Genomic DNA, 115,343 nt, shown 5'->3' with positions numbered 1-115,343 from the left:
CTGCTCTGGCTGCTCGACGACGACGCCGCGGCGTTCGTCACCGGCATTACCGTGCCGGTGGACGGCGGCTTCTCCGCCTACTCCGGGGTGTAGCGCGCCATCGCCAAGAAGCCCGTTTCGGCATCGGCCGAAACGGGCTTTTTTGTCGCGACGCCTTTAGGCGCGGCAGGGAATGCGGATGTGGAGGCTCCATCCGCTAGCTCCGGGCTGGAGCCTCCAGCTTGGCGCGGCCGCCCAAATAAGGGCGCAGCGCCGCCGGGATGGCGATCGAGCCGTCCTCCTGCTGATGGTTCTCCAGCAGCGGGACGAGAATGCGGGGCGACGCGACCGCGGTGTTGTTGAGCGTGTAGGCATGCTTCAGGCTGCCGTCCGCCTCGCGGTAGCGGATGCCGGCGCGACGCGCTTGGTAGTCGAGCAGCAGCGACGACGAATGGGTCTCGCCGTAGGCTTTGCGCCCAGGCATCCACGTCTCGAGGTCGTATTGCTTGTACGTCTTGGCCGACATGTCTCCGGCGCAGACGGCCATGACGCGATGCGGCAGCTCCAGCGCCTCGAGCAGCGAGGCGGCGTGTCCGGTTATTTCCTGCAGCAGCGCCTCCGCTTCGCCGAGATCCGCCCGGCAAAGCACGACCTGCTCGACCTTGGCGAACTGATGGACGCGGTACAGCCCGCGCGTATCGCGTCCGGCCGAGCCGGCCTCGCTGCGGAAGCAGGCCGAGGCGGCGGCGAGCCGGATCGGCCGGTCCAGCTCCAGCACTTCCCCGGCGTAATAAGCGACGAGCGGCACCTCCGCCGTGCCGGCCAGCCTCAAGTCCTCCCCGGCGAGCGCATACACCTGATCCTCGCCGGCCGGGAAAAAGCCCGTCTGCTCGAACGCGCCGCCGCGCAGCATGACCGGCACCTCCAGCAGCTCGAAGCCGGCCGCGAGCAGCCGGTCGACGGCCAGCTGCTGCACCGCCCGATGCAGCAGGGCTCCCATGCCCGTCAAGTAGTAGCTTCTCGAGCCGGCCGTCTTCGCCCCGCGGGCAAAATCGGCCAGCCCGTGCCGCTCGGCCAGCTCGACGTGGTCCAGCGGCTCGAAGCCGAATTCCGGCGGAGCGCCCCGGCGCGCCAGCTCGATATTTTCCGCCTCCGAGGCGCCATGCGGCGTGTCGGGCGAGACGAGGTTCGGCGTCTCGAGCAGCAGCTTCCTCAGCGCCGCCTCCGCTGCGGCCAGCCGCGGCTCCAGCGCGGCCAGCTCCGCTCCTTCCCGGCGCCCCGCCTCCTGCAGCGCCGCCGCCTCCTCTTTCCGGCCCTCCCGCATGCAGCGGGCCACGCCTTCCGACCGCATGTTCCGGGCGCGCCTGCGCTCCTCGACGTCGGCGACGAGCGCCCGCCGCCGCCGATCGGCGTCCAGCAGCTCCTCGACTTGGAACGCCATGCCTTTGCGGCGCGCCGCCTCGCGAACTTCCTCTTCATGCTCCCTGATCCAGGCCAGATCCAGCATCGTCCTTCGCTTCCTTTCCGCTTGCCGTAGTGGATGAAAACACAAAAAGCGCCCTGTCCGCTTGGGACGAGGAGCGCTTTACGACTCGCGGTGCCACCCAATTTGACGGAATGCGGCGCATTCCATCCCCTTTGGTTCCGCGGTAACGGGCGGTGCCGGCAAGCTTAGGAAAGCGGCCGCTTTCTTGACGAGTGCGCCTCCGGGTTGGATTCCCTTCATCGGCATGATGGCGAATGGAGTTTGAACCACTATAGCACAGGACGATACGGCCATCAACCCGATTCGCCCAGGCATGCTTCGCTTTACATTTTCACCGCGTTAAATCTATCCAGCTGCAATATTTTCGTAAGTTGCGTTTAATTTCAGCGATTGTCATTCAGAAATCATCGAATGCACCTTTGATCCATGTCGATCCAGAAATAGTAAAAGGCATTCTTTGTAAATTAATTCTAACCTTTTTGATAGTCAGCCCTTCCATCCCTTGTTATACTGGAGGCATTCTTGGCGCGGCTTCGGCCGGCCTATCTTTCATCGGAAGCGCAGGTGCCTGACGTACATGTTGGATCATGTTCTTTATCTTCTATTCGGCTTCATGGATGTATTCGCCCTTCTGGTTGTTGCGGCCGCTCTCTTCCGCATTCCTGTCCTCAAGGCGGGTCCGACCCTCGTCCTTGTTGCCGTGCTTGCTTCGCTGCTCTCCTACCTGAATCGGATGGTCATGAACTGGTCCGTCTTCGATTTGCTGGCGCAGACCGCTCTCTCCGCGCTTTTTTTTGTTCTTGTCTTAAAATTCAGACTATTTTGGTCGATGATCATCGTATCTTCCGGCCTCATGGTCTTCCTGCCGCTGCAGTTCACCATCTATGTCCTGCTCACCCGATTCGATTTCTTGCCTGATGCCATCGCCAGCCATAATACGGGATTCGTCTTCGCCCTGCAGCTTCTTACGGATGCTTCCTGCCTGCTGATCGCCTGCGCTCTCCGTCTGGGCAAGCGAGGCTATCGATTCATGCCGCAGGCTCCGCATGACTTCCAGGAGAGGATCCTTTATTTCTCTCCCCGCTACGAAAAGCTGACTCTCGCGCTCGCCGCCAACCTGATCAACATCATGTTCACGCTTTATTTGACCTTGAACGGATGGATCTATTTTTCCTATGCCATTTCGCTGATCGTCCTGTTCACGATGCTGATCCTGTTCGACCAGACGGACAAAAAGAGATGAGCAAGGGGTGAGGCCATGCTGGAGAAATGGTCAATCGCGTTCGCCGACCGATTGATCCGGCACTCTCCGGAAAGCAAGATGCGCGCCGAAGTGCTCGCCTATGCGCTTGGCGTATACTTGAACCTAGCGGCAACGGTCCTCCTGGCGCTGGCGTTCGGCCTCTTGACCGGGGAGCTGGCCCAGACGCTGACGGCCATGCTTCTGTTCAATCTGACGCGTCTGTTTACCGGAGGCTTCCATTTCAAGTCGCTCGGGGCTTGCGCCCTCGCCTCGGCCGCCCTTTACGCCGCCATCCCTTGGTTCGAGCTGGCCGCGCCGACGGCTTCTGCGCTTACGGTTTGGGCGCTCGCGATCTTCCTCCTCCTTGCTCCGGCATCCGCCCCCGAGACGACGCGCTTGCCCCGCCGCCTTCGCCCATGGCTCAAAGCCGTTGCCGTCCTGCTCGCAGCTGCGAATCTTGCGCTCTCCTCCGAGCTTTTCGCCCTTGTCCTCGCCGCCCAGGCCCTGACCTTGCTCCCCGTTCGGAAAGGAGGTGAGGACCGATGAAGAAGCGGACCGCGGCCGCCTGGATGATCGCTTTTCTAAGCACGAGCGCAATGATTTTTTCGATCATGGAGAAACTCAATGTAGGCGCCCGGCCCCTGCCGCCGGAGCTGAGAAAATAGCCTTGCCTTCAGGCCTCGCTTCGAGCGAGGCCGTTTTTCTTTTCATGGCCACTCCCGCCCGTCCTCCCAAGCGAGATAAAAACGTTCGAACCGCCATGCCTCCGGCGCTTCCGACAGATCGCCGAAGTAGGCCGAGATCGTGTCCCGCTGCGAGCGATGCGCCGCCAACGCGGCCGCCTTGGCCGGCCAGAAGGCCTTCGTATCGAGCGCCAGCGCTTCCTTGCGGCCCTCCTGCGCCAGCGTCTCGGAGCCGATATAGACGAGCCGGTCCAGTCCCGGCACGCGCCGCTCCCGGACGAGCCGCGTCCCGATCCGCGAGATCGCCCGATGATCCGGATGGCCGTTGCCGCCATCCGGCGGAAAGGTGACGAGCGTCGACGGCCGCCGGACCGCCAGCCACTGCGCCGCCCGCTCGACCGCTTCCCGCTCGTCCGCTTCGGCCAGCCTGCCGTCCGGATAGCCCAGATGTCCGACCTCGCGGATGCCGAGGATGGCCGCCGCATCCGCGAGCTCCTGCTCCCGAATCTCGCCGAGCCTCCGGCCGAGAGCCGCGGCCAGCTCGCTCCCCCTTTTGCCGGCATCGCCCCGAGTCGCCGTCAGCAGGACGGCCGGCTCTCCCCGCTCGGCCAGCCGGCGGCACAGCGCCGCCGCCAGGAACGCCTCGTCATCCGGATGCGCCAGCAGCAGCGCGACCGGCGTTTTCATTCCGTCCATCTCCAATCCCTCCGCTTTCTTTGTCCACTTTTTATGCGATTTTGCCGCAACCCGCTTCTGCGGATGAATGCAGCGCCGCGGGCATGATATAATGAACTCGTTTGAAACGATAGCGCTACCATCACCCGATCGGGAGGTTTTCCACTTATGAAGCTTGGCGTATTTTCGGTTCTGTTCGCTCAGAAATCGTTCGAGGAATCGCTCGACTACATCGCAGCCAAAGGGCTGGACGCATTGGAAATCGGCACCGGCAACTATCCCGGCAGTCCGCATCTGGATCTGGACGAGCTGCTCGCCGACGACGGCAAGCGCCGCGCCTTCAAGCAGGCGGTCGAATCGCGCGGTCTCATCATCTCCGCGCTGAGCTGCCACGGCAACCCGCTGCACCCGCAAAAAGCCATTTCGACGGAGCATGACACGATCATCCGCAAGACGATCGAGCTGGCGAACCGGCTCGAAGTGCCGGTCGTCAATACGTTCTCCGGCCTGCCCGGCGACCACGAGGACGCGAAGTATCCGAACTGGCCGGTCGCGCCTTGGCCGAACGACTTCCAGGACGTGCTCAAGTGGCAGTGGGAGCAGAAGGTCATCCCGTACTGGAGCGAGATCAACGGCATCTCCGAAGCGGCCGGCGTCAAGATCGGCCTCGAGCTGCACGGCGGCTTCTCCGTCCACACGCCGGCGACGATGCTGCGCCTGCGCGAAGCGACGGGCAAGGCGATCGGCGCCAACCTCGATCCGAGCCACATGTGGTGGCAAGGCATCGATCCGGTCCAGGCCATCCATATTCTTGGCCGCGAAGGCGCGATCCATCACTTCCACGCCAAGGACACGACGATCGACCCGATCAACGTCAACAAGCACGGCGTGACGGACATGCAGTCCTACACGCAGATGCTCGACCGCGCCTGGCAGTTCCGCTCCGTCGGCTTCGGCCACGACCTCAAGGTATGGGCGGACATCATCAGCGCGCTGCGTCTGGTCGGCTACGACTATGTCGTCAGCATCGAGCATGAGGACGGCCTGATGAGCGTCGAGGAAGGCTTCAGCAAAGCGGTCGCCAACCTGCAGCAAGTGCTCATCCGCGAGCCGCTCGGCGAGATGTGGTGGGTGTAAGGCCCAAGATGAAAAAAGCTTCCCCGGCTCCAGCGAGCGCGGGGAAGCTTTTTTTTGCGGGGTCGAGCTCGCGTCCGGACAGGACGCCCTGCCGCGGGAGCCGGTATGTACGGCTGTGAAGCCTAGATGCCCATCCAGATCTTGACCATGAAGAAGTCGACGATGAGGAATACGAGCAGGCAAGCGGCCGTCCAGCCGATGGCGAAGATGTTCTTCTTCTTCTGCGCGACGAGACGCACCAGGCCGAGGGCGATGAGGATGGTGAAGATGACCATGAAGATGTCGAAGGTGTTGAACGTGCTGCTTGTTGCTTCTAGTTCTTCTGCTGCAAGGAACATGGGGTGCTAACCTCCCGGATTAAAGTGCTGGTTGAGACCGCTTCCGACCGGACGCGGCGCGAGCCTTCCGAGGCTTGGCGATCCCTCCTCGAAGGGGGGTCCCCCTCTATGGCTACATATAAGACTATGGTATCTTTTAGGCGGACAGGATGCAAGATGTTTTCGCTCTGTAACCGCTTTGCCACAATTTTGTCACCATATAGGTTGCGACAGAGTCGATGTTCCTATTCCTGGCGTTTATAAAAAAAGCCGATCGCCTGCATCAGCAATCGTTATAGCATGCATCGCGCGCGTTGTTCCCATTTCTACGCCGGTATGGTACGATCGAATTAGCATAATCACACCTTTTTTATCGGAATTGATGCAGGCACCACTAGACCGGGAGGTTCAAGATCATGGCTTACGAAACGCCCTGGATGAACGATCCGTCCAAGCTGAATAAAATGGAGCTGTGGAAGATCGAGAAGGACGGCCTCGACGTCATCCGCACGATCATAGAGAAGTATGCGCTGGAAGGATACGACTCCATTCCCGAAGACGATATGAACCGCTTCAAATGGGCCGGCGTCTACGAGCAGAAGCCGCGCGACGGCTACTTCATGATGCGCATCCGCATCAACTCCGGCGTGCTGACGTCGGCGCAGGCGCGCGCGCTCGCCTCGATCGGCCGCGACTACGGCCGCGGGCTGATCGACGTGACGACGCGCCAGGCGATCCAGTACCACTGGCTGCGCATCGAGCACATGCCGGACATCTTCAAGCGGCTCGAGGAGGTCGGCCTGTACAGCTACGAGTCCTGCGGCGACTGCCCGCGCACGATTGTCGGCAACCCGCTGCAGGGCATCGACAAGGACGAGCTGATGGATACGACGGCGCTCGTGGAGGAAGTGAACGATTTCTTCCTCATGAACCGCGACTTTTCCAACCTGCCCCGCAAATACAAGATGTCCATCTCTGCCAACATCTACAACAACGCGCACGCGGAGATCAACGACCTGGCCTTCACCCCGGCGGTCAAGGAAATCGACGGCGAGGAAGTCATCGGCTTCCACGCCTGGGTCGGCGGCGGTCTGAGCGCCAAGCCCTACTTGGCCAAGGAGCTCGACATCTTCGTCCGTCCGGAGGAAGCGCTCAAGGTCGCCGTCGGCGTCACGACGCTGTTCCGCGACCATGGCTACCGCGAGAAGCGCCATCACGCGCGCCTCAAGTTCCTCGTGGCGGACTGGGGACCGGAGAAGTTCCAGGAAGAGCTGCTCAAGCTGATCGGCGACATGCCGTCCAAGGGCATCAGCAAGACGGTCGGCTGGCAGGCCGCTTACTTCGACGGCGTGCACAAGCAGAAGGACGGCCGCAACTACATCGGCCTCAACGTGCCGGTCGGCCGCACGAACTCGGATGAGCTGGAGCAGCTGTGCGACATCGCCGAGCAATACGGCGAGGGCAAGATCCGCACGACGATGTCCCAGAACATCATCATCACGGGCGTCAAGGACGAGGATCTGGAAGCCGCGCTGGCCGCTCCGGTGTTCCAGCGGCTGACGCCGGATCCGAAGCCGTTCATGAGCCGTACGGTCAGCTGCACCGGCAACGAGTTCTGCAACCTCGCCATCGTCGAGACCAAGGAGCGCGCCCGCCGCGTCGCCGAGTACCTGGACGAGCACGTGCAGCTCGACGAGAAGATCCGCATCCACTTCATCGGCTGCCCGAACGGCTGCGGCCAGAAGCATATCGCGGACATCGGCCTGCAAGGCTCGCTCGTCAAGACGCCGGAAGGCATGGTCGACGCGTTCGACATCGCCGTCGGCGGCATCCTCGGCCCGGGCGCCGTGCTGAACAAGCCGCTCAAGGGCCGCGTCAAGGGCGACGACGTGCCGGCCGTGCTCGCGGGGCTGATCGAGTTCTACAAGCAAGGCCGCGAAAGCGGCGAGACGTTCCATGCCTATGTTCTGCGCGTCGGCGTGCCGGCGTTCCAGGAGAAGCTGACCGAGCTGCTGGCGGCGAAGGCGGCCGGCTGAACGAATTCGTGTTGGAAATTGAGCTCGGCCCTTTCGAGGGCCGGGCTTTTTTTGTCGTGGCAGGGTTGCTGCACGGCGTTGGGCTGTGTGCAGGGCTGCTGCGCGGCGGAGTGCTGTGCGGCGGAGTGCTGCATGGCGGAGGGCTGCGTGGCGGAGGGCTGCGTGGCGGAGGGCTGCGTGGCGGAGGGCTGCGTGGCGGAGGGCTGCGTGGCGGAGGGCTGCGTGGCGGAGGGCTGCGTGGCGGTTGCCAAAGACGATCAGTTGCAGGGGGCGCGTCCGCGAAAGCCGCTCCGAGGATGGAGACTCCTTCCGATTCCGCTGAAGCCCAGATTCCTCTGATCTCCCTTCCCGAAACGGAAGGAATCTGGCCTTCAAGGGAACCGCTGCCGCTTCTCCAGGAGCCCTCCATCCCCTCCGCTCCCCGCCTCTCTCCGCTAGCCAATCGGTTTTTCGGACATTCCAGAGCATCCTGAGCCAGATGGCGTTGCAGTTGGTCAAAAGCTAACGACGCGTCAGACGCTTACAAGGCCATTTGGGCTCTATCCGCCCAGCTAACGATTTTTCAGATTGTTAGCCGCAGAAATCGACCCGTTTTCGGAGATATTCCGCCCCATTCTGCCGGCTAAGCGTCTGATTCGTCGTTAGCTTCCAGAAAGACAGGATATTGAGTTTCTAAGCCCACCAGCCGTCGTTAGAGCTTTGAATCTAAAATTGCCCGCTCAATCTGCAAAAGTCGGCGTGGAACAGCCGGCGTCGCCAGCGACCCGCAGGCGCCAGCTCGCTGCTCGCCAAAAATAAAAAGCCTGCGCATCCATCCGCAGGATGCGCAGGCTTGAAAAGCTAAGGCAGACCCAAATGCTTAGAGCTCCGGGCTGAGCGGAATCGCTGCTTGACGCCTCCCGGCCGCCGGGGCTTTGGCTGTCCGGTAGCTCGCGCCGCGCCCTGAAAACCAGGCTCAGCCTGACGCCTCCAGCCGTCGGGGCTTTGGCTGTCCGGGAGCCGGCAGCTCGCGCGCCGCGCCCTGGAAGCCAGGCTCAGCCTGACGCCTCCCGGCCCCCGGGACTGGGCCGGCCGGCGTCAGGCGCCGCCGGAGCCCTTGGGCTTGCGGCCGCGCTTCTTGGGCGCGGCGGCGTCCGCGGCGTAGGCGGCGCTGCTCTCCGCCGCCAAGGAAGCTCCGCCAGGCGCGGAAGCGGCGCCGGCGGACTTGCGCGGACGGCCGCGCTTGGCGCCGGCAGCCGCAGAGGCTGCGGCCGGCGCCGCCTCCGCCGCTGCCGCCTCCGCCGCTGCCGGCTCGGCCGCCGCGCCGACCTCGGCCGCGGCTTGGAGCGCCTCCGCGCGGGCGCGCGCTTCCTGCGTGCGGGCGCGGTCGCGCTCGAGCACCGGCCCGAGGTATTTGCCCGTGTACGAGCCCTCGACCTGCACGAGCTGCTCCGGCGTGCCGGTGCCGACGATCATGCCGCCGCCGCTGCCGCCCTCGGGACCGAGGTCGATCAGGTAGTCGGCCGTCTTGATGACGTCGAGGCTATGCTCGATGACGAGCACGGACTCGCCGGAGTCGACGAGCCGGTGCAGGACGAGCAGCAGCCGGTCGACGTCGTCCATATGCAGGCCGGTCGTCGGCTCGTCGAGGATGTAGAACGTGCGGCCGGTGCTGCGGCGGTACAGCTCGGAAGCCAGCTTGACGCGCTGCGCCTCGCCGCCGGACAGCGTCGTCGCCGGCTGGCCCATGTTCATGTAGCCGAGGCCGACGTCGAGCAGCGTCTGCAGCTTGCGGTGGATCTTCGGCAGGTTGCGGAAGAAGTCGGTCGCATCCTCGATCGTCATGTCGAGCACGTCCGAGATGCTCTTGCCCTTGTACTTGACCTCCAGCGTCTCGCGGTTGTACCGCTTGCCCTTGCAGATCTCGCACGGGACGTAGACGTCCGGCAGGAAGTGCATCTCGATCTTGATGATGCCGTCCCCGCGGCAGGCCTCGCAGCGGCCGCCCTTGATGTTGAAGCTGAAGCGGCCCTTCTTGTAGCCGCGCACCTTGGCCTCGGTGGTCGAGGCGAACACGTCGCGGATGTCGTCGAACACGCCGGTGTACGTCGCCGGGTTGGAGCGCGGCGTGCGGCCGATCGGCGACTGGTCGATGTCGATGACCTTGTCCACCTGCTCGAGGCCGCGGATCTCCTTGTGCTCGCCGGGACGAACCTTGGCCCGGTTGAGGTCGCGGGCCAGCGTCTTGTACAGGATCTCGTTGACGAGCGTCGACTTGCCGGAGCCCGAGACGCCGGTGACGGCGGTGAACACGCCGATCGGAATCTTGACGTTGACGCCCCTCAGGTTGTTCTCGCGCGCGCCGCGGATTTCCAGCCACTTGTCCCCGACCGGACGGCGCTGCTCCGGCACGGCGATGAACTTGCGCCCGCTCAGGTACTGGCCGGTGAGCGAGTTCTCGTCGGCCATGACCTCCTGCGGCGTCCCCTGCGCGATGATGTGTCCGCCGTGGATGCCGGCGCCCGGCCCGATGTCGATGATGTAGTCGGCGGCGAGCATCGTATCCTCGTCATGCTCGACGACGATGAGCGTGTTGCCGAGGTTGCGCATATGCTCCAGCGTGCCGATCAGCCGGTCGTTGTCGCGCTGGTGCAGGCCGATGCTCGGCTCGTCCAGGATGTAGAGGACGCCCATCAGGCTGGAGCCGATCTGCGTGGCGAGCCGGATGCGCTGCGCCTCTCCGCCGGACAGCGTGCCGGCCGCGCGGGCCATCGTCAGGTAGTTCAAGCCGACGTTGACGAGGAAGCCAAGCCGGCTGTTGATCTCCTTGAGGATCAGGTTGGAGATCATGCGGTCCTTCTCGCTCAGGTCGAGTCCCTCGAAAAAGTCCTTGGCATCGCCGATCGACAGCGAGGTCGCGTAGGCGATGTTCCGGCCGCCGACGGTGACGGCGAGGCTTTCCTTCTTGAGGCGATGGCCTTTGCAGGTGCCGCAAGGCTTGGCGCTCATGTACTCCTCGATGTACTCCCGCATCGAGTCGGACGCCGTATCGCGGTAGCGGCGGGCGAGGTTGTTGACGACGCCCTCGAACGGCACGTACGCCTCCTTGCGGAAGCCGAAGTCGTTCTCGTACTGGAAGCGGACCTTCTCCCCGCCGGTGCCGTACAGCAGCTTTTTCATCTGCTCGTCCGTCAGCTCGCGGACGGGAACGTCCAGCGGGATGCCGTAGTGCTTGCAGACGGACGCCATGAACTGAGGGTAGTAGTTGGACGTGCTGCCCGCCCACGCCTCGAAGGCGCCGCCGGCGATCGTCTTGGAGCTGTCGTGGATGAGCAGGTCCGGGTCGACGATCATTTTGGCGCCGAGCCCGTCGCAGTCGGGGCAGGCGCCGAACGGGCTGTTGAACGAGAACATGCGCGGCGACAGCTCGTCGATGCTGAAGCCGCATACCGGGCAGGCCAGATTGGAGCTGAACAGCAGCTCCTCCTGGTCGATGACGTCGACGATGACCTGTCCCTCGGACAGCTTGAGCGCCGTCTCGAGCGAGTCGGCCAGCCGGACGCGCACGTCGTCCTTGACGACGATCCGGTCGACGACGACCTCGATGCTGTGCTTCTTGTTCTTCTCGAGCTCGATGCTCTCGCTCAGTTCGCGCAGCTCGCCGTCCACGCGCACGCGCACGAAGCCCTGCTTCTGGATGTCCTGCAGCAGCTTGCTGTGCTCGCCCTTGCGTCCGCTGACGATCGGCGCGAGGATCTGCAGCCGCGTCCGCTCCGGATACTCCAGGATGCGGTCGACCATCTGCTCGACGGTCTGCGACGTGATCTCGATGCCGTGCTCCGGGCAGTGCGGCTTGCCGATGCGGGCGAACAGCAGGCGCAGATAGTCGTAGATCTCCGTCACCGTGCCGACGGTCGAGCGCGGGTTGCGGCTCGTCGTCTTCTGGTCGATGGAGATGGCGGGACTCAGCCCCTCGATGGAGTCGACGTCGGGCTTCTCCATCTGGCCGAGGAATTGTCGGGCATAGGCCGACAGCGACTCGACGTAGCGGCGCTGGCCTTCGGCGTAGATCGTGTCGAAGGCGAGCGACGACTTGCCGGAGCCGCTCAGGCCGGTCAGCACGACGAACTTGTCGCGCGGGATGGTGACGTCGATGTTTTTCAGGTTGTGGGCTCGGGCGCCCTTGATCTCGATCCGATCGCTTGCCACAGTGGGGTTCCTCCCTATCGAAAATGGAAGGCCCGGAACGCCCGGGCCTTACCTGTATCTATGCCGGGCCAAAACGCCTGCTCCGAATGTCGGGCGGGCCGCCTCAGCCTTCCTCCGCCCGCAGCTCGAGCAGCGCGTCGCGCAGCTCCGCCGCCCGCTCGAACTGCAGGCTCTTGGCCGCTTCCTTCATCTCCGCCTCCAGGCGGTTGATGACTTGCTGGCGCTCCTTCTTGGTCAGCTTGCCGCCGGAGATGCCGTCGAGCACGCCTGACTTGGACTCCGCCGACTTGGTCGCCTCGATCACCTCATGGATCCGCTTGCGGATCGTCTGCGGCGTGATGCCGTGCTTCTCGTTGTACGCCTCCTGGATGGCGCGGCGGCGCTGCGTCTCGGAAATCGCCCGCTCCATGGAGTCGGTGATCTTGTCGCCGTACATGATGACCCGCCCCTCGGAGTTGCGCGCCGCGCGGCCGATCGTCTGGATGAGCGAGCGCTCCGAGCGCAGGAAGCCTTCCTTGTCGGCGTCGAGGATCGCGACGAGCGACACCTCGGGCAGGTCGAGCCCTTCGCGCAGCAGGTTGATGCCGACGAGCACATGGAACGTGCCGACGCGCAGGTCGCGCAGGATCGCCATCCGCTCCAGCGTCTTGATGTCGGAGTGCAGGTAGCGCACCTTGATGCCGACTTCCTTGAAATAGTCGGTCAGGTCCTCGGACATCTTCTTGGTCAGGGTCGTGACGAGCACGCGCTCGTCCTTGGCGATGCGGTCGCGGATCTCGCCGAGCAGGTCGTCGATCTGGCCCTTGGTCGGGCGCACCTCGATGATCGGATCGAGCAGGCCGGTCGGTCGGATGATCTGCTGCACCGGCTCATGCGGCGACGTCTCCAGCTCGTACGGCCCCGGCGTCGCCGAGACGTAGATCGTCTGCTTGTCCTTGGCCTCGAACTCCTCGAACTTGAGCGGCCGGTTGTCCATCGCCGACGGCAGCCGGAAGCCGTGCTCCACGAGCACCTCCTTGCGCGCGCGGTCGCCGTTGTACATGGCGCGCACCTGCGGCAGCGTCACATGGGACTCGTCGATGACGATCAGCATGTCGTCGGGGAAATAGTCCATGAGCGTATACGGCGTGGCGCCGCGCTCGCGGAACGTGAGCGGCCCGGAGTAGTTCTCGATGCCGGAGCAGAAGCCCATCTCCTGCATCATCTCGATGTCGTAGCGCGTCCGCTGCTCCAGCCGCTGCGCCTCCAGCAGCTTGCCGTTCTCCCGCAGCTCGGCGAGCCGCTCCTCCAGCTCCCGCTCGATGTTGACGAGCGCGATCTTCATCTTGTCCTCGTGGGTGACGAAGTGGGACGCCGGGAAGATCGCGACATGGTCGCGCTCGCCGACGATCTCGCCGGTCAGCACGTCGATCTCCGTGATGCGCTCGATCTCGTCGCCGAACAGCTCGACGCGGATCGCCCGCTCGTTGTTCGCCACGGGAAAGATCTCGACGATGTCGCCGCGCACGCGGAACGTGCCGCGCACGAAGTTGATGTCGTTGCGCTGGTACTGGATGTCGACGAGCTTGTGCAGGATCTCGTCGCGGCCCTTCTCCATGCCCTTGCGCAGCGACAGCACGAGGCTGCCGTACTCCGACGGCGAGCCGAGGCCGTAGATGCACGACACGCTGGCGACGATGATGACGTCGCGGCGCTCGAACAGCGAGCTGGTCGCGGAGTGGCGCAGCTTGTCGATCTCGTCGTTGATGCTGGAATCCTTCTCGATGTAGGTGTCGGTCGACGGGAGGTAGGCTTCGGGCTGGTAGTAGTCGTAGTAGCTGACGAAGTAGGAGACGGCGTTGTCGGGGAAGAACTCCTGGAACTCGCTGCACAGCTGCGCCGCGAGCGTCTTGTTGTGGGCGATGACGAGCGTCGGCCGGTTCAGCTGCGCGATCGTGTTGGCGATCGTGTAGGTTTTGCCCGTGCCGGTCGCTCCGAGCAGGATCTGATGCTTGCGTCCCTCGCGGACGCCCTCGACGAGCCGGCTGATCGCGCCCGGCTGGTCGCCCTGCGGCGTGTAGTCGGACTTCAGCTGGAAAAGCTTGGGCTGCTGAGCCTTCTCGGCCATAGGCATGGCTCACCTCTTCCTCGATGAATGACGCGGAAGTCCTGGTCCCAAAGTCCCGGTTCCGCGAATGAAATCTATTATTATATGAGTAAATCCCTATTTATCTGTATGCCCAAAACGGCCGATAAATAAGAGGAATCGTCTCGAATCCGCAGGCGGGACCTCGATAAGAATGTCTGTTCCCGTCCCTCATTATACCGGGTAGAAAACCCGCTTGCAATAAGGCGAGACAGCTTTGCCAACAACTGGCGCCCGGCAGCTCTCCTGCACACGGGAGAGCGCATCCTTTTTTATACGACAATAGCGGGAGCGTGAACCATCGCATGGACTTGACGACTGTCATCGGCATCATCGCCGGCATCGCGGCCCTGCTCGGAGGGTATCTGTGGGAAGGAGGAGAAGCCCACGGCCTCGTGGAGAAGACGGCGATCCTGATCGTCTTCGGCGGCACGTTCGCGGCCGTCGCCGTCAGCTTTCCCGCCGCCCGGCTGCGCACGATTCCGGCGGCGCTGCGGCTCGCGTTCCGCAAGGACCGCAACACCGACCGGGAAATCATCGAGCGCCTCGTCGAAATGGCGACGATCGCGCGCCGCGGCGGCGTGCTGGCGCTGGAGACGCATGCCGGCAAGGAGGACGAGCGCTTCCTGCGCGACGGCGTGCTCATGGTCGTGGACGGCACCGATCCCGACCTGACGCGCGAGATTCTCGAGCTCGAGATCGCGGCGCAGGAGCGGAGCCACGAGCAGCAGGCCAAAATCTTCGAGAGCGCCGGCGGCTACGCGCCGACGATGGGCATCATCGGCACCGTCATGGGGCTGATCAACGTGCTCGGCGACCTGCATGATCCCGGCTCGCTCGGCTCCTCGATCGCGGTCGCCTTCTCGGCCACGCTGTACGGCGTCGCCTCGGCGAACGTGCTCTATCTGCCCCTCGCCTCCAAGATCAAGACGCGCAGCCAGGAGCGGATCCTGCGCATGGAGATGATGATGGAGGGCATTCTCGGCCTGCAGGCCGGCGACAACCCGCAGCTCATCCGCAAGAAGCTGCAGTCGTTCGTCGTCGTCGACGAGCCGCTGCGGCGGGCGGCGCGGCCGGCGCAGGGCAAGGCGGACGGAAAGGCGGAAGAAAATGCGGCGCAGGCGTAGCCGCAGGGGCGGCCAGGGCGCGGAGCCCGAAAACCACGAGCGCTGGCTCATCACCTATTCCGACCTGATCACGCTGCTGCTCATCTTTTTCGTCGTGCTGTACGCGATGAGCCAGCTGGACGTAAAGAAGTACGAGGTGCTGGCGCAGTCGCTGCAGCTCCAATTCGCCAAGTCCGACTCCGTCATTGAAGGCGGCAAGGGGCTGACGGGCGAGCTGCTGGCGAGCGGGGCGACTCCCGTGCCGTCCCATAGCGCCAAGCCGCGCGCCTCGGAGTCGCCCCAGCAGCAGCTGAAGCGGCTGCAGGAGGAAGAGCTGCAGAACCTGCTCAAGCTCATCCAGACGTACATCCGGGAGCATAAGCTGCAGGACAAGGTGACGGTCGCCGACACGCCCAAGGGCATCGCCATCCGGCTCAACGACCTGTTCCTGTTCGATCTCGGCAAGGCGAAGCTGAAGCCGGAGGCGACGCCGGTGCTGGACCGCCTGTCGACGCTGTTCCGCTCGCTCGGCAACACGGTCAGCGTCGAGGGCCACACGGACAACCTGCCGATCGCCGCCGGCGGGCAGTACGGCGACAACTGGGAGCTGTCGGCCGCCCGCTCGCTGTCGGTGCTGCACTATTTCATCGGGACGAGCAAGCTCGCCCCGGACAAGTTCGAGATCGCCGGCTACGCGGACACGCGGCCGGTCACCTCCAACGCCACCGAGGCGGGACGGTCCAAAAACCGCCGCGTCGAGATCACCGTGCTGCGCGCGAGCGCGGACGCGGGCGGCAGCTGAGTCCCTTTTCATCCAAACAAGCCCCGAGGGAGCGATCCGATCGCTCCCTCGGGGCTTGTTTTTTGTTCCGGCAGTCGGCGGATGGGGCGGATCGCGCTCAGGCGTCGCCGAAGCGCTCGATCGTGGAGACCGCCGCGAACGCGCTCAGCAGGCCGAGCAGGCACAGCGCGGCTGTCGTCAGGACGGGATCGAGCGAGAGGCCGAGGAGCGGGGAAAGATTTTGGAACTGCGCCAGGAAGATGGCGATCAGCACGGCGGGAATCGTCGCCCTTTTCCAGACGCCGAACACGAACAGCGGGATGTGGCTGATGACGGCGATCGCGGCGGAATGAAGGACAGCCTTCGCCACATAGCCGGCCACGGCGCCCGCCGTGAGCTTCCCTCCGATGAAGCCGAAGCTTTCGTTGAGCAGGAGCGTCGAGACGCCGACCAGCACGAACGACAGCAGCGTCCCGGCGAAGACGAGCAGCGAGATGAGCAGCGCCTTGGCCAGGAACAGCCGGCGGCGGGGGATCGGATAGCCGTAGGACAGCGAGATCGTCCGGTTGCGGAACTCGTCGATGACGACCTGGTTGATGAGCGACGCTCCGAACAGCACGTACGAAAGATGCATCGAGACGATCAGCCCCGTGATCGCGGCGTAGTCCTGGCCGAAGTCGGCGCTGACCGAACGGGCGAACAGCATCGGCAGGAACAGCATCACCGCCACATAGACGGCGTACTCGCCGACGATGTTCAGCCGCTTCAGCTTCCTCCATTCGAGCTTCATCAAGTTAGCCAATGCGATCGCCCCCCGTGATCTGGTGATAGAAATAATCCTCCAGCGTGCCGACATGCTTCTGGATGCCCTCGATCTCGACGTCATGCAGCACGAGCATCCGCGAGATCTCGCTCTGGGAGCGGCTCAGGTCGTAGACGCGCAGCCTGCCTCCGCCCAGCAGCTTCAGGCTCGCGATGCCGAGCTCATGCTCCAGCAGATAGGCGGCCCGCTCGGCCTGCGGAGTCGCGATCTCGATATAATCGGTGCGCTGCTTGGCGATGTCCTCGAGGCTCATCTCCGTCGTCAGCCGTCCCTCCGAGACGACGCCGATCCGGTCCGCGACCTGCTCGATCTCGCTCAGGATGTGGCTGGACACGAGGAAGGTGATGCCGTACTCCTGGTTGAGCATCCGTACCAGATCGCGCATGTCCTTGATGCCGACCGGGTCCAGGCCGTTCGTCGGCTCGTCGAGGATGATCAGCTCCGGCTTCGTTATGACCGCGCGGGCGATGCCGAGGCGCTGCTTCATGCCGAGCGAGAACTCCTTCACCGGCCTCGCTCCGGCGTCCTTCAGCCGCACGAGCTCCAGCGCCTGCGCGATCGCCTGCTCGTCGTAGAAGCCGAGATATTCGGCATGCAGCCGCAGGTTGTCGATCGCACCCATATGTTCGAAGAAGACCGGATACTCGATGATGCTGCCGACGCGGCTCAGCGCCGACTTGGAGCTTGCCGTCAGCCGCTGGCCGAACAGCGAGATCTCGCCCGCGGTCGGCGCGACATGCCCCGCCAGCATCTTCATGATCGTGGTCTTGCCGGCGCCGTTCTGCCCGAGCAGGCCGTACACCTCGCCTTGGCGGATGCGCAGCTCCACGTCCGCGACCAGCTTTCTTCCCTTGACCGTCCGGCTCAAGCCCGTCGTATGGACGATGTCCTTCATCTTGCCCCGCCTCCTCGTCTGCTTCCTAGCTTCTGATCTCATCTTAGTCAGGAGAGATGTCTTATTCCTGTCTGGATCCTGACAAGTTTCTTACGTTTGCGGATCAGAAGCTCAGCTTCGGAAACGAGACGACGAACGAGGTCCGCTCATAGGGCACGCTGCGCAGCGAGATCGAGCCGCCCATCGCCTCGGCCAGCCGCTTGGTGATGCTGAGCCCGAGCCCGCTCCCCTGAAAGCGCGGATTGCGGGAGTCGTCGAGCGTGTACAGCCGCTCGAACACTCGGTCGTGGTGGACTTCGGCGATGCCCCGCCCGCGGTCCCACACCTCGATCTCCACCGTTTCGCCGCGGTCGCGGAGCGTCAGGCCGAGCGCCTTTCCCTCGCCGCCGTAGCGGATCGCGTTGGAGATGAGGTTGCGGAGGATGCGCCCCAGCGCCTCCTCGTTGCCGAGCATATGGAGAGGCTCGTCCGGAATGTCGAGCTCCACCTCGAACCCGCCGGACTCGAGCAGCTCGTAGAACTCCAGCACGTTCCGCCGGCAGAGCTCGTTCAGCGCCAGCTTGGTCTTGGGCATCGCATAATCGTCCGAGTCCATCTTGGCGAGGTCGAAAAAGCGGTTCATCAGGTCGATCAGGGACAGCACCTTCGCCTGCAGCGCCTCCACCGTCCGCTCCCGCTCGGCGGCGTCCAGCTCCTCCCCGCGCCGCAGCTTCTCCGTGTAGCCGAGCAGCACCGCCAGCGGCGTCTTCAGGTCATGCGACATGTTGGAGATCATCCTGCGGGAGCTTTCCTTGGAACGGGAAAACTCCGCCGCCGTCCGCTGACCGCGGTCCAGCAGGCGGTTGAGCTGCAGCAGCAGCCGGCGCAGCTCGGCGCGCTCGGTCCGCAGCAGCACCTTTTCGGCGCTGCCGCTCCGCAGGATCTTCTCCAGCCTGCGGCCGATCTCGTCCGCATCGCGGCGTTCCCGTCGGCGCGCGGCGTACAGATAGGCGCAGGCTGCGGCCAAGGCCGCGCAAGCGAAGGCGAGCGCGACCGCCGCCGTCATGGCCGCTCTCCCAGCTTGTAGCCGATGCCCCAGACCGTGCGGATGAAGACGGGGCTGGAAGGATCCTCTTCGATCTTCTCGCGGAGGCGCCGGACATGCACGTTGATGACGTTCTCGTTGCCGTAGTAGTCCTCTTCCCAGATGGACTGGTAGATCTGCTCCTTGGTGAACACGCGGCTCGGGTACGTCAGGAACAGCTTGAGCAGCTGGAACTCCTTGGCCGTCAGCTGCGCCGACCGCTCCCCGATCCGGACCGAGTAGGTGTCCAGATCGAGCTCCAGCTCCCCGTGCCGAAGCGCCTTCGGCGCGGAGACGGGAGCGGCGGCCGGCGCGCCCGCGTAGCGGGTCGCCCGGCGGATGGCGGCCTGCACCCTCGCGGTCAGCTCGATCATGGAGAACGGCTTGCTCAAGTAATCGTCGGCGCCGAGGCCGAGGCCGAGCGCTTTGTCGAGATCGCTGTCCTTGGCGGAGAGGATGAGCACCGGCACGAGGCTCGTCTCCCGCAGCGCTCGCAGCACCTCCATGCCGCTCCGCTTCGGCAGCATCAGATCGAGCAGCACGAGGTCGAACTCGCGGCTCGCCAGCTGGGCGAGCGCCTCCTCCCCGTCCAGCGCGGCCTGCACCTCGCAGCCTTCCCGCTCCAGATGCTCCGCTACCAGCCCGCTGATCTCCTCATCGTCCTCGACGAGCAGAATGCGCGTCGTCATGGCTTCCTCTCCTTTCATTCGCGCTTGGCGTTGACGGTCCCATCCGGCCAGGGCGGATTTCACCCCTGCCTTCCGCGCGTGGTATACTCCTTAACAAGTGAAAGATTCGGCAAGCGAAAGGATGATACACCGAATGGACTCCCTGCACATCCGCTCCCGCAGCGGCACGCTTCAAGGCATCCGCGCGAACGGGACGCGCGCGTGGAAAGGCATCCCGTTCGCGCAGCCGCCCGTCGGCGATCGGCGCTTCCGCCGGCCGCTCCCGCCCCAGCCTTGGGCAGGCGTGCGCGACGCCTCGCAGCCGGGGCCGCTCGCCCCGCAGCCGATCGACCCGACCGGCGGCTCGTTCGGCATCCCGCGCACCGGCATTCCGCAGTCGGAGGACTGCCTCTATCTGAACGTCTGGGCGCCGGAGGAGCCGTCCGCGGAGCCGCTGCCTGTCATGGTGTGGATTCATGGCGGCTCGTTCGTCACCGGCGGCGGCGGGCTGCCGGTCTACGACGGCGCGAGCCTCGCCCGCCGCGGCGGACTGATCGTCGTCAGCATCAGCTACCGGCTCGGCGCGCTCGGCTTTCTCCACCTGGGGCCGCATGCGGACGAGTCCGATCCCGACGGCTACGTCAGCAACGCCGGCCTGCTCGACCAGATCGCCGCGCTGCAATGGGTACAGGCCGACATCGGCGCCTTCGGCGGCGATCCGTCCCGCGTCACCGTGTTCGGCGAGTCCGCCGGCGCGATGAGCATCGCCGCGCTGCTGGCGATGCCTGCCGCCAAAGGGCTGTTCGCCCGAGCCATCCTGCAAAGCGGCGCTTCCCAGGCGCTGCCCGACAAGCAGGGCCGCGTGCTGGCCCAGGCCTACTTGGACATGCTCGGCGCGCAATCGCCGGAGCAGCTCGCCGGCCTGACGGCGGAAGAGCTGCAGCAGGCGGCCGACCGGCTCAAGCGCGCGGCGGGCGAGAGCGCGATCATGCTGTTCCAGCCGGTCGTCGACGGCCGGACGCTGCCGGCTCCGCCGGTGGAGGCGGTCGCGGCCGGCTCGGCGGCCGGCGTCGACCTGATCGTCGGCATCAACCGGCATGAAGGCGCGCTGTTCGTGCGGCCGGGCATGAAGCTGCTCTCGGACGAGCAGAACGCTCGCGCCTACGTCGCCGTCACCGGCGCGCCGGAGGCGGCCGGCTGGGTGCTCGACTATCCGCGCACGACCGAAGGCCAGCAGCAGGCGATGACCGACCTGTTCTTCCTCCGCTCGGCGCTGCAGCTGGCGGAGGCTCAGCTACGCTACGGACGCGTCTGGTTTTACCGCTACGACTTCGTCTCGCCCGGCCATCCCGTGCTGCAGACGGCGTTCCATGCGGCGGAGGTCCCGTTCGTGCTCGGCAACCTGGAGCTGCTGCGCGAGCATGGCTGGACGATCGACGAGCGCATGGAGCGCGTGTCGGCGACCGCCATGGACGCCTGGCTCGCATTCGCCCGCAGCGGCAGCCCCGCGACGGCGGAGCTGGACTGGCCGGCGTACGAGGCGGAGCGCCGCGCGGTCATGCTGCTCGACGCCGACAGCCGCGTCGAGCTCGATCCGGAGCCGGACAAGCGGGCGCGGCTGACGGGACGGAGCTAGGCAGAGCCCGATCCATAACATTCCGAAGGGACGCGAAAGCGTCCTTTTTCAATTTCTAGCGATCCGCACCAGCTTTCCATTCTCCAGGCGGAACACGCCGTCTCCCTCCGTCCGCTCCAGCCGCCCCCCGCGGAAATAAAGCCCGCACTCCTCGTCGACGCCGTAATGCTCGACGCCATCCGGATACCGGGCCGCGACGGCGCGCAGATGCTCCTCCTCCCGCCACTGCGAGAAATGGACGGCGATCGTCATGCCGCGAATCAGGCCGAGCCCGGCCCGGTCCTGCAGGACGGCCGCCTCGTTGTCCTTGGGCGAGATCAGGCAGCGCTCGGGGCTGATGAGCGCCCCCGCGGAAAAGCCCGCCACCGGCACGCCGCTCTCCGCCCGCTCCCGTACGGCCTGCGCGATCGCCGTATCGACGATGCAATCGGCATAACGGCTCGTATCTCCCCCGCCGATGACGATGCCTGTGCTTGAGCGCACCGATTCGACCGCCACTGCGACGGACACGGTCGGCAGCGGCACATAACGGAACCTCTTCAAGCCCTTGGCCTCCAGCTCTCCGATATATCGGGGCATGTAATCGAGCCAGCCCGGCCGATCCAGGCAAAGGAGGCTGATTTTAGCCTCCGCGCCCCCCGCAAGCTCCGCGAACAGGCCGGCCAGGCCCGGCGTGAACGGAGGCCCGCCTCCGAATAAAAACAAATGCTTGTCCATGCCTGCTCCCCCTCCAAATCGTGATGGAAAACTCGCCCGCACCGTCAGTACACGTACCGCTCCAGCAGCTCATTGCGGAACTTGCGCTCCGGGTCCTGCCGCAGCAGCAGCCGCTGGAAATCGGGCAGCCGCTCGTACTGCTCCCGCACCTCCGCGGGCGGCATCGCGAACAGCTTGGCCCAGTGCGGCCGGGCGCCGAACGGGCGCAGCGCCGCCTCGAGCTCGGGCAGCAGCCGGGCGACCGGCTCGCCGAGCGGCTTCCAGGTGAAGTGGATGCCGACGGAATCGCGGCCGTGGCAAGGGCTCATCCACAGGCGGTCCGCCGCGATCGTGCGCACCTCCGAGATGAACAGCAGCGGTGCGATCCGCTCGCGCAGGCGGCCAAGCGCCTGCAGCGCCTCCAGCGCCCGCTCCCGGGGCACGAAATACTCCGTCTGCAGCTCCTCGCCCGCGCTCGGGGTGAAGTCCATGCGAAAATGCGGCAGCCGCTCATGCCAAGGACCGACGGCGCCGAGCTGGCCGCTGCACACCTCGCCCGAGTGGCCCGGCACCGGATGGCGCGGCCCGCCCGCCGGCGCCGCGCCGTGGAAAGGCTCGGCCGGATCGAGCGTCTCGGAATCGCCGACGCGATGCTTGATCCACACCTGGTTGATCGCGGAGGAGGTCCAGTCGGTGAACAGGCTGACGCTGTACGCCGCGGAGAGGATCTCGTCGAAGGCCGCCTCCAGCCGCTCGGCCGGCAGGTCCTCGTACACGCGCTGGCTCATCTCGAACGCGGGCACGACGTCGAGCGTCAGGCGGGCGACGACGCCGAGGCCGCCGAGACCGACGACGGCGCCCTCGAGCTCGGCGTCCTCCCGCGTCAGCCGCCGCAGCGAGCCGTCGGCCGCGATCAGCTCCAGCCCGCGCACCGCCGTCGCCAGATTGCCGTGCCGCACCCCCGAGCCATGCGTCGCCGTGGCGACCGCCCCAGCCACGGAGATATGCGGCAGCGAGGCCAGATTATGCAGCGCGAAGCCCGCGGCATCGAGCTGGCGCGCCAGATCGCCGTAGCGGATGCCGCCCTCGACCGTCACCGTCCGGCGCTCGGCGTCAAGCGACACGAGCCGGTTCAGCTTTTCCATGGAGATCAGGCTGCCGGCCGTATCGGCGATGCCGTTGAACGAATGCCGGGAGCCGAGCGCCTTCACCCTCGGACTGCGGGCGACCATGTCCCGCGCCTCCTCCACGCTCTCCGGCACGAGCAGCTCCGCCGCCCCGTATGTATAGTTTCCTGCCCAGTTCCGCTCTTCTGCCATTGCTTCCTCCACGTCCTCTCGGTTGAGTCCTGCTGATCGGTACTACTTCGGCTCTCTTCGACGGAATCCCTACCGGCCCCCGAAAAGAGCGCCGCGCCTGCGGGCTCTGCCGGAGCCGATTTCGCAGATTTGTATAGAAAACCCTCGTTTGTACACGAATGAAATGTCGCGATCGTGCACAGATCAACGATCCGATCACTGTTGAAGTCATATCGCACAAGCTATAATGAAGGTCATTCCGGCATCGAGTCGCGGGAAACAGCAAGGGGGGTCCGCTATGCGATTAAATCGAATCCGACGGAGCGATCAGCTTTACGTCAAGCTGCTGATCGGCATCACGCTGTGCATCGTGGTCGCGATCTTCGTCAGCTCTTCCATTTATTATTTCACGTTTGCCCGTATTCTGCAGAACGACGCGTTCGAGTCCAACCTCGCGAACTTGCGCGATACGAGCAGGACCGTCGCCAAGACGACGGACAACGCGCAGACGCTCGCCTTCCAGATCTATCGCAACAGCGCCATCTCCAAGCTGCTCTACTACAGCAATCCCAATCCTTTCGACACGCAGGCGGCGATGATCGATCTGAGCAACTATTTGACGACCATGCCGTTCATCCATTCGATCTACGTCTACAATCCGGCCTCCGGCCTCTACTACATCACGAGCCAGAACGGACAGAAAGGAATCGTGCCGGAGCATCTGCTCAAGGACAAGAGCATCGCTCCGATCCTGAAAAACTACGAGGACTACCAGCCGTTCGCTCCGGTGCCGCGGATCATCGCGACCAGCGACCGCAGCGAGGAGGAGACCAGCGTCTACTCCTATCTGTGCTATGACGCGATCGGAACGAGCCAGACGATCAACTCGGCCGTCATCGTCAACATATCCGCCTCCTGGATCAATCAGGAGCTCGGCCAGCATCTGTCCGGCAACGACCAGACGCTCTATATCGACGACCACGGCAAGGTGCTGTCGGCTCGCGACCTGAGGCCGGTCCCGCTCGGCGACTCGGATCGGACCTTGATCGGACAGCTGGTGGAAAAGGAAGAGCTCGGCTACCGCGTCGCCGACTTCGGAGGCGAAAAATCGCTCGTCACCTATACCGCGCCGGATGCGTTCAACTGGCAATACGTCCGGATCACACCCTACAGCGAGATCACGAAAAAGCTGAGCGGCATCCGCTGGAAGACGCTGCTCATCGCCTGCATCGTGCTTGCCGTCGGCATCTGCCTCGCCTGGCTCGTCTCCAAGTTCCTCTACGTCCCGATCGACAAGATCAGGAACCAGATGAAGGATCTGGAGTCGGAGAAGCGCAACAGCAGCTATACGCTCCGGCAAAATACGATGCGCAAGCTCATCCAGATCCAGGAGTTCAACGCCGACCTGCAGGCGGAGAAGCTGAAGAAAATGGGCATCTCCTTCGATTTCACCAAGCCTTACCGTCTCGCCTATTTGCGGATCGACCGCTTCGATCAGCTGAAGGAGATGAATCCGAACGATCTGCTGACGTACAAGTTCGCCATCATGAATATCGCCACCGAAATCTGCTCCAGGCAGTATATCGTGGACTCCATCGACTTGGACGAGGACAGCATGCTGATGCTGATCAATACGTTCGAGGACCAGCCCTTCGACTGGAGCGAGCATGTGCTCATGCTCAAGGACATCCAGAACGCCTGCATGGAGTATATCCGAATCGGGCTTACGATCGCCTTGACGCCGGTATCCAGCAACCCGCATGAGCTCCACGATCGGTTCAAGCTGGCCAAAGAGGCTTCCAACCAGCGCTTCTTCGTCGGAAGAGGAGCGATCATCGAGGCCGACCCGATTCAATCGGAGGCGAAATACTGTTTCCCGATCGGCAAAGAGAAGCGGATGATCGAAGCGCTGGCGGGAGGCAAGACCGAGGAAGCGAAAGCGCTGTTCGACGCCATCATGCAGGAGACGGTGCCCTACTCGTTCCCGGTCGCGCACTCCGCGGCGACGCATCTGTCCGTCACGCTCGACAACATGCTCATGGAGATCGAGCGGAACGGCTCGCTTCCGCTCGGTCTCGGCGAGCTCGTCATTCCGCGCATCGAACGCTACGAGACGCTGGAGGAGATGACGGAGGCGTTCCATCGGTTCTTCGACCAGCTGAAGACGAAGCTCGTGGAGAAGCGCAGCAGCAAGCAGGACGACCTCATCCGCAAAATCAACGACATCATCCAGAGCCGGTTCCATGAGCCGAACCTGAGCCTCAACTATGTGGCCGAGGAGCTGAAGATGTCGACCTACCATATCAGCCGCGTCTACCGCCAGCAGACGATGTCCACCATCGTCGACACGATCAATGCAGTCCGCATCGAAAAGGCAAAAGAGCTGCTGCTGGCGACGGAGCTGTCGATTGCCGACATCTCGGAAAGGACGGGCTATACGAACAGCTCGTACTTTCACCGCATTTTCAAGAAAGGAATCGGCGTCACTCCGACGGAGTTCCGAAAATCGGGCCGCGGATCGGCCGAGTAACGACAAAGCGTCGGCAACGGATGGCAGGACCATCCGTTGCCGACGCTCTTTTTTTAATCAGGCTGGGGGAGCCGGGCGCTTCGCTCTTACTGAATGCCCTTCTCCGTCAGGTAAGCCAGCCATTGCTTCTTGTAGGAATCCTGGATCTTTTGCAGTCCGGCCTGGTTCGCCTTGCTCATGAACGTCTTGAGGCCTTCTTCCACGTTCGCCACCTGGCCTGCGAGCAGCGGCAGCAGATACTGCTTCGTGACCTGCTCCAGCGCCGCGCGTTCCGATTGATACTCGGTGTAGTCTTCCGCGAATCCGGTAAAGATGTCCGGCTTCTGAATTTTGTCCAGCTCGTCGAAAATCTTCTTCACGCCGTCGTAGCTCGGCTCGAACAGCATGTATTCCGGATTGCGCCAAGCCCAGCCGTTCATGCCCTCGCGCGGGAAGCCGTTCGTGTTGGCGTCGCCGAGCATTTTGTAGTAGCCGTCCTGGACCGTATAGTTCACGCCTTCGACGCCGTATTGAGTCAGCAGGTTGTAGCGCTTGTCGGTGACCATCTTCTCGTAGAACGCCAGCGCGCGCTCCGGATTTTTGCTGCTCTCCGGAATGGCGAAGCCGTTGTGGATCGGATGGACCGGAGTCGCGTAGCCGTTCGTCACGCCGTATGGCGTATAGCCGAGCTCCCAGTCCGGATGAAGCGATTTCATCTTTTCCATCGTCGCATTGTAGCGGGTCGGGTTGTCGCCCAAGATGGCGGCTGTCGATCCGTTGGAGATCTTGTCTTGGATCGTCTCGGTCTCGTTCAGCTCGTTTTTGGAGAAGTAGCCTTTGTCGGCCCAGCTCTTGAACCGCTTCAGATCCTCGAGATGCTCCGCCGAGCCCCAGTACGGCATGATATCAGCCGGCTTGTCGTATGCAGCGAACAGGCCGTACGGCAGCGCTCCGACATTTTTCCTCTCGATGTCCAGATACATGAGAGCGAGGCTGTTCATGATGTCCGGGCCGAACGAGACCGGCTGGAGCTTCGGCTCGTTTTGCCTGATTCCGTCGAGATAAGCCTCGAACGTATCGATGTCGACCGGCGTCGGCAGATTGTATTTCTTGCGCAGGTCCTCGCGCCAGACGAAGCCGTTCGTGACGTACTCCCTGTACGTCGCCGGCACCGTGTAGATGCTGCCGTCGATCTTGACCGCATCCCACATCTCCTGCGGGACGAACTTCTGCAAGGCCGGCGCGGCGACAGGCAGCAGCTCATCCAGCGGCTTGAACGCTTTTTTCTTGGCGTATTGCTGATACTGCGTCCAGTCCGCCGTGAAGATCAGGTCGACGTTCTGTCCGGTCGAGAGCAGCAGCTTGTATTTCTGATCCCAGTCGGTCCAGGTCGTATAGTTGAACTTGACGGTAGCGTTCAGGTCTTCCAGCGCCATCTTGTTGATCTGCTCCTCGATTTTCGGGAGATCCTTCGGAGCGTTGCCAAGCATGTAGAACTGCAGCTGGACCTTCTTGGACGTATCGATGCCGGCGGGCTCGGCTCCTGCATTCGAAGCCCCTCCATTCGCGGCGCTGCCGCTGTTCGCCGCATTGGCGGCGCCGTTGTCCGCTGCATTGCTGCCGCCGTTGTTGTTGCCGCATGCCGTGAAGATCGACATCGACATGACGGTCGTGAGCAGAAGGCCGACCGCTTTTTTTCTTTTGCTTCCCATTTGAATCCTCCCTTTTCGTCTCACTCTTTTATGTCAGCTGGATCGCTCCAGGTCTAACCTTTGACGGCTCCGATCGTCAGCCCTTTGACGAAATAGCGCTGGATGAACGGATAGAGCAGCAGGATCGGACCGGTGACGATGATCGCCATCGCCATCTTCATCGATTCGGACGGCACGCCCTCGGACAGCGTCACGCCGGCCCCCGCTCCGATGCTGTTCAGGAAGTTGGAGGTGTTGATGATGTTGTACAGGTAGAACTGCAGCTGATATTTGGCGGCGTCCGAGATGAAGAGCGCCGAGGAGAACCAATCGTTCCAGTATTGCAGCGCGAGGAAAAGTCCGATCGTCGCCAGGCCCGGAACCGACAGCGGAAGCACGATCCGGTAGTAGATGACAAAATCGTTGGCGCCGTCGATCTTCGAGGACTCGATCACCTCGTCCGGCACCGCGGAGGTGATGAAGCTTCTCATGAGGATGATGAGGAACGGCGTCATCAGGCCGGGCCAGATCAAGGCGTACAGCGAGTTCGTGAACTGCAGGTAGTTCGTGATCAGCATGTAGTAAGGAACGAGCCCGCCGCCGAACAGCGTGGTGAAGTAGATGAAAAACGCGAACACGTTCCGGTACTTGAAATCCTTCCGCTGCAGGACGTAGCCCGCCATCGTCATGAGCAGCAGGCCGATCAGCGTGCCGACTGCGGTGACGAGCGTCGTGACGCCGTAAGCCCGCAGCACGTCGTCCGGAACCTCGAAGATGATTCGGTAGCCCTCCAGCGAGAATTCCTTCGGAATGAGGCTGTACCCTTCGTTCAAAATGGACGCGTTGCTCGACAACGAGGCGGACAAGATGAGCAGGAAGGGCAGCAGGCACAAGACGCATCCTGCAAGGACGACGACATATGCGATCAGCCGAAACCATCGGGTCGAGCTGTCTTCTTTGATTTTCAAGCGGATCCCCTCCTTCTAGAACAGCGCGTAGTCTTTGTTGACTTTCCGAATGATCGCGTTGACGATCATGATGAGCGTGAAGCCGAACAGCGATTGGTAGACGCCGGCCGCGGTCGCCATGCCCATGTCGAACGTCACGCGCAGCGAGCGGTAGACGTACGTGTCGATGATGTCCGTCGTGCTGAACAGCAGGCCGTTGTTGCCGATCATTTGGTAGAAGAGGTCGAACTGGCCCTTCATGATGCTGCCGAGGGCGAACAGCAGCAGGATGACGAACGTGTTTTTCAGCATCGGCACCGTAATATGCCAGGCGCGCTGGAAGGCGTTGGCGCCGTCGATCTTGGCCGCCTCGTAGTAGTCCTCGCTGATGCCCGTGATCGACGCGAGGTAGATGACCATGCTGTAGCCGAAGTTTTTCCACAGGTAGAACAGGATGATGAAGAAGATCCATAGCTTCGGCTTGCTGTACACGTCGACCGGGTCGCTGCCGAGCTGCTGCAGCACCGTGTTCAGCACGCCTTGCTCATAGTTGAACAGATTGAAGACGATGACGCTCAGGATGACGAAGGAGACGAAGTAAGGCAGGAACAGGATCGACTGCGAGATCTTCTTGAACCACTTTCCCCTGATGTCGTTCAGCAAGATCGCGACGAAGATCGAGAGCACGTTCCCGAGAAAGATGAAGACGATATTGTAGCCGATCGTGTTGAAGGTCAGCTCGACCAGCTTGCCTGATTTCCATAGGAACTCGAAGTTTTTGAGTCCGACGAAATCCATCTTGAACAGGCTCGTATTGAAATCGAACTGCACGAAGGCGTAGTAGATGCCGATCATCGGCAAGTAGTTGTTGATCAAGAAGTAAATTAGCGTCGGCAGCAGCATGAGGAACAAAATTTTGTTCGTGTAGAGCTCATGCAGGATTCCTCTTTTCTTGAGCATGGTTTTGGACTCCCTCCTCGTTTATTTTTTATTTGGCTGGCAGGTCTCTCTCCTGGTCCCACTATAGGAGAAGGCAGGGTGAACGAGTAGTGAAAAGATCGTGCAATTCTGGAAAAACGAGCGGTTTGGAACGTGAACGATAGCGGCATTTATGAAGAATGGCCGCATTTGCCCTCCCGTCCGGCCGGCGCTCCCGGCCAAACGACAGAAAAAAGCCTGCGATTCGCTCGAATCGCAGGCTTTGGGGATCGACGATCAGGCTTACTGCGGCTTCGCGCCTCGATCGGAGACGATGCCGTTCGCAAGATAATCCTTCCATTGCTTCACATAGGATTGCTGGATTTTGGGGAGCCCGGCTTCGTTCGCGTTTGCCATGAAGATCGCCAGCCCCTCCTGGACATCCTCGATCTGGCCCGCCAGCAGCGGGTACAGGTATTGCTTCACGACCTGCTCCAGCGCCGCGCGCTCGGCCTGATAGCCGGTGTAGTCCTCCACGAACCTCGTATAGAGGTCCGGCTTCTGGATCCCGTCCAGCTCGTTGAAGATCCGCTGCACGCGTTCATAGCTGGGCTCGAACAGCATGTAGTCCGGGTTCCGCCAAGCCCAGCCGATCATGCCCTCGCGTTCGAATCCGCTCTTGTCCAGCGCGTGGTAGAAGCCGTCCTTCACCTCATAATGGACGCCTTCGATTCCGTATTGCGTCAGCCGGTTGTACCGCTCGTCCGTCACGAGCTTCTCATAAAAGGCGAGCGCCTCTTCCGGATGCTCGCTGCCCGCCGCGATAGCGAATCCGTTGTGCATCGGATGGACGGGCGTCGCGTACCCGGTCGACCGGCCGAACGGCGTGTAGCCGAGATCCCAGTCCGGATGCTGCGCCTGCATCTGGCTCAGCATCGCGTTGTAGCGCGTCGGATTGTCGCTGAGCAGCGCCGCCGCCGCCCCGCTTGCGATCTGATCCTGCATGGGGACCGGGTCGTTCAGCACGTTTTTGGAGAGATAGCCTTTATCGGCCCAGCTCTTGTATTTTTTCAAGTCTTGCAGATGGCTGGGCGTTCCCCAGTACGCCCCGATTTCATCCGGCTTGTCATACGGGGCGTACAAGCCGTACGGCATCGGCCCGACCGCCTTCCGCTCGACCTCCAGGTAGGCATGCTGGATGGAGGCATCGACGAGCGAGCCGAACGCGGCCGGCTGAATGCCGGGCTCATGCTGCCTGATCCCCTCGAGATAGGCCTCGAAGCTCGGCACGTCGACCGGCGTCGGCAGCCCGTGCTTGCGCCGCAGATCCTCGCGCCAGATGAAGCCGCCCGTGACGTACTCCTTGTAGGTCGACGGCACCGTATAGATGCGGCCGTCGATCCGCACCGCGTCCCACATCTCTTTCGGCACGAAAGCCTGCAGCTTCGGAGCGGCCAGCGGCAGCAGCTCGTCGAGCGCCATGAAGGCTCCTTGATGAGCGTACTGCTGATAGAAGGCCCAGTCCGAGGTGAAGATCAGATCGACCGCCCTGCCGGTCGAGAGCAGCAGCTTGTACTTCTGGTCCCATTCGGTCCAGGTCGTATAATGGAATTTGACCGCGACGTTCAAGTCCTCCAGCGCCATCTCGTTGATTCGTTCCTCGATTATCGGCAGGTCCTTGGGAGCGTTGCCGAGCATATAGAACTGAAGCACGACCGGGCCGGACCGGCCTTCCGTGCGGCTGGTCAAGATCGAGCTGCTTTTGCCGTCGGCATCGCCGGGGCGGGCGGAATTATTGTTGCTGCAAGCGGCGACAAGGAAGACGGCCATCGCGACCGCGACCGCGGCCGCGCTCATTCGACTGCGCCTCATCGGAATTCCCTCCTCTGCGGGTTCGGCTCGGTTCCCTGAGCCTGGAACCCCCCTTCATTTTAGTCCTTCCTGGCGCTCCCGTCATCCGGCAGCCAAGCCAGGGTTCGTTGTCATTGTAGGTTCAGGAGCGGCGGCAGGCCAGTGAACGATTGCGGGATTCATGAACAAAAGAGGGATGTTTCCTTTCGGACCTCTTGTCTTGCCGATGTTCATCCGCTATACTTGGGAAAATTCACATCACGCATGCGATGAACGGGCAAGTACCCGGCCGCAGCCGCGAGCAGAGAGCCGGGAGGGTGGGAACCGGCAGCGGCAGGCCGGCGGAAACGGACCCGCGAGCTGGCGCCCGAAGTCCGCTCCGCGCGGATGCGTAGGCGCGCCCGGACTGGCCGATACCCTGACGAGCAGCCGCGCGCTGCAGCCGGCTTCCTTCCGCCCCGATGCGGATGCGGCCGCTGCGCGCCCGGCGACAAGAGTGGCACCGCGGACCGAGCCTCCGTCTCTTTTTGAGACGGGGGCTTTTTGCCGTTTCCGCCCCCGCTCGCCCGTTCCATCGCCAAAGGAGGAACCCTGCTATGACCATGCCAGCTGCAACCCTGCTCAAGCAAGCGGCGGCCGCCCTGCTCGCTCCGCTGACCGGGGTCGGCGAAGCCGAGCTCGCCGCCCGCCTGGAATGCCCGCCGGACGAGACGCTCGGCGACCTGTCTCTCCCCTGCTTCGCCTTGGCCAAGACGCTCCGCCGCGCGCCTGCGGCGATCGCCTCCGAGCTGGCCGCCCAGGTGAACGGCCAGGAGGAAGCGCCCGCAGCGGAGGCTGCCGGCGGCGAGGCCGATCCGGCTCCTCCGATCCGCTGGCGTGCCGAAGCGGCCGGAGGCTTCCTCAACCTGCGCGCCGCTGGCCGCGGCTGGATCGAGGCGCTGCTGCGCCAGGCCGAGTCGCCGGCGCTCGGCCGGCTGGAGGACGGCGCGGGCAAGCGCGTCGTCATCGACTATTCGTCGCCCAACATCGCCAAGCCGATGAGCGTCGGCCATCTGCGCTCGACCGTCATCGGCCGCGCGCTGGCCAACCTGCACCGCACGGCCGGCTGGGACGTGCAGACGGTCAACCATCTCGGCGACTGGGGCACGCAGTTCGGCAAGCTGATCGCCGCGACGAAGCGCTGGGGCTCGCGCGAGGCGATCGAGGCCGATCCGATCGGCGAGAGCCTGCGCCTGTATGTCCGCTTCCATGAGGAGGCCGAGCGCGATCCCGCGCTCGTGGACGAAGGCCGCGCCTGGTTCCTGCGGCTCGAGCAGGGCGACGCCGAGGCGCGGGAGCTGTGGGCGTTTTTCATCCGCGAGAGCCTCAAGGAATTCCAGCGCATCTACGGCCGCCTCGGCGTCGAGTTCGACCATCTGCTCGGAGAGAGCTTCTACAACGACAAGATGGAGGCGGCGGCGCAGCGGCTGCGGGAGGCCGGGCTGCTGGAGGAAAGCGACGGCGCGCTCGTCGTGCGCCTCGACGAGCAGGGGATGCCGCCCTGCCTCGTGTTCAAGTCGGACGGCTCGACGATCTACGGCACGCGCGATCTGGCGACGGCGCTGTACCGCCGCGAGGCGATGGGCGGCGACAAGCTGCTCTATGTCGTCGGCGCCGAGCAGACGCTGCATTTCCGCCAGGTGTTCGCCGTGCTGGAGAAGCTCGATCCGACCTGGGAGCAGGTGGAGAAGGTCCATGTGCCGTTCGGCCTGATGCGCATGGAAGGCCGCAAGATGTCCACTCGCCGCGGCAAGGTCGTCTTCCTGGACGAGGTGCTGGACGAGGCCGTCCGCCGGGCGCTCGCCGTCATCGAGGCCAAGACGCCGGACCTGCCGGACAAGGAGGCGGTCGCCGAGGCGGTCGGCATCGGCGCGATCGTGTTCGGGGATCTGCGCAGCCGCCGCATGCTGGAGATCGACTTCAGCCTCGAGGAGATGGTGAGCCTCGACGGCGAGACCGGCCCTTATGTGCAATACACCTACGCCCGCGCCTGCAGCCTGCTGCGCCGCGCGGCGGAGGCCGGCACGGGCGCAGTTCCGGCTGGCGCGGACGGAGTTCCGGCTGGCGCGGACGGAGTTCCGGCTGGCGCGGACGGAGTTCCGGCTGGCGCGGACGCAGCTGCGGCCGGCTCCGGCGCAGGGACGGCGGCGCCGGGCGCGGAGGCTGGCGCGGGCACGGGCAGCGGCGCCGAGCCCGGGGATGCTTCCGGGCTGGAGGCTCTCGGCTCGCCCGCCGCGCGCGCCTGCCTGCTCAAGCTCGACGCTTACGGCGAGGCGATCCGCGGCGCGCTGCGCGAGCATGAGCCGTCCGTCCTCGCCCGCTACCTGCTGGAGCTCGCCAAGGCGTTCAACCGCTTCTACAACAGCGGCCGCATCCTCGGCGCGGACGGCGGCGGGGAGACGGCCGCCAAGCTGCGGCTGACGGCCGCCTGCGCCGCCGTGCTGAGCCACGGACTCGGACTGCTCGGCTTATCGGCCCCGTCACGAATTTAACAAATAAGTCCAATTTAACCCTTGCTTCATCTGGATAGGGATGGTAAACTTGGATTCACGAACAAGTGTACCTATCTTCCGAAGAAAGGCTGATTCCGATGAGCGAGCCCAAGCATCCTCCGATCGCGAGCGTCACCCCTACCCCCGAGCACAAGGAGGATCCCGTCCTGCTGCTGGCCCGCCAGCTGCTGCTGCTGCACCGGCGCGCCTTCCGCCGCATCTCGGAGCGGTCATGACGGAGCAGCTCACCGTCCCGCAGCTGCTGGCGATCCACATGATGCACCAGGACCGCTTCGACGTCAGCCCGGGCTTCCGCAATCCGGGCTTCCTGCTCCAGCTCGTCGACCGTCCCCTGCTGGAAGGCTTCTCCGGAGGAGGCGACCGCTCCTCGCTCATCCGCCAGGCCGCGCTTTACTGGCATGGGCTGGCGCGCGCGAGGGCGTTCCGCGACGGCAACGCCGCGCTCGCCATCCATACGATGATGACGTTCCTGCTGCTCAACGGCCAGGAGCTGCGCCTTGACGAGGATGAGCTCGTCGAGGCGGCGCTGCTGTGCAGCGAGTGGCAGATGGAGCTCGAGGACTGCGAGGCGTGGATTTCCAGCCGACTGGTCCGCCCAGCCCTCGGGGAGCCCGAGGCCCCGATTCCTTCTATGGACAAAGTATTCCCTCCGTCTTATGATAGATAGGATTCGATTTTGACTACGGTTGTACGGGTGCCTCGGTCGGCCTTCATCCGGCCAGGCTTAATAGGGAAGTCCGGTTCCAATCCGGCGCGGTCCCGCCACTGTACGAGCGCCGCAGCCCCGCATGACGCCACTGTCCGTTCGGACGGGAAGGCGCGGGGACGCGATGGCGCTCCAGCCAGGAGACCTGCCCGTACGACCTCGCAGAAGTCCTTTCGGGGGGTGGAGGACTTCTGCAGCGCTCCTTCTCGGGCGCCGCTTTTGGCTTCGCCTGCGTTCCGGCTGGGGTCCGACTCGATCGGCCTAGGCGTCTGGACCGCATGGCTTTGGCCGCTGGCGGCGCTCCCGTCCGAGGGAGCGTCGGGATTTCGTCTTTTCGCCGCCCTTTTGAGGCGGCTTTTTTGTTTTCCGGGTCCGCTGTCGCTGCGCAGCCTCCCCGCCCCTGCCCTGCAGCCGATTTGATTTTAATAGGTAGAAAGAAGGTGTTGCTGGTGAAAGCCCTGTTCAACCGCGCCGTACTGGCCGCTCTGCTGGCCGTCGCCCTGATCGTGCCGGCCGTACCGGCCGGTACCGCCTCGGCGGCTGCGGACACGTCCGCCGTCCTCCGCCAAGCCGGAGACGCGCTGCTCTCGAGCGGCATCCGCTCCGACTGGGACGCCATCGCCGCCTCCCAGGCCGGCTACGAGCTGCCGGCGTCGTATCTGTCCAAGCTGTCCGACGCCGTGCGCAAGGACGCGCCTGCGTTCCGCAACGTCACCGACTTCGAGCGCACCGCGCTCGCCGTCACCGCCGCCGGCCAGGACGCGACCGCTTATGGCGGCATCGACCTGATCGAGCGCATCACAAGCAGCGACCGCATGCTCAGCCAAGGCATCAACGGCCCGATCTACGCGCTGCTCGCGCTCGATTACGGCGAGTACGAAGTGCCGGCAGGCGCCAAGTGGTCCCGCGACAAGCTCGTCGCCGAGCTGCTCAAGGCCCAAGCCGCCGACGGCAGCTACGCCTTCGCAGGCGAGAAGGCCGGCAGCCCCGACCTGACCGGCGCCGCGCTGACCGCGCTCGCTCCGTACGTCGGCCAGCCGGAGGTCAAGCAGGCCGGCGAGCGCGCCGTCGCCTGGATCAAGTCCCAGCAGGACAAGGACGGCGGCTTCACGAGCTACGGCGAGTCGAGCAGCGAGAGCGTCGCGCAGATCGTCATCGGCCTCGCCTCCATCGGCTACGATCCGGCCGGAGCCGACTTCACCCGCGACGGCGCGAGCCTGATCGACAAGCTGCTCACGTTCCGGGGCGCCGACGGCAGCTTCTCGCATGCGCTGCCGCTCGCTCCCAACGCCTACGGCGCCTACCAGTCCGTGCAGGCGCTCGTCGCCTATGAGAAGTTCAAGGCCGGCACCGGCCGCCTGTACAGCAAGCCGGCCGCTTCCGTCTCGGTCCGCGTGGAAGGCCCGAGCTCGACGATCGGCTCCGGCGTGACGCGCGCCGTCTACGCGCTCGACGCGCTGACTCAGGTCGGCGCGGCCAAGAAGCTGGACGTCGTCGTCAAGGAGATGTCGTTCGGTAAATACGTCGACGCCATCGGCGGCATCGCCGGCGGCACGTTCGGCGGCTACGACGGCTGGATGTACGCCGTCGAGCGCCGCGGCGCCTGGATCAATCCTTCCGTCGGCATGGGCGACTTCAAGCTCAGCGCCGGCGACCGCCTCGTCGTGTTCTATGGCGACGGCACCAAGCTGATCTCCCGCATCGCGGCCGAGCCGCGCCAGCCGCGCGACGACGAGCCGTTCGCCGTTCAGGTGAGCCAGCAGGAGTGGGACTACACGGCCAATGCGTTCACCGTCACTCCGGCGGTCGGCGTCGCCGTCTCGGCCGGCTCCGTCACCGTTACGACGGACGCTTACGGCAACGCCTCGTTCCCGGCGCTGCCGGCGGGCAGCTACGAGCTGACGGTCACCGGCTACAGCCCGTCCAAGGCGCCGAGCGTGCTCAAGCATGCCGTCCCGCTGACGGTCGGCTCCACCAAGATCAAGTTCGCCGACGAGAAGAAAATCGCCCCTTGGGCGCTGAAGTCGGTCAAAGACGGCTACGCCTCCGGCCTGCTCAGCGGCACCGGCACGGGCGAGGCTCCGACGTTCTCGCCGAAGGACAGGCTCACCCGCGCCCAGTTCGCGGCGCTGGCCGTACGTCTGCTCGGCCTCGATGCCGGCTTTGACGCCGCAGCTCCTTCCTTCTCCGACGTGAAGGCCGGCAGCTGGTACGAAGGCGCCGTCCGCGCCGCCGCCGCGCAAGGCATCGTCTCCGGCACGGGCGACGGCAAATTCCAGCCGGACGCGCCGGTGACCCGCCAAGACATGGCGGTCATCCTCGCCCGCGTCCTCAAGCTGGACGCGACCGCAGCCGGCGACGGCTCGATCCGCGACCTCGCTGCGGCATCCGCCTACGCGAGAGGCTCCATCGCCGCCGTCCACGCCAGCGGGCTGATGGTCGGCGACTCCGCCGGCAGCTTTCAGCCCAAGGCGCAGGTCAGCCGCGAGATGGCCGCCGTCGCAATCGTCAACGCGTACGAGTCGCTGAAATAAACGCAAGGCCGGAGCGCGAGCCGAGCTGGACGCTACGGCTTGCGTCCATGCCGTTGCCGCATCGGCTTGCGTCCGGGCGCGGCTCGCTTCGACCGCGGCCCGCGCTCTATCGGCTCGCGCCCGGACCGTTGCCGCCTCGGCTTGCGCTCCATCGGCCCGCGGCGCTGCTCCGCAGCTCCCTTCGTTTGTAAATGCCCTTGGCGGGCTTTACAATGAAGGGAGCTTTTTTTATTGATCGGCCCTGCAATCCGCTGTGCCCCGGCCGTTCCGGAAGGAGAGTACCCGTACCCGTGTTCGAAGAGCAACCGAGCCGCGCCAAGCGCTTCTGGCTCAGTCCGTTCGTGCTGTTCACCGTCGCCCTCGTCTTCAAAATGTACCTTGCCGCCTACGTCATCTACGGCCTCGAGCATCCGTGGCTGACGCTGATGACGGGGCTTCCGACCGTCTGGGCCGCCTTTTTCCTAATCGAGCTGCTCGCCCGCAGGCGCAAGCTCATGGCTTATCTGATCGTGAACCTGCTGTTCACCGCGATTTATTTCGCCGTCATCATGTACTACAAGTACTTCGGCATCATCGTCACCTACCACGCGCTCAGCCAGGCCGGACAGGTCACGGAGGTGAAAGGCAGCGTCTTCCAGCTGCTGCATCCGTACTTCATGCTCATCTTCGTCGACATCGTGCTGTCATGGCTGCTGCTCGGCTTCAGCAAGCGGCTGCGCCGCGGCTGGCAGCGGGCGGCGAACCGCCGCTTCATCGGCTGGTGGCTCGCGCTGCCCGGCTTCGTGCTGGCGGCCGCGGCCTGCCTCGCGCTCATCTGGCCGCATCGCGGCATCGCCAACGAGCTCGTGCAGACCGAGCGCATGGGCATCGTCAACTACGAGCTGTTCCTGATCGCGACCGGCGGCAACGAGAGCTTCGTACCCGTCTCGTCGGTGACGCAGGCGGAGATCGACCGGCTCAAGGGGCTGCCGCAGCCGGCGGCGGAGCCGGCTTCGTTCGGAGCGGCCAAGGGGCGCAACATCATCGTCGTGCAGCTCGAGGCGCTGCAGAATTTCGTCATCGGCAAAAGCGTGGACGGCAAGGAGATTACGCCGAACCTGAACTCCCTCATCCGCGAGAGCGTCTACTTCCCGCGCTTCTATCAGCAGGCAGGCTCCGGCAATACGTCCGACGCCGAGTTTCTGACGAATACGTCGCTGTACGTGCCGCTGCGCGTGCCGGCGACGCAAGCATACTCCGGCCGCTCGCTGCCCTCGCTGCCCAAGCTGCTGGAGCGCGAAGGGTACGAGACGATGACGTTCCATACGAACGACGTCTCGTTCTGGAACCGCAGCGAGCTGTACCGGGCGCTCGGCTTCGACCGGTATTACGATACGGAGTTTTTCGGCGACGAGGACGTCGTCGCGTTCGGCGCCTCGGACGAGGTGCTTTACCGCAAGAGCGTGCAGGAGCTGGCCAAGGTGCGCGAGGAGACGGGCAAGCCGTTCTATTCGATGCTCATCTCGATGTCGTCGCATCATCCGTACAACATCCCGGAGCGCAAGGTGAAGCTCGACCTGCCGGAGCGGTACGACGACAGCTTCGTCGGCGACTACCTGCGGGCGCAGAACTACACCGACTACGCGCTCGGGCAGCTGATCCAGGAGCTGAAGGACGAAGGGCTGTGGGAAAACAGCCTGCTCGTCCTCTACGGCGACCATATGGGCCTGCCCATCTACTCGCTGACGGAAGAGGATCTGCGGCTGCTCGAGGAGCTCGACGGCCGGAAGTACGACTCGTCGCAGATGCTGAACATCCCGCTCATCGTCACCGCGCCGGGCGCGCTCGCGCCGGCGGTCGAGACGGGCATCGGCGGGCAGAGCGACATCATGCCGACGATCGCCAACCTGGCGGGGCTGTCGCTGGACGGCCAGCTGCATTTCGGCCAGGATCTGCTGAACGAGCGGGCCAACCTGCTGCCGGAGCGGTACTACCTGCCGTCAGGCTCGTTCATCAATGACCGGGAGATCTTCATCCCGGGCACCGGCTTCGGCGACGGCAGCCGCATCGAGCTGCCGTCGGCGGAGGCGGCTGCCGGTTGGCTGGCCGCTGGCGCGGATGGCGGCGCTGGAGCGGCAGCAAGCGGGGCCGAGGGCGGAGATGCGGCAGGCACTGCCGGGGCCGGCGACGCAGCAACGGCGGTGAATGCCGGCTCCGGCGAGCCGGGCGCCGGCACGGGCGTTGCCGCAGGCAGCGGGCAGGCCGGGCCTGGCGCGAGCGCGGCGCCGGGATCGGCGGCAGCGCCGGCGGGCGGCTCCGGCGCGGGGCAAAAGGCAGCGGCCGAAGCGCCTTCGCCTGCTGCGAGCGCAGCGCCGGGCGGCCCCGGCGAGCCTTCCGGCGCGGCCGGAGGCGAAGGCAGCCTCGGCGGCAGCGCCGACGACCGCAGCGACGGCGGACCGGCGACCGCCACGCAGGAGCAGTTCGACCGCGCGCTCAAGCTGCTCCGCATGTCGGACAGCTACGTGCGCTCGCTGCCGACGACGGAGGGCGATCCCGCTCCCGTCAACGGAGCGGCGACGGATTCTTCCGCGAATGCGGACTGACCGATCCAACCTCGAATCATGCAGCCTGCTTTCCAATAGGAGAGCAGGCTTCTTTGCGTGCCCCGGCTCGGCTGCGCCATGAGCTCAACCCGATTTTTTCGGTTTGCAGCTCGTTGTCCGCCTCCCACAGCGCCTGCAACCCGATTTTTTCGGCTTACAGCTCGTTCCCGGCCTCGCGCAGCACCTGCACCCCGATTTTTTCGGCTTACAGCTCGTTCTCGGCCTCGCGCAGCACCTGTAACCCGACTTTTTCGGCTTACAGCTCTTTCTCGGCCTCTCGCAGCCTCTGCAACCCGATTTTTTCGGCTTGCAGCTCGTTCTCGGCCTCCCACAGCGCCTGCAACCCGACTTTTTCGGCTTGCAGCTCTTTCTCGGCCTCTCGCAGAGCCTGCAACCCGATTTTTTCGGCTTACAGTTCGTTCCCAGCCTCTCGCAGCACCTGCAACCCGATTTTTTCGGCTTGCAGCTCGTTCTCGGCCTCCCGCCTCGCCAAGCAGAGTTACTCGGGTTTTCCGCGCAACTCCGGCGTTAGGGCACTGGCTCGAGCAGAGTTACTCGGATTTTCCGCGCAACTCCGGCATTGGGGCATCGGTTCGAGTCGAGTTACTCGGATTTTCCGCGCAACTCCGGCGTTGGGGCATTGGTTCGAGCGGAGATGCTCGGTTTTTCCGCGTAACTCCGGCGTTGGGTTATCGGTTAGAGCAGAGTTACTCGATTTTTCCGCGCAACTCCGGCGTTGGGGCATCGGTTCGAGCGGAGATGCTCGGGTTTTCCGCGCAACTCCGGCGTTAGGGCACTGGCTCGAGCAGAGTTACTCGATTTTTCCGCGTAACTCCGGCGTTGGGGCACCGGCTTGAGCAGAGTTACTCGGGTTCTCCGCGCAACTCCGGCGTTGGGGCATCGGTTCGAGTCGAGTTACTCGGGTTCTCCGCGCAACTCCGGCGTTGGGGCACCGGCTTGAGCAGAGCTGCTCGGTTTTTCCGCGTAACTTCAACTCCATCGGACCATCCTCCGCCGACTCCCCCGCTAGCCATCCCGCCGCAACACAAAAGGGCTGTGCGCTCGCGCCGATCCATCGGCGAGAGCGCACAGCCCTTTGTTCATCTGTAGCTATAGCTAAGCAGCGGCACGCCGGTAAAGGCGTCGACGACGACGTTGGCCTCGCTCAGCGAGCCGCCTCCGCCCGTGCCGCCGGGAGGGCCCTGGATGCCGCTCGGCGCCCGCACGCCGCGGAACGTCACGATGTAGACGGGCGTGCGGCTGAGCTGCCCCGCCTCGCGCAGATGCGGGTTGGCGGCCAGCGCCTCCGGAGAGAAGCTGCGGAAGTCGCGGCTCGTCATGAGCCGCAGCGCGCAGCCGACGGAGTCGGCGCTGTCGGCGAGCCATGGATACGACCGCTCGGCATTCCGCCTCGCGGCGGCCTCGCCGACCTGGCTCAAGCCCCGGGGCCCGGGCGGCAGCGCATCGCTGTCCGGACGCTCCAGCCGGATGCCGAGCCGCTGCAGCAGCTCCTCGTCGCCGCTCGCGACGACAGGCAGCGCATTCGGCTGGCCGGCGGCCGCATCGGCCACGTTGCCGGGCTCGCTCTCATTGAAATACCAGCCCGCCGCGCCAAGCAGCAGCCCCGCCGCCATGATGCACAAGCCGATCCATCTCGCCGCTCCCGTCCGCATGCGCCGCCGCCTCCTTTCTCCGCGTCATCTGGATGCCGTCTACGAATCGCCTGCCCATGTTCCTTTCCCTCTTAAACGAAGCCCGGTCCAGGAGGGTTGCAGGCCCTTCGTTGGAATCGACTGGGAACAAGGAATCATTTCGGTCCGGACAAGCTCCTTTCCCCTCTAGTACCCTACAGATCCTTGCGCTGAAACCGAAGGATGCCGATCGCGAACGCGACGGCCGCATAGACGGCCGCATAGCCGAGGAAAGCCGGCGTCGGCGCCGAGCCGACGCCCAGCATGAGGAACAGGTCGTCGACCCTCAGTCCGATCAGCTCCTGGACGCCGGACAGATTGAACAGCCGGTCCAGCATCATCCGCTGCAGGCCGTCGGCCGGCATCGCCAGCGACAGCAGGCCGGAGATCGTGCTCAGCGAGTCGCCGATGCCGTCCCCCGCCCGCCCCGGCTGGAGGGACGCGAACTGCGAGGCGACCTTTTCGATCATGCCGCCCAGCCAGCCGCCGCCGTACAGCATCGTCATGAGCACGCCGTTGCCGATGCCGGACAGGAACGTCGAGCCGAGCATCGAGACCGTCACGAGCAGCGGCACGACGGAGGCGAACAGCAGGTAGGCGAAAAACAGCGAGCCGACGTCCCGAGGCACCCCTGCATGAATGGCCGCGATGCCGAGGATCGCCGCGAACAGCGCGAGCGCGTACAGCATGCCGAAGCTGACATAGCCGAGCCAGCGGCCGGCGTACCATTTCCAGCGCGGCAGCGGCCGCGGCATGAGCGCCTGCAGCACGCCGAGCTCGGCCTCGCCCGAGATGACGGACGAGCTGCTGAAGATCGCCAGGAACGCGACGACGAACGTGCCGAAGAAAAAGCCGAGGCTGAGGATCATCATGCCGCGGGTGAACCGCTCGATGACGTACATCGGGTCGTTCTCGCTCAGGCCGAACTGGCCGATCTCGCCGCCGATCGTCGACGCGATGAACCAGTAGGCGATCAGGAAGACCGCCGTCATCATGCCGGTCAGCAGGACGACGCGCTTGCGGATGAGCTCCTTCCAGGTCATGCTCCAGATGATGCTCATGCCTTCTCCCCCCTATGGCTCTTGCCGGACAGCTCGGTGACGAACCACTCCTCCAGCTTGGTGCGCACCCGCGCGCTCTCGTACAGCGTCGCGCCTTGGCCGATCAGCAGGCTGTGCAGCCAGCCCGCCTGCTCCTCGTCCGCCAGCTCCGCCTCCAGCACGGCCGAGCCGTCCGCGGCCGCCTCGGCCTCGCGCACCGCGATCCCCGTCTCCGCGCGCAGCCAGTCGAGCAGCGGCGGCGCGTAGCCGCCGATCCGCAGCCGCCAGAGCGGCCGCTGCAGCAGCACGTCCTCGACGCGTCCCTGCTGCAGGATGCGGCCGTTGTTCAGCAGCGCGACCCGGTCGCACAGCGCCTCGACGTCCTCCATCAGATGCGAGTTGAGGAAAATCGTCTTGCCCTGGCCCTTGAGCTCATGCAGCAGCTGCCGCACCTCGCTGCGCCCGATCGGGTCCATCGCCGAGGACGGCTCGTCCAGGAACAGGATGCGCGGATCGGCGACAAGCGCGCAGGCGAGGCCGAGCCGCTGCTGCATGCCTTTGGAGTAGCCTTTGACCCGGTCGCGCGAGCGCAGGCCGATGCCGACCCGCTCCAGCAGCTCCGGCACGCGCCGATTCGCCTCCTCGCGGCCGAGTCCGGCCAGCTTGGCGTGCAGCCGCACGACCTCGTCTCCGGTGAGCCACTCCTGGTAGCGGTACAGCTCCGGCAAGTAGCCGATGAGCCGCCTCGCCTCGACCGTGCCCGCCTCCTGTCCAAACAGCGAAGCCCGACCTTCCGTAGGGAAGATCAGGCCGACGAGCATCTTGACGCAGGTGCTCTTGCCCGCGCCGTTCGGGCCGAGGAAGCCAAAGGCTTCCCCTTCCCGCACCGTAATCGTGACGTCGCTGCAGCCGCGCCCGTTCGGGTACCGCTTGGTCAGCGACTCGGTCTGGATCGCGAAGGCATTCACGCTCCGACCAGCTCCTCAAGCTGCTTGGCGAACCAGGCTTGCGCTTGCTCGCGCGTCATCGGTCCTTCCTCGACGTTCTGATACATCGAGGCGATCGTCATGACGCCGTTCTTGACGAAGGTCGCTTCCTTATTCAAGTTGTTGTCGCCGTAATTGCGCTCCGTAACGAGCACCGGCACGCCGCCGATCTGCAGCCGCTCCGCCTTGCTGTTCCCGTCGGTGAACACCGGCAGCGGAAGCTCGCCGTTCGTAAGCAGCCTCGAGCTGGACAGGCTCTGCTTGAGCTGCTCCGGCATGAGCGGGAATTGCAGCACCGCTTCGACCGCATCCTCGAGGTCTACCCCCGCCTCGACGTCGACGACCGGCGCCTTCATCTGCTGTACGTTCAGGTTCATGCCGTCCGCTTCGAACGAGTAGTTGACCGATGGTCCGATCGCGAGCGTCAGCTTCTTGCCGTCCACGCTGGCCGGGAACAGCTTCGTCGCGCCGAGCTGCTTCATGGTCGCGTTGATCTCCTCCACGTCCAGCTTGATGCTCAGGTTCTGGCTGGCGCTCAAATAAATCTTGTCCTGCTTGCCGGCCAGCGACTCCGGCAGCAGCGCGAAGCCCGCCGCCTGCTCCGCCTCCGCGCGGCTCATCTCGCCTCTGCTGCTTCCCGTCTCGACCTTGAACTCGCCGTAGCGATTGACCGCTTCTTCCGACACGCCTTCGCTGAAGACGCTGTTGAACAGCTGCTGCAGGTCCGCCTCGTTCACCTCGGTCACCTGCTCCATGCGGAACTGTCCGAGCAGCGCGGCCAGCGCCTTGTTGCCCATCGGCGTCGCCACCGCGGTCACGACGACGGCCGCCGCCGCCGCTCCGGCCATCCAGCGGCGCGCGCGGCCGCTCATGCGGCGCGCTCGCGGCGCCGTTTTTTCCGTTCCTGCGTCCATTCTCGTTTCCTCCATCCGTTCGTTCATCTTTCGTTCCTCCTCGAGTCGAGCCAGGCCTGCCGCCTGCTCCTTCTGCTCGGCGCGCAGCGCCTCTTCCCGCGCTTCCGCCTGCCGCTCCAGCTCCGTCCAGGCCGGCGATATCGGCTCCTGCTCCATCGCCTGCATGAGCCGTTCCCAGGCCCGGTCCGTGCGGGCGGACGCTTCCGGCCGGTCCGCTTCGCCGCGGATGCTTTCAGCCCCGGCTGGATTCGGCCGGAACGTCCGGCGATCCTGCTCCTTCATGCGCTCGTCCTCCCTTGTCGTCTGTGTGGTTAGTGAAGCTCCAGCCGGCTTCGATAGCCGGCTTCCGGCGAAGCCTCCAGCCGCCTCCCGTCTGTCTCCGCCTGCTCCGCGCAGCGCCGCAGCTTGTCGGTCGCCCTCGCCAGCATCGTGCCGACAAGCGGCGGGCGCAGGCTCAGCTCGGCTGCGATCTCCGCGTAGCTGTACCCCGAGTAGCGGAGCAGCAGCGCCTTGCGGTCGCGCTCCGGCAGGCCGTCCAGCCACTGCCGGACCTCCTCCTGATCGAGCCGGCGCATCAGCTCGGCCTCTCCCGAGGGCGAGGCGCCGACGCTCGCGGCCAGCTCCCGCTCCTGCTTTTCCGTGAGCCGGCGGTCGCGCGCCGCTTTGTCCATATGGTCATAGGCGAGTCGGGTGGCGACCCGATGCAGCCAGGCGCCGGGGGCGTCCAGGTTGTCGGGCGGCTGACGGTACAGCTTCAGGAACGTCTCCTGAGCCAGGTCCTCCGCCAGCGCCTCGTCGCGCAGCAGCGCGGCCAGCTTGCGAAGCACGCCCGGGTAATAGTCGTAGAAAATCTGCTTGTATCGCTTGGATTCCGGAATCCCCATCTCGATTGTCCGCTCCTCCCTTCCTTGCTGCAGCTATGAGTAAGACGGACGAAAACCGCTCCTTGTATCCGCCTGGCGCAAAAAAAGCCCGAATCCGTGGAATTTCCTGATATTACCTGACCGTCACGGCCTCTGGCATGCTTTCCTGCTTTTTGACAAGGCGTCGGAGCCGCCTCATAATGTACACTAGCCTGTAGAGCTTTCGCCCGGATCAGCCCGATCCGCCGGCGCCAACGCCATTTCACGTCGTTCAGTCCTACCCGAAAGGAAGTTGTCCTCGTGCGGCAAAATGTAGCGACCCGGCTGCTGACAAGCCGGCCTTTTCTGTTTTTCTCCGTCATCCTGCTGCTGAAGAGCATGCTGACGTGGTTCGTCATCTTCGACGACGGCCCGTCCTGGGCGATCCTCATCACCGAGCTGCCGTTCGCCTGGCTCATCTTCGGCCTGATCGAGATGCTCGCGAGCAAGCGCAAGCTGCTCTACTACGTCATCGCGGACGCCGCGCTGACCGGCATTCTGTTCTCCGTCTTCATGTACCATAAATACTACGGCGTCATCGCCACCTGGCACGCGCTGCAGCAGGTCAACCAGGTGACCGCCGTCAGCAACAGCGTGTTCTCGCTCATGGATCCGTACTACACGCTGATCTTCCTCGACATCGTCGTCCTCGCCTGGATGCTGATCCGCGGCCGCAAGGAGCTGTTCCAGCCGGAACGCGCGCCCGGCGCCGCGCGCAGCCGCCGCCGGATGGCGTTCGGCGCCGTCGTCGTCGCCTCCGTCGGGCTTTGCCTGTTCAATATTCTGCCCAATCGGGCAAGCATGAACGAGCATACGAAGGCCGAGGACATGGGCATCCTCAATTACGAGGCGTACGCCCTGCTCGACACCGGCAGCGAGGAAGAGCTGCTGGAGCCCGAGGAAGTGACGCAAGCCCGCATCGACGAGCTCAAGGGCTTGCAGCCCTCGTCTTCTCCGGCCTACTTCGGCGCCGCCAAGGGCAAAAACGTCGTCGTCGTGCAGCTGGAGTCGTTCCAGAACTTCCTGATCGGCCTGAAGCTCGACGGCCAGGAGGCGACGCCGAACCTGAACCGGCTGGCGCAGGAGAGCTTCTACTTCGACCGCTTCTACCAGATGGTCGGCCAAGGCAACACCTCCGACGCCGAGTTCGTCGTCAACACCTCGTTCTATATTCCGGAGAGCGGCGCCGCGACGATGGACTACGCCTACAAGGACGTGCCGAGCCTGCCCAAGCTGCTCAAGGCGCAGGGCTACGACAGCGCGACGTTCCATACGAACGTCGTCGACTTCTGGAACCGCCGCGAGCTGTACAAGGCGGTCGGCTTCGACCAGTTCTACGACAAGCCGTTTTTCGGCGAGCAAGACTCGGTCTACTTCGGCGCGGACGACGAGGTGCTCTACGCCAAGACGCTCGACAAGCTCAAGGAGATGGACGCCAGCGGCAAGCCGTTCTACGCCCAGCTCATCTCCATGACGGCCCATCACCCCTTCACGCTGACGCCGGAAATGCCGGCCGGCCAGGAGCTCGTCCTGCCGGAGCGCTACGAGGATACGCTCGTCGGCGACTACATCCGCTCGCAGCATTATGCCGACTACGCCTTCGGCCGGTTCATCGAGGGCCTCAAGCAGTCGGGGCTGTGGGAGGACACGCTGCTGGTCGTCTACGGCGACCACCAGGGCCTGCCGATCTTCTCGCTCGACCGCAAGGACAAGGAGCTGATGGCGGAAATTTTCGGGCATGAGTACGGCTACCCGGACATGATCAACATCCCGCTGATGATCTCCTCCCCGGGCGTGACCGAGCCGCGCCGCATCGAGACGCTGGGCGGGCAGGTCGACCTGCTGCCGACGATCGCGAATCTGGCCGGCGCTTCGCTGGACGGCCAGATCCACTTCGGGCAGGATCTGCTGAACGAGACCGGCAACCTGATCCCGCAGCGGTACTACCTGCCGTCAGGCTCCTTCCTCGGCTCCGGCTCGCTGTACATCCCCGGCGTCGGCTACGAGGACGGCACGCGCTACGCGCTCAAGGACGGCCAGCCCGCCGACGGCGCCAGCGAGGACGACTACGGCCGCGCGCTCGAGCTGCTGCGGCTGTCCGACAGCTACATGACCGCGCTGCCCGAGCATGGCGGAGCGGAATATCCCTCCGACTCCGACTCTGGAGGCGAATGAGAAAAAGGAACGGGCCCCGCGCGATCAAGCGCCGGGCTCGTTCCTCTTTTGCGTGCTCTTTAAGATGGGAAGATTTCCTCTATCCTCTGGTGGAAAACCGCCGCGCCCGGGTAATAGCGGGTACAAGACAGACTAGATGGAGGGAGAGAGGCGGCGGATGATGAACCGGTTGAAGGAATGGCTCGGCGGCGCGGGAGGCGCGCCGGACGAGGCGGATCAGCGGTATCGCCCGCTCGCGGCATCCGGACTGGAGCTGCGGGAAGGGCTGCCGGCCTACATGGCCGAGCTGGAGGCGAGGCTCGACGAGGCGATGCCCGAGGAATGGCTGAGACAGGTGCGCGAGCGCATCCTCAGCAGCGATCCCGAGCTGAGCGAGATCAAGCATACATGGATGGAGCGGGAGCTGAAACGGCATTTTTTTCTCCTCGCGCTGCTTCGGAAGCCTCCGCTGTACAACGCTGACCTCGAACGAATGTGGAGGGAGATGGAGGCGTTCTCCCGCGACTACGAGCAGTTCTGCGAACGGTATGCCGGGTACTACATCCAGCCGCAGCAAGCGGCTCCGCCGTCGCCTCCCGGAGCGGCCGCCCGCCAGGCGCGCGGCGCGTACGAGCTGCTGTACGGCTGTCTGTTCCAGGTGCAGCCGGAATCCCAGCTGCTGATCGGGCCGTTCCATCGCCTCAAGCTGGACGCCGAGTCGCTGGAGGAGCTGCAGGCATCCGCGTCGCCCTGCGCGGCGCTCGGTCTGCTGGAAACCTCGCAGGACGAAAAAAAGGCCGCCATCGAGGCGCTGCGGCAGCGACTGCGGGAGCGCTGCGCGCTCGCAAGGCGGTATCACGAGGCGGAATCCGCCGAGGACCGCGACCGCTGCCGCGACGAAAGCGACCCTTCCTGGGTGCTGCTGGCGTACAGCCTGGAGACGGAGCAGTCGCCGTACGATCCGCTGTCGCGGGCCGTCCGGCCCGAGCCGGCAGCGGAATTCGAGCCGGGCCGGACCGGCTCGTCCGTCCGGAGCGCGATCCAGCCGGGCTGAAAGGCTTGCGGGCAAAAGCACCGCTTCGCCGCCAAGTCTGGCCCGCGACGAAGGCGAAGCGCTAGCTTCCGAAGTCGCCTCCGAGCAGGCGCAGCAGCTGCGCAGGCCCGTCCGTCTGCTTCTGCCGCGGCTCCTCGAGCAGCGCGGGCAGGAAGTCCTCGGCCTCTTCCTCTTCCGCCTGCAGCGATTCCACCTCGCGGTGGAGGCGCTCCATCTTGAGGTCGAGCGCGGCGGCCGAGTCGGCCGCTTCCTTCAGCTCGCGCAGCAGATGGTCCGGGACGGCCTTGTTGTACTTGTAGTACAGCTTGTGCTCCAGGCTCGCCCAGAAGTCCATCGCGATCGTGCGGATCTGCACCTCGACGAGCACCTTCTCCTGGCGGTCCGACATGTACACCGGCACCTCGACGATCACATGCAGGCTCTGGTAGCCGTTCGGCTTGGGCTCGGCGATATAGTCCTTGACCTGCACGATCTTGAGGTCCTGCTGCATGCGGAGCATGTCGCGGATGCGGTAGATGTCGGAAACGAACGAGCAGGTGATGCGCAGGCCGGCGATGTCCTGGATCGACTGCTTGATGGAGGACAGCGACAGCTCGCTGCCCTTGCGGTGCACCTTGTTGATGATGCTCTCGGGCGATTTCACGCGCGACTTCGTATGCTCGATCGGGTTATAATCGTGAAGAAGCTGGAATTCCTCCTTGAGGATCTCGATCCTCGTCTCCATCTCGTCCAGGGCGAATTTATACATCATCATGAAACGGGTGATCTCGTTCTTGAGCTTCTTGAGCTGCGCAAGCTGCGGAGAATTCATCGCATGGCTCCTTGTCCGGCCCGTCAGGCCGCTTTAATCTATACCTATCATCTCACAACCGGCGGCTCGATTTCAAAAAACGGGCATTCTACACCATGACGAGGCCATCCATCATCCCATCCCGGCAATCGAAGGAGGACCATTCGCGATGAACCTGAACCGCTACCGCATCGGCGCGGACGCCAAGCTGAAGCTGAAGGCGTTCGATCCCGCAGACACGAACGGCATCGAGGACAAGAAGCAGATCGAGGACGAGCAGCGCGAGCTGCTCGGACGGCTCGAGGAGCAGCAGGAGCGGCTTTTCGCCTCCCGCACCCACGGCGTGCTCATCGTTTTTCAGGGCATGGACTGCAGCGGCAAGGACGGCGTCATCAAAAAAGTATTCCGCGGCATCGACCCGGGAGGCTTCCGCGCCTACAGCTTCAAAAAGCCGACCGACGAGGAGGCGCAGCACGACTTCCTCTGGCGCACCCACCGCTGCGTGCCGGCGCGCGGCTGCATGACGGCCTTCAACCGCTCCTATTACGAGGAGGCGCTCATCACGCGCGTGCACGGCTCGATCGACGACAAGGAGGCCCGCCGCCGCCTGAAGGCGATCCGCCACTTCGAGGAGATGCTGGAGTCGCAGCGGATCCGCGTCCTCAAGTTCTTCCTCCACATCTCGCCCGAATTCCAGCTCGAAAAGATCCGCGACCGCATGGAGAATCCGGAGAAATGGTGGAAGTTCGATCCGAACGACCTCGAGGAGCGCAAGCATTGGAAAGAGTATCAAAGCGCCTACGAAGACGCGATCCGCCGCACCGCGACGGACGCCTCTCCCTGGCATGTCGTGCCGTCCGACAACCGCTGGTTCCGCAACTACGTCGTCCTCCGCACGCTCGTGGAGGAGCTGGAAAAGCTCGAGCTGTCCTACCCGCAGCCGCACGAGGAGGTCGCGAGCCGCATGGACGAGCTGAGAGACGGAATCGATCCCGGGCCGGCATGAGCGCCCGGCCGATCCGCCCCGCTGCCGATTTTTGATCCAGCCGCCCTCCGGCGGCGTTATCCAGATTAGAGCCTGTCCGCCTGTCCAGGAGGCCCGCTCTTCCCCTATCCTCATCCTCATGTTCAAGGGAGAATCCGACATCCATGCTATCGTACCGCAACCGCTTCATGCTCCGTTCCGCCGCCGTACTGGCCTTGCTCGGCGCCGCCATCCACTTCGCGCACCGCTCGCTCGGCTGGTTCCCGTCCGGCATGGGCCACGCCATGCCCGGCCACGCCGCCGAGGGTGATCCGTTCTCGCTCAACGTCCTGCTCGTCCTTCCGTTCCTGCTGCTGCTCGCCGCCTTCTGGCTCGGACGCGAGCGGGGCGGCGCCCTCGAGCGGCTCGTTCCGCTGCTCGCGACGCTTTCGCTCACCTTTTCCAGCATCTCCATCATCGCCGGGTCGGGCGGCAGCGTCGAGTTCCACTTCTCGATCTTCATGGTGCTCGCCCTTGCCGCCTATTACGAAAGCATCCGCCTGATCGCCGTCATGACCGGCTTGTTCGCCGTCCAGCATCTGGGGGGCTATCTGCTTGCGCCGGAGCTCGTGTTCGGCATGAGCCGCTATCCGTTCTCGATGGTGCTCATCCATGCGCTGTTCCTGCTGCTGACGGCGTTGTTCACCTGCCTGCAGATCCGCAGCAAGGCCCGCGAGGTCGCCCGGCTGGAGACGGAGCGGCAGCAGAAGCAGGAGCAGCTCGAAGGGCTGCTGGGCCGCGTCCGCGCGCTGAGCGCGGATCTGGACGCCGCAGCCGGCTCCGTCGCCGAGCTGTCGCGCGAGAGCGCGGCCCAGAGCGCCGAGGTCGGCAGCGGGCTCGCGGAAGCCGTCCGCCTGCAGCAGCTGCAGCAGAGCTCTGTCGCGCAGGCGCAGTCCAGCTTGAACGACATCGCCGCCAAGGCTCGGCAGGCGGCCGAGGTTACCGGCGGCACCCAGGACAAGGCGCTTGCCGCCGATGCCGGCCTGGAGGAGCATCGCCTCGGCATGGAAAGCTTGCTGCGGCAGGTCGCCTCCGCAAGCGCGATCCTGCGCGAGACGGCCGCCTCCGCCTCCGCCATGGTGACCGCGTCCGAGACGGCCGAAGAAATGGTCGATGCGGTTCGCGAAATGGCCGAGCAGACGAGCCTGCTCGCGCTCAACGCCTCCATCGAGGCGGCACGCGCCGGAGATTCCGGGCGCGGCTTCGCCGTCGTCGCCGGCGAGGTGCGCAAGCTCGCCGCCCGCAGCAGCCGCACCGCAGAGCAGATGCGCGAGATCGTCAGCTCCATGCGGCAGGAGAACGAGCGCACCGCCGCTCGCGTCGAGGAAGGGCTGCACGCCTCCGAGGCCGCGTCCGGCCGGGCGGAGCAGTCGCTCGGACAGTTCCGCTCCTTGCAGCAGGAGCTGCTCGTCATGTCGGAGGGCATCCATGGACTGACCGCGACGATCCGCGAGATGGATGCCGGCTGCGAGGCCGCTTCCCGGCGCATGGCGGACATCGCCGCCGGAGCGGATCAGACCAGCCAGTCCGCGCAGCGGCTCTCGCAGCTGTCGGAGGCGCAGCGGACGGCCTCCGAGCAGACGGACGGCGAGGCCAGGCGCATCGCCGGCCTCGCCTCCGATCTGCTGGCCGGCTTCCAGGGCGGCGATGCGGCGGCCATCGCGGCGGAGGCTCCCCTGGCCCGCCCGGGCAGAGACGACGCCCCCGGCTCGGATCTGCCTCGACCGGCCTGATCGGCGGATCGAGCCGGCCCCCTTCGTTCCTGGCGGTTCGATCGCTCTACTCCCTGTGATGAAAGGAGCGGCTCCTCTATGGCGACCTCTCTCCCCATGCCCACTCCCGACTACAGCCTGACTCCGGACCAGCTCGCCGAGCTGTCCGACCGCAGCCTGCTCATCCGCTTCCTCGAGCCGGTGCTCGCCCCTCTGCGCGGCGCGTCCGATATTCGCAAGAAAGAAGCGTTCGATGCGCTGCCGCAGAAGCTTCGACCGCTGTTCCTGCTGCGCGTGCTCGACGGGCACGCTGCCGGATCCGCCTGGGAATACTATGTCTGGACAGGCATGCTGCTCCAAACGCCTGATACATGGGCGGGGCTGCTTGCAGCTTTTCGGGAGCTCGGCTCGCTGGAGCTGCTCGAGACGCTCGCCGATACGGCCGCCGTCCATCGCAAGCGGCTTGAAGGTAAATCGCCGGCTCCGCCTCCGGCCGCATCCGATTTCGAGCGCGAGCCGGGGCTTCGCGCGGAGATGGAGGCGCTCCATGCGGCTTACGAGCCGGCAGTGGCCGAGGCTTACCGCGCCGCCGCCGAGCGGGTGCGGTCCGCTCTTCGTCAAGCAGCCTATCCTCCGGGTGCCGGGACAGGCTCCGAATAGGATCGGGCCCGCATGGGCGGATCAAGTCTCTGGAAGAGTACGCGGACGAGATCGGAGCCTTGCCGGCATCCGATGCCGTACGCCCATCTGTACGGATTCCTGCTCTGACCTGCCACACGAACCAAGAGGTGATCGCATTGTCACGACCGACCTTTCTGCTCGCCCCCGATTCGTTCAAAGAAAGCATGACGGCCAAGGAAGCCTGCATCGCGATGGAGGCCGGCCTGCGCAAGGCGTTCCCCGACGCCCGCTTCATCCACGTCCCGATGGCCGACGGCGGAGAAGGCACCGTCCAGTCGCTCGTCGACGCGAGCGGCGGCCAGCTCGTCGCCGAGGAAGTGGCCGGCCCGCTCGGCGAGCGCGTCCTTGCCCGCTACGGCATCCTCGGAGACAGCGCCACCGCCGTCATCGAGACGGCGTCCGCCAGCGGCATCCAGCTCGTGTCCAAGGAGCAGCGCAACCCGCTCCTCGCCACCACCTACGGAACCGGCGAGCTCATCCGCGCCTGCCTGGACCGGGGCATTCGCAAAATCATCGTCGGCATCGGCGGCAGCGCGACGAACGACGGCGGGGCCGGCATGGCGGAGGCGCTCGGAGCCCGGTTCCTCGATGCGGACGGCGCCGAGCTGCCCCGAGGCGGCGGCAGCCTCGGGCGGCTGGCCCGGGTCGACGTGTCCGGGTTGGATCCGAGGCTGGCCGAGGCCGAGATGATCGTCGCCTGCGACGTCACGAATCCGCTTTGCGGCCCGACCGGAGCGTCGCATGTGTTCGGTCCGCAAAAAGGCGCGACGCCGGAAATGGCGCTGGCGCTGGACGCCGCCCTGTCCCGCTACGCGTCCGTCCTCGCGGAGCAGCTCGGCAAGCCGGTCCGCGATCTCCCCGGAGCCGGAGCGGCCGGCGGACTCGGAGCGGGATTGCTCGCGTTCACGCCGGCGACCTTGCAGCGGGGAATCGACATCGTCATCGACTGCTCCGGGCTGCGCGAGAAGCTGGCAGAGGCGGACTATTGCTTCACGGGCGAGGGCGGCATGGACTTCCAGACCCGGTTCGGCAAGACGCCGTTCGGCGTCGCGAAGGCGGCCAAGGAGGCGGGCAAGCCCGTCATCGCGCTGGCCGGATATGTCGGCGACGGCGCGGAGACGCTGTACGAAGAGGGTATCGACGCGATCTTCGGCATCGTGCCGGGAGCGTCCGAGCTGGAGCGGCTGCTCGCGGACGGGCCGAAAAACGTGGAGCGGACCTGCGAGAGCATCGGCAGGCTGCTCAAGCTCCAGCAGCCGCCGCGAGAAGCGCTGTAAGCCCGCCGCCCTGCGCCCCCGCTAGCCGCCCTCCCGCCGGCCATGCTACGATAGGGAGAACACGACCATCCCGCCGAGAGGAAGCTGACCCCGTGAATGAACCCCTGCTGACCTACACCCTCGCCGATGCGCGTCCGGAGGACCTGCCGGCGATCGTGGACATCTACAATACGACGATCGCGGGCCGCATGGTGACCGCCGATCTGGAGCCGGTGACGCCCGTCCAGCGGCAAGCCTGGTACGACGAGCACTCGCCGGACTTTCGCCCGCTCTGGGTGCTGAAGGACGGCCAGGGAGCCGTCGTCGCCTGGCTGAGCTACCAGTCGTTCCACCCGCGCGCCGCCTACAACGGCACGGCCGAGATCAGCATCTACCTCTCCCCCGCCCTGCGCGGCCAAGGCCTCGGAGGCCGGCTGCTGCAGCGCGCGATCGACGCCTGCCCGGGCCTCGGCATCCACTCGCTCGTCGGCCTCGTGTTCGGCCACAACGAGCCGAGCCTGCGCCTGTTCGAGAAGCATGGCTTCGACGTCTGGGGCCGCCTGCCCCGCGTCGCGGTCCTCGACGGCGTCGAGCGCGATCTCGTGTATGTCGGGCGAAAGATCTCTACCGCTTGACTGCGCGACGCGCTTGAACAAAAGAGCTGCCCCTGCGGTCCATCTCATGGACCCGCAGAGGCAGCTCTTTTTTCAACGATCGGACAGCCGGGCATCCGCCCCTACGACAACGACCTTGCGTCCGGTCGAGGCGCCGCGCAGCAGCTCCTTGGCGGCGGCCGGCACCTCGGTCAGCTCGACCTCGGCGATCAGCTCCTCCAGACGGCGAGGCTTCAGATCGCCGGCCATCCGCTTCCACAGCCGCTTGCGCAGCTCCCGCGGCGCCCATACGGAGTCGATGCCGTGCAGGCTCACGCCGCGCAGGATGAACGGGTATACGCTCGTCGGCAGCTCGCCGCCGCCGGTCAAGCCGCAGGCCGTGACGGCTCCGCCGTACTTCATGCGGCTGAGCAGGCTGGCCAGCATCGTGCCGCCGACGCAGTCGACCGCTCCCGCCCAGCGCTGCTTGTCGAGCGGCCGCGCCTCCTGCGGCTGCAGCTCCTCGCGAGGCAGGATCCGCGCCGCGCCGAGCTCCCGCAGCCGCTCATGCGCCTCCTCCTTGCCGGAGACCGCCTCCACCTCGTAGCCGAGCCGGGCCAGCATCGAGACGGCGAGCGTGCCGACGCCGCCGCTCGCGCCGGTGACGACGACCGGTCCCGACGACGGAGAGACGCCGCTGTCCTGCAGCCGCTGCACCGACATCGCCGCGGTCAGGCCGGCCGTGCCGAGCGCCATCGCCTCGCGCTCGGTCAGGCCTTTCGGCAGCGGAACCGCCCAATCGCCGGGAACCCGCGCGAACTCGGAGTAGCCTCCGTGCTGGCTGACGCCGAAGCCGTAGCCCGTCACGATCGCTTTGGTCCCCGGCTTGAGCCGCTTGTCCGAGCTCTTGACGATCTCGCCCGCCGCGTCGATGCCCGGGATATGCGGGTAGCGGCTGACGATGCGCCCGTCGGGCTCCATCGCCAACGCATCCTTGTAGTTGATGCTGGAATAAGCGACCTTCAGCAGCAGTTCGCCCTCCGGCAGGCGCGCCTCCTCCACGGTCTGGACGGACGCCTCCGCTTGATCCTCCCGACGGTCCGCCACGAGCGCTCTGAAATGCATGGGGATTCCTCCTATCGGTTATTTCGCTTTTAATAGAATGAGCTTGCTACAAAACGGCTCATCAGTGAAAATGAATCTAACAACCCTTTGGGCAGAGAAAGGAATCCTGCCGTGCTTAATGAACATTTTATCCAATCCGCCTTGCGAAATCTAATGGCTGCGAAACAGCTGAGAGTCGATCCGCTTCTGCTAGACGTCGGCGTTTATTTAGCGGGATATGCGGCAGAATGTAGTTATAAAGCCATTCTCGAATACTATATGAACGTCTCGACTGCCAAAGCCTTTCAGCATAATTTGAGCGAAATGAGCCTCAAAGGCTTGAAACGCTTGAAAATGCTCATGCCTCACACCGAATCAATGTCTTTGCCCTCCCTCGATTCAAATGCGGTTCTTTATCGGCATCATCCTGAACGTCGATATGCTGCGAATTATTTATGGGAGCAGGAAGAAGCGCGTGAAGCGATCGAATCGGCCTCGCTCTTGGTGGAATCGACTCTTTTTGAAATGATTCTCGATGGAAAAATAGAGCGAAAGGAGCTCGGTCTGTCATGATTACTTTTTCCGATGCCCTTCGAGAGTGCCAAAAGGCGGTCCTGGACACGAACTTGGATGAATACGCATCCGAAATCACGATCATCCGGGATGTCAAAGGCAAAGTCAGGCTGATGGCGGACGGCGTTGCTCCGTCCGATCTGGAAGCGTGTCAGGCAGCGGAGATCGAGCTGGCTCGCAGGCTTGGCGTGTACTGGGGAGATGATCTGTGGGTACGCTCTCCCCATGAGCGCGATCCGCATCGATCCCTTGCCGACATCGTCAAATCGGAAAGAAAGCCAGTTGAATGGGAGTCCGATCTGATCCTTTCCAATCCGTCCTCCTGCAGCCTCTTTATTTTAGAACGACATGCGGCAAAAAAAAGCTGGGTGGAGAAAAATGCGAATGAGCCATTATGGCCCTTCCAGCTCGTGCAGGAAGGCCGTCGCCCTGCTATCGTTTCGTTCTATTCCTTTAAGGGCGGTGTCGGGAGAACGACCGCGCTAGCGGCCGTAGCCGTCAATCTCGCCCGTCAAGGGCTGAGGGTCGGCATTGTCGATTTCGATCTGGAGGCGCCCGGGGCGGGGAGCGTTTTTTATCCTAGGGAAACGGTATCTTTCGGAGTCGTCGATTATCTAATTGAAAAACCGATTCAAGGAAAGCAATGGTCCATTCGCAATCACCTTCAGGTCGTCTCTGATCAGCAGATCCTGGGAGATCAGGGAGAAACGATTCAACTGGTGCCTGCCGGGGTGATCGACGATCTTTACATGGAAAAGCTTTCCCGCATTGATTTCCATTCTCTTACCACAAATGATGCAGGAAAAAGCATTCGGGACTTGATTCGCGAGCTTTCGACAAGCGAGTATCGATTGGATCTTATTCTTGTCGACGCCCGCGCCGGTTTCCATGACATCGGCGGAATGGCTTTGACACAGCTCTCCCACGCTGCCGTCCTGTTCGGAGTGCAATCGGAACAAACCTGGTCCGGCCTGCGCCATGTCATTCGCCGCGCCGCCAACCTTTACGGCGATGCCCCGCTGCCTGTCATCATGGTGCATGCCATGGGACCAGAAGTCGGACTCGCGACTCAAGCTCAAGAAACGGCGATGTTCCGCGAAAGAAGCTACGACGTGTTTTTGGAAAATTACTATGGAGAAGGCGAAGTGGAGCGGATCAACACGAACAATGAGGATGAAGCCTTCTACCCTATCGTCGTTCCATACGATTCCAAGCTTCGAGGAGAAGTATCTCTTTATGGCGAATCAACGAGAGATATTGTTGAACTGTTTACAAGAGACAGCGGCCCTTACGTCAAGCTAAGCCGCAAGCTGTTAAGAATATTGGGAAAGGAGTCAGGTCATGCTGAGTGAGCTTAAACAAGAGCTTTTGCACGATATGAGCAAGATAACCAACGGCGGCATCACCGAAGACGAGGCCGGGGACAGCGATGCCGCATTGAAAAACTTTCTATACAACCCGGCCCATAAACGCGTCCTTGAGCCTGGAATCATCCTCATTCTTGGCGGCCGCGGGGCGGGGAAATCCGCTTTGTTCGAGATGCTGTCCGGCAAAAGCGGCCGAGAAGCGTTCACCTCGACTGCCCTGAACTCGCATCAGCCGAGCCAGGAGACATGGATTTCGGGATACGGCAGGAGCAAGGAATCCCGAATCAGCCTTCCCGCACCGGAGACAATCGAACGGGTCATTTCCAGCGCCAACAACTATCGAATCCGCTCTTTTTGGGTGGGGCTGTGGGTCGGCCAGCTTCTTCAGCATGATTCAGCGGAGCATCTTCGGCCTTTCTTCAACTCTTTGCCGCCGAGCTTGATCGAAGCGCTCACAAAGTCGTTAGGGGTGATCCAACGCTGGCTGCCTGACGTCGAAGAGCATTTGGATTACATTAATCAAGCTTTCGACGAAATGGACCAGCACTTGGCGGAACATGGACAGTGGCTTTATATGACGTATGACGAACTCGATCGGCTGACGACTTCGCACGACAAGCTGGCTGGCCCCATTCGGGAGCTGCTTGCCTTCTGGCTCGATCGCTACCGCAGATGGGAGCGAATCCGCCCCAAAATCTTCTTGCGGTCGGACTTGTTCCAACAAGATTATTTAGGCTTTCCCGATGCTTCAAAGCTGAGGCCGCATCAGCTGCAGCTGGAATGGACCACCTCGTGGCTGTATCAGCTTTTGATCAAGCGGATGGCCAATGGAAGCGACCGAATGAAACAGTATCTTGACCAGATTCCGGGATTGATCGTTCGCAAAGACGATCAGTTCGGCTATATTCCAACGCCAGATGAAGCGCTGCATGAAAAATTCATGACCCATCTTGTCGGGGAATTCATGGGCGCGGACGCGAGAAAAGGAAACTCATACCGCTGGGTTCCGAACCATCTTCAAGATGCGGAGAAAAGAATCGCCCCTCGCTCCTTCCTGAAGCTATTCGCCGGGGCTGCCCTGCAAGAGCTGAAGCGATTTGATTCCAAGCTGCTGCTTCAGAACAGGCTTGTGCAGCCATCCGCGCTGCAAGGAGCGCTGATGGAAACTTCCGAAGACCGCATCGCCGAACTGGCGCAAGAAGAATACCGGTGGCTCAACCATCTCAAGCCGAATCTGTACGGCATTACCGTACCGGCTCAAAAAGCCATATTCATCGATGCGATCAAACGTACGGAATGGACCAAAGACCAGCCTTTGGTGACTCAGCCTTCCGAGCTGATCGAATACATGAAGTCGCTCGGAATATTGGAACAGCGGTCGGATGGACGCATCAACATGCCTGAAATCTACTTGTACGGATTCAGAATGAAACGCATGGGCGGAGTGAAGCGTCCGAAATGACCAAAAGCGCCTGGCCCTCTTGGGGCCAGGCGCTTTTGGCGTCCCGCTCAAGGCGAATCCTCCGCCCAGCGGACCTGGTTGCGGCCGCTCCGCTTCGCGCGGTACAGCGCCCGGTCCGCCGCGGCGAGCAGCCGCTGGAAGTCCGCCCGATCGGCGGAGCTCGCGGTCGAGCCGCCGATGCTGACGGTCACCCGCGCCGGCCGGCTCTCCTCCTCGGCCTCCAGGCCGGCTCCTTCCATAACCGCCCGGCGGATCCGCTCGGCCAGCTCCTGCGCCTGATCCGCCCGGACTCCCGGCAGCGCGACCGCGAACTCCTCGCCGCCGATCCGGCCGAACAGCGCGCGCCGCTCGACGACCTGCTGCACGGAACGGACGAAGCCCTTGAGCGCCATGTCGCCGACTTGATGCCCATGCTCGTCGTTGATCCGCTTGAAGTGGTCCAGATCGAGCACGATCAGGCTGAACCCCTCCCCGTCCTCGAGGCTGAGCGACAAATGGCGCTGCGCCCGCTCCATGAAGCCGACTTGATTGTAGATGCCGGTCAGCCCGTCGGTCGATGCGCGGCGGCGTAAGTCCTGCTCCAGCCGCTTCGTCTCGGTAATGTCCGCGATGACGGACAGGCTGCCGAAGTAGACGCCCCGTTCCGACTCCAGCGGCGTCACCGTGATGCTGAGCCATACCTGCTGCTCGCTGCTCCCATCCGGGAAGGAGAGCTCGATCTCCAGCTCGCTGCGGCGCTCATGCGCCTGCAGCCACGACTCCGCTCCCGGCAGCAGCAGCGACAGCGGCAGCGCCGTCCAGTTGCTCCCCTCCTGCGCTCCGGCCTTGACCAGCAGCCGATAGGCGGAAGGATTGTAGTCCATCAGCCGATGGTCGGCATCGAGCACGACGACGCCCTCTTTCATGCTCTCGATCAGCTTGTCGCGGGCGAACGGCACGATATGCAGCAGCTGATAGCGGTAAAGGCCGTAGAAGATCATGATGCAGGCGGGAAGAAGCGAGGACAGGATCGAGCCGGCCGGAGTGGCGGACAGCTCGGGGTAGATCAGATTCGCGCTGATGCCGAGCACCGGCAGCAGCGCGCCTACGGCCATCAGCCCAAGCTGCCTGCGGCGCCGGCCGGCAGCGTCCCAAGCCGCTCGGAGCAGCAGCGACGCCCCGACCAGCTGGACGAGCTGCGTGTAGCCGATGAACAGCGTGCCCAGCGTCGTGCGGTGCGCGACGGTCAGGCCCGATGCGCTCACATGGACCTCCTGCCGCATCAGATGATGGGCGGTGTCCGTGAAGAACAGGATGAGCGCCGTGAGCGAGACGACCGACAGGGCGATGATGAGGCCCGGACGGATCCAGCGCTCGAGCTCGGCATGGACCATCGAGAGGAACAGGCTGGCAATCGGGAACAGGAAGATCGAGATTTGCGTCGCATTCCGCCAGAACAGCTTGGCTTCGAATTCCGGCATGGAATACTGCATGAGCACGGTGAAGCTGAAAAAGGCCGACAGCACCGCCATCCATATATAAAAGATCGTCCCCGGCACCTGCCGGAAACGGAATAGAATCAGCGACAAGGCAATCGGCACGCAAGCCGCCACAAGGCAGGAAGCGGTCATCAGCATAAGCAGTCCTCCACCAGTACGATTGATCCCCGGCCTTTCTCGGCCGCCGGGAAGCGGACGGATTCCGGGATATCTATTTCTTCGGTAAATTAGGCAACGAGAGTTAATTCCGGCCGCGGATCGGCATGCGTCGATCAAGTGAACAAAGCGGCATCATGTTAGAATGACTCCTGCAAGCGGATTCATAGGCAACGCAATGCGGCATTTCGGCCGACCTTCAAGGAGGAGGAACAGAACCATGAATCAAGATCCGATCCGCATCGGGGTCATCGGACTCGGCAATATGGGCTCCGCGCATGCCGGCTATTTGGCGCGGGGCGAAGTAGAGGGAGCGGTGCTGACGGCAGTCGCCGATCCCGTCGCGGCGCGGCGCGACTGGGCCCAGGAGCAGCTCGGGAACGAGGTGCGGACATACGGCAGCACGCAGGAGCTGATCGCCTCGGGCGAAGTCGACGCCGTGCTGATCGCGACGCCTCATTACGCGCATCCGGAAGAGGCCAAGGCGGCATTCCGCGCCGGACTGCATGTTCTGGTCGAAAAGCCGGCCGGCGTCTACACGAAGCAGGTGCGGGAAATGAACGAGGCCGCAGCGGCGAGCGGGCGCGTCTTCTCCCTCATGTACAACCAGCGCATGAATCCGCTCTACCGCAAGATGCGGGAGCTGATCGCGGACGGCGAGCTCGGCGAGCTGCGCCGGATCAACTGGATCATCACCGACTGGTACCGGCCGCAGAGCTATTACGACAGCGGCGGCTGGCGGGCGACCTGGGCCGGAGAGGGCGGCGGCGTGCTGATGAACCAGTCGCCGCACAACCTCGACCTTTTCCAATGGATTACCGGGCTGATGCCGTCGCGCATCCGCGCCTTCTGCGGCTTCGGCAAGCATCGGGACATCGAGGTGGAGAACGACGTGACGGCCTACGCCGAGTATGCGAACGGCGCGACCGGCGTCTTCATCACCTCGACCTGCGACGCCCCCGGCACGAACCGGCTCGAGATCAGCGGGGAGCGGGGCAAGCTCGTCGCCGAGGACGGCAAGCTGACGTTCTGGAGGCTGCGCGTCCCCGAGCCGGAGTTCAACCGCGACTACAAGGGCGGCTTCGGCTCGCCGGAGACGTGGCGCATCGAGGTTCCGCTGCCCGGCGGAGATCCGCAGCATCACCGCGCCGTCACGCGGAACTGGGTGGACGGGATCCGTACCGGCGCTCCGCTCGCCGCTCCGGGCGAGGAGGGCATCCGCGGACTCGAGCTGTGCAACGCCATGCTGCTGTCGACGTGGACCGACGGCTGGGTGGAGCTGCCGCTCGACGAGGAGCGCTACCTCCAGGCGCTGCAGGAGCGGATCGACGCCTCCAGCAGCCGCAAGGATCCGGCCGCGGCCGGCGCCAGGCTCGACGTGCAGGGCACGCACTGAGCCCGGCCGGTCAGGGAAGCTAGACGCAGGACCGAGAAAAAGGAGGAAGAACACCGATGAGCAAGGACGGCATGAACTACGCGCCGGAGGGCAAGCCGCGGCCGGTCGTGGAGCAAGGGGAGTTCCGCTTCGCGGCGGCGCATCTCGATCACGGCCATATCTACGGCATGTGCAACGGCTTGACCGAGGCGGGCGGCACGCTCGCCGCGGTCTACGATCCGCAGCCGGAACGCGCGGCCGCGCTGGCCGCGCGCTATCCCGGCGCCGTGGTGGCCGGCTCGCTGGAGGAGATTCTCCAGGATCCGGACATCCGGCTCGTCGCGGCGGCCGCGGTGCCAAGCGAGCGAGGCCCGCTCGGCGTGCGCGTCATGGAGCACGGCAAGGACCATTTCACGGACAAAACGCCGTTCACGGAGCTGGCGCAGCTGGAGCTGGCGCGCCAGACGGCTGCCCGCACCGGGCGCAAATACGCCGTCTACTTCAGCGAGCGGCTGCATGTGGAGAGCGCCGTCTTCGCCGGCAAGCTCGTCGAGGACGGCGCGATCGGGCGCGTCGTGCAGGTGATCGGCACCGGACCTCATCGGCTGAACGCTCCTTCCCGGCCGCGCTGGTTTTTCGAGCGGGAGCGCTACGGCGGCATCCTGTGCGACATCGGCAGCCATCAGATCGAGCAGTTCCTGCACTACGCCGGCTGCCGCGACGCGCAGGTGCTGAGCAGCAAGGTCGGCAACTTCGCGAACCCGGACCATCCCGAGCTCGAAGACTTCGGCGATGCGACGCTGCTCGGCGACAACGGCGCGAGCCAGTACTTCCGCGTCGACTGGCTGACGCCGGACGGACTGTCGACCTGGGGCGACGGCCGGACGATCCTGCTCGGCACGAAGGGCTACATCGAGCTGCGGAAGTACGTCGACATCGCCCGCGGCTCCGGCGGCGACCAGCTCTACCTCGTCGACGGCCAGGGCGAGCACCGGATGGAGCTTGGCGGCAAGGTCGGCTTCCCTTATTTCGGCCAGCTGATCCTCGACGTGCTGAACCGCACGGAGAACGCCATGACCCAGGAGCATGCGTTCAAGGCGGCCGAGCTCTGCCTGCGCGCGCAAGCTCAGGCGATCCGGATCGACAGCGGAGCGGGCGTCCTGCAGGCGCAGGCCCAGGCGGCTTCCGCCTCGGCAGCCGCGCAGGAATCCCGATCCGACTCCCCGCAAGGAAAGGAGCTCCGTCCATGAGCATTCGCCTGTCCGTCTTTACCGTCGCCACCCCGGACCTGCAGCCGGAGGAGCTCGCCGCCTCGGCGGCCGCCGCCGGCCTGCAGGGCATCGAGTGGCGCTACGCCCGCACCTCCGACGAGGCGCGCCAGCAGGCTCCGTCGTATTGGGGCAACAACCTCGCCACCATCCCCGTGGACGCCTCGGAGGAGGAGCTGGCTCGCTACGAGCGGGCCGCCTCCGCCGCCGGACTGCGCAGCATCGGCATCGCTCCCTATCTGCGCTGCGGCGATCTCGACGCGGCCGAGCGCGTGCTGGCCGCCGCTCGTTCGCTCGGCGCGGACATGATCCGGCTCGGCCTGCACGGCTATGACCGCACGCGGCCGTTCGGCGAGCTGTACGAGGAGCAGCGCCGCTACTTGGCGGAGGCGGCCGTATTATGCCGCCGCTACGGCGTCAAGGGCGTCCTCGAGACCCACCACGGCACGATCGCGCCGAGCGCCTCGGCGGCCGCGCGCCTGCTGGAAGGACTTGATCCCGATGCCGTCGGCGTGCTGCTCGATCCCGGCAACATGGTCCACGAGGGCTTCGAGAACTACCGGATGGGCATGGAGCTGCTCGGGCCGCATCTGGCTCATGTGCACATGAAAAACGCCGCTTGGACCTCGACCGAGCGCGAGGACGGCAGCGTGCGGTGGACATGCGGCTGGGCGGGCATGCGCCGCGGCATCGTCGACTGGGCGCAGGTGACGGCGGATCTGGCCGCCGTAGGCTACGACGGCTGGATCGGCGTCGAGGACTTCAGCGGCGAGCACCGCTCGCCGGAGATGCTGCGGCAATTCGCCGCCTACATGCGCGAGCTGCTGCAGGAGAGCGCGGCCCGCTAGCCGAGCCAGACGGCTTTTGCGCGGGGAAAGGGGCGGCGCGGCTCTCGCGGCGCTCTGCGCCGTGCGAGATGCCGGGAGATGGACCGCTCTCGCTTAGGCGGGCGGCAAGAAAAACGGGACGAAGCCGTCATCGACGGCCTCGTCCCGTTTTTTTGGGGGGAAAAGGATTTCTTCGAACTCCCCGGCAACCGACGGCGGAGCTTCTCCGTGCCATATTTGCCACTGAGGAGAGCTATTCCTCGCCGGCCGAGCTACACCCGCGGCGGCTGCATGCCGAAGCCCGCCCAATCCTCCAGCACCGGTCCATACAGATCGACCGGGCGCAAGCCGGCCTGGCGCATGAGCACGGACAGCTGGCCGCGATGATGCACTTCATGCTGGATCAGAATTCTCAGCGTGAGCGAATTGGACCACGGCTCCCCGTACATGTCATGCCGCGTCGCAAGATCGCCGTCCCTCCACTGCTCCCGCACCGCATCGGCGATGCTGCTCGCCGAGCGCTCGTACGCCGCGGCGATGTCCGCCGACGACGCCGGCACCTCCTCTTCCCGCCCCGGCTCCGCGAGCCGCAGCCCCGTGCGCGTCAGCATCTCGTACGGGCTGAACGCGATATGCCAGGCCAGCCGCCCCAGATTCCGTCCCTCTTCCCAAACGGGCTGCGTCAGAGAAGCGTCCGTCAGGGCTTGCAGCATCCGCAGCGTCCCCTTCGACTCCAACGTCCATTCCTCTACGAATTCATCAACGGTCTTGAACATTTCATTTCATCCTCCCGGAGATCGATTCCGGCCGCGCCTCCCTGCGAAGCAAAGAGATGCCGCTAGCCTCTCCGAGCATAACCCGCTTCCGCTGACAGCTGCCTGTCAGCGGCGGCCTGCTCCCGCTCGCCGGCAACGCCGTACAGGCGCGCGACCGCCTCCGCCTCGGCCCGGACGGCCTCGGCCAGCTCCGGCGGCGACAGCACGCGAGCGCCCGTGCCGAAGCCGAGCAGCCATGCGACCAGCCAAGGCTCGTCGGGCTGCCGCGACTCCACGAGCAGCGCGCCGCCCGGCCGCTCCTCCATCCGGATCACGCTGTCGAGCGTGCCGAAGTAATCTTCGGCACGGGTCCGCGATTGCCGTTCGAAGAGCACCGCGATGTCCTTCACGCGATGCCCTCCCTCCATGCCCGAGCCGAACCAGGCGAGCGACTCCTCGTCGCCTGGATCCTCCCGGCGCACGAACGTCTCTGCGCCCGCCTCCAGCTCGCGCGCCCGCGACAGGCGGAACAGCCTCCAATCCTGCCGCGTCCGGCAGAAGCCGTGCATATACCAGACGTAGCCCTTGAGCACGAGCCGGTACGGCTCGCAGCTGCGCTCCGTCCGCTGTCCGCCGGCATCCGTATAGGCGAAGCGGACGACGCGCCGCTCGCGGATCGCTTGCCGGAGCGTGGCGACCTTATCCTTTTCCCGCGCGCCGCCTCCCCACGGGTTGAAGTCGATGACCATCTCCTCGGACGCGCCGCCGATCCGCTCCCGGTCCGCGGAGGACAGCATCGCCCCGACCTTGTCGAGCAGCCGGGAGATGTCCCGGTCCTCGAGCGTGGAGGAGATGCCTTTGAGGGCGACGACGAGCGCCTGCAGCTCCTCCATCGTCAGAAACTGCCTCTCCAGCCGGTATCCCTCCATGATCTCGTAGCCTCCGCCCTCTCCGGCGTACGAGACGATCGGAATGCCGGCCAGGCTGAGCGTCTCCATGTCGCGATAGACGGTGCGCAGCGACACTTCAAAGCGCTCGGCCAGCTCCTTGGCGCCGATCCGCTTCCGCCCCAGCATGAGCATCGTAATCGCAAGCAGGCGGTCCAGCTTCATCGCGCCCATCCTCCCTCGTTTTCGTCCAGACTGAGTTCCTGCGGCTATCGTACCCTGCCCGGCCTCCGCCATCAAGGGCGCTATTGCGAAATAGAAGGAGGAACGAACTGGATCCGGATCTGCGAAGGACCCGTGCGCTCCAGCACCCGGTACCCGCCGGAAGCGGCCGTCGCCGTGCCCCCCGCGGCAGGCCGGCACCAGCCATCCGGCTCGCAGGTGCCGTCGTCGCGCACGAGCAGCTTGCCCATCAGGCCGACGGCGACCCATTCCGGCCGCATCCGCCTGGATTCGTAAAGGCGCGACGGATCCCAATCCGGGTTCAGCTTCGGCACCGTCCGGGTCGAAGCCGGCTGCAGCAGCCGGCCGTTTTCGTCCAAGCGCTCCGGCACCAGCAAGTCCTCATACAGGACCCGGCCCCACTCGTCGCGTTGATAAGCCCCTTGCCAGCGCAGCTCGGCCGCATCGCCGACGATCGCCGGCGAGCCGCTCACGATGCCGAGCACATAGGTGTCCGCGGCTTCCGCCTTGCGGATCTTCATCCCTGCCAGCGTCACAAAGCACCCCGGCTCGAGCGCCGCCCCGTCCGCCGTCTCGTACATCTCCGCGTAATCGGCCCCGCCGGTATTGTAGGTGCCGTCGATATACATGTTGCCCGTGCTGCCTTGAAGCACGGCGGCCAAGCCCGGCGCCGCCTCATTGGCGCCGTTGGCGACATGCCAGGAGTACGGGTAAAGCGTCGAGCCGTACTGGCCCATGATATGGGAGTTGTAATGCCCCGCCAGCACCGTCGTCGACTCGCCTTCCGCATGGGAACCGGAAGAGGCGGCTGTCGTATTCAGTCCTTCGGCATGGCTGGCAAAGGCGGACGCCGCCGTATTGACGCCTTCCGTATGCGAGCCGAATTGGCTCGACACCGTGTTGCTCCCTTCTGCATGCGAGGCGTATCCCTGCGCGGTGTTGTTGAAGCCTTCCGCATGGGAGTATTCGCCCGAAGCCGTCGCGCTGCCTCCTTCCGCATGGGACACGCCGCCGGTGGCCTGGCTGTAGTAGCCTTCCGCATGCGAATACAGGCCGGATGCCGTCGTATAGCCGCCCTCGGCATGGGCGACGACTCCGGTAGCGAGCGATTGGAAGCCCTCCGCATGCGAATAGCTTCCTTGCGACTGCGTCTGGTACCCTTCCGCATGCGAGTAGTTGCCCGCTGCGATCGAGCCGCCGCCCTCCGCATGGGAGGTCAGTCCGGTCGCCTGCGAGCCGTTGCCTTCCGCATGGGAGAAGTCTCCTTCCGCCTGCGTCGCCGTCCCCTCCGCATGAGACGCCTCGCCGATCGCCGCCGTGCCGTCGCCCTCGGCGTGCGAGGCGACTCCGGCCGCGTTGGTCAGGATGCCTTCCGCATGAGCCGCCGTATTGCCCGCCGTCGTCTCGAAGCCTTCCGCATGGGATGCCGAGCCGCCCGCCGTCGTCGTCGAGCCCTCCGCGTGGGAGCTGTCCGCCGCCGCTTCGGTCATGTAGCCCTCGGCATGCGAGGTCGCTCCAAGCGCCCGCGTCGCCTCCCCCTCGGCATGGGAAGACGCTCCGACCGCCGTCGTCAGACTGCCCTCCGCGTGCGCCGCATCCGCTTCCGCGATCGAGCGGAAGCCTTCCGCATGGGACGCCGAGCCGGCCGCGACCGTCGTCGAGCCTTCGGCATGAGCGCTGTCCGCCGTCGCTTCCGTCAAATAGCCCTCCGCATGGGAGCCCGTGCCGAAAGCCGCCGTCAAATGGCCCTCGGCATGCGAGGCGATGCCTGGAGCCGACGTGCCCGAGCCTTCGGAGTGCGAGGCTCCTCCGGATGCGCTCGTCTGGCTGCCTTCCGCATGCGACGCGTCCGAGCTCGCCGTCGTACGGAAGCCCTCCGCGTGCGAGGCGGAGCCTTGGGCGACCGTGCCCGAGCCTTCCGCGTGCGAGCTGTCGCCGATCGCCTCCGCGAGGTAGCCTTCCGCATGGCTGCCGCTCCCTTGGGCGAGCGTCTCGATTCCTTCCGCATGGGAAGCGAATCCGAGGCTGTTCGTCGCCGAGCCTTCCGCCGTGGAGCAGGGACCGGCCGCATTTCTCTGACAATCCATGATCCTTCCTCCCGTTCTATGAATCTCGTATTGGTCAAGCTTGTTCACTTTATTCATCCAATCGGATTTCGTCCGGGCGGCGCGGCAACGACCCATTGGAAAGAGGCTGGTCACTCGCGATGGGGAATGCTATGCTGGCACTATCCGTCCCACGAGGAGGCGAACGACATGCTCCCGGCAATCAGCGACCGGCAAGGGATGATCGAATTCTCGTACCGCTCGACCTACCCGGTCTTGCCGGATTTCCATTCCCATACCCATTATGAAATCTACTATTTTCATGAAGGCGACTGCACCTACCTGATCGGCAACCGGATCTACCGGCTGGAGCCGGGCGACATGCTGCTCATGTACGGGATGACGCTGCATCGGCCGAAGGTTTCCGGTCCTGCGCCGTACGTGCGCAGCTTCATCCACTTCGATCCCGAGCCGCTGCGAGCCGCCGAGCCGCCGTCCGCCCATACCGGCCTGCCCGGCTCGGTGCCGCTGCTGCAGCCGTTCGAGGAGCTCCGCAATTACCGGCTGCAGCTGCGGGGCGAGCTGCGGGCCGAGGCCGAGGAGCTGCTGCTGCGCATGCATCGGCATCAAGGGGAGGAAGGCGCGGTCGCCGCGCGGCGGCTGCGTCTGGCGTTCGAAGACCTGCTCTGCTTCGTCTACGAGCGCTGTCGCGAGCCGCTGCGCCTCGGGGCGGGCGGGGGAGGGCGCGGCTCCCGCGACAAGGAGGCGATCGCCCAGGAGGCGATGGATTACGTCGAGCGGCATCTGAGCGAGGAGCTGGAGCTCGGCGGCATCGCCAGCGAGCTCCATGTGAGCCGCTCCTACTTGTCGCGCACATTCAAGGAAGTGACCGGCGTGGCGCTGTTCGACTATATTTACCGGCAGCGCATCAACCAGGCGCGCATCCGCTTCCTGCTGGAGCCGGACGCCTCCGTCACCGACGTCGGCTATGCGGTCGGCTTCAAGCATCCCGCCCACTTCAGCCGCTTGTTCAAGCGCCTGATGGGCGTGTCGCCCGACCGGTATCGGCGGGGGATGTGACGGCTGTCGATTCGCGTCAGATATGATCACATAGACCTATTCTAAAATCAAGACTAACAGCCCATTTCTTTTTTAAGAAACGGGCGTTTTTTCGCTTTTATTTGAAAACGAGCAAGAAAATAAATCATTGTAGTAAAGCATCACCGCAATTATCGGGTAAAGTTTCAGCGTATAGACGCATAAAACACATCTGTTTTTCCCCAATTTCTGCTAGACAAGCCCAATTTGTCAGAGTATTCTTAGATTACTTTGTTGAAAGATGACAGAATTATCGACCGTCAATGTTATTTAAGCTGTCATCTCAACAACGCCCTCATCCTTTTACAGAAAGAAGGTCCTTGCTTGCACAATTCGAAACGCAAAGCCATCTCCAAGGCGCTGTCGGCCACGCTGACCGCAGCGCTCGTGTTGACGCCGTTCGCGTCGACCGCAGCAGCGGCCGAGCCGGCCGTGACGCCGGGCATCCTCGCCGGCAGCCTGTCCAAAGGCCTGCAGCCGCTCATCTCTCCTCGCCTCGACACGACCTCCTCCGAACGGATCAAGGTCATCGTCCAGCTCGACGGAGCTTCCATCTCCGAAGGCAAATACGCCGCGAAAATGGGCGTCAAGTCCCTGAGCGCCGAAGCGACCGAGGCCAGCATCAGCGGGCAGCAGTCCCGCTTCATCTCCCAGGCGCAGAAGCTCGGCATCTCCCTGGACGTTTCGTACCAGTTCGACACCGTGCTGAACGGCATGGAAATCGAGCTCCCGGCCAATCAGATTCCGAAGCTCGCCTCCCTCTCCGGCGTCAAGTCGGTCTATGAGAACCGGACCTTCTACTCCATTCCGGATACGAGCCCGACTCCGCTCGGCGCGGACCCGGCCGACTGCAAGTGCGACATCAGCCCGCTGACCCAGATCGGCGCTCCCGATGCCTGGGCCAAAGGCATCACCGGCAAAGGCATCAAGGTCGGCGTCATCGACACCGGCGTCGACTACCTGCATCCGGACCTGAAGGACGCCTATGCAGGCGGCCACGATTCCTATTTCAACGATGACGACCCGTACGAGGAAATCCCGGACGCCAAGAGCGGCAACACTGGCACCTCGCACGGCACACATGTGTCCGGCACGATTGCTTCCCGCGAAGCGAACGAGACCGAGTACTCGCAAAAAGGCGTCGCGTACGAGTCGGAGCTGCATGTGTACAAGGTGCTCGGCTTCAACTATGAGACGGGCCGCTCCTCCGGCTCCTCCGCGCAGGTCATCGACGGCATCGAGCATGCGGTCGAGGACGGCATGGACGTCATCAACCTGTCGCTCGGCTCCGACGATGCCAAGGACGCGTTCACGCCGGATGCGATCGCGCTCAACAACGCCGTGCTCGCCGGCGTCGTCGCAGTCGTAGCCAACGGCAACAACGCCGAGGATTCGGAGCAGCACTTCTATTCGATGGGCTCCCCGGCGTCGAGCCAGCTGTCCATCTCCGTCGGCGCGGCGACGAGCCCGAGCGCTACATACGGCGCGGAAGTGACGGCATCCGTCTACCGCAAGGACAGCCTGGAGACGGTGACCGGCTCCGTGTATGATCTTGACCTGCCGATCGTCTCCTGGATGATCAAGCACAACGACTTCGCATCCGATATCGGCACCGGACCTCAGGAAGCGATCTACGTGAATCTGGGCGCCGAAAAAGATTATAAAGACAAGGATGTCAAGGACAAGATCGTCCTCGTCTCCCGCGGCTCGACGACGTTTGTGGACAAGTTCCTCCAGGCCCGCAAGCATGGAGCCAAGGCGGTCGTCATTTTCAACGGCAAAGATGACTTGAAAGGCAATGCGGACCTGAGCGAATCGATTCCGGACCGCGACGGCGAGATCGGCAACTTCTACGGCGACGGCTTCACCGTTCCGGTGCTCGATCTGGACGGCAAGACCGGCCGCGCTCTGGCACGCTTCGCGACCGCGAGCGGCAACTCCAACGTTTGGTTCGACTTCGCCAAGTACACGTCCGAGCAGGACCCCGGCGACCGCATGGCGGGCTTCAGCTCGCGCGGACCGAACGCCGACGGCATCCTCGGCATCAAGCCGGACGTCGTCGCTCCGGGCGTCGCGGTCATGTCCACCTGGCCGGCCTACGGCAAGGGCATCCCGGGCGCGTCCTATGACGAAGCGTACAGCCGCAGCAGCGGCACGAGCATGGCGACGCCACACGTAGCCGGCCTGGCGGCTCTGCTGCAGCAGGCTCATCCGGAGTGGACGCCGTTCGACATCCGCGCGGCGCTGGCCAACACCGCCGATCCGATCTCCGACGAGGACGGCATCCGCTATGACGTCTATTCCCAAGGCGCAGGCCGCGTCAACGTCGCCAAGGCGCTGGAAACTCCGGCCCTGCTGCAGACCGTCGAGCAGCTGACGCTGTACGACGTGAACATGAATCCGGTGCCGACGACCAACTACGGCGACAACGCCAGCTTCGGCGTCATGGCCGCCGGCAGCGCGGAGAAGTCCATCACGCTGCAGCTCAACAACGTGTCGGACAAAGCTCTTACCTACACGGCTTCCTACGAGCTGCACACGAGCGTGACGTCCGATCCGGCAAACCCGATCGCCACGCCGGATACGAGCAAGATCCAAGTCTCCTTCGGCGGACTGACCGGCCAGACCGTGACGGCCAACGCCTACAGCAAGCAGCCGTTCAGCCTGAGCGTCAAGCCGGCAGCCGATGCGGAGGCGGGCGTCTACGAAGGCTCGGTCGTGCTGAAATCGGCCGGCCATCCGGATCTGCACATTCCGTTCGTCGTCCATGTCGGCGACAAGACGCCGGACACGGGCTACGGCATCCAGGACGTAGCGCTTACCTCGCGCCAGCTGTCTCCGAACGGCGACGGCGTGAATGACAGCATCGAGCTGAGCTTCCGCCTGGCTGCGGAAGGCATGAACTATTACGAGGTCGCCATCTCCGACATCAATGACGATACGATCGGCTATCTCAACGTCACGGACGCCACCGGCTCTGCCAAGGCGTTGGAGAAGAAGACGTACAAGCACAGCTTCAACGGCATCTATTCGCTCGATGCGGATTATGAGGACGTAGACGGAGCGCTCAAGGACGGCTCCTACGCGTTCACGATCGTCGCGGCGAAAATTGCAAACGGCAAAGTCGCCGCGCAAACGCTCGGCTACATTCCATTCTCCGTCGTAAACAGCAACTACAGCACCGGCGGCGGCGGCGGAGGCTTCCCAGGCCCGATCGTCGCTCCGTCCCCGACTCCGACTCCGGCGCCTGCGGCAGCCGGCGAGGCGCTGAAAGCCATCGCAGCCCAAGGGCTGGCGCAGACGACCGTGAAGAGCACGACCGCCTCGGAAAGCGCAGCGACCGTCACGACGGTCACCTACGCCGACCTGCAAGCGGCGATCGGCACCGGCAGCGTCAAGCTGGCGCTCGTCGTAAACGCGGCGGCCGAATCCGGCAAAGCATCCAAGCTGAGCCTGCCGGCCGATCAACTCCAGCTGCTCGGCACGGCTCCGGCCGGCAGCGCGCTTTACCTGAACACCGGCAAGGAATCGCTTGAGCTGCCTCTGTCCGTGCTCGCCTCCGTGCCGGCCGGCAGCGGACTGGAGCTGATCATCCGCTCCGCCGCGGATGAAGCGTCCAAGTTCTCCGGCGCGACCGTGCTCGGCACGCCAGTCGCCTTCGAGGCGAACGTCGTGAGCGCGAGCGGCTCCGTTCCACTGAACGTTCCGTCCAAAACGTTCCTGAAGCGCAGCTTCACGCTGGACAAAGGCGTTTCCGCCGAAAAAGCGGGCGTGCTGTTCCTCGCGGGCGGCAAGCAAGCTCCGGCTCCAGCCGTATTCACGACGCACGAGGACGGCACGACGACCGTCGTCGTCAGCCGCCCTGGCTTCTCCACCTACGCTGCGGCAAGCGGCGGCGCGGCCTTCACCGACATCGCCGGCTCGTGGGCTCAGTCCCGCATCCAGTCGCTGTCCGACAAGCTGCTGCTGAACGGCACCGCTGCCGGAGCCTTCACGCCGAAAGCGAGCGTGACCCGCGCCGAATTCGCAGCGATGCTGACGCGCGGCCTCGGCCTCACGACGACGTCCAAAGCTCCGTTCACCGACCTCGCCTCCGGCGCCTGGTATACGGATGCCGTCAGCGCGGCCTATGCGGCCGGCCTGATCAATGGCTACGCCGACGGCACGTTCCGTCCGAACGGCATCATCAGCCGCCAGGAGCTGGCCGTCATGCTGGCCAAAGCGGCCGACCTGGCCGGAGCCAAGTCGGATAGCGGCAAGTTCACGACCTACAGCGACGCCGGCAAGTTCGGCGCGTTCGCCAAGGACAGCATCGCTGCCGTCACGGCATCCGGACTGATGGAAGGCTCCGCAGGCGCCTTCGATCCGCTCGGCTCGACGACGCGCGAAGCGGCGGCGACCGTGCTGCACAAGCTGCTGAGCGGCGCCAAGCTGATCTAGCTTCCCCTCGCGGCCGCGAGGCGCTCCCCCGCTCTCCGGCCGCAGCTCCCGAAAGGCACCAGGATCCGACACTAGGTCCTGGTGCTTTTCTCTTTCATTCTCGTCTATGGTACTTCTTTCTCACTTATTCGACATTTATCTGATTATTCTGATCCTTAAGCGCCATTTCTTCCAAAGGAGGCAGGAGGCGCCCGTCATGCGGCGAATTCAAAGCAACCGCAAATCCATCCGGAAAGAAGGGAAATCATGGTCAAGAAAGGCTACAAAATCAACTTCATCGCGGCCGCGCTGGCGGCATCGCTGCTGCTGCCCGGCGGCACGTACGCTTCCCCAGCCGCAACCGGCGGCGAGCTGGCCGAATCCGGCTCCGCCACGGCCGCCTCGCAGGCGCTGCTTCAGAGCCGCCTGCAGCAAGGGCTGGCGCCGTCCGGCGCCGCTCTCGCCCCGTCGCTCGCGCGGGGGCTAGCCACAGCCGACACGACGCCGGCGCTCATCTCGCCGAGCCTCGACACAAAATCCTCGGCGCGCGTCAAAGTCATCCTGCAGCTCGAAGGAGCCGCGGTCGCGGAAGCCGAGTTCGCCGCCCGCCAAGGGCTCGCGCCGGCCGCTGCGGTGACGCCCTCGGAGGTCGACGCCGAGCAGGAGGCGCTGCTCGCGGCCGCCCGCCAGCGCGGCCTGTCGCTGAAGGTCACCTATCGCTACGACACCGTGCTGAACGGCATGGAGGTCGAGCTGCCGGCGAACCAGATTCCTCTGCTCGCCCTGCTCCCCGGCGTCAAGTCGATCCATGAGAACCTGACGTACTCCGCCATTCCGGCGGAGACCGTCTCGCCGACGGCCCTCTCCTCCGAGTGCAAATGCGACATCGACCCGCTGAAGCAGCTCGGCGTGCCGGAAGCTTGGGCCGCAGGTCTGACGGGCCGCGGGCTCAAGGTCGGCGTCATCGACACCGGCGTCGACTACCTGCATCCCGATCTGGCCGGCGCGTACAAGGGCGGACACGACTCGTACTTCAACACCGACGACCCCTATGAGGAAATCCCGAACGCCGCCACCGGCAACCCGGGCACCTCGCACGGGACGCATGTCTCGGGCACGATCGTCGGCCGCGCGGCAGCGGACTCGGACGTCGTGCAAAAAGGCGTCGCCTACGAGGCCGAGCTGCACGCCTACAAGGTGCTCGGCTACAACGCCGAGACGGGCCGCTCGTCCGGCTCCTCGGCGCAGGTCATCGACGGCATCGAGCGCGCGGTGAAGGACGGCATGGACGTCATCAACCTGTCGCTCGGCGCCGACGAAGTCAAGGACCCGTTCTCCCCGGACGCGATCGCGGTCAACAATGCCGTGCTCGCCGGCGTCATCGCCGTCGTGGCGAACGGCAACGCCGCGGACGAGGGACGCTACTACTACTCGATGGGCTCGCCGGCGTCGAGCCAGCTGGCCATCTCCGTCGGCGCGGCGAGCAGCCCGAGCAGCCATTACGCGGCTACCGTCAGCGCGACCGTCTACAGCCGCACCGTCACCGACGTCGCTTACGGCGGCCTCGACTATGGCCTGAGCGCCATGGGCTGGCGCACCGGAGCGGAGGACTTCGCGTCGATCATCGGCACGGAGCCGGTCGAGGCGGTCTATGCCGGGCTCGGCGCGGAGAGCGACTACGAGGGACTCGACGCCGCCGGCAAGATCGTGCTCGTCTCGCGCGGCTCGCTCGCCTTCGTCGACAAGGCGGCCATCGCCAAGGAGCACGGCGCCAAGGCGCTGATCATCTTCAACGGGCTGAACGCCGGCGCGGCGGCCAACCTGAGCGAGTCGATCCCTGGACGCGACGGCTTCATCGGTCCGGTCGGCTTTTTCGGAGACAGCTTCGCCTATCTCCCGACGTTCGATATGGAAGGCGCCCCGGGCCGGGAGCTTGCCCGCATCGTGCTGGCGCATCCGGAGGCGGCGTTCACGCTGCAGTTCGGCGCCGACTATCCGCTCACGGTCGAGCCGGGCGACCGCATGGCGAGCTTCAGCTCGCGCGGGCCGGCCTCCGACGGCAAGCTCGGCATCAAGCCGGACGTCACCGCTCCGGGCGTGAACATCCTTTCGACCTGGCCGGCCTACGGCAAAGCAAATCCCGATGCCTCGTACGACGAGGCGTACAACCGCATCAGCGGCACGAGCATGGCGTCGCCGCATACGGCGGGCCTGGCGCTGCTGCTGCGCCAGCAGCATCCCGAGTGGACGCCGATGGACATCCGCGCCGCGCTCGCGAATACGGCGGATGCGATCTTTGACGAGTCGGGCACGCTCTATGACGTCTACTCGCAGGGCGGAGGCCGCGCCAATATCGCCCAGGCGATCCGGACTCCGGCGGTGCTGCAGACGGTCGAGCCGCTCCAGCTGCTGGACGGCGATCTCCATCCGCTGGACGTGACGAACTTCGGCAGCAGCTACAGCTTCGGCGTCGTGCCGGCCGGAGCGGCTGCTCCGTCGGCTCCGCTGCGCGTCAAAAACACCTCCGGCTCCGCGGTAACCTACGCCGCCTCGGTCGAGCTGCACCCGTCCGTCACCTCCGACCCGGCGAATCCGATCGAGACGCCGGACGTGTCCAAGCTGACCGTCTCGCTGGACGGACTGTCCGGCGGCGGCGTGACCGCTCCAGCCGGAGGCACGGCAAGCTTTTCCCTGACCGCCTCCGTCGCGGACGATGCGGCCGAGGGCGCCTATGAAGGCTCCGTCGTGCTGACCGCTCCGGGACTGCCGACGCTGCGCCTCCCGTTCGCGCTGCATGTCGGCGACCGGCTGCCGGACAACGGCTTCGGCATCCAGGACCTGACGCTGTCCAGCCCGATCCTCTCGCCGGACGGCGACGGGGTGAACGATACGATCGACGCGAGCTTCACGCTCCATGCCGATGGCGTCAACCTCATCGATCTGGAAGTGTACGACGTGAACGACGATTACATCGGCATGCTGTTCCTCGCCGATGCGGGCATCGGAAGCTCCTTCCCTGCCGGCCGGTATACGGTGAGCGGCCTAGACGAGATGTATTATGACAGCTATGACGAGGACGGCCTGCCGATCTACAAGAAGCTGCCGGAAGGCACGTACACGCTCTACGTCGTCGCCACCGAGATCAACGCCAACAGGCAGCTTGTGAACCAGTACTTCACGACCAGGTCGATGGCCGTCGCCTACAACAAGACGGAGCTCGGCCTCGTCGCGAACGCCAAGGAGGCGTTCCAGGCCAACATCGTCAACACGACGGCCGTCGGCAAGCCGGTGTTGGAGCTGCCGGTCCGCCAAGGCGTCACGTACGCGGTGACGGGCAGCGACAAGCCGCAGCTGATCGCGGCGGACGGCGTGCTGGCCGCTCGTCCCAAGACGGACGACACCGTGACGCTGACCGTCACGATCGCCTCGGCCGCGGTGCCGACGATCCGCGACATCGTCCAGGTGCCGGTCGCGCTGAAGGGCGTGCCGGCCGAGCTCGGCGAGCGCGCCTTGAAAGGCGTGCTGCGCCCGTCCCAGACGAAGCTGCAGCTGAAGTCCTCCGTCTCCGCTGACGGTCTCGTCACCGTGACGGATGCCGACATTGCCGCCGCGCTCAAGGGCGCGAAAAAACCGCTCGCGCTCGTCGTCGGCGGCTCCTGGCTGGAGGACGGCGGAGCGGTCCGCCTGTCGCTGAGCGCCTCGCAGGCGGCGGCGCTCGCCAAAGCTCCGCTCGGCAGCTCGATCGCGCTGAACGCGGGCCGGGCGGCCGCCGAGCTGCCGCTGTACCTGCTCGCCTCGCTGCCCAAGGGCGCGGGCGCCGAGCTCGCCATCCGCGACGCAGCCGATCAGGCCGCGGCATTCGCGGCGGCTCGCCCGGGCACGACGCTGCTCGGGACGCCGGTGGCGTTCGAGCTCGGCTCGGTCGCCAGCGCGGGGGCGGCGCCGAAGCCGCTGCCGATTCCGGCCAGCGCGTTCGTGCGGCATGCGTTCGTGCTGGACGCCGGCAGCGACGCCTCCAAGGCCGGCGCGCTGTACCGGTACGGCAGCCAGGCGCTGCCGGCTCCGTCGACGTTCGCGGCCAACGCGGACGGGACGACGACCGTCACCGTCTCGCATCCCGGCTATGCCGTCTACTCGGCCGCCAAGCGGACGGCCGCCTTCACCGACATCGGCGGCTCGCCGTACAAGGCAAGCATCCAGCGGCTGGCCGACAAGCTGCTGATCGACGGCACGTCGGAGACGAAGTTCTCGCCCAAGACGCGCCTGACGCTCGCCCAGTTCGACGACCTGATCAGCCGCGCATTCGGCTTGCCTCCTGTGGACGGCGACACGTTCGCCGGGTCCGTCTCAGCGAGCGGCGCCGGAGCGGCGTTCTCGCCGCTGAACGCGGACGCCCGGGCGATCGCCTCCGGCTCCGGCCTGCTCGGCGGAACTGCATCCGCGGGCTCTAGCCTCGGCGGGCTGGCCGGCAAGTGGTACACGAGCGTGCCGATCATCAGCCGCGAGGCTGCCGCCGGCGTCATCGAGCAGCTGCTGCTCGCCGCGAAGCTGATTTGACCGCCGGCGCTCGGAGCACCTGCGCCTGCGCGGCAACGTCTTTTCACCTGGAATGAATAAAGGAAGCGCCCTGCCGGTCGGCAGGGCGCTTTTCCGCGTCTTGGAGGATACGCGCGCGGCGGATGAATCCAGGTCCGTTTCTTCCCCTCGTTTCCAGGCCGCCGCTTCCCGCCTGCAACATTTATCGTTAAGTTGGGAATATTTTCGCTTGAGCCATCGTTCTGCATCGCCTACTATAGATAAGTTGCCCTATTATAAGTAAAGAAACGGAGAGATGACTTCAAGTGGAGCAACCGCACCCGACCCCCTCAGCCAAACCCGGCCTCCGCCGAGGCCTTAAAACGCGGCATATGACGATGATCTCGCTCGGCGGCTCGATCGGCACCGGGCTGTTCCTCGCCAGCGGCGGCGCGATCCATAGCGCCGGACCCGGCGGAGCGCTGCTCGCCTACGGCCTCATCGGCCTCATGGTGTACTTCCTCATGACGAGCCTGGGCGAAATGGCGACGCATATGCCGGTGTCCGGCACGTTCAGCACCTATGCGAGCCGCTTCGTCGAGCCGAGCTTCGGCTTCGCCATCGGCTGGAACTACTGGTACAACTGGGCGATCACGCTCGCCGCCGAGCTGGCCGCAGCGACGCTCATCCTGAAATACTGGCTGCCCGGCAGCAGCTCGCTGCTCTGGTCCGCGCTGTTCCTCGCCCTGCTCGTCGGTCTGAACCTGCTGTCGGTGCGAGCCTACGGCGAGTCGGAGTTCTGGTTCGCGATGATCAAGATCGTCACCGTCATCGTCTTCATCGCCGTCGGCCTGCTCATGGTCGTCGGCATCTGGCGCGGCGACGGCATGGGCGGCGACGGCTTCGCCAACCTGACCGGCAACCCGTTCCCGATGGGCATGCTGGCCGTGCTCGGCGTCTTCATGGCCGCCGGCTTCTCGTTCCAGGGAACCGAGCTCGTCGGCGTCGCCGCCGGCGAAAGCGAGGACCCGAAGCGCAGCGTGCCGCGCGCGATCCGCACGATCTTCTGGCGCATCCTGCTGTTCTACATGCTGGCGATCCTCGTCATCGGCCTGCTCATTCCCTACACGACGGAGGAGCTGGCGAGCAGCGACATCTCGCAGAGCCCGTTCACGATCGTCTTCGAAAAAGCCGGCCTCAGCATCGCGGCGTCCGTCATGAACGCCGTCATTCTGACCTCGGTGCTCTCCGCCGGCAACTCCGGCCTCTACGCCAGCACGCGCATGCTTTATACGCTCGCCAAAGAAGGCAAGGCTCCGCGCTGGCTCGCCGGCGTGAACGGACGCGGCGTGCCGGTGCCGGCGCTGCTCGTGACGGGCGCGTTCGGCCTGCTCGCCTTCCTCGCCTCGTTCTTCGGGGACGGCGTCGTCTACGTCTGGCTGCTGAACGCCTCCGGCATGACCGGCTTCATCGTCTGGATGGGCATCGCGATCAGCCACTACCGGTTCCGCCGCGCCTGGTCGGCTCAGGGCCGCTCGCTGGACGAGCTGACCTACCGCGCCAAGTGGTTCCCGCTCGGCCCGCTGCTGGCGATGGGGCTGTGCGCCGTCGTCATCGGCGGCCAGTTCGTCGGCGGCCTCTCGGACGGCCGGGTCGACTGGGCGTACATCGTCGCCTCCTACTTCGGCCTGCCGCTGTTCCTCGCCATCTGGCTCGGCCACAAGTGGAAGCATCGCACGAAGCTGCGCCCGCTGCAGGAGTGCCGGCTGGACCCGGAGGAGTAGCCGCTTTCGCCGGCGCTGCTTGCTAGCATGCGGCGTCGGCGGTCGAGGAGCGTGCGCCCGGACTGGCTCGCCACTGCTTTTCCCGTGCTGCCTCAACCGACAGACTCGCCTCAAGAGGCAAAAAGCGTCCAATCCACTTCGCAAGTGGATTGGACGCTTTTTCTATAGGCTTCTTCAGCGTTCTCGCGCTGTCCCGGTCGGATGCCAGTCCCGTTCCAAGGAAGGGTTTGCTCCGCTCAACAGCTGGATTCTTCTCGCCAGCGCTGCCGGGTTGCCTGCAACCCGACTTTTTCGGCTTGCAGCCCTCGAACCGCACTCATGTTCGCCTGCAACCCGACTTTTTCGGCTTGCAGCCCTCGAACCGCGATCACGTTCGCCTGCAACCCGACTTTTTCGGCTTGCAGCCCTCAAACCGCGATCACGTTCGCCTGCAACCCGACTTTTTCGGCTTGCAGCCTCGCAGAATGCTCCAGCCCTCGCCCCTGCCTCAGCGGTTGTCGATCTTCTCCGGGTACAGGTCCAGGTTCATCATGCGGTGCTCCGCCATCTGCTCGTACTTCGTGCCCGGGCGGCCCCAGTTGCAGTACGGGTCGATGGAGATGCCGCCGCGCGGCGTGAACTTGCCCCACACCTCGATGAACTTCGGCTGCATGAGCGCGATCAGGTCGTTCATGATGATGTTCATGCAGTCCTCGTGGAAGTCCCCGTGGTTGCGGAAGCTGAACAGATACAGCTTGAGCGACTTGCTCTCGACCATCAGTTCGTCCGGGATGTAGGCGATAGTGATCGTCGCGAAGTCCGGCTGGCCCGTCATCGGGCACAGGCTCGTGAATTCCGGGCAGTTGAACTTGACGCGGTAATCGCGCCCCGGATGCTTGTTGACGAAGCTCTCCAGCACCTGCGGCGCGTACGTCATCGGATACTGCGTGCCCTGGTTGCCGAGCAGCGTGACGCCGCTCAGCTCCTCCTTGCTTCTTCCTTGCTCGATCTCGCTCATTCGTTCCTTCTCCTTTGTCGTCGAAAATAATCCTGCGCCCCGCGCCGCGAGAAGGCCCATCTCGGGCATTCCCTCCCGCTCGCCGCCACCCTCGGCACAGCCGTTCTGCCGCATTGTGGAAGCCGGGCCTTTGCCCCTATAATGAAGGGAACTATGTCCGCAAGGAGCGCGTCCCATGAAAATCCGATTCGCCGCCGCCGCGGCTCTTGCCGTCATCGTGCTGTGCGTCGTCGTCTTCACGATGCCGCCGGCCGAATCCTACCAGGACCCCGATACATTCTGGCATATCGAGGTCGGAGGCCAGGTGCTGGACACCGGCCAAGTCCCGCACACCGCCATCCATACGTTCTGGGGCGACGACAAGCTGCCCTACGTCCCGCATGAGATCGGCTTCCAGGTCGTCATCGCCTGGCTGTACCGCGCCTTCGGCTGGGCCGGCACCTACCTGCTGACCGCCTCCTGCCTGCTGCTGCTGGCGCTCGGCCTCTACCGCATGATGCTCGTCTCGCGGCGCGAGCTCGGCCTGGACTCGCGCGGCCGCGAGGCGATTTTGACGTTGCTGCTGCTGCCGGTGCTGTGGGGCATCTACGACATCTATTTCACGACGAGGCCGCAGATGATCTCGGCGTTCCTCATCGTCTGGTTCTTCGTGTTCCTGCGCGAGTTCCAGCTGCGGCCGGCCGCCCGCTACATGGTGCTGCTGCCGCTGCTTTCGCTGCTGATCGCGAACTTCCACTCCGGCGTCTGGCCCGTCATCGTCGTGTTCCTGGGGATGGCGCTGCTGGAGGCGCTCGTGACGCGCCGGCTGCTCCGCCGCCGCGTCGGCTGGCGCTGGCTCGTCGTCGCGCTATCCGTGCTCGGGGCTGGCTTCCTCAATCCCGGCGGAGCGAAGAGCATCCTGTTCATCCTCACCGTCACGCAGGACAACTTCAACCTGCTCATCAACGAGTGGAAGGCGATCCAGTTCAACAGCATGGGCAACCTGACCGCGACGCTCATGCTGCTGTCGTTCGTCGCGCTGCTGCCATTCAGCGTGAAAAAGCGGTTTTTCCGCTTCGAGTTCATGCTCGGCATCTTTTTCCTCGGCGTGTCGAACTACAAGTACCACCTGTTCCTGTGGCTGTTCGTCCTGTACTTCGCCGCCGTCGTCATCGAGGACGTGCCGGGACTGCGCCGCTTCCGCCTGCGCGTCGGGATCGCTCCGCTGGCCGCCGGGCTCGCCGTCGGGCTGGCGGTGAACGCCGTGTACAACTTCCAGCATGTGCCGTTGCCCAATTCGTTCAAGTACCCGGTCAAGGAGATGGACTACATCCTCTCCGACTTCGAGGGCCCGGGACGGCCGAAGGTCATGACGCTGTACGGCTCGTCCGGCTATGTCATGTTCCGCGGCGGCGACGTGCTCTCGGACGGGCGGCAGGATCCGTTCATCACGGACGCTACCAAGACCGTGTTCGGCTGGACCGCGTTCGAGCAGTCGATGCACGGCTTCCCCGTCTACGTGACCGATCTGGCCAAGGCCAACGATCCCGACTACATCATCGTCACCCGCAAGAACGGCTCCAGCGTGTTCTACCGCACCTGGGTCAAGGACTACGGCTCGCCCGTCAAGTCGGGCGACTTCGGCTACGTGTTCCGAGTGTCGGACAAAAAGGAGCCTTCCGCTTAGCGGGAGGCTTTTTGCCGCGCCGCGGGCGGCAGGGCGCCGCCCTACACACGTTTTTTCCGCGCGCAGGGGCCGGGTTCCCTCCGTTCAAGGCACTCTACTCCCTCAGCGCCCCGATTCGCCTCGTTCCCACGATTCAAGGCACTCTCGACTCCCTCAGCGCCCCGGTTCGCCTCGTCCTCTCGATTCAAGGCACTCTCGACTCCCTCGTTGCGCCGATTCGCCTCGTCCTCGCGATTCAAGGCACTCTCGACTCCCTCGACTCGCCGATTCGCCTCGTTCCCTCGATACAAGGCACTCTCGACTCCCTCGACTCGCCGATTCGCCTCGTCCCCTCGATTCAAGGAACTCTCGACTCCCTCGTCGCGCCGATTCGCCTCGTCCTCTCGATTCAAGGCACTCTCGACTCCCTCGACTCGCCAATTCGCCTCGTTCCCTCGATTCAAGGCACTCTCGACTCCCTCGGCGTGCCGATTCGCCTCGTTCCCTCGATTCAAGGCACTCTCGACTCCCTCGTTGCGCCGATTCGCCTCTTCCTCTCGATTCAAGGCACTCTCGACTCCCTCGCCTTGCCGATTCGCCTCGTTCCCGCGATTCAAGGCACTCTCGACTCCCTCAGCGCGCCGATTCGCCTCGTCCTCGCGATTCAAGGCACTCTCGACTCCCTCAGCGCGCCGGAGCCGTCTCACACGCCGCGCTTGTTGCCCCACAGCCAAGCGTGGAGCTGAGGCAGCACGCGTACGTGCCGCCAGTCCGGGTCGGCCATGACGGCATCGACCAGACGCTCGTAGCGCGCCGCCAGATGCTCGCGCAGCGCGGCCGGGTCCGGCTCGTCGAGCCGGTCGTTGCCAGCCTGGAGGAACATCGACACCGCCGGAAAGCGGCGATGGACCTCCTTGGCGTAGGCAAGGTCGCTTCCTTGCCGGCTCGCTCCGTTCGCCTCGACAGCCAGCCTTGCTCCGCCTGTCTCGCTCGCTGCGCTTGTCCCGGCTGCCGATCCCGCCTCGCTCGCCGGCTCCTCCATGACGACGACCTTCAGGCTCGGCGACCGACCTGCCGCTGCGAGCCGCTCCACGATCTCGTCCAGCCGCGCCCAGTCGGTCGCCATGCCCGAGCTTGGCGGCTTCGGCGACAGCGTCAGCTCGTCGACGTCCAGGAACCAGTCCTGCCAGCGGCTGCCCTGCGTCTCGAGCGCGATGATCGTGCCGCCGCTCCGCAGCAGCACGATCAGCCCGCCGAGCTGCGGCAGCAGCGCCGGGTTGCCGCCCGAGAGCGTGACATGCCCCGGCCACTCGCCGCCGGACAGTGCCTTCAGCTCCTCGAGCACATCCTCCGGCTCCAGCCAGCGGATGTCGTCCTTGGCGCTGCCGTCCCAGGTGAACGCCGAGTCGCACCAGGAGCAGCTGTAGTCGCAGCCGGCGGTGCGGACGAAGCAGGTTTTGACGCCGATCACCATGCCCTCGCCCTGCACCGTCGGGCCGAACGTCTCCAGCACGGGGATGCGGGTGCGCCGCTCAGCCATGAGCGGCCTCCGGGCGATAGATCACATAGCTCGACGGCGTCTCCCGCAGGAACACCTGCAGGCAGCGCGCTCCGTTGCCGCGACGGTCGAGCTCCTCCTGCACGAGCTGCCAGACGGTGCGGGCGACGACCTCCGTCGTCGGGAACCGCTCCGGATCCAGCGCCGAATCGGCAATCGCCGCACTGCCCTGCCAAGCCGCGTCCGCCTTGCCGTGCCGGACCGCGCCAGACGCGGCTCCTTGCTCACCCGCCGCTTCCACAGCTGCAGCCCGCTCGGCCCAAGCGCCTCGCGCCGCGTCCGCCTTGCCGTGCCGCATCGCTTCCGCCGCCTTGCTGCCTTGCACCACCGCTTCCGCCGCCTCGCCTCCATTCGGCAGCCGCGCCGGACCGCCGAACAGCTCGTCCTCGTTGAGCAGCCGATGGTCGAACCGGTCCTGCACCAGCTTCTTGATCTCCGAGAAGTTCACGAGGAAGCCGCACTCGTCCAGCCGGTCGCCGCCGACGGTGACGTTGCAATAGTAGGTGTGCCCGTGCACGCGGCTGCAGCGGCCCGCCGCCTCGGCCGGAATGTAATGCGCCGCCGCGAAATGAAACTCCTTGTTCAGCTCGTAGCGGAACGGATGCGCGGGCGCCGGATAGATCGCATGCATCATCCTCGCGCCGCCTCCTTCGCTCCGCGCCGAGCCATGTACTTGTCCAGTCCCGCGCGCCGCAGCTTGCAGGCCGGGCATTCTCCGCAGCCGTCGGCCGGGATGCCGTTGTAGCAGGTGAGCGTACGCTCCCGTACGAACTCGAACGCGCCGAGCCGGTCGGCCAGCTCCCAGGTCTGCTCCTTGTCGAGCCACATGAGCGGCGTCTCGATGACGAACGTCTCGTCCATCGCCAGATTCAGCGAGACGTTCAGCGACTGGATGAACACGTTGCGGCAGTCGGGATACCCGCTGAAATCCGTCTCGCAGACGCCGGTGACGATCGTCTTGGCGCCGACGCCTTGCGCAAGCACCGCCGCGAACGACAGGAACAGCAGGTTGCGGCCCGGCACGAACGTATTCGGCAGCCCGCCCTCCTCCGCGGCGTCCGCCACGGCGACGTCGCTGCGCGTCAGCGAGCTCGGGGCGAGCTGCCCGAGCAGGCTCATGTCCAGCACATGGTGCCGGACGCCGAGCTCCGCGGCGATGGATGCCGCGCACTCCAGCTCCAGCGCATGGCGCTGCCCGTAGCGAAACGTCACCGCCTCCACTTCCTCATACCTTTGCAGCGCCCAAAACAGGCAGGTCGTGCTGTCCTGGCCTCCGCTGAACACGACGACCGCCTTGCCTTTCCGCTTATCGAGGGAGCCTCCCTCAAGCCTGTCCACCATCGTTATCCTTCTCCTCTCCTGACCGACCGAACCGGCAGAGAGAGCCAAGCGATTCTCCAATTCCTTCTTCCGCGCGCGGACAAAGAAAACGGCGGGCAGCCCGCCCCTTGCCTCGCAAGGAACGGCTGTCCGCCGAACGCAAAACACACGGATCCCCGACGGAATCGTGTGCTTGTAGTTTTTTATAGAGGGAGTTCGCGAACCTCTCCCGGCACTTCCGGCCCCATAAGGCCGCGCCGGACTTTACTCTTCGGTTGTCCCCACCAGCATAGCACAGCGCGCGGCCGCTGGCTACCGTCCGGCCTGCACCGGAGCGGGAGCGCCCCGACCCACGCTCCGCTGCCCGTCCGCTTCTCCTCCCGACCCGCCTTCGCTCCCCGTCCGCCGCTCCCTCACGCTTCGCTCCCCCACTCTCCGCTCCCTCTCCTCGTCCACTTCGCTTCTCATCCGTCCCTCCACGCCCGCCTCCATATCCGCCCCACGCCCCGACCCACGCTCCGCGTCCCTCCCGCTTCTCCCCGCCCGCAAAGCCCCTGCCGCGTACCGCCCTCGCACCCGCCCCGCTCCACGCCCGTCCTCCCGGTATGCTATAATGAGCGGCATTCGAGCATAGCGCGGAAGCCCGCGCGAAAGGAGGACCCGCCGATGAAGGCGATGAAGGCGCGCAGCTTCTACCGCACGTACGTCAAGAACAACCTGTTCTCGAAGCTGCTCGCGACGCTCTCGGCCATCTCGGTGCTGACGATCGTGACGCTGGCTTACCTGCTGTACGCCTTCATGGCGGAGTCCGTGCGCAGCGACATCCTCGCCAACCAGCGCCGCGCGATGGAAGCGGTGTCCGCCCGCCTGCAGGCGAGCAGCGACAGCGTGCAGCGCATCGTCGCGGACATTTACCAGGACCAGGCGCTCAGCCAAAACGTCACCTATCTGCTGTCCCATCCGTTCGCCGACTACTTCCGCTACCGCATCGACCGCTATGCGGACGAGCCGCGCGCCGGCTACGGCAACGCCATCACGTACTTCGAGCGCCGGCTCGCGGCCGACAGCTCGATCCGCCAGCTCATGCTGTACAGCTCCGTCGAGCAGTACCTGTATGCGTGGAAAGCCGGCGGAAGCCCGCAGCTGCGCGAGCTGAACTCCGCGCTGTCGTTCATCCCCGATGCGATGGCGCTCGAGCTGCCGGCGATCTCCGCGCCCAATCTGTGGGTCGCGCGCGAGCTCGGCCTCGACGCCGACCGGCTCTACGCGGTGCGGGCGGCCGTCAACAATCCCGGCACCTTGCAAAAAACCGGCCAGCTGCTCGTCCACTTCAGCTCGGACAGCCTCGTCTCCGCCCTCCGTCCCTATCTCGACGAGCTCAAGGGCTACGTGCTCGTGCTGACGCCGCAAGGCCAGGTGCTGTTCGACTCGTCCGGCCGCTATTACGGCTCCATCTACCCGTACGCCTCGCGCATCAGCACGCTCGACTCCGCGGCGGCGCTCGACCGGCCGTCGCAGGTGGCGGTGCTGAGCGACAGCCTGGCCGGCTACTCGGTCGTCGGCGTCGTGCCGGACGCGCAGCTGGAGGCGGCGTCCGCCGGCCTCCGGCGGACGGTGATGCTGCTGAGCGGGATCGGCATCCTGCTCGCCGTCGTGCTGCCGGGCATCGCCGTGGCGAGCGTGGCGCGCCGCACAGGCAGCCTCGTGCGCCTCATGCGGCGCGTCGAGTCCGGCGACTTCGCCGGCCGCATCCAGGACGAGCGCGGCGACGAGCTCGGGCAGATCGGCCAGGGCTTCAATCGCATGCTCGACCAGCTGAACCGCCAGATCGAGCAGGAGTACAAGGCCGAGCTGCGGCAGCGCAGCACCGAGCTGTCCGCGATCCAGGCGCGCATCAACCCTCATTTCCTGTCCAATACGCTCGAGGTCATCCGCATGCGGGCCGTGTCGCGCGGTGCGGACGACGTCGCGGAAATGATCTACAGCCTGTCCGTGCTGTTCCGCAGCATGGTCGGCAGCCGCAGCCTCGTGCCGCTGCGCGAGGAGCTGGAGCTCGGCCGGCGCTACCTGGAGCTGTTCCGCATCCGCTACAAGGACCGGTTCGCCTACTCCATCCGCATGGACGACAGCCTGGCCGGACGCCCCGTCGTGAAGCTCTCGCTGCAGCCCGTCATGGAAAACTACATCGTGCACGGCCTCGACACCGAGCGGGACGACAACCGCTTCGACATCTCCGCCGCGCGGGGAGAAGGCGCGCGCATCGTCGTCACGCTGCGCGACAACGGCCGCGGCATGGCGCCGGAGGCGCTGGAAGCGCTGCGCCAGCGGCTGCAGCGGCCTCCGCAAGGCCAGGACGAGGGCGGCAGCTTCGGCCTGCAGAGCATCCGCGACCGGCTGCGGCTCGTCTACGGCCCGAACGCCGCCGGACTCGACATCGACAGCGCGCCTGGGGCCGGCACGACGGTGACGCTCTGGTTCCCGGACGGCAGCGACAGCGGGTCCGGCGAGCCCGGGGGAGCCGAGGAACGCTAGGCCCTCCCTCTCCGGGACGTCGGCCGCCGCTTTTGCCGCTCCTCCCTTCGGAAGCCGGCCCCCGCCCTGGCCTTTCCGCCCCGCCTCGCGTTCCCAACTTGTTTCGAAGGAGGAATTTCCTATGTACCGAGTGCTGCTCGTCGACGACGAGCCGTTCATCGTCGAAGGCTTGCAGGACGCGCTCGACTGGTCGTCGTTCGAGCTCGAGGTGGCGGGCACGGCAGGCAGCGGACGCGCCGCGCTGGAGCTGCTGAGGAGCCGTCCCGTCGACCTGCTCGTGACGGACATCACGATGCCCGGCATGAGCGGGCTGGAGCTGATCCGCGAGGCGCGCCGGCTGCTGCCGGAGCTGAAGGTCATCATTCTGAGCGGCTACAACGAGTTCGACTACCTCAAGGAAGGCATGTCGCTCGGCATCGAGAACTACCTGCTCAAGCCGGTCAACTTCCAGGAGCTGCGCTCGACGCTCTCCGCCGCCGTCGCCAAGCTCAGCGCCGCGCCGCCCGGGACGGCCGCCCTCTCCCCCGAGGAAAAGGGCATCCTGCGCGACCGCATCCTGTTCCGCTGGATGCGCGGCGACATCGACCCGGTCGAGCTCGGCCAGCGCGCCGAGCTGCTCGGCCTGCGCCTCGGCCGGCCGTGGCTGTGCGCCGCGGCGGCCCGCCACTCGGCGAGCGGCGGCGCGCAGGCCCGCCGGCTCGTCGACGAGGCGCTCGGCGAGCGGGACGCGCCGCTGCGCTTCTCCGACCTCGACGGCGACGAGGTGCTGCTGTTCCTCGCGGACAGCGCCGTTGCAGCGCGGCGGCAGGCGCGCGAGGCGCTGGAGCGGCTCGCGGCGGCCGACGCGGCGCGTAGTCGCGGCGATGCGGACGCAGACTCCGCGGCGCCAGGCGAAGCGGCCATTTCCGCGCCGGTCCGCTTTTCGCTCGGCACCGCCGAGCGGATCGGCGAGCTCGAGCAGCGCAGCTACGCCTTCGCCAAAAAAGCGCAGGACTACCATCTGCTGCACAGCGGCAGCCCGATCCTCGACGCGGCCGAGCTGCCGCCGTCGCCGGGAGCGTCCGACCAGCCGCTCGAGATCGGCGGAGACGACTACTCGCGCTGGCTGCTCGCCCGCGATACGGAGGCTCTTTTCGCCCGCATCGACGCCGACTTCCTGGCGCTGCAGCAGCGCGAGGGCGCGACGCCCGAGCTGCTCCAGAGCGCGGCAATCGAGCTCGTCGTCGCCTTCCGGCTCGAGCTGCGCGACATGAAGGGCGGCGAGCAGTCGCAGGAGGTGCTGTTCCAGTTCAAGAAGACGCTCGACCGGATCAGCCGCGCCTCGGCGCTGGCCGAGCTGACCGATGCGGTCAAGGCCTCCGCGCATTTCACGATGAAGCTGCTGCAGCGGAGCGACCGCGTCCCGATCGTCAGCCAGGTCGTCCAGCATGTGGCGGAGCGCTATGCCGAGCCGCTGTCGCTCAAGACGCTCGGCGCCATCTACCATATCCATCCCGCGTACCTCGGCCAGCTGTTCGCCAAGGAGACCGGAGCCGGCTTCACCGACTACCTCAACCGCTACCGTATCGAGCGGGCCAAGGAGCGGCTCAAGGCGACGGACGACAAGGTCGCCGACATCTCGCAGGAGGTCGGCTATGTCGAGACCGGCTACTTCTACAAGCAGTTCAAAAAATACGTGGGCATCTCGCCCAACGAATACCGGGAGCTGCGCTGAACCGAATCGGCGCGGCTCTTTCTTTAGTTTGGACAGCGGATTCATAATTTGTCGCCTATTTGAAAATGCTTTCATCCAGTAAGGTTGATTCAGACAGGCGAGCCTGGACGCATGGGCTCGGGCACCATCATCATCATGCTTGCTTCGAGGGAGGAGTCATCATGAAAAAGAGATCCACACGCAAGGCGGGCGCGCTCGCGCTCGTGCTGACGGCCGCGCTGGCGGTCACCGCCTGCGGCAGCAACAACGCTTCCGGCGGCGAAGGCGACGCCGAGAAGCCGGTCAACCTGATCTGGTACACGATCGGCGCTCCGCAAAAGGACACCGACAAGGTGATGGCCGAGGTGAACAAGTACACCGCCGAAAAGATCGGCGCGACCGTCACGATGAAGCAGATCGACTTCGGCGACTACAACCAGAAGATGGGCGTCATGGCCGCCTCCGGCGAGCCGATGGACATTCTCTTCACCGCTTCCTGGGCGTTCGATTATGTGCAGAACGCGCGCAAGGGCGCGTTCATGGAGATTGACGACCTGCTGCAGACGCACGGCAAGGGCATCGTCGAGACGCTCGACCCGGCCTTCCTCGAAGGCTCCAAGGTCGACGGCCACAACTATGGCGTGCCGGCCAACAAAGAGCTGCCGGCGCAATCCGTCTGGCGCTTCAACAAGCAGCAGTTCGACCAGCTCGGCATGGACTACAAGCAGGCGACGACGCTGGAGAGCCTGGAGCCGTTCCTCAAGGCGGGCAAGGAAAAGCTGCCGGGCGTGCTCGGCCTGAAGATCGACACCAACTTCACGCCGACCGTGCCGTACGACTACCTCATCCAGAACCTGCCGATCGCCGTCGCGCTGAACGGCGACAGCAGCAAGATCGTCAACGTCCTCGAGACGCCGGAGATGAAGCAGGCCCTCGAGACGATGCACAAGTACTACAAAGCCGGCTACATCTCGCCGGAAGCGGCGACGATCACCTCGACCTCCGATCTGGACAAGACCGGCAAGTGGCTCATCGACCGCGCCGACACCCAGCCGCTCGCCGACAATACGTGGAGCGCGAGCCTCGGCTACCCGATCGTCTCCACGCCGGCCAGCGAGTCGATCGTCTACAACTGGTCGGTCATGGGCTCGCTGCAGGCGATCTCGGCCAACTCCGAGTATCCGGAGAAGGCGATGGAGTTCCTGAACCTGCTCAACACCGACGCCAAGCTGCGCAACCTGATCGACTCCGGCATCGAAGGCACGCACTACAAGCTGACCGGCGACAACCGCATGGAGAACCTGCCGGAGTCCAAAAACTACGACATGCCGACGTTCTCGCTCGGCAACGTCATGCTCACCTACCTCAACCCGGGCGACCCGGACGACAAGTGGGAGCAGTTCAAGCAGTTCAACGAGCAGGGCCGTCCTTCCCCGGCGCTCGGCTTCAACTTCGACACCTCCAAGGTATCGACCGAGCTGGCGAGCCTGCAGAACGTCAAGGCCGAAGTATGGGCGCCGCTCATGACCGGCACCGTCGATCCGGCCGCCTATCTGCCGCGCGCCATCGAAAAGATGAAGGCCGCCGGCCTCGACAAGATCATCGCCGAGGCGCAAGCCCAGTACGACGCCTGGAAGGCCACGCAAAAGTAAACGAATGTTTCGGTCAGGCGGGCGAAGGCGACTTCGCCCCCTTTTTGTGCTGACGGCCGTACATCATCCAATCTCATCCAAGGGGGCATGCCATCATGAACGGACTGGCGGGCTTCTTCCGCAGCCTGAACCGCAACAAGGCGATCCTGCTCATGGTCCTGCCGGGCGCGCTGTGGTTCCTCATCTTCTCCTACATCCCGATGGCGGGCGCCATCATCGCCTTCAAGGAATACCGCGTCAGCCGCCACGGCTTCATCGACAGCGTCATCAGCAGCGCGTGGGTCGGGCTCGACAACTTCAAGTTCCTGTTCAGCACGAACGACGCCTGGATCATCACGCGCAACACGCTGCTGTACAACGTCGTCTTCATCGTCATCGGCCTCGTCGCGGCGGTCGCCATGGCGATCGTGCTGTCGGAGATCGCGAGCAAGCGCATGTCCAAGCTGTACCAGACGGGCATGTTCATGCCGTACTTCCTGTCCTGGGTCATCGTCGGCTACTTCGCATTCAGCTTCCTCAGCCTCGACAAGGGGCTGCTCAACCAGGCGCTGCGCGGCATCGGCCTCGATCCGGTCAACTGGTACTCCGATCCGACGTATTGGCCGTTCATCCTCGTGTTCATCAGCCTGTGGAAGGCGATCGGCTACAACAGCGTCGTCTACCTCGCCTCGATCCTCGGCATCGACCGCTCGCTGTACGAGGCGGCGATGATCGACGGCGCGAACAAGTGGCAGCAGATCAAGAACATTACGATCCCGATGCTGACGCCGCTCATGACGATCCTGACGCTGCTCGCGATCGGCAAGATCTTCTACGCCGACTTCGGCCTGTTCTACCAGGTGCCTCGCGACTCCGGCGCGCTCTACTCGGTGACGAACGTCATCGACACCTATGTGTACCGCGGCCTCAAGACGACCGGCGAGTTCGGCATGGTGACGGCGGCGGGGCTGTACCAGTCGCTGGTCGGCTTCATCCTGGTCATTACGTCCAACTGGATCGTCGGCCGGGTGAACAAGGACAACACGCTGTTCTAAAGGCGAACCTATCCGCTGACGCTCAGGGAGCCCGCTGACGCAATTCGGCCGGCTCCGCCGGAGATTCCGCTGACGCGCAGGGAGTCCGCTACGCCGGACCTTTTCGCTGACGCTCAGGGAGCCCGCTGCGCCGGAGCATTCCGCTGACGTGCAGGGAGTCCGCTGCGCCGGACGAATCTCCCTCCGATTCCTCTGGAGCCCAGATTCCTCTGAATTCCCTCCCCGAAAGGGTGGGAATCCGGCCTCCAAGGGAACCGCTCCCGCTTCTCCAGGAGAATTCGCCGCCTCCGCTCCCCTGCTGCCGCAATTCGGCCCGCTGCGCCGAACCTTTTCGCTGACGCGCAGGGAGCCCGCTGCGACGGACGAATCTCCCTCCGATTCCTCTGGAGCCCAGATTCCTCTGAATTCCCTCCCCGAAAGGGTGGGAATCCGGCCTCCAAGGGAACCGCTCCCGCTTCTTCAGGAGAATTCGCCGCCTCCGCTCCCCTGCTGCCGCAATCCAGCCGGCTCCGCCTGGCGGGCCTTCGACAGCCGATTATTCCGGCTGTTCCGGCGCTTGAGGCGCGAGGCCGCTCGCGCGGCGTCAAGCGCGGCTAGCGCCTGCCGCCTCCCAGATTGCGGGAGGCGCACCACCGCCCCCAAAACCAGGGGGCGGGACGGACGGGAGACCGGCGGACGATGGAGCGGAGGGAGACGGGCCTTTCGGAGAAGCGGCAGCGGTCCCCTTGGAAGGCGGATGCCCACCCCTTCGGGGGTCGGGCGATCCAGGCATCCGCGTTCCAGCGGGATCGGAGGAAGGCTTGTCTCACGCAGCGGCATTCCGGGAGCCAGTCGAGCAGTCCGTTTCTCGCAGCGGCATTCCGGCAGCCGGTCGAGCATTCCGTTTCTCGCAGCGGCGTTCCCGGAGCCGGTCGAGCATTCCGTTTCTCGCAGCGGCGTTCCGGCAGCCGGTCGAGCAGTCCGCTTCTCCCAGCGGCTTTCCGAGAGCCGATCGAGCAGTCTCCCAGCGGCATTCCCGAAGGCCAGGAGCATCCGCTACCGTCTCCCGTCCTTCCCGCCTTTTCCCCCAAGAAAGGAGCCCTACCATGTCCAAACCGTCTGCCACGCTGCCGCCCAAGGCGGCCCGCGACTTCCATAAGCTGAGTCCGGCGTGGAACGCGGCGTTCCACGCCGTCGCCGGCCTGTTCGCGCTGCTGTGCGTGTTCCCGTTCGTCTTCATCATCATCATCTCGTTCACGAACGAGCAGGCGCTGGCCGCGGACGGCTACCGGCTGATTCCCGCCGAGTGGAGCCTCGAAGCGTACCGCTACGTGCTCCAGAACGGCGACGCCCTGCTCCGCTCCTACGGCGTCACGATCTTCGTGACCGTCGTCGGCACGGCGCTCGGCCTGCTCGTCGTCACGCTGTACGCCTACGGCATCTCGCGCAAGAGCTTTCAGTACCGCAAGTTCTTCAACTTCTTCGCCTTCTTCACGATGCTGTTCAACGGCGGCCTCGTGCCGACGTACATCGTCGTGACGCAGATGCTCGGCCTGAAGGACAACGTCTGGGCGCTCATCCTTCCGCTCATGGTGAACGCGTTCTACGTGCTCATCATGCGCACGTTCTTCATGACGATGGTGCCCGACGCCATCATCGAGTCCGGCAAGATCGACGGCGCCTCCGAGCTGCAGATCTTCTACAAGCTCGTCCTGCCGCTCGCGCTGCCGGGCCTGGCCACGATCGCGCTGTTCAGCACGCTCGGCTACTGGAACGACTGGTTCAACGCCCTGCTCTACATCGAAAATCCGAATCTCGTGCCGCTCCAGTCCATGCTGATGCGCATCGAGACGAACATGCAGTTCCTGCTGTCGCAGGCGTCGAGCAACGCCTCGCTCGCCCAAGGCCTGCAGAACATGCCGCAGGATACGGCCCGCATGGCGATGGTCGTGCTGGCCACCGGCCCGATCGTGCTCGCCTACCCGTTCTTCCAGCGCTACTTCGTGCAGGGGTTGACGATCGGCGCGGTAAAAGAGTAGGTTATCGCTAACTCAACCGGGGTTCGCCGCCTAACATGCCTAACGAACCGCTGAAGGAAGGGAAGGAGGCTGCCTCCCTCCCTTCCTCCGCAGCTCCCGACGCCTCGGGCGCGGGCGCAGGCAGCCGCGCGGGCGAACCCCCACTATAGCTCAAGGAGATGGACCGATCATGGAGCAATTCCGACTTCCCGCCATTCCGATGCCGGAGCTGAAGCTGCCGGCGGCCGTGCGCCAGGCGCTGGACGACGCCGAGGCCAAGCTCGCGGGCCGGCCGAAGCTGCAGCGGCTTTTCCGCAACTGCTTCCCCAACACGCTGGAGACGACGACCAAGCTGATGCCCGACGGCACGACGTTCGTCATCACCGGCGACATCCCGGCCATGTGGCTGCGCGATTCCGTCGAGCAGGTCATCCACTACGTGCCGCTCGCCAAGGACGACGCCGGCCTGCAGCGCATCCTCGAAGGGCTGATCCGCCGCCACATGGCGATGATCCTCATCGACCCTTACGCCAACGCGTTCAACGAATCGGCCAACGACTGGCACTGGAACACGACCGACGAGACCGATATGGGGCCGTGGGTGTGGGAGCGCAAGTTCGAGCTCGACTCGATCTGCTTCTCGTTCCGCCTCGCCTACGCCTACTGGCAGGAGACGAAGCATACCGCCATCTTCGACACGGACTTCAAGCGCGCGATGCGCGCGGCGATCGACCTGTGGAAAAGGGAGCAGCGGCACTTCGAGCAGTCGCCGTACCGCTTCGTGCGCGACAACGGCATCCCGGAGGACTCCCTCCGGAACAAAGGGCTCGGCATGCCGGTCAACTACACCGGCATGATCTGGTCCGGCTTCCGCCCGAGCGACGACGCCTGCGACTTCCACTACAACATTCCGGCCAATATGTTCGCCGTCGTGACGATGCGCCAGATGCAGGAGATCGCCGAGTGGGTGTTCCGCGACATGGCGCTCGTCAAGGAGCTCGCCGACCTCGCCGCCGAGGTGGAGCACGGCATCCGGCTGTATGGCATCTTCCGCCACCCGCAGTTCGGCCCGATCTACGCCTACGAGACGGACGGCTACGGCAACCATTGCCTGATGGACGACGCCGGCACGCCGGGCCTCATGTCGATCCCGTACTTCGGCTATGCGGCCGCAGACGATCCGATCTACCTGAACACGCGCCGCTTCGCGCTGAGCTCGGAGAATCCGTACTACTTCGAAGGCAAGCAGGCCAAAGGCATCGGCAGCCCGCACACGCCGGACGGCTACATCTGGCATATGGCGCTCTCGATGCAAGGCTTGACCGCGATCTCCGACGAAGAGAAGCTCGCGATGATCGACCTGCTCGAGGCGACCGACGCCGACACCGGCTACATGCACGAGGGCTTCCATTCCGACGACCCGTCCGTATTCACGCGCAAATGGTTCGCCTGGTCGAACAGCCTGTTCGCCCAGCTCGTCTGGCGGGCGATGCAGGACGGCCTGATCGGCCGCGGCTGACCGTCGCCAACAGCGTCAAGCCGCAAGCGGCCGCGGCTATGGCCGGCGGCTGCGCTTTTTTCGCGCGCTGCCGCCCTCGGCCCGCCCTGGCGCCGATCCATCCGCACGGCCGCCTCGCGCCCGGACCTGTCGTCCGATCGCAGGGCGGCCGTCGCCATCTTCGATAGATCTTCCGCATGCCGGACAGGTATGCTGGAACCATCCTGCACCGAAAGGACCGATCGCCATGACCAAGCGCACCGCGCACATCCTCTCTCATACCCATTGGGACCGCGAATGGTACCTCCCGTACGAGAAGCACCACGTCCGCCTCGTTCAGCTGATGGACTCGCTGCTGGACACGCTGGAGACCGATCCCGGCTACCGCAGCTTCTTCCTCGACGGCCAGACGATCATCCTCGACGACTACCTCGAGGTCCGGCCGGAGAACCGCTCCCGCCTCGAAAAGCTCATCCGCGAGGGCCGCATCGGCATCGGGCCGTGGTACATCCTGCAGGACGCCTTCCTGACGAGCGGGGAGGCCAACGTCCGCAACCTGCAGATCGGCCATGAGGAAGCGGGCCGCTGGGGTCCCGTATCCAAGATCGGCTACTTCCCGGATACGTTCGGCCTGTTCGGCCAGACGCCGCAGCTGATGCGGCAGGCGGGCATCGACAACGCGCTGTTCGGCCGCGGCGTCAAGCCGACCGGCTTCAACAACGAGGTCGGCGAGTCGAGCGCTTATGAGAGCTCCTTCTCCGAGCTCGTCTGGGAAGGACCGGACGGCTCGCGCGTGCTCGGCATCCTGTTCGCCAACTGGTACTCCAACGGCAACGAGGTGCCGACCGACGAGGAGCAGTCCCGCGCCTACTGGGAGCGCAAGCTGGCGGACGCCGGGCGCTACGCCTCGACGCCGCATCTGCTGTTCATGAACGGCTGCGACCATCAGCCGATCCAGACCGACCTGGCCGAGGCGATCCGCGTCGCCGGCGCCGTGGAGCCGGACGTGGAATTCGTCCATTCCAACTTCCCGGACTATCTCGACGCCGTACGCGCGGCAGCGGGCGGGTCCGCGCTGTCGGTCGTGCGCGGCGAGCTGCGCAGCCAGCTCACCGACGGCTGGGGCACGCTCGTCAACACCGCCTCCTCGCGCGTCTACCTCAAGCAGCTGAACGCCGCCGGGCAGTCCGTGCTGGAGCGCTCGGCCGAGCCGCTCGCCGCCTATGCCCGACTCGTCGGCAAGGACTACCCGCAGCATCTGCTTGCCTACGCCTGGAAGCTGCTGCTTCAAAACCATCCGCATGACAGCATCTGCGGCTGCAGCGTCGACGAGGTGCACCGCGAGATGGTAACCCGCTTCGACAAGAGCCGCCATGTCGCCGAGACGATCGTGGCCGATTCGGCGGCGTTCGTCGCCGAGGCGGTCGACACGTCGGTCTTCGGCAGCTATGGCGCGGATGCGCTGCCGTTCGTCGTCTTCAACCCTTCGGGCTGGAAGCGCAGCGGCACCGTATCGGTCGAGCTGGACGCGGCGCGGATCTACTTCCGCGACGGCGTCGGCTTCGGCGAGATGAACCGCCGCATGAAGGAGCTCGACCTGAGCGGACGCGCGCTCGTCGGCGCGGATGGCCGGGCGCTGGCCTGCAAGGTCGAGGACCTCGGCCTGCAGTTCGGCTACGACCTGCCGGACGACGCGTTCCGCCAGCCGTACCAGTGCCGCCGCGTGCGCCTGACGTTCCAGGCGGACGCCGTGCCGGCGCTCGGCCACGCCGCCTACGCCTGGGTCCGCTCGGACGCGCGGCCGGAGACGGCCCCCGACATCGCGGCCGATGCCCGCACGCTCGACAACGGCGTGCTCCGCGTCGAGGTGGCGGAGGACGGCTCGTTCGCGCTGACCGATCGGCGCACGGGACAGACGTTCCCCGGCCTCGGCATCTACGAGGACAGCGGCGACATCGGCAACGAGTACATGTTCATGGCGCCGAAGGGCGTGGAGCCGCTGACGACGCGCGGCGTGCCGGCGGCGGTGTCGGTCGTGGAGAACGGCCCCGGCCGCGCCTCGCTCGAGATCGTGCACGAATGGGCCGTGCCGGCGTCGGCCGACGAGACGCTGGACCGCGAGCAGCGCGAGATCGTGTACTACCCGCAGCGCCAGGCCGGGCGCTCGGCCAAGCTCGTCCCGCTGCGCCTGCGCACGGTGCTGTCGCTGGAGCAAGGTAGCGGCCGGCTCGACATCGTCAGCTCGTTCGACAACCAGGCCCGCGACCATCGCGTCCGCCTGCTGTTCCCGACCAACCTGCAGGCCGATACGCATACCGCCGACTCGATCTTCGAAGCGGCCGTGCGTTCGACCGAGCCCGCTCCGGAATGGGAGAATCCGAGCAATGCGCAGCACCAGCAGGCTTTCGCCGATGTGAGCGGCCAAGCCGCGGACGGCTCGGCCGCCGGCCTGACGGTCGCCAACGTCGGCCTATGCGAGTACGAGGTGCTGCGGGACGGCCGCAATACGATCGCCGTCACGCTGCTACGCTCGACCGGCGAGCTCGGCGACTGGGGCTACTTCCCGACGCCGGAGGCCCAGTGCATCGGGCCGCATGAAGCGCGCCTGGCGCTCGTGCCGCATGGCGGCGACCTCGTGGCGAGCGGCGCGTTCGCCGAGGCGTACCAGCTGCAGACGCCTTGGACGGCGGTGCAGACCGGCGTCCATGTCGGCAAGCTCGCGGCCGTCGGCTCGCCGCTGGCGTGGGAGGGCGAGTCGATCGCCTTCTCCGCCTTCAAGGCCAGCCCCGTCACCGGCGACCTCGTCGTGCGCCTGTACAACCTGAAGCGCGAGCCCGCCTCGCTGCGGCTGCTGGCCCCGGCCGGCGCTTCGAGCGCCTACAAATCCGGCGTGCTCGAGCAGGAGACGGAGGAAGCGCTCGAGCTGCGGGACGGCCGCCTCGAGCTCGCCGTCGGGCCGGCCGAGATCGTGACGATCGGCCTGCGCTGAGGCGGCGGCGCGGCTGGATCGGCACGCACACGCTTGCACAAGGGAACTTGTTCCCTTGCTTCGCTTTCGCAGCCGCGCTGCCAGTCCGACGCGGCGCTCTCCAGCCCGCAGCTAAAATAACGCTCGCAGCAAAAAAGACGGTGCTTATCCCCTAGGGGATAAAGCACCGTCTTTGCGGTTGCGAGGCTCAGGCCGGCGGCCTCACGCCTCCGCGGCCGCTGCGCCCTGCGCCGGCAGCTCGGGCGAGCCGGCGCGGGAAGCCCACTTGAAGCTGCGCCAGCGCAGCCAGCAGACGAAGCCGCGCAAGTATTCGTCGGCAATCATGCAGATGTAGATGGCGGTCAGGCCATAGCCGAGATGGATGCTGAAGAAATAGGACACGAGCACCGCCACGCCCCACATGCTGATCGTCGAGACATACATCGTGAAGCGCGTGTCGCCGACGGCGTTCAGCGAATCGGCGATCGTCATGTTGAGCATCTTGCCCGGCTGCAGCAGCAGGTTCAGGCCGAGCAGGCCGGCGCAGATTGCCAGGATGTCCGGGTCGGAGGTGAACAGGCCGAGCGCCTGGCTACCGAACAGGAAGATGATGAACGAGTTGGCGATGACGACGAGCTGGCCGATCCACAGTCCTTTGTACGCGTCCTTGTACGCCTCCCGGGTGTTGCCCGCGCCGAACAGATGCGCCACGCGGATCTGCGTCGCCAGCGCGATCGAGAAGCCGATCAGGAAGCAGAACGACTCCAGCGTGTTCATATAGGTGCGCGCCGCCAGCTGGGCCGCGCCGAGCGTGCCGATGAACGTGAAGATGACGAGCTGCGAGAGCACCCAGTTGCCGGAGTAGACGCCGAGCGGCCAGCCGATGCGCAGGATCTCCCGGAACAGGCTGCGACTCCACAGCTTGATGTCGCCCCACCAGATGCGGCGCTCGAACGCGAACAGGAACATGTAGACGAGCAGCGCCGAAGCGAGCAGGCGGCTGACGACGGTGCTGATCGCGACGCCCGCCAGGCCCCACTCGGGCAGGCCGAACGCGCCGTAGATGAAGCCGTAGTTGAGGAAGATATGCACGACGTTCATGCCGATCGCCGTATACATCGGTCCGCGCGTGTTGCCGGTGTTGCGGATCGCCGCGCTGAGCGTGCTCATGATCGCCGCCAGGATCATGCTGCCGCCGACGATCGAGATGTAGGTGCGCGCCAGCGGCAGCAGCTCCTCGGGCATCTGCAGCAGGCTCGCGATCGGGCCCGGCAGCGCGATGAGCAGAACGCTGATCGCCGCCCCGATGAGCACCGTCGTCTTGAGCGCGATGATGCTGATCGAGCGGGCGTCCTCCTCCTTGCGCGCGCCGAGCTTCTGCGCGATGAGGATGCCGGCGCCGCTGGCGATGACCGTGAACAGCACCGTCAGCGCGTTGAACAGCTGATGCGAGAAGCCGACGACCGCGACCGCGTCGTCGGAGATCTCGCTGACCATGAACGTATCCGCCGCTCCGAGCAGGAACTGCAGGAACAGCTCAATGAAGATGGGCCAGGAGAGCGCCCATAGCGAGTAGTTGCGGTTTTTCATGAATGAAACCTCCATCCTGGATTGCTGGCATACAAGAAGCGTAGCTCCGACATGAAAGCCCTTTCGTCGACCTTGCCGCCTTACAACCTAATATTCCTAGGAATGGAGCGGGATTGAGCCTTGTGCCGAGCTTGTTGGTCCATCCGTATTATAAGTGCTATACTGGCTTTGAGGTATCACGGATGCAACCTGAACTTTCAAAAAAGAAACTTGATGCGAGGGCTGAAAACGGACCGCTTGCGGGCCCCGTTACGCCGGAGAGGAGCCGATGATGAAGCTGCTGCAATTCGCCTTGCCCCCGCTGCCCTACTACATCGCGAGCGGGCATGAGGACCACCCTCCCGGCATGGTCCATGTCGACCGCTGCAACATCGGGCTGTTCGACCTGCTCGCCGTCGAGGAAGGCGAGCTGCTCGTCACCGAGGGCGATCGGAGCTACGAGGTCGGTCCCGGACAGGCGCTCATCCTGCGGCCCGACGCGCATCATTACGGCACCGCGCCGACGCGGATGCGCACACGCTGCTACTGGCTGCACTTCAAGCATGACGGCTACTGGACCGCCACCGACGAGCGGCTGCCGCTCTACCGCGATCCGCGGGGAGAATGGATCAGCCGCGACGTCTTCGCCGGGGAGGAGCCCGACAACGCCCATGATGCCGAGTGGAAAATGAACGCGCCGCTGTTCTCCGTGCAGATGCCGCAGTACGCCGACCTGGTCGAGCCCGCGCGCATGTTCGAGCTGCTCGGGCAGCTCACGGCGATGACGAGCAGCGGCCAGGTCGGCGGCGCGCTCTGGCGCCAGCAGATCCTGTTCCAGGAGCTGCTGCAGCAGCTGTCGGCCGGTCTCGACGCGCGCTCGACGTCGCCTTCGGCGGCGTGCGCCGCGCAGGCCGCGGCCTATTTGCGCCAGCATTACCGCGAGGACATCAGCGCCCGCGCGATGAGCGAGAGCCTGAATTTCCACTCCGTCTACATCGCCCGCTGCATGCAAAAGGAATTCGGCTGCTCGCCGAAGGAATACCTGCTGCGCTACCGCATCGACCAATCCAAGCTGCTGCTGCTGCGCACCGACTATCCCGTCTCGCGCATCGCCGGCGACGTCGGGTTCAACCAGGCGGCGTACTTCGCCTCCTGCTTCGCCAAGTACGAGGGGCTGTCGCCGCGCAGCTACCGGCAGCGCTTCTCGCATGCGTGAAGCCCGGAGGGCGGCTGGCGCGCGGAGCAAGCTCTGGCCGCTCCACCGAGCGGAGGGCGAAATCCTGCACCCGCTTCGCGGAGCGGGAACTCGTTCCGATCTCCCTGGAGCCCAGATTCCTTTGATCGTATTCTTCCGAAACGGAAGGAATCCGGCCTCCAAGGGAACCGCTGCCGCTTCTCCACGAGCCCCCGTCCGCTTCGCTCTTTGGATTCGATCAAACGGAGCCGCTCAGTTCCCTCGCCCGTCATCGCCTGGTCCCTGACCGATGACCCCCTGCCTGCTCCTCTTCGCGGAACGGGGAGCTGGTGCTCGGAACCTGCTGCCGCTCGCGGAGCGGGAACACATTCCGTTCTCCCGAATTCACCGACCCATCCAGCTCCAACCCGAAACAATCGGGTTACAACTTGCCGCGAGCTCGTCTTTCGAGCTGCAACCCGAAACAATCGGGTTACAGCTTGCCGTGAGCTCGTCTTTCGAGCTCCAACCCGAAACAATCGGGTTACAGCTTACCGCGAGCTCGTCTTTCGAGCTCCAACCCGAAACAATCGGGTTACAGCTTACCGTGAGCTCGTCTTTCGAGCTCCAACCCGAAATAATCGGGTTACAGCTTACCGCGAGCTCGTCTTTCGAGCTCCAACCCGAAACAATCGGGTTACAGCTTACCGTGAGCTCGTCTTTCGAGCTCCAACCCGAAACAATCGGGTTACAGCTTACCGCGAGCTCGTCTTTCGAGCTCCAACCCGAAATAATCGGGTTACAGCTTGCCGCGAGCTCGTCTTTCGAGCTCCAACCCGAGCTGCCGAGTTACTCGGTTTTTCCGCGTATCTCCAGCGTGAGAGCCACCGTTCGAGCACAGTTACTCGGGTTTTCCGCGTATCTCCAGCGTGAGAGCCACCGTTCGAGCACAGTTACTCGGTTTTTCCGCGTAACTCCGGCGTGAGAGCCACCGTTCGAGCGCAGTTACTCGGTTTTTCCGCGCAACTCCGGCGTGGAGGCACACGTTCGAGCGCAGTTACTCGGGTTTTCCGCGTAACTCCGGCGTGAGAGCCCCGTTCGAGCGCAGTTACTCGGGTTTTCCGCGCAACTCCGGCGTGGGAGCCACCGTTCGAGCACAGTTACTCGGGTTTTCCGCGTAGCTCCGCCGTGGAGGCACACGTTCGAGCATAGTTACTCGGGTTTTCCGCGTATCTCCAGCGTGAGAGCCCCGTTCGAGCCGAGCTGCTCTCCCCCGCTGCGTAATCACTGCCCCAAAAAAGAAGGGCGGCCCCGGCACGCGCCGGAACTGCCCCTCCTTGCCTAGCCTTGCCTTGCCTGCATTGCTTGCCTGCATTGCTTGCCTGCATTGCTTGCCTGCCCTGCTTGCCTGCCCTGCTTGCCTGCTTCCTTCCTAGCCTTCCCCTTGCTTCGCCCTACTTCGGATTCACGCGCACCTGCGAGCCTTTGCCGCTCGACTGGACGCCCGTTTCCTTGACGCCGGCCTCCTTGAGATCGGCCAGCAGCCGCTCCAGGACGGCCTTGGCGGCCGCCGCCTCCTTGGCGCCGCTCGCCTTGACGACGAGCTGCACCGGCTTGCCCGAGCGCAGATGCTTGTCCGCCTGGCGCAGCTTCGTCTCGTAGTCATGCTCCTCGATGTGGGCGGTGAAGCGCAGCTCCTTCGCCTTGTCCGCTCCGCCCTTCGCTGCTGCGCCGCCCTTGCCGCCAGCACCCGGCTTGCCGCCGGCTCCCGCTGGTGCGGCCGAGCGCCGCGCCGCAGCCGCTTCTTGCTGGGCGGCCGCCTTACCCTTGCCCTTCGGCATCAGCCGGCACGGAGGCGGGCTGCTCATGAGCGACGTGCAGACGAGATCCGCTCCCGCCGCCCGCGCCAGCTCCAGCGCCTCCGCCCGCTCCACGACCCCGAGCCGCTCTCCGCCAAGGCCGGTCAGCTCCACCTCGAACGCCTTGATCTGCTCATTGATGAGCACTGCCATCTGCTCGCACGACCTTTCCCTATGTAGTCCCGTGCCCTTAGCATACCTGCGATCGCGGGCCGGTTCAAACAATCGCGGGCCGCAAGAGCAACCGCAAGGCCCCCGCAATGCTCCGACATATCTCCCGCAAAGCTTCGCCAAGCGTACGCGCCGAACCCCCGCGCCCACACCGACAGCCCCACCGACAGCCCCACCTACAGCCTCACATCCAAAGCCCCACGCCGACGCCTCGCGCCCACAGCCTCGCACCTACAACCCCACGCCGACGCCTCGCACCTACAGCCCCCCACCTACTGCCTCCCTCCCACAACCTCCCTCCCGCAGAAAAAAGCCGCCCCCGGCCCGATTCGCGGACCTGGAGCAGCTCCTTGCAAGCGCGGCCTAGCCTTGACCGCCCCTTACTTCCATTCGGCGACGCGGTCGACCGGCAGCCGGGTCGTGAGGCGGGCGTCCTTGGCGGCCTTGCCGATCGAGATGAGCATGGACGGCACGTAGCGGTCCGCCTCGAGGCCGAACGTCTCGGCTGCGCGCGACTTGTCGTAGCCGCCGATCGGGTTCGTATCGTAGCCGCGAGCGCGCGCCGCGAGCATGATCTGCATGCTGACGAGGCCGGTATCGAGCAGGATCATGTCGCGGAAAGCCTCCTTCGGCACGCTGCCGAACAAGGCGCCGTAATTGGCCAGCATCTGGTCCATGACCTCCTGCGTCATGTAGCCCTTGGCGACGGAGCTCGCCATGATGTCGCCGGCATAGTCGAACGCCTGCATGTCGCCGAACACGGCGATGACCGCCGCCGACGTGATGACCTGCGTGCGGTTGCGCGGAGCGATCTCCGCCAGCGCCGCCTTCGCCTCCTCGCTCTCGACGACGACAAAGCGCCACGGCTGCAGGTTGACGGAGGAAGGCGCCAGCGTCGCTTCCTCCAGCAGCTCCGTCATTTCCTCGCGGCTGATCTTGACGGACGGATCGTACTCGCGCACCGAGCGGCGCCCGGCGACGATCTCGCGGTAATCATTGGTACGGACAACGGCAGCTGCATTCGTCATTTCGGTTTCTCTCCTTGTGCAGGCTCTTGCGGCCTGCTTTTTATAGGTTCCTATCCTGCTTGCGTCCAAAACGCGCCGTCCCGCCTCGCGGCCCGGACGGTTCCGGCTCCATCAATCTCCGATCAGCCTCGCGCCCGCCTCGCGCCGGACCGTCGCAGCCGCAGCGCCGCCGGCAGCGTGAGGCTCCTCCAGCGAGCGGCCGAGCGCCGTGAGCAGCCGCAGCAGCTCCTTGCGCTCCGACTCCTCCAGCCCCGCCTGCAGCCGCTCCATGAAGCGCTCCTTCTGACGGTTGCACGACTCGATCCAGCTCCGGCCCTCGTCGGTCAGCCGCACCTTGGTCACGCGGTTGTCGTCCTGGCAGCGGGTGCGGACGAGCTTGCCCTCCGCCTCCAGCTGCTGCATATGGCGCGTCACGGCCGCGGGGTCGATCGAGACCGCCTTCTGCAGCTCGGACTGGCTGATCTCCTCCGCGCCCCGCAGCTGGCACAGCAGCTCCAGCCGGTTCGGGCTCACCCCGACATCCGTCTCGAACCGGCAAGCCAGCTGCTTGTTCAGATGGATCAGCACATACAGCAGATCCTCGGTGCGGCAGCTCATGATGCCTCATCCTTTCTTCCGCATCCTCCGGATGCCGCTTTTCCTTGATCCCTCAATCGTTGATGGGTCAATGTTATCATAGGCATCGCTCCTCGCGCAAGCCCCTCCCGCCAGTCGGCGTTTGCCACCGGCTTCGCGATCCATTATGCTGAAAGGAACGACGAACAGGCATTCCCCCGCGCGGGAGACGCCTTGTGCAACAGGAGAGACATGCCCCATGAGCGCCAATTTGCCTTTGCCTTTCAAAAAACCGTTCGGAGCGGCCGGCCGCGGCTTGCCCGCAGCCGCGCTCGCCTCCGGAGAGAACAGCCGCCGCCTCGTGCCGGACGACGATGCCGACAGCGGCTATTTCCGCGCGCTCGAGAGCCGCGGCCTGTTCCTGAACGGCCCTCAGATCGAGGCCGTCCGCCACGGCGCCGGACCGCTGCTGACGCTCGCCGGAGCCGGCTCCGGCAAGACGAGCGTGCTCGCCGCCCGCACCGGCTATCTGATCGCGGAGCGCGGAGCCGATCCGCGTTCGATTTTGCTCGTCACCTTTTCCGTCAAGGCCGCCCAGGAAATGAAGGACCGGATCTCCGCCCTGCCCGGCATCGCGCCGGCGGCCGCCAAAGCGGTAACCGCCCGCACGTTCCACTCGTTCTTCCTGCAGCTGCTGCGCAGCCAAGGCTATCGCCAGGAAATTCTCGGCGGCGGCCCGCTTGCCGTCATCGTGCTCAAGGGCATGCTGCGCGAGCTCGGCATCGCCGACCGGCTGGAGCCGGAGACGGCGCTCGCCGCGCTGTCCGAGGCCAAGCTGAGCCTGCGCCCGCTCGGCGAGCTGCCGGAAGCGAGCCAGGCGGAGCGCGACCTCAAGCGGCTGCTGCTGCGCTTCGAGGAGTGGAAGGAGCGCGAGGGCCGCATGGACTTCGACGACATCCTGCTCTGGTCGCATCGGCTGCTGACCGAGCGTCCCGCCCTGCTGCGCACGCTGCAGGAGCGCTTCCGCCTCATCATGATCGACGAGTTCCAGGATACGAGCCGGCTGCAGTACGAGCTGATCCGCCTGCTCGCGGGCAAGCGCGCCAACCTGATGGCCGTCGGCGACGACGACCAGACGATCTATGGGTTCAGCGGCGCCCGGAGCGAATATATCCTCGGGTTCCGGGACGCCTTTCCCGGCGCCCGCGTCGTCACGCTCGACACCAACTACCGCTCTTCCGCGAGCATCGTCGGCCTCGGCAACGACATCATCCGACACAACAAGGCCCGCTACGCCAAGACGCTCAAGGCGGTGCGGACGAGCCGCCAGGTGCCGCTCTACATCCGGCCGTTCACGACCGACCAGGAAGCCCGCCCATATCCGCGAGCGGGTCGACGAGGGCGCGCGCGGCTGGGGCGACTTCGCCATCCTGTATCGCACCGCCAGCAACAGCCGGGCGATGTTCGAGCAGCTCGTGCTGTCGGACATCCCGTTCCATCTGCAGGACAGCGGCGAGCTGTTCTACGACCAGTCGGCGGTGCGGCCGCTCGTGGACTACTTGCGCCTGTCGGTCAAGCGGCGCGACTTCGCGGCGATGGAGGGTGTGCTGCCCTCGATGTACGTGGGCCGCGCCAAGGGCATTGCCCATATCCGCGCCAAAAAAGGCCCGCTCATCCATCTGCTCACGCTGGACGGGCTCAAGGACTTCCAGCGCGACTCGATCCAGGCCCGGATCACGTTCATCAAGGGGCTGAAGGCGCTGAAGCCGGCGGACGCCATCCGCCGCATGCGCAAGGACTTTTACGACGCCTGGCTCGACGCCGAGGCCGCAGGCGCGGGCGGCGCCGACACCGTCTACAAGGAAACGCTGCGCGAGGCGCTCGACGAGCTGGAGGCATCCGCCGGCCGCTTCGCCGACGTGCCGTCGTTCCTCGCGTTCGTGAAGCGGATCGGCGAGCGCCACGCCGAGATGCGCGCGCTGCCGCCGGAGGCGGCCCGCGATGCCGTCAAGCTCATGACCATCCACAAAAGCAAGGGGCTGGAGTTCCCGGCCGTCGTCCTCATCGGCGCCTCCGAGGGCATCCTGCCCCACAGCCTCGCGCTCGAGGCGGACAAGCTGTCCGACTACGGCAACGGAGCGGCTGCGGCGGGCGATCCCGCCTCGCTGCGGGAGGCCGCGCTGGAGGAGGAGCGCCGCCTCGCCTACGTCGCCGTCACCCGCGCGCGCGACGAGCTGCTCGTCAGCTCGCCGAGCCTGTGGCGCGGGCGCAAGACGGACGTGTCGCGCTTCCTGCTCGACGCGTTCCGCACGGCCGCTCCTGCGGCTGCGGCGGCTGGCAGAGCCGCGGGCGCGGCTGCAGGGCGGGGCGTTGGCGTTTCGGCCGCGGCCGAGGCCAGTCCGGCCGCTCGGAGCGCAGCGACGAGCGCTACCGCTGCGGCCCGGCCGCGGGCCAGTCCGGCCGCTCGCCGCGCTAACCTTGGCGCAACGACGAGCGCTGCCGCTGCGGGCGCGGCCGGGGCCAGTCCGGCCGCTCGTCGGGCACACCCTGGCGCAGCGACGAGCGCTACCGCTGCGGCCCAAGCCGCGGGCCGAGCCAAGGCCGATCGGCCTCAAGCGTGACCGAAAGCCTAGTGCTTTCCCAATCTGTTTCCATCATCGGCGGGTTCGTACAACTCCATGATCGAACAGAAGCAGGCGGCTCCCTATCCACGCGCCCGTCTGCCCTGTCGAGGCGAATAGCGCGCTGACCCGCGCTGACCCGAATAATGGCTGCAAAATATTCGTTGGCGAGGCACCTGTCGGCGCCGAAACAGCCGCCGGCCCAAAGTCCCGCCCTTCTCGGGCGGGGCTTTTTACTATTGCGCTGCTATTTCCCTCCGTCTGCGGAGCGGCAAGCGCGAGTGTACGAGCTCTAACGAAACTGGAAGACGCTATTGTGCTTTAAACGAGCGATCTAAAATTGTAACGATACTGAGGAACGTTATTGACGCGTTGCGAGGCAGACGGGATGCTTTTTTGACTCCATAGCGCTTCTCCGTATCGTTAGCTTTCGGAAAACGCGGATATAGGCAAAATAGCGTTTCTCCGTATCGTTAGGTTGGCTACGACTCGGACCGGAAGCCGTCACAAGCTGCTCCCGCGACGTCCGCCATTCCAGTACGCCATGCCCTCCTTATGACGTCCGCCACTCCAGTAGGCCTTGCCCTCCCGCGACGCCCGCCCATCCAGTACGCCGTGCCCTCCTTACGACGCTCGCTCCCTCCAGTACGCTGCTCTTTACGACGCTCGCCCATCTAGTACGCCACTCTTTGCGACGCCTTCCGCTCCAGCCGTCCGCACTTCTCCCGCGACGTCCGCCCCTCCAGCTCCTCCGCGCGGCAATCTCCTCCGATGGCACCGTTCCAGTACATTCTCCTTCTTCACCACGGCGTTCCGCCAACGGCCTTTCCCTACGACATCGCCGGCTCACCCAGCGGCGCCTGCCATCCGGCATCCGCCCCGCTGGCCGACACGCAAAAACCGGCCTGTCCCTGGGACAGGCCGGCTTCCGCTTCCGATGGAACGGGGAGCGGAATCGTTATTTCTTCTTCTTTTTGTTTACCGAGCCGAATGCGGCTTTGGCATCCGCCGTCAGGTCCTGCGCGAACTCCGTATCTTGGTTAGCCGCGAAGCTGTTCAGCTTCGTCGATTGGACGTCTGCCTTGCTTGCCTTGTTTTTACCCATGAGAATCGGCACCTCTTTCGTGGATAATGGGCTTGCCCCGATAGCTTGCGCACGACGGCAGCTTTTCATGCGGTTCCTGCCGCGCACAACTTCCGCCCGAGCCGATCCCGGTCCCGGGTCCAGGTCGGATTCCATTCGGGGGGCCGTGTCGGCGCTCCCGGGCCTGGAGGTACAATAAGGACATCAAGCCGCACAGCCGGGCAGCCGGCGGTGCCGCATATAGAGGAGACTGACACCGCCATGAAAACCTTGTATCGCTCCCGTACCGACCGCAAAATCGCGGGGCTGTGCGGAGGAATCGGCCGCACGTACGGCTTCGATCCCGGACTCGTCCGGATCGGCTTCATCGCCGTCGGCGTCTTCAGCTGCGGCACGGCCTTGCTGCTCTACGCCGCAGCCAGCGTCGTCCTGCCCAAGGAGCCGGAATGGAACGGCCCGCCCCCGCGGGAGCCTTTCTACAGCTGATCGCCTCACCGCAGCTGCTCGCCCGACTGCAACTGAACGCCTCACCGCAGCTGTTCGCCCGTCTGCAGCTGATCGCCTCACCGCAGCTGTTCACCTGACTGCAGCTGATCGCCTCACCGCAGCTGTTCGCCTTTCTACAGCTGATCGCCTCACCGCAGCTGTTCACCTGACTGCTCGCCCGACTGCAGCTGATCGCCTCACCGCAGCTGATCCCGACCGATGCTCATTCTTTCCGTCCAGGTCGGAATCAACATCATTCCCTCACCCCCAAAAGGAGCGTGTATCCATGAGCGTATTCGACCGTATTTTGAACCTGACCAAAGCGACCGCCAACGAAATGCTGAACAAGATGGAAAACCCGACGCTGATGATGAACCAATATATCCGCAACATGGAAGAAGAGATCGACGGCATGAAGAGCGAGCTGCACCGCCAGCAAGCGGCAAGCCGCTCGTACGGCTCCCGCCTGGAGGAAGTGACGCAGCTCGCCCAGCACAACCAGGCCAAGGCCGAGGAGGCGCTGCGCGAAGGCCGCGAGGCGGAAGCCCGCGCCGCGCTCGAAGCCAAGCTCCGCTACTCTGATCAGGAGCAGGAATACCGCCGCTTGCACGAGCAGGCGAAGCATGCCTCCGTCGAGCTGGAGATCCGGCTGGACTCCGCCAAGGAAGAGCTGCAGCGCCTCATCCAAAAGCGCAACGAACTGAGCGAGCGCATCCAAAAAGCCGAAGCGGCCGCCGAGCGCACCGCTCCGAGCTTCAGCCACGGCTTCGAGCCGGGACGCGCCTCGCGCGGCTTTGAGCGCATCGAGGAAAAAGTACTCCAATGGGAAGCCCAGCTCGGCCTGAGCCGGGACTACAAAGGCCCGTCCGCTTCCTCTTCGAGCTATGCCGGAGGCTACGAGGCCGCTCCATCCGCCGCGCCGGACAACGGCCGCTCCGCCGCCATCGACGAGCAGCTCGCCGACCTGCGCCGCAAGATGAAGGGCGAGTAATCCTCCGCTCAAAAAGGCTATCCTGAAACCCAGGATGGCCTTTTTCCTGTCGAGCCCATTTCAGGGAAAGAGAAACAATTGCCCGCCCTGCCGCGTACAACATGGAAAAGGAGGTCTGCCTCATGACGCGCATCACCCTCGTCTTCCTCTCCGCCGGGCTCGGCTTGGCGGCCGTCGCCGGCGCGGTCGGCCTCGTGGCCGGCCAAGACTCCCTCGTCCGAATCTCGGCTTGGAGCGGCGGCATTCCGCTGCTGCTCGCGATGCTGTTCTCCGGGGCATTCATCCAGGCGGATTCCCGGCGCATCGGCACCTACACGGACGACGGCGAATCGCTGCGCCGCCGCAACGATTGGTCGGCCCGCTGCCTGCTGCTGGCGGTTCCGAGCCTGCTGCTGTGCGCTGGCGCTTATTTCCTTTAATTCGAAAGGAGCTCCTGCCGATGACGATGCGTCGGTTCCTGGCCAGTCTCGTCTTTTTGTCCACGAATATCTTCCTGGCCGCCTATGCGCTGGACATCAAGCAGTTGCCCGGTCCGGCCTGGGTCAACGACGCGGCGGACGTCGCCTACGTGCTTGGACAGGCGCTCGTCCTGCTGCTCGCGGAGGTGCGCCGGCCGCCGGCCGAAAAAGCGCTGCGCCTCTACTCGCTGGTCTCGCTCGTGATGCTGGTCGTCTTCGCATCGGTCAAGCTGGCTTGAGGCTGCCGCAGCACCTTGGCATGTATTGACAGCTTTTTGAATCGGTGATAGGCTCAACTCGTTGCGAGTGATAGTGATTCTCATTATTGATCGCGATAAATTATCATCAATCACCGGGGGTAACAAAATGAAAAGGCTTTTGTCTGGCACGACAGCCCTGCTTGCCGTGCTCCTGCTTACGGCAGCTTGCGGTTCGACAACGACGGAAAACACCGGCTCTGCCGCTACGAGCTCTCCCGCTCCGAGCTCTGCCGAGACGGCAGGTCCGATCGTCATCAAGCACGGAAAAGGCGAGACTAAGCTGGATAAGCCGGCTGAAAAGGTCGTCGCCCTGGAGTGGATCTATTCCGAGGAATTGATCGCGCTCGGCATTCAGCCCGTAGGCAACGCGGACAACAAGGAATACAAGCTCTATGTCACGGACGAAGCCGCGCTGGCGGACAGCGTCACGGACGTCGGCTTGCGCTGGGAGCCCAATCTGGAGACGATCGCCTCCTTGAAGCCGGACCTCATCATCTCCAACACGGACAACAACGACGCGATCTACGATCAGCTCCAGGCCATCGCCCCTACGATCGAGTTCGATCCTTATCCGAACGAAGGAGATGCCTACACGGGCATGGTCAACGACTTCAAGACGATCGCCCAAGCCGTGGGCAAATCGAAAGAAGCCGAGCAAGTGCTTGCCGATCTCGACGCGCACTATGCGGAGGCCAAGCAGAAGCTGGCGGCAGCGGGCAAGGACAACTTCCACTATGTCATCACCCAAGCGTTCACCAGCCAGAACGCAGCCGCGCTGCGCATGTTCACCGACACCTCGACCGTCGTCCAAACGCTCGACCGCATCGGCTTGATCAACGACTGGAAGTCGGAAAAATTCGAGAAATACGGCTTTACGGACGCGACCTTCGAATCCTTGCCGGCCGTGAGCAGCTCCAACTTCATCTATATCGTCCAGGACAATGACAATGTCTTCGGCGAATCGGCGAAAGACAACAAGGTGTGGAACAGCCTGGACTTCGTGAAAGAGAACCGGACCTACGGCATCGGCGGAGATACATGGACGTTCGGGGGCCCGCTTTCTTCCAAAGCATTGGTCGACCGTGTCGTCGACGCGATCACAAAATGAGAACAAGCATCCTATTCGGGGGCGGCGCTGCTGCCCTCTTCCTTTTGCTGATTGCCAGCCTATGCTTCGGAGAAGCGCAGATTCCGGTCCATGTCGTCGCGGACGCCCTCCTCCATCGCCAGGATGCGCTTGAGCATCATATCATCTGGGACATGCGCCTGCCGCGCGCGATATTGGGCGTCCTGTCCGGAGCAGGGCTGGCCGTGGCCGGAGCGCTGCTGCAGACCGCGACCAAAAATCCGCTCGCTTCCACCGATACGCTCGGCATCAATGCGGGCGCTTATTTCATGGTGGTCGCCGGAACGGTCTACTTCCCGACCTTGCTTCACCAGTCTCCGTTCCTCTTCGCCGCCGCCGGCGGCGGCCTGGCCGCGCTATGCGCCTACGTGCTCGGAGGGGGGCGAGCCGCGACGCCGATCCGGCTGGCCCTGTCCGGCATGATCGTCGCGATGGTCATCGGTTCCTTTACGAGCGCGCTGCATATTTTCCATGCCACCGAAACCCAGTCGCTCTTCCTGTGGGGCTCGGGCTCGCTCGCCCAGCTCGATTGGCACGGCGTCTCCTACGCTTGGCCGGGGGTCGTCGCGGTCGTGCTGATCGCCTTTTTCATGAGCAGGCAATTCGATGTCCTGAACCTGGATCCGTCCACCGCCCGATCGCTCGGGCAAAAGGTGGAGCTCGCCCGCTTCGCGGGGTTGACGCTGGCCGTGCTTGCCGCTTCCGTCGTCGTCAGCGTCGCCGGACCGATCGGATTCGTCGGCCTCGTCGCGCCGCATCTCGTCCGCCTGAGCGGACTGAGCAAGCATAGCGGCCTTTTGCCGGCAGCCGCCCTGTGGGGAGCCGTGCTGCTCACCGGAGCCGACGTCCTGGCGCGGATCGTGCGCAGCAGCATGGGGGAGATGCCCGTCGGCGCGATGATGGCCATCATCGGAGCCCCGTGGCTGATCTGGCTCATCCTGCGCAAGATGAACGGCGCCTTGGGCTCGCCGCCCTCGTCGCCGATGTCGATCGGCTCCGGCCGCGTGCCGATCCGGTTTCCGCTGCTCGCCGCCATCATGCTCGCGGCCGTCGTCTCCTTCATCCTCGTCAGCATGACGATGGGCGGCACGCGCATCCCGCTCGGCCAGCTCTTCGCGAGCCTGATCGGCTCGGAGCAGGCCGGCTCCTATTCCGTCCTCTTGAACCTGAGGCTGCCGCGCACCCTGGTCGCCGCAGGCGCAGGCATCGCGCTGAGCGTGAGCGGCGTGCTGATCCAAGCCTCCGTCCGCAATCCGCTGGCCGACTCCTCGATTCTCGGCGTGACCTCGGGAGCCGGCTTCGGAGCCTTGCTGGTGCTCATCGCCTGGCCCGAGTCTCCGATCTTCCTGCTCCCGATCGCGGCTGTCGGCGGGGCCGCCGCGGCTGCGGCGATCATCTTCCTGTTCGCATGGCGAAAATCGCTCAGCCCCGCGGTCCTCATCCTGCTCGGCATCGCGGTTTCCGCTGTCGGCTCTGCCGGCATTCAAGCGCTGATCGTGCTCGGTCCCCTATGGGGAAGCACCGGCTACATCTGGCTGACGGGCTCGACATACGGACGCACATGGACTCAAGTCGGCGTGATCGCCCTCTTCCTGGCCGTCCTGCTGCCTGTGGCCGTGCGGCTGAGCCGCAAATTCGACGTGCTGGCGTTCTCCGACGACAGCGCCGCCGGACTGGGCCTGCCGGTGCGCAAAACCCGATTGGCCGCGATGACGACAGGCGTCCTGCTCGCCGCAGGGGCCGTCGCCGTCGCCGGAACGGTCGGCTTCCTCGGACTGATCGTCCCGCACATGGTCCGCAGCCTGATCGGCCACAACACGCGCCGCTCGATCCTTTTGTCCAGCCTGATCGGAGCTCTCCTCATGGTGATGGCCGATGCCGTCGGCCGTACGATCCTCGCTCCGGTCGAGATTCCGTCCGGACTGTTCATCACCTTGATCGGGGCGCCCTATTTCCTGTTCTTGATGTTCCGGTCGCAGACGAGAAAGATCTGAGCATGGCGAAGCCCCCCTGCCGCTGCGCGCGGCCGGAGGGCTTCTTCGAGTTCAATTACGGAACAGGGCTGCCTGCGATCTCCGCAGCTGCGCGCCCGAGTCCGGCCGACTTAGCGTCCCGCATGCTCCAGCACGAACTGCAGCTTGTCCCGACGATGGGCGCCGTTCACCTCATGGCCGAGAAACGGGTAGTCGCGGATTTCCTTAGGCGCATGGATGCGGTTGTACGCCGCGTAGACCGTCTCCGGAGGACAGATCGGGTCCTTCCAGCCGACGCTTGCGAGCACCGGCGCCGAGATGCGGCAAGCGAGATTCATGTTGTCGAAGCAAGCCAGATGCTCCAGCAGCCGCGACAGCTCCTCCGGCTTGCGGCTCGCCAGCTGCCCGGCCTCGGACAGCGAGCCAGCCGAGCTGAAGATCGCCTGGTCGACATGACATAGGTTCGGGATGTCGGCGAGCACGGCCGCCAGATCGATGCCGGCGGGCGCCTCCAGGCCGCATAGCGCGGCCACCGCCAGCGCGAGGCCGCCTCCTTGGCTGCCGCCGCAAGGCACGAGCCGGCGCGCGTCGACCTCCGGCTGCGAGGCCGCCGCCTGCAGCGCCTTGAGGCTGTCGACAAAAAGCGCCATGTAATACGTCCGGTCCGGCCCCTCCAGCAGATTTTGCGTCATCCATCCTTTGGCCATGCCATGCAGCGAGGGCAGCAGGCTGCCCGTCTCGCCCCCCTGGCCTCTCGCATCGACGGCCAGCACCGCATAGCCCGCCAGCAGCCAGCCCGCATGATCCTCGGGGTAGCCGGCGCCTGCCGTGTAGCCGGGGTAGATGACGATGCACGGAACTTGCCGGCCCTCCCGGGCCGCTTGCGCGGGCACCATATACAGTCCGCTTACCGGCGTCTCGTCATAGCCCTCATACGTGATCCGATACACATCCGCATAGGGAAACAGCTCCTCGTCCACGCGCTTGCGCGTCTCGCGCAGCGGCTTGCTCCAAGCCTGCTTGAGGCGCGGCTGCCAGAACGCCTCGCTTTTCTCCTTCTCCATCGTCAGCGGCGGCATATACAGCTGCAGCTCCATCTTGCGCCGCTGTAGATGGTTCAGCTCGGTGTTGCCGGGTATGCTCGCATAAGAATTCATCATCCCGCCTCCTCGCCCGCTCGGGCTTCCTTCTGTGCAAAGGGTACCTGCTTCGCCCGCCCGCCGTCAACGCCTCGTTTCCTATTACCCATTCCGCTCTCGCTCCCCAGGAACATTTGTTCCGTCTTTTTTTGGATTGCTGCCACCCTGTTGTCACAGCTGCCGGTTAAGCTGGATTCAGATCGCAGCCCGGCAAGCTTGGACTAGGCATTCCCGCCTTTCCGCTTGACGGGGAACCCAAGGAGGAACCCTTTATGATGGCAGATGACCTATATCGCTACGAGCTGGAGCTGAAGCGGCATCACCGGCAGTCGGGCCAAGCGGCAGGAGGGCCGAGGCTTCCGGGACAGGCCGCGCCTCCGAATCCGCTCGTCCGCCCCGGCAGCGTTCGGCCCGGCACCGTGAGCCCCGGCGCCGGCCGCGCGCTCCTGTCCTGGTTCCGCAGCTGACCGGACGCAGGGCGCCGTCGGCAAAAAAAGCCTCCGCCCTCCCGGCAAGCGGGATGGCGGAGGCTGGATCGATCAGGCATAATGGCAGGCGGCCCAGTGGGACGGATTCGGTCCGACCTGGCGCAGCTCCGGCACTTCGGCCGCGCAGCGCTCGGTCGCCGCCGGGCAGCGGGTGCGGAACGGGCAGCCGCTCGGCGGGCTGATCGGGCT

Annotated in this window: 86 protein-coding genes, 2 pseudogenes and 2 riboswitches (2 of these 90 running past the window's edge); of the genes and pseudogenes, 50 read left to right on the top strand and 38 right to left on the bottom strand. The window is 65.0% G+C overall.

The genetic code is table 11. The features are described 5' to 3' along the window. On the top strand, positions 1-93 hold the final stretch of the coding sequence (locus NYE40_RS02995) for an SDR family oxidoreductase (protein WP_043111030.1). The gene continues 771 nt to the left of window position 1, outside the view; 93 of the gene's 864 nt are visible here — the last part of the coding sequence; its start codon lies beyond the left edge, outside the window; its stop codon occupies positions 91-93. Between the two features lie 103 nt (positions 94-196). Here the strand turns inward: NYE40_RS02995 and serS are convergent, their stop codons facing one another. Next, positions 197-1,486, bottom strand: a complete 1,290-nt coding sequence (serS, locus tag NYE40_RS02990; RefSeq protein WP_101808482.1) for a serine--tRNA ligase — start codon at positions 1,484-1,486, stop codon at positions 197-199. Positions 1,487-2,042: 556 nt separating this feature from the next. Between serS and NYE40_RS02985 the strand changes: the two genes are divergently transcribed. From NYE40_RS02985 to NYE40_RS02975, 3 genes are read left to right on the top strand one after another with little or no spacing between them, the layout of a single operon-like run. Beyond that, the gene (locus NYE40_RS02985; protein WP_101808481.1) at positions 2,043-2,708 is read left to right on the top strand and encodes a hypothetical protein; all 666 of its coding nucleotides are present in this window, start codon (positions 2,043-2,045) and stop codon (positions 2,706-2,708) included. Positions 2,709-2,723: 15 nt separating this feature from the next. After that, on the top strand, positions 2,724-3,254 hold the full coding sequence (locus tag NYE40_RS02980; RefSeq protein ID WP_101808480.1) for an accessory gene regulator B family protein: 531 nt from the start codon (positions 2,724-2,726) through the stop codon (positions 3,252-3,254). Further along, positions 3,251-3,373, top strand: a complete 123-nt coding sequence (locus NYE40_RS02975) for a hypothetical protein (protein WP_255309788.1) — start codon at positions 3,251-3,253, stop codon at positions 3,371-3,373. The genes NYE40_RS02980 and NYE40_RS02975 overlap by 4 nt, the downstream gene beginning before the upstream one ends. 42 nt (positions 3,374-3,415) lie before the next feature. Here the strand turns inward: NYE40_RS02975 and NYE40_RS02970 are convergent, their stop codons facing one another. Further along, positions 3,416-4,087, bottom strand: coding sequence for a PIG-L family deacetylase (locus NYE40_RS02970; RefSeq protein WP_146000492.1), 672 nt, complete (start codon positions 4,085-4,087; stop codon positions 3,416-3,418). A 147-nt stretch (positions 4,088-4,234) separates the two neighbouring features. Between NYE40_RS02970 and NYE40_RS02965 the strand changes: the two genes are divergently transcribed. Then, the gene (locus NYE40_RS02965; RefSeq protein ID WP_028597941.1) at positions 4,235-5,203 is read left to right on the top strand and encodes a sugar phosphate isomerase/epimerase; all 969 of its coding nucleotides are present in this window, start codon (positions 4,235-4,237) and stop codon (positions 5,201-5,203) included. A gap of 122 nt (positions 5,204-5,325) precedes the next feature. Here NYE40_RS02965 and NYE40_RS02960 read toward each other — a convergent pair whose 3' ends face one another. After that, positions 5,326-5,541: a hypothetical protein gene (locus NYE40_RS02960; RefSeq protein WP_028597942.1), complete on the bottom strand. Its 216-nt coding sequence runs from the start codon at positions 5,539-5,541 to the stop codon at positions 5,326-5,328. 395 nt (positions 5,542-5,936) lie between these two features. On the opposite strand from NYE40_RS02960, the gene NYE40_RS02955 reads away from it, so the two are divergent. After that, positions 5,937-7,556: a nitrite/sulfite reductase gene (locus NYE40_RS02955; RefSeq protein ID WP_153782729.1), complete on the top strand. Its 1,620-nt coding sequence runs from the start codon at positions 5,937-5,939 to the stop codon at positions 7,554-7,556. Positions 7,557-8,906: 1,350 nt separating this feature from the next. On the opposite strand, the pseudogene uvrA reads toward NYE40_RS02955, so the two are convergent. Together uvrA and uvrB are read right to left on the bottom strand one after the other, a co-directional pair. Further along, a pseudogene (gene uvrA, locus NYE40_RS02950) lies at positions 8,907-11,744 on the bottom strand (excinuclease ABC subunit UvrA); the annotation flags it as partial. A gap of 103 nt (positions 11,745-11,847) precedes the next feature. Continuing rightward, on the bottom strand, positions 11,848-13,851 hold the full coding sequence (gene uvrB, locus NYE40_RS02945) for an excinuclease ABC subunit UvrB (RefSeq protein WP_101808478.1): 2,004 nt from the start codon (positions 13,849-13,851) through the stop codon (positions 11,848-11,850). Positions 13,852-14,174: 323 nt separating this feature from the next. On the opposite strand from uvrB, the gene NYE40_RS02940 reads away from it, so the two are divergent. Together NYE40_RS02940 and NYE40_RS02935 are read left to right on the top strand one after the other, a co-directional pair. After that, positions 14,175-14,996 carry a flagellar motor protein gene (locus NYE40_RS02940; protein ID WP_052333034.1) on the top strand — a complete coding sequence of 274 codons (822 nt, stop codon included), beginning with the start codon at positions 14,175-14,177 and terminating at the stop codon, positions 14,994-14,996. Then, positions 14,980-15,777 carry a flagellar motor protein MotB gene (locus NYE40_RS02935; protein WP_101808477.1) on the top strand — a complete coding sequence of 266 codons (798 nt, stop codon included), beginning with the start codon at positions 14,980-14,982 and terminating at the stop codon, positions 15,775-15,777. Before NYE40_RS02940 ends, NYE40_RS02935 begins: the two co-directional genes overlap by 17 nt. A gap of 97 nt (positions 15,778-15,874) precedes the next feature. On the opposite strand, the gene NYE40_RS02930 is transcribed toward NYE40_RS02935, so the two are convergent. The 4 genes from NYE40_RS02930 to NYE40_RS02915 form a co-directional block, all read right to left on the bottom strand. Continuing rightward, complete coding sequence (locus tag NYE40_RS02930) at positions 15,875-16,558, bottom strand: ABC transporter permease (protein WP_101808476.1); 684 nt, start codon at positions 16,556-16,558, stop codon at positions 15,875-15,877. Continuing rightward, on the bottom strand, positions 16,551-17,474 hold the full coding sequence (locus NYE40_RS02925; RefSeq protein ID WP_101808475.1) for an ATP-binding cassette domain-containing protein: 924 nt from the start codon (positions 17,472-17,474) through the stop codon (positions 16,551-16,553). The genes NYE40_RS02930 and NYE40_RS02925 overlap by 8 nt, the downstream gene beginning before the upstream one ends. Before the next feature lie 103 nt (positions 17,475-17,577). Continuing rightward, positions 17,578-18,519, bottom strand: coding sequence for an ATP-binding protein (locus NYE40_RS02920; RefSeq protein ID WP_101808474.1), 942 nt, complete (start codon positions 18,517-18,519; stop codon positions 17,578-17,580). After that, positions 18,516-19,226 (bottom strand): response regulator transcription factor, encoded by a 711-nt coding sequence (locus NYE40_RS02915; RefSeq protein WP_101808473.1) that lies wholly within the window; start codon positions 19,224-19,226, stop codon positions 18,516-18,518. The genes NYE40_RS02920 and NYE40_RS02915 overlap by 4 nt, the downstream gene beginning before the upstream one ends. Before the next feature lie 133 nt (positions 19,227-19,359). On the opposite strand from NYE40_RS02915, the gene NYE40_RS02910 reads away from it, so the two are divergent. Continuing rightward, positions 19,360-20,841, top strand: coding sequence for a carboxylesterase/lipase family protein (locus NYE40_RS02910; RefSeq protein ID WP_101808472.1), 1,482 nt, complete (start codon positions 19,360-19,362; stop codon positions 20,839-20,841). 48 nt (positions 20,842-20,889) lie between these two features. Here the strand turns inward: NYE40_RS02910 and NYE40_RS02905 are convergent, their stop codons facing one another. Together NYE40_RS02905 and NYE40_RS02900 are read right to left on the bottom strand one after the other, a co-directional pair. Next, on the bottom strand, positions 20,890-21,558 hold the full coding sequence (locus NYE40_RS02905) for a Type 1 glutamine amidotransferase-like domain-containing protein (protein WP_101808471.1): 669 nt from the start codon (positions 21,556-21,558) through the stop codon (positions 20,890-20,892). Positions 21,559-21,602: 44 nt separating this feature from the next. Beyond that, positions 21,603-22,856 (bottom strand): FAD-binding protein, encoded by a 1,254-nt coding sequence (locus NYE40_RS02900; RefSeq protein ID WP_339279290.1) that lies wholly within the window; start codon positions 22,854-22,856, stop codon positions 21,603-21,605. Positions 22,857-23,133: 277 nt separating this feature from the next. Between NYE40_RS02900 and NYE40_RS02895 the strand changes: the two genes are divergently transcribed. Next, positions 23,134-25,365 carry an AraC family transcriptional regulator gene (locus NYE40_RS02895; RefSeq protein WP_339279289.1) on the top strand — a complete coding sequence of 744 codons (2,232 nt, stop codon included), beginning with the start codon at positions 23,134-23,136 and terminating at the stop codon, positions 25,363-25,365. 86 nt (positions 25,366-25,451) lie between these two features. On the opposite strand, the gene NYE40_RS02890 is transcribed toward NYE40_RS02895, so the two are convergent. The 4 genes from NYE40_RS02890 to NYE40_RS02875 all read right to left on the bottom strand — a co-directional run bounded on the left by NYE40_RS02890 (position 25,452) and on the right by NYE40_RS02875 (position 30,772). Next, complete coding sequence (locus NYE40_RS02890; RefSeq protein WP_339279288.1) at positions 25,452-27,056, bottom strand: extracellular solute-binding protein; 1,605 nt, start codon at positions 27,054-27,056, stop codon at positions 25,452-25,454. A gap of 53 nt (positions 27,057-27,109) precedes the next feature. Then, positions 27,110-28,003 carry a carbohydrate ABC transporter permease gene (locus NYE40_RS02885; protein WP_101808467.1) on the bottom strand — a complete coding sequence of 298 codons (894 nt, stop codon included), beginning with the start codon at positions 28,001-28,003 and terminating at the stop codon, positions 27,110-27,112. A gap of 15 nt (positions 28,004-28,018) precedes the next feature. Beyond that, a complete protein-coding gene (locus tag NYE40_RS02880) occupies positions 28,019-28,942 on the bottom strand; it encodes an ABC transporter permease subunit (RefSeq protein ID WP_101808466.1) in 924 nt (307 codons plus the stop codon). A gap of 261 nt (positions 28,943-29,203) precedes the next feature. Continuing rightward, positions 29,204-30,772 carry an extracellular solute-binding protein gene (locus NYE40_RS02875; protein WP_244912756.1) on the bottom strand — a complete coding sequence of 523 codons (1,569 nt, stop codon included), beginning with the start codon at positions 30,770-30,772 and terminating at the stop codon, positions 29,204-29,206. Positions 30,773-31,347: 575 nt separating this feature from the next. On the opposite strand from NYE40_RS02875, the gene argS reads away from it, so the two are divergent. The 5 genes from argS to NYE40_RS02850 all read left to right on the top strand — a co-directional run bounded on the left by argS (position 31,348) and on the right by NYE40_RS02850 (position 39,125). Continuing rightward, complete coding sequence (gene argS, locus NYE40_RS02870; RefSeq protein ID WP_339279287.1) at positions 31,348-33,282, top strand: arginine--tRNA ligase; 1,935 nt, start codon at positions 31,348-31,350, stop codon at positions 33,280-33,282. Between the two features lie 98 nt (positions 33,283-33,380). Beyond that, positions 33,381-33,518 carry a hypothetical protein gene (locus NYE40_RS02865; protein ID WP_153782726.1) on the top strand — a complete coding sequence of 46 codons (138 nt, stop codon included), beginning with the start codon at positions 33,381-33,383 and terminating at the stop codon, positions 33,516-33,518. Then, a complete protein-coding gene (locus NYE40_RS02860; RefSeq protein WP_101808464.1) occupies positions 33,515-33,970 on the top strand; it encodes a hypothetical protein in 456 nt (151 codons plus the stop codon). Before NYE40_RS02865 ends, NYE40_RS02860 begins: the two co-directional genes overlap by 4 nt. An 8-nt stretch (positions 33,971-33,978) precedes the next feature. Then, positions 33,979-34,177, top strand: a riboswitch (cobalamin riboswitch). A gap of 272 nt (positions 34,178-34,449) precedes the next feature. Beyond that, positions 34,450-36,543, top strand: a complete 2,094-nt coding sequence (locus NYE40_RS02855) for an S-layer homology domain-containing protein (protein WP_339279286.1) — start codon at positions 34,450-34,452, stop codon at positions 36,541-36,543. A gap of 290 nt (positions 36,544-36,833) precedes the next feature. Continuing rightward, the gene (locus NYE40_RS02850) at positions 36,834-39,125 is read left to right on the top strand and encodes an LTA synthase family protein (protein ID WP_339279285.1); all 2,292 of its coding nucleotides are present in this window, start codon (positions 36,834-36,836) and stop codon (positions 39,123-39,125) included. A gap of 1,100 nt (positions 39,126-40,225) precedes the next feature. Here the strand turns inward: NYE40_RS02850 and NYE40_RS02845 are convergent. The 5 genes from NYE40_RS02845 to NYE40_RS02825 all read right to left on the bottom strand — a co-directional run bounded on the left by NYE40_RS02845 (position 40,226) and on the right by NYE40_RS02825 (position 44,640). After that, complete coding sequence (locus tag NYE40_RS02845; protein WP_028597958.1) at positions 40,226-40,798, bottom strand: hypothetical protein; 573 nt, start codon at positions 40,796-40,798, stop codon at positions 40,226-40,228. Between the two features lie 173 nt (positions 40,799-40,971). Further along, positions 40,972-41,877: an ABC transporter permease subunit gene (locus NYE40_RS02840; RefSeq protein ID WP_339279284.1), complete on the bottom strand. Its 906-nt coding sequence runs from the start codon at positions 41,875-41,877 to the stop codon at positions 40,972-40,974. Next, on the bottom strand, positions 41,874-42,824 hold the full coding sequence (locus NYE40_RS02835) for an ABC transporter ATP-binding protein (protein WP_153782722.1): 951 nt from the start codon (positions 42,822-42,824) through the stop codon (positions 41,874-41,876). Before NYE40_RS02835 ends, NYE40_RS02840 begins: the two co-directional genes overlap by 4 nt. Then, complete coding sequence (locus NYE40_RS02830) at positions 42,821-44,038, bottom strand: hypothetical protein (RefSeq protein ID WP_339279283.1); 1,218 nt, start codon at positions 44,036-44,038, stop codon at positions 42,821-42,823. Before NYE40_RS02830 ends, NYE40_RS02835 begins: the two co-directional genes overlap by 4 nt. 29 nt (positions 44,039-44,067) lie before the next feature. Further along, positions 44,068-44,640 carry a sigma-70 family RNA polymerase sigma factor gene (locus tag NYE40_RS02825; protein WP_339279282.1) on the bottom strand — a complete coding sequence of 191 codons (573 nt, stop codon included), beginning with the start codon at positions 44,638-44,640 and terminating at the stop codon, positions 44,068-44,070. A 279-nt stretch (positions 44,641-44,919) separates the two neighbouring features. Between NYE40_RS02825 and NYE40_RS02820 the strand changes: the two genes are divergently transcribed. Both NYE40_RS02820 and NYE40_RS02815 read left to right on the top strand, forming a co-directional pair. After that, entirely contained in the window at positions 44,920-46,833 is a 1,914-nt protein-coding gene (locus tag NYE40_RS02820; protein ID WP_339279281.1) for an LTA synthase family protein, read from the top strand. A 157-nt stretch (positions 46,834-46,990) separates the two neighbouring features. Then, positions 46,991-47,866, top strand: a complete 876-nt coding sequence (locus NYE40_RS02815) for a hypothetical protein (protein WP_339279280.1) — start codon at positions 46,991-46,993, stop codon at positions 47,864-47,866. Between the two features lie 61 nt (positions 47,867-47,927). Here the strand turns inward: NYE40_RS02815 and NYE40_RS02810 are convergent, their stop codons facing one another. Beyond that, positions 47,928-48,677 (bottom strand): GTP pyrophosphokinase family protein, encoded by a 750-nt coding sequence (locus NYE40_RS02810; RefSeq protein WP_339279279.1) that lies wholly within the window; start codon positions 48,675-48,677, stop codon positions 47,928-47,930. A 148-nt stretch (positions 48,678-48,825) separates the two neighbouring features. Here NYE40_RS02810 and NYE40_RS02805 point away from each other — a divergent pair, with 148 nt between their 5' ends. From NYE40_RS02805 to NYE40_RS02785, 5 genes are all read left to right on the top strand, one after another. Beyond that, complete coding sequence (locus tag NYE40_RS02805) at positions 48,826-49,662, top strand: PPK2 family polyphosphate kinase (RefSeq protein ID WP_339279278.1); 837 nt, start codon at positions 48,826-48,828, stop codon at positions 49,660-49,662. A gap of 143 nt (positions 49,663-49,805) precedes the next feature. Next, positions 49,806-51,413, top strand: coding sequence for a methyl-accepting chemotaxis protein (locus tag NYE40_RS02800; protein WP_339279277.1), 1,608 nt, complete (start codon positions 49,806-49,808; stop codon positions 51,411-51,413). Positions 51,414-51,491: 78 nt separating this feature from the next. Next, positions 51,492-52,052, top strand: coding sequence for a hypothetical protein (locus NYE40_RS02795; protein WP_127464512.1), 561 nt, complete (start codon positions 51,492-51,494; stop codon positions 52,050-52,052). A gap of 137 nt (positions 52,053-52,189) precedes the next feature. Continuing rightward, positions 52,190-53,350, top strand: coding sequence for a glycerate kinase (locus NYE40_RS02790; RefSeq protein ID WP_339279276.1), 1,161 nt, complete (start codon positions 52,190-52,192; stop codon positions 53,348-53,350). 92 nt (positions 53,351-53,442) lie between these two features. Continuing rightward, positions 53,443-53,964 carry an N-acetyltransferase family protein gene (locus NYE40_RS02785; RefSeq protein ID WP_339279275.1) on the top strand — a complete coding sequence of 174 codons (522 nt, stop codon included), beginning with the start codon at positions 53,443-53,445 and terminating at the stop codon, positions 53,962-53,964. A 72-nt stretch (positions 53,965-54,036) separates the two neighbouring features. On the opposite strand, the gene NYE40_RS02780 is transcribed toward NYE40_RS02785, so the two are convergent. After that, positions 54,037-55,047, bottom strand: coding sequence for an oxidoreductase (locus NYE40_RS02780; protein WP_339279274.1), 1,011 nt, complete (start codon positions 55,045-55,047; stop codon positions 54,037-54,039). Positions 55,048-55,158: 111 nt separating this feature from the next. Here NYE40_RS02780 and NYE40_RS02775 point away from each other — a divergent pair, with 111 nt between their 5' ends. Genes NYE40_RS02775 through NYE40_RS02765 form a run of 3 tightly spaced genes read left to right on the top strand, consistent with a single transcriptional unit; the run spans position 55,159 to position 58,428 of the window. Further along, on the top strand, positions 55,159-55,599 hold the full coding sequence (locus NYE40_RS02775) for a hypothetical protein (protein ID WP_028597970.1): 441 nt from the start codon (positions 55,159-55,161) through the stop codon (positions 55,597-55,599). After that, positions 55,596-56,951, top strand: a complete 1,356-nt coding sequence (locus NYE40_RS02770; protein ID WP_339279273.1) for an AAA family ATPase — start codon at positions 55,596-55,598, stop codon at positions 56,949-56,951. Before NYE40_RS02775 ends, NYE40_RS02770 begins: the two co-directional genes overlap by 4 nt. Then, positions 56,941-58,428 (top strand): hypothetical protein, encoded by a 1,488-nt coding sequence (locus NYE40_RS02765; RefSeq protein WP_028597972.1) that lies wholly within the window; start codon positions 56,941-56,943, stop codon positions 58,426-58,428. The genes NYE40_RS02770 and NYE40_RS02765 overlap by 11 nt, the downstream gene beginning before the upstream one ends. Positions 58,429-58,475: 47 nt before the next feature. Here NYE40_RS02765 and NYE40_RS02760 read toward each other — a convergent pair whose 3' ends face one another. Continuing rightward, complete coding sequence (locus tag NYE40_RS02760) at positions 58,476-60,044, bottom strand: diguanylate cyclase (RefSeq protein WP_339279272.1); 1,569 nt, start codon at positions 60,042-60,044, stop codon at positions 58,476-58,478. Positions 60,045-60,282: 238 nt separating this feature from the next. Here NYE40_RS02760 and NYE40_RS02755 point away from each other — a divergent pair, with 238 nt between their 5' ends. From NYE40_RS02755 to NYE40_RS02745, 3 genes are read left to right on the top strand one after another with little or no spacing between them, the layout of a single operon-like run. Continuing rightward, entirely contained in the window at positions 60,283-61,458 is a 1,176-nt protein-coding gene (locus NYE40_RS02755) for a Gfo/Idh/MocA family oxidoreductase (protein WP_028597974.1), read from the top strand. Between the two features lie 56 nt (positions 61,459-61,514). Then, positions 61,515-62,687 carry a Gfo/Idh/MocA family oxidoreductase gene (locus NYE40_RS02750; protein ID WP_339279271.1) on the top strand — a complete coding sequence of 391 codons (1,173 nt, stop codon included), beginning with the start codon at positions 61,515-61,517 and terminating at the stop codon, positions 62,685-62,687. 2 nt (positions 62,688-62,689) lie between these two features. Further along, complete coding sequence (locus NYE40_RS02745) at positions 62,690-63,553, top strand: sugar phosphate isomerase/epimerase family protein (RefSeq protein ID WP_028597975.1); 864 nt, start codon at positions 62,690-62,692, stop codon at positions 63,551-63,553. Positions 63,554-63,804: 251 nt separating this feature from the next. Here NYE40_RS02745 and NYE40_RS02740 read toward each other — a convergent pair whose 3' ends face one another. From NYE40_RS02740 to NYE40_RS02730, 3 genes are all read right to left on the bottom strand, one after another. Then, complete coding sequence (locus NYE40_RS02740; RefSeq protein ID WP_028597976.1) at positions 63,805-64,308, bottom strand: DinB family protein; 504 nt, start codon at positions 64,306-64,308, stop codon at positions 63,805-63,807. A gap of 62 nt (positions 64,309-64,370) precedes the next feature. Next, positions 64,371-65,399 carry a YafY family protein gene (locus NYE40_RS02735; protein ID WP_240478963.1) on the bottom strand — a complete coding sequence of 343 codons (1,029 nt, stop codon included), beginning with the start codon at positions 65,397-65,399 and terminating at the stop codon, positions 64,371-64,373. An 80-nt stretch (positions 65,400-65,479) separates the two neighbouring features. Beyond that, on the bottom strand, positions 65,480-67,504 hold the full coding sequence (locus NYE40_RS02730; RefSeq protein WP_052333039.1) for a peptidase G2 autoproteolytic cleavage domain-containing protein: 2,025 nt from the start codon (positions 67,502-67,504) through the stop codon (positions 65,480-65,482). A 168-nt stretch (positions 67,505-67,672) separates the two neighbouring features. Between NYE40_RS02730 and NYE40_RS02725 the strand changes: the two genes are divergently transcribed. The 4 genes from NYE40_RS02725 (at position 67,673) to NYE40_RS02710 (ending at position 79,278) form a co-directional block, all read left to right on the top strand. After that, positions 67,673-68,542 carry an AraC family transcriptional regulator gene (locus tag NYE40_RS02725; protein ID WP_028597978.1) on the top strand — a complete coding sequence of 290 codons (870 nt, stop codon included), beginning with the start codon at positions 67,673-67,675 and terminating at the stop codon, positions 68,540-68,542. Between the two features lie 342 nt (positions 68,543-68,884). Then, the gene (locus NYE40_RS02720; RefSeq protein ID WP_101808456.1) at positions 68,885-73,000 is read left to right on the top strand and encodes a S8 family serine peptidase; all 4,116 of its coding nucleotides are present in this window, start codon (positions 68,885-68,887) and stop codon (positions 72,998-73,000) included. A 246-nt stretch (positions 73,001-73,246) separates the two neighbouring features. Next, positions 73,247-77,536, top strand: a complete 4,290-nt coding sequence (locus tag NYE40_RS02715; protein ID WP_339279270.1) for a S8 family serine peptidase — start codon at positions 73,247-73,249, stop codon at positions 77,534-77,536. A gap of 350 nt (positions 77,537-77,886) precedes the next feature. Next, a complete protein-coding gene (locus NYE40_RS02710) occupies positions 77,887-79,278 on the top strand; it encodes an amino acid permease (RefSeq protein ID WP_101808454.1) in 1,392 nt (463 codons plus the stop codon). A 487-nt stretch (positions 79,279-79,765) separates the two neighbouring features. Here NYE40_RS02710 and queF read toward each other — a convergent pair whose 3' ends face one another. Next, positions 79,766-80,275, bottom strand: a complete 510-nt coding sequence (gene queF, locus NYE40_RS02705) for a preQ(1) synthase (protein WP_339279269.1) — start codon at positions 80,273-80,275, stop codon at positions 79,766-79,768. Between the two features lie 175 nt (positions 80,276-80,450). On the opposite strand from queF, the gene NYE40_RS02700 reads away from it, so the two are divergent. After that, entirely contained in the window at positions 80,451-81,941 is a 1,491-nt protein-coding gene (locus NYE40_RS02700) for a hypothetical protein (protein WP_339279268.1), read from the top strand. A gap of 682 nt (positions 81,942-82,623) precedes the next feature. Here NYE40_RS02700 and queE read toward each other — a convergent pair. From queE to NYE40_RS02680, 4 genes are all read right to left on the bottom strand, one after another. Beyond that, positions 82,624-83,460: a 7-carboxy-7-deazaguanine synthase QueE gene (gene queE / locus NYE40_RS02695; RefSeq protein WP_339279267.1), complete on the bottom strand. Its 837-nt coding sequence runs from the start codon at positions 83,458-83,460 to the stop codon at positions 82,624-82,626. Continuing rightward, positions 83,453-84,112 (bottom strand): 6-carboxytetrahydropterin synthase, encoded by a 660-nt coding sequence (locus NYE40_RS02690; protein WP_028597985.1) that lies wholly within the window; start codon positions 84,110-84,112, stop codon positions 83,453-83,455. Before NYE40_RS02690 ends, queE begins: the two co-directional genes overlap by 8 nt. Then, positions 84,109-84,819: a 7-cyano-7-deazaguanine synthase QueC gene (gene queC / locus NYE40_RS02685; RefSeq protein WP_052333041.1), complete on the bottom strand. Its 711-nt coding sequence runs from the start codon at positions 84,817-84,819 to the stop codon at positions 84,109-84,111. The genes NYE40_RS02690 and queC overlap by 4 nt, the downstream gene beginning before the upstream one ends. A 168-nt stretch (positions 84,820-84,987) precedes the next feature. After that, a riboswitch (PreQ1 riboswitch) is annotated at positions 84,988-85,031 on the bottom strand. A 79-nt stretch (positions 85,032-85,110) separates the two neighbouring features. Next, the gene (locus NYE40_RS02680) at positions 85,111-85,266 is read right to left on the bottom strand and encodes a hypothetical protein (RefSeq protein ID WP_156876690.1); all 156 of its coding nucleotides are present in this window, start codon (positions 85,264-85,266) and stop codon (positions 85,111-85,113) included. Between the two features lie 198 nt (positions 85,267-85,464). Here NYE40_RS02680 and NYE40_RS02675 point away from each other — a divergent pair, with 198 nt between their 5' ends. The 7 genes from NYE40_RS02675 to NYE40_RS02645 all read left to right on the top strand — a co-directional run bounded on the left by NYE40_RS02675 (position 85,465) and on the right by NYE40_RS02645 (position 98,193). After that, positions 85,465-87,330 (top strand): sensor histidine kinase, encoded by a 1,866-nt coding sequence (locus NYE40_RS02675; RefSeq protein WP_339279266.1) that lies wholly within the window; start codon positions 85,465-85,467, stop codon positions 87,328-87,330. 121 nt (positions 87,331-87,451) lie between these two features. Continuing rightward, positions 87,452-89,044, top strand: a complete 1,593-nt coding sequence (locus tag NYE40_RS02670; protein WP_153782705.1) for a response regulator transcription factor — start codon at positions 87,452-87,454, stop codon at positions 89,042-89,044. 161 nt (positions 89,045-89,205) lie between these two features. Further along, positions 89,206-90,675, top strand: a complete 1,470-nt coding sequence (locus tag NYE40_RS02665) for an ABC transporter substrate-binding protein (RefSeq protein ID WP_153782704.1) — start codon at positions 89,206-89,208, stop codon at positions 90,673-90,675. Positions 90,676-90,770: 95 nt separating this feature from the next. Beyond that, positions 90,771-91,709: an ABC transporter permease subunit gene (locus NYE40_RS02660; protein WP_339279265.1), complete on the top strand. Its 939-nt coding sequence runs from the start codon at positions 90,771-90,773 to the stop codon at positions 91,707-91,709. A 1,085-nt stretch (positions 91,710-92,794) separates the two neighbouring features. Beyond that, a complete protein-coding gene (locus NYE40_RS02655) occupies positions 92,795-93,727 on the top strand; it encodes a carbohydrate ABC transporter permease (RefSeq protein WP_043111039.1) in 933 nt (310 codons plus the stop codon). Between the two features lie 169 nt (positions 93,728-93,896). Further along, complete coding sequence (locus NYE40_RS02650) at positions 93,897-95,225, top strand: glycoside hydrolase family 125 protein (RefSeq protein ID WP_028597991.1); 1,329 nt, start codon at positions 93,897-93,899, stop codon at positions 95,223-95,225. A 226-nt stretch (positions 95,226-95,451) separates the two neighbouring features. After that, entirely contained in the window at positions 95,452-98,193 is a 2,742-nt protein-coding gene (locus tag NYE40_RS02645; RefSeq protein ID WP_339279264.1) for an alpha-mannosidase, read from the top strand. A 201-nt stretch (positions 98,194-98,394) separates the two neighbouring features. Here NYE40_RS02645 and NYE40_RS02640 read toward each other — a convergent pair whose 3' ends face one another. Beyond that, complete coding sequence (locus tag NYE40_RS02640; RefSeq protein WP_028597993.1) at positions 98,395-99,762, bottom strand: MATE family efflux transporter; 1,368 nt, start codon at positions 99,760-99,762, stop codon at positions 98,395-98,397. 268 nt (positions 99,763-100,030) lie between these two features. Between NYE40_RS02640 and NYE40_RS02635 the strand changes: the two genes are divergently transcribed. After that, positions 100,031-100,957, top strand: coding sequence for a helix-turn-helix domain-containing protein (locus NYE40_RS02635; protein WP_339279263.1), 927 nt, complete (start codon positions 100,031-100,033; stop codon positions 100,955-100,957). 1,412 nt (positions 100,958-102,369) lie between these two features. On the opposite strand, the gene NYE40_RS02630 is transcribed toward NYE40_RS02635, so the two are convergent. The 3 genes from NYE40_RS02630 to NYE40_RS02620 all read right to left on the bottom strand — a co-directional run bounded on the left by NYE40_RS02630 (position 102,370) and on the right by NYE40_RS02620 (position 104,570). Continuing rightward, positions 102,370-102,927 carry a translation initiation factor IF-3 gene (locus NYE40_RS02630; RefSeq protein WP_339279262.1) on the bottom strand — a complete coding sequence of 186 codons (558 nt, stop codon included), beginning with the start codon at positions 102,925-102,927 and terminating at the stop codon, positions 102,370-102,372. Positions 102,928-103,325: 398 nt separating this feature from the next. Beyond that, a complete protein-coding gene (locus tag NYE40_RS02625; RefSeq protein WP_339279261.1) occupies positions 103,326-103,973 on the bottom strand; it encodes a nitroreductase family protein in 648 nt (215 codons plus the stop codon). Positions 103,974-104,084: 111 nt separating this feature from the next. Beyond that, positions 104,085-104,570 (bottom strand): MarR family transcriptional regulator, encoded by a 486-nt coding sequence (locus tag NYE40_RS02620; RefSeq protein WP_339279260.1) that lies wholly within the window; start codon positions 104,568-104,570, stop codon positions 104,085-104,087. A 145-nt stretch (positions 104,571-104,715) separates the two neighbouring features. On the opposite strand from NYE40_RS02620, the pseudogene NYE40_RS02615 reads away from it, so the two are divergent. Next, positions 104,716-105,666, top strand: a pseudogene (locus NYE40_RS02615) (UvrD-helicase domain-containing protein); the annotation flags it as partial. A 322-nt stretch (positions 105,667-105,988) separates the two neighbouring features. Next, positions 105,989-107,149, top strand: a complete 1,161-nt coding sequence (locus NYE40_RS02610) for an ATP-dependent helicase (protein WP_339279259.1) — start codon at positions 105,989-105,991, stop codon at positions 107,147-107,149. A 958-nt stretch (positions 107,150-108,107) separates the two neighbouring features. Here the strand turns inward: NYE40_RS02610 and NYE40_RS02605 are convergent. Further along, positions 108,108-108,389, bottom strand: coding sequence for a hypothetical protein (locus NYE40_RS02605; protein WP_127464474.1), 282 nt, complete (start codon positions 108,387-108,389; stop codon positions 108,108-108,110). 105 nt (positions 108,390-108,494) lie between these two features. Here NYE40_RS02605 and NYE40_RS02600 point away from each other — a divergent pair, with 105 nt between their 5' ends. The 6 genes from NYE40_RS02600 (at position 108,495) to NYE40_RS02575 (ending at position 113,548) form a co-directional block, all read left to right on the top strand. Continuing rightward, positions 108,495-108,719 (top strand): PspC domain-containing protein, encoded by a 225-nt coding sequence (locus NYE40_RS02600; protein ID WP_028599454.1) that lies wholly within the window; start codon positions 108,495-108,497, stop codon positions 108,717-108,719. Positions 108,720-109,005: 286 nt separating this feature from the next. Beyond that, positions 109,006-109,710 (top strand): PspA/IM30 family protein, encoded by a 705-nt coding sequence (locus NYE40_RS02595; protein WP_028599453.1) that lies wholly within the window; start codon positions 109,006-109,008, stop codon positions 109,708-109,710. A 122-nt stretch (positions 109,711-109,832) separates the two neighbouring features. Then, complete coding sequence (locus tag NYE40_RS02590) at positions 109,833-110,129, top strand: DUF5316 family protein (RefSeq protein ID WP_028599452.1); 297 nt, start codon at positions 109,833-109,835, stop codon at positions 110,127-110,129. Positions 110,130-110,149: 20 nt separating this feature from the next. Continuing rightward, on the top strand, positions 110,150-110,407 hold the full coding sequence (locus NYE40_RS02585; protein ID WP_028599451.1) for a hypothetical protein: 258 nt from the start codon (positions 110,150-110,152) through the stop codon (positions 110,405-110,407). A gap of 127 nt (positions 110,408-110,534) precedes the next feature. Further along, positions 110,535-111,536 carry an iron-siderophore ABC transporter substrate-binding protein gene (locus tag NYE40_RS02580; protein ID WP_028599450.1) on the top strand — a complete coding sequence of 334 codons (1,002 nt, stop codon included), beginning with the start codon at positions 110,535-110,537 and terminating at the stop codon, positions 111,534-111,536. After that, positions 111,533-113,548, top strand: a complete 2,016-nt coding sequence (locus NYE40_RS02575) for an iron ABC transporter permease (RefSeq protein ID WP_043111473.1) — start codon at positions 111,533-111,535, stop codon at positions 113,546-113,548. The genes NYE40_RS02580 and NYE40_RS02575 overlap by 4 nt, the downstream gene beginning before the upstream one ends. 110 nt (positions 113,549-113,658) lie before the next feature. On the opposite strand, the gene NYE40_RS02570 is transcribed toward NYE40_RS02575, so the two are convergent. Beyond that, positions 113,659-114,687, bottom strand: a complete 1,029-nt coding sequence (locus NYE40_RS02570) for an acetylxylan esterase (RefSeq protein WP_101808442.1) — start codon at positions 114,685-114,687, stop codon at positions 113,659-113,661. Between the two features lie 251 nt (positions 114,688-114,938). Here NYE40_RS02570 and NYE40_RS02565 point away from each other — a divergent pair, with 251 nt between their 5' ends. After that, on the top strand, positions 114,939-115,133 hold the full coding sequence (locus NYE40_RS02565; RefSeq protein WP_028599448.1) for a hypothetical protein: 195 nt from the start codon (positions 114,939-114,941) through the stop codon (positions 115,131-115,133). Positions 115,134-115,205: 72 nt separating this feature from the next. On the opposite strand, the gene NYE40_RS02560 is transcribed toward NYE40_RS02565, so the two are convergent. Next, positions 115,206-115,343, bottom strand: partial view of an oligopeptide/dipeptide ABC transporter ATP-binding protein gene (locus NYE40_RS02560; RefSeq protein ID WP_028599447.1) — the final stretch only. Its footprint extends 834 nt past the window's final position; the window shows 138 of its 972 coding nt (coding positions 835-972); its start codon lies off the right edge, out of view — the gene reads right to left on this strand; it ends in the stop codon at positions 115,206-115,208.

Origin of the sequence: Paenibacillus sp. FSL W8-1187, from assembly GCF_037965485.1 — a bacterium.
Taxonomy (GTDB): Bacteria; Bacillota; Bacilli; order Paenibacillales; family Paenibacillaceae; genus Paenibacillus_O; species Paenibacillus_O pasadenensis.
Note: the sequence above shows the minus strand (reverse complement) of the source record. Positions and strands in the feature narration are given on the sequence as shown.

What these genes read in the sequence shown, in the direction of transcription:
- NYE40_RS02630 (WP_339279262.1), bottom strand. Translation starts at nt 102,927, where the DNA reads ATGGCAGTGCTCATCAATGAGCAGATCAAGGCGTTCGAGGTGGAGCTG.
- NYE40_RS02680 (WP_156876690.1), bottom strand. Translation starts at nt 85,266, where the DNA reads ATGAGAAGCGAAGTGGACGAGGAGAGGGAGCGGAGAGTGGGGGAGCGA.
- NYE40_RS02760 (WP_339279272.1), bottom strand. Translation starts at nt 60,044, where the DNA reads ATGCTGATGACCGCTTCCTGCCTTGTGGCGGCTTGCGTGCCGATTGCC.
- NYE40_RS02975 (WP_255309788.1), top strand. Translation starts at nt 3,251, where the DNA reads ATGAAGAAGCGGACCGCGGCCGCCTGGATGATCGCTTTTCTAAGCACG.
- NYE40_RS02595 (WP_028599453.1), top strand. Translation starts at nt 109,006, where the DNA reads ATGAGCGTATTCGACCGTATTTTGAACCTGACCAAAGCGACCGCCAAC.
- NYE40_RS02925 (WP_101808475.1), bottom strand. Translation starts at nt 17,474, where the DNA reads ATGAAGGACATCGTCCATACGACGGGCTTGAGCCGGACGGTCAAGGGA.
- NYE40_RS02710 (WP_101808454.1), top strand. Translation starts at nt 77,887, where the DNA reads ATGACGATGATCTCGCTCGGCGGCTCGATCGGCACCGGGCTGTTCCTC.
- NYE40_RS02575 (WP_043111473.1), top strand. Translation starts at nt 111,533, where the DNA reads ATGAGAACAAGCATCCTATTCGGGGGCGGCGCTGCTGCCCTCTTCCTT.
- NYE40_RS02920 (WP_101808474.1), bottom strand. Translation starts at nt 18,519, where the DNA reads ATGACGGCGGCGGTCGCGCTCGCCTTCGCTTGCGCGGCCTTGGCCGCA.
- NYE40_RS02840 (WP_339279284.1), bottom strand. Translation starts at nt 41,877, where the DNA reads ATGAGCATCATCTGGAGCATGACCTGGAAGGAGCTCATCCGCAAGCGC.
- NYE40_RS02690 (WP_028597985.1), bottom strand. Translation starts at nt 84,112, where the DNA reads ATGATGCATGCGATCTATCCGGCGCCCGCGCATCCGTTCCGCTACGAG.
- NYE40_RS02675 (WP_339279266.1), top strand. Translation starts at nt 85,465, where the DNA reads ATGAAGGCGATGAAGGCGCGCAGCTTCTACCGCACGTACGTCAAGAAC.
- NYE40_RS02935 (WP_101808477.1), top strand. Translation starts at nt 14,980, where the DNA reads ATGCGGCGCAGGCGTAGCCGCAGGGGCGGCCAGGGCGCGGAGCCCGAA.
- NYE40_RS02890 (WP_339279288.1), bottom strand. Translation starts at nt 27,056, where the DNA reads ATGGGAAGCAAAAGAAAAAAAGCGGTCGGCCTTCTGCTCACGACCGTC.
- NYE40_RS02970 (WP_146000492.1), bottom strand. Translation starts at nt 4,087, where the DNA reads ATGGACGGAATGAAAACGCCGGTCGCGCTGCTGCTGGCGCATCCGGAT.
- NYE40_RS02605 (WP_127464474.1), bottom strand. Translation starts at nt 108,389, where the DNA reads ATGGAATCCGACCTGGACCCGGGACCGGGATCGGCTCGGGCGGAAGTT.
- queE (WP_339279267.1), bottom strand. Translation starts at nt 83,460, where the DNA reads ATGGCTGAGCGGCGCACCCGCATCCCCGTGCTGGAGACGTTCGGCCCG.
- NYE40_RS02765 (WP_028597972.1), top strand. Translation starts at nt 56,941, where the DNA reads ATGCTGAGTGAGCTTAAACAAGAGCTTTTGCACGATATGAGCAAGATA.
- NYE40_RS02795 (WP_127464512.1), top strand. Translation starts at nt 51,492, where the DNA reads ATGGCGACCTCTCTCCCCATGCCCACTCCCGACTACAGCCTGACTCCG.
- NYE40_RS02570 (WP_101808442.1), bottom strand. Translation starts at nt 114,687, where the DNA reads ATGATGAATTCTTATGCGAGCATACCCGGCAACACCGAGCTGAACCAT.
- NYE40_RS02740 (WP_028597976.1), bottom strand. Translation starts at nt 64,308, where the DNA reads ATGTTCAAGACCGTTGATGAATTCGTAGAGGAATGGACGTTGGAGTCG.
- serS (WP_101808482.1), bottom strand. Translation starts at nt 1,486, where the DNA reads ATGCTGGATCTGGCCTGGATCAGGGAGCATGAAGAGGAAGTTCGCGAG.
- NYE40_RS02625 (WP_339279261.1), bottom strand. Translation starts at nt 103,973, where the DNA reads ATGACGAATGCAGCTGCCGTTGTCCGTACCAATGATTACCGCGAGATC.
- NYE40_RS02600 (WP_028599454.1), top strand. Translation starts at nt 108,495, where the DNA reads ATGAAAACCTTGTATCGCTCCCGTACCGACCGCAAAATCGCGGGGCTG.
- NYE40_RS02665 (WP_153782704.1), top strand. Translation starts at nt 89,206, where the DNA reads ATGAAAAAGAGATCCACACGCAAGGCGGGCGCGCTCGCGCTCGTGCTG.
- NYE40_RS02770 (WP_339279273.1), top strand. Translation starts at nt 55,596, where the DNA reads ATGATTACTTTTTCCGATGCCCTTCGAGAGTGCCAAAAGGCGGTCCTG.
- NYE40_RS02580 (WP_028599450.1), top strand. Translation starts at nt 110,535, where the DNA reads ATGAAAAGGCTTTTGTCTGGCACGACAGCCCTGCTTGCCGTGCTCCTG.
- NYE40_RS02670 (WP_153782705.1), top strand. Translation starts at nt 87,452, where the DNA reads ATGTACCGAGTGCTGCTCGTCGACGACGAGCCGTTCATCGTCGAAGGC.
- NYE40_RS02805 (WP_339279278.1), top strand. Translation starts at nt 48,826, where the DNA reads ATGAACCTGAACCGCTACCGCATCGGCGCGGACGCCAAGCTGAAGCTG.
- argS (WP_339279287.1), top strand. Translation starts at nt 31,348, where the DNA reads ATGACCATGCCAGCTGCAACCCTGCTCAAGCAAGCGGCGGCCGCCCTG.
- NYE40_RS02650 (WP_028597991.1), top strand. Translation starts at nt 93,897, where the DNA reads ATGGAGCAATTCCGACTTCCCGCCATTCCGATGCCGGAGCTGAAGCTG.
- NYE40_RS02860 (WP_101808464.1), top strand. Translation starts at nt 33,515, where the DNA reads ATGACGGAGCAGCTCACCGTCCCGCAGCTGCTGGCGATCCACATGATG.
- NYE40_RS02755 (WP_028597974.1), top strand. Translation starts at nt 60,283, where the DNA reads ATGAATCAAGATCCGATCCGCATCGGGGTCATCGGACTCGGCAATATG.
- NYE40_RS02865 (WP_153782726.1), top strand. Translation starts at nt 33,381, where the DNA reads ATGAGCGAGCCCAAGCATCCTCCGATCGCGAGCGTCACCCCTACCCCC.
- NYE40_RS02585 (WP_028599451.1), top strand. Translation starts at nt 110,150, where the DNA reads ATGACGATGCGTCGGTTCCTGGCCAGTCTCGTCTTTTTGTCCACGAAT.
- uvrB (WP_101808478.1), bottom strand. Translation starts at nt 13,851, where the DNA reads ATGGCCGAGAAGGCTCAGCAGCCCAAGCTTTTCCAGCTGAAGTCCGAC.
- NYE40_RS02900 (WP_339279290.1), bottom strand. Translation starts at nt 22,856, where the DNA reads ATGGCAGAAGAGCGGAACTGGGCAGGAAACTATACATACGGGGCGGCG.
- NYE40_RS02730 (WP_052333039.1), bottom strand. Translation starts at nt 67,504, where the DNA reads ATGGATTGTCAGAGAAATGCGGCCGGTCCCTGCTCCACGGCGGAAGGC.
- NYE40_RS02815 (WP_339279280.1), top strand. Translation starts at nt 46,991, where the DNA reads ATGATGAACCGGTTGAAGGAATGGCTCGGCGGCGCGGGAGGCGCGCCG.
- NYE40_RS02940 (WP_052333034.1), top strand. Translation starts at nt 14,175, where the DNA reads ATGGACTTGACGACTGTCATCGGCATCATCGCCGGCATCGCGGCCCTG.
- NYE40_RS02960 (WP_028597942.1), bottom strand. Translation starts at nt 5,541, where the DNA reads ATGTTCCTTGCAGCAGAAGAACTAGAAGCAACAAGCAGCACGTTCAAC.
- NYE40_RS02875 (WP_244912756.1), bottom strand. Translation starts at nt 30,772, where the DNA reads ATGAGGCGCAGTCGAATGAGCGCGGCCGCGGTCGCGGTCGCGATGGCC.
- NYE40_RS02965 (WP_028597941.1), top strand. Translation starts at nt 4,235, where the DNA reads ATGAAGCTTGGCGTATTTTCGGTTCTGTTCGCTCAGAAATCGTTCGAG.
- NYE40_RS02715 (WP_339279270.1), top strand. Translation starts at nt 73,247, where the DNA reads ATGGTCAAGAAAGGCTACAAAATCAACTTCATCGCGGCCGCGCTGGCG.
- NYE40_RS02830 (WP_339279283.1), bottom strand. Translation starts at nt 44,038, where the DNA reads ATGAAGGAGCAGGATCGCCGGACGTTCCGGCCGAATCCAGCCGGGGCT.
- NYE40_RS02985 (WP_101808481.1), top strand. Translation starts at nt 2,043, where the DNA reads ATGTTGGATCATGTTCTTTATCTTCTATTCGGCTTCATGGATGTATTC.
- NYE40_RS02895 (WP_339279289.1), top strand. Translation starts at nt 23,134, where the DNA reads ATGCGATTAAATCGAATCCGACGGAGCGATCAGCTTTACGTCAAGCTG.
- queF (WP_339279269.1), bottom strand. Translation starts at nt 80,275, where the DNA reads ATGAGCGAGATCGAGCAAGGAAGAAGCAAGGAGGAGCTGAGCGGCGTC.
- NYE40_RS02700 (WP_339279268.1), top strand. Translation starts at nt 80,451, where the DNA reads ATGAAAATCCGATTCGCCGCCGCCGCGGCTCTTGCCGTCATCGTGCTG.
- NYE40_RS02915 (WP_101808473.1), bottom strand. Translation starts at nt 19,226, where the DNA reads ATGACGACGCGCATTCTGCTCGTCGAGGACGATGAGGAGATCAGCGGG.
- NYE40_RS02905 (WP_101808471.1), bottom strand. Translation starts at nt 21,558, where the DNA reads ATGGACAAGCATTTGTTTTTATTCGGAGGCGGGCCTCCGTTCACGCCG.
- NYE40_RS02750 (WP_339279271.1), top strand. Translation starts at nt 61,515, where the DNA reads ATGAGCAAGGACGGCATGAACTACGCGCCGGAGGGCAAGCCGCGGCCG.
- NYE40_RS02655 (WP_043111039.1), top strand. Translation starts at nt 92,795, where the DNA reads ATGTCCAAACCGTCTGCCACGCTGCCGCCCAAGGCGGCCCGCGACTTC.
- NYE40_RS02645 (WP_339279264.1), top strand. Translation starts at nt 95,452, where the DNA reads ATGACCAAGCGCACCGCGCACATCCTCTCTCATACCCATTGGGACCGC.
- NYE40_RS02780 (WP_339279274.1), bottom strand. Translation starts at nt 55,047, where the DNA reads ATGCATTTCAGAGCGCTCGTGGCGGACCGTCGGGAGGATCAAGCGGAG.
- NYE40_RS02660 (WP_339279265.1), top strand. Translation starts at nt 90,771, where the DNA reads ATGAACGGACTGGCGGGCTTCTTCCGCAGCCTGAACCGCAACAAGGCG.
- NYE40_RS02735 (WP_240478963.1), bottom strand. Translation starts at nt 65,399, where the DNA reads ATGAAGCTGGACCGCCTGCTTGCGATTACGATGCTCATGCTGGGGCGG.
- NYE40_RS02880 (WP_101808466.1), bottom strand. Translation starts at nt 28,942, where the DNA reads ATGCTCAAGAAAAGAGGAATCCTGCATGAGCTCTACACGAACAAAATT.
- queC (WP_052333041.1), bottom strand. Translation starts at nt 84,819, where the DNA reads ATGGTGGACAGGCTTGAGGGAGGCTCCCTCGATAAGCGGAAAGGCAAG.
- NYE40_RS02845 (WP_028597958.1), bottom strand. Translation starts at nt 40,798, where the DNA reads ATGCGGACGGGAGCGGCGAGATGGATCGGCTTGTGCATCATGGCGGCG.
- NYE40_RS02565 (WP_028599448.1), top strand. Translation starts at nt 114,939, where the DNA reads ATGATGGCAGATGACCTATATCGCTACGAGCTGGAGCTGAAGCGGCAT.
- NYE40_RS02800 (WP_339279277.1), top strand. Translation starts at nt 49,806, where the DNA reads ATGCTATCGTACCGCAACCGCTTCATGCTCCGTTCCGCCGCCGTACTG.
- NYE40_RS02635 (WP_339279263.1), top strand. Translation starts at nt 100,031, where the DNA reads ATGATGAAGCTGCTGCAATTCGCCTTGCCCCCGCTGCCCTACTACATC.
- NYE40_RS02825 (WP_339279282.1), bottom strand. Translation starts at nt 44,640, where the DNA reads ATGGGGATTCCGGAATCCAAGCGATACAAGCAGATTTTCTACGACTAT.
- NYE40_RS02725 (WP_028597978.1), top strand. Translation starts at nt 67,673, where the DNA reads ATGCTCCCGGCAATCAGCGACCGGCAAGGGATGATCGAATTCTCGTAC.
- NYE40_RS02980 (WP_101808480.1), top strand. Translation starts at nt 2,724, where the DNA reads ATGCTGGAGAAATGGTCAATCGCGTTCGCCGACCGATTGATCCGGCAC.
- NYE40_RS02955 (WP_153782729.1), top strand. Translation starts at nt 5,937, where the DNA reads ATGGCTTACGAAACGCCCTGGATGAACGATCCGTCCAAGCTGAATAAA.
- NYE40_RS02620 (WP_339279260.1), bottom strand. Translation starts at nt 104,570, where the DNA reads ATGAGCTGCCGCACCGAGGATCTGCTGTATGTGCTGATCCATCTGAAC.
- NYE40_RS02910 (WP_101808472.1), top strand. Translation starts at nt 19,360, where the DNA reads ATGGACTCCCTGCACATCCGCTCCCGCAGCGGCACGCTTCAAGGCATC.
- NYE40_RS02640 (WP_028597993.1), bottom strand. Translation starts at nt 99,762, where the DNA reads ATGAAAAACCGCAACTACTCGCTATGGGCGCTCTCCTGGCCCATCTTC.
- NYE40_RS02590 (WP_028599452.1), top strand. Translation starts at nt 109,833, where the DNA reads ATGACGCGCATCACCCTCGTCTTCCTCTCCGCCGGGCTCGGCTTGGCG.
- NYE40_RS02810 (WP_339279279.1), bottom strand. Translation starts at nt 48,677, where the DNA reads ATGAATTCTCCGCAGCTTGCGCAGCTCAAGAAGCTCAAGAACGAGATC.
- NYE40_RS02610 (WP_339279259.1), top strand. Translation starts at nt 105,989, where the DNA reads ATGTTCGAGCAGCTCGTGCTGTCGGACATCCCGTTCCATCTGCAGGAC.